Source organism: Alphaproteobacteria bacterium (assembly GCA_016722515.1).
In the GTDB taxonomy this organism is placed as follows: domain Bacteria; phylum Pseudomonadota; class Alphaproteobacteria; order Rickettsiales; family JADKJE01; genus JADKJE01.
On the sequence record JADKJE010000001.1, the window covers coordinates 346,029 to 461,371 of the forward strand.

90 protein-coding genes and 3 pseudogenes (2 of these 93 cut by a window edge) are annotated in these 115,343 nt (G+C 42.9%); 43 read left to right on the forward strand and 50 right to left on the reverse strand.

All coding sequences use genetic code 11. The annotated features are described in order from the left end of the window. From ccoP to IPP74_01590, 7 genes are all read left to right on the forward strand, one after another. A protein-coding gene (ccoP, locus tag IPP74_01560) for a cytochrome-c oxidase, cbb3-type subunit III (GenBank protein MBL0317982.1) crosses the window boundary here: on the forward strand, positions 1-736 show its 3' portion. 146 nt of this gene lie to the left of the window's left edge; only the last 736 of its 882 coding nucleotides appear in the window; its start codon lies off the left edge, out of view; the stop codon is at positions 734-736. Between the two features lie 6 nt (positions 737-742). Further along, positions 743-2,146 (forward strand): cytochrome c oxidase accessory protein CcoG, encoded by a 1,404-nt coding sequence (ccoG, locus tag IPP74_01565; GenBank protein ID MBL0317983.1) that lies wholly within the window; start codon positions 743-745, stop codon positions 2,144-2,146. Between the two features lie 4 nt (positions 2,147-2,150). Beyond that, complete coding sequence (locus IPP74_01570; GenBank protein ID MBL0317984.1) at positions 2,151-2,630, forward strand: FixH family protein; 480 nt, start codon at positions 2,151-2,153, stop codon at positions 2,628-2,630. Continuing rightward, entirely contained in the window at positions 2,627-4,813 is a 2,187-nt protein-coding gene (gene cadA, locus IPP74_01575) for a cadmium-translocating P-type ATPase (protein MBL0317985.1), read from the forward strand. The genes IPP74_01570 and cadA overlap by 4 nt, the downstream gene beginning before the upstream one ends. Beyond that, positions 4,810-4,959: a cbb3-type cytochrome oxidase assembly protein CcoS gene (gene ccoS / locus IPP74_01580; GenBank protein MBL0317986.1), complete on the forward strand. Its 150-nt coding sequence runs from the start codon at positions 4,810-4,812 to the stop codon at positions 4,957-4,959. The genes cadA and ccoS overlap by 4 nt, the downstream gene beginning before the upstream one ends. Before the next feature lie 68 nt (positions 4,960-5,027). Continuing rightward, on the forward strand, positions 5,028-6,383 hold the full coding sequence (gene hemN / locus IPP74_01585) for an oxygen-independent coproporphyrinogen III oxidase (GenBank protein ID MBL0317987.1): 1,356 nt from the start codon (positions 5,028-5,030) through the stop codon (positions 6,381-6,383). Between the two features lie 76 nt (positions 6,384-6,459). After that, positions 6,460-7,200 carry a Crp/Fnr family transcriptional regulator gene (locus IPP74_01590; GenBank protein ID MBL0317988.1) on the forward strand — a complete coding sequence of 247 codons (741 nt, stop codon included), beginning with the start codon at positions 6,460-6,462 and terminating at the stop codon, positions 7,198-7,200. Here IPP74_01590 and IPP74_01595 read toward each other — a convergent pair. From IPP74_01595 to mutS, 9 genes and pseudogenes are all read right to left on the reverse strand, one after another. Continuing rightward, entirely contained in the window at positions 7,187-7,630 is a 444-nt protein-coding gene (locus IPP74_01595; protein ID MBL0317989.1) for a hypothetical protein, read from the reverse strand. The genes IPP74_01590 and IPP74_01595 overlap by 14 nt on opposite strands. After that, positions 7,630-8,256: an OmpW family protein gene (locus IPP74_01600; GenBank protein MBL0317990.1), complete on the reverse strand. Its 627-nt coding sequence runs from the start codon at positions 8,254-8,256 to the stop codon at positions 7,630-7,632. The genes IPP74_01595 and IPP74_01600 overlap by 1 nt, the downstream gene beginning before the upstream one ends. Positions 8,257-8,411: 155 nt before the next feature. Beyond that, positions 8,412-9,248 (reverse strand): rod shape-determining protein MreC, encoded by an 837-nt coding sequence (gene mreC / locus IPP74_01605; GenBank protein MBL0317991.1) that lies wholly within the window; start codon positions 9,246-9,248, stop codon positions 8,412-8,414. An 80-nt stretch (positions 9,249-9,328) separates the two neighbouring features. Further along, a pseudogene (locus IPP74_01610) lies at positions 9,329-10,332 on the reverse strand (rod shape-determining protein). A gap of 632 nt (positions 10,333-10,964) precedes the next feature. Continuing rightward, complete coding sequence (locus tag IPP74_01615; protein MBL0317992.1) at positions 10,965-12,494, reverse strand: 2-isopropylmalate synthase; 1,530 nt, start codon at positions 12,492-12,494, stop codon at positions 10,965-10,967. A 124-nt stretch (positions 12,495-12,618) separates the two neighbouring features. Next, positions 12,619-13,641 (reverse strand): ketol-acid reductoisomerase, encoded by a 1,023-nt coding sequence (gene ilvC, locus IPP74_01620; GenBank protein ID MBL0317993.1) that lies wholly within the window; start codon positions 13,639-13,641, stop codon positions 12,619-12,621. Between the two features lie 179 nt (positions 13,642-13,820). After that, complete coding sequence (locus tag IPP74_01625; protein MBL0317994.1) at positions 13,821-14,867, reverse strand: J domain-containing protein; 1,047 nt, start codon at positions 14,865-14,867, stop codon at positions 13,821-13,823. A 74-nt stretch (positions 14,868-14,941) separates the two neighbouring features. Further along, positions 14,942-15,550, reverse strand: coding sequence for a glutathione transferase GstA (gene gstA, locus IPP74_01630; protein ID MBL0317995.1), 609 nt, complete (start codon positions 15,548-15,550; stop codon positions 14,942-14,944). 174 nt (positions 15,551-15,724) lie between these two features. Beyond that, a complete protein-coding gene (gene mutS, locus IPP74_01635) occupies positions 15,725-18,379 on the reverse strand; it encodes a DNA mismatch repair protein MutS (protein MBL0317996.1) in 2,655 nt (884 codons plus the stop codon). A gap of 649 nt (positions 18,380-19,028) precedes the next feature. On the opposite strand from mutS, the gene IPP74_01640 reads away from it, so the two are divergent. Together IPP74_01640 and murA are read left to right on the forward strand one after the other, a co-directional pair. Next, positions 19,029-19,616 (forward strand): dCTP deaminase, encoded by a 588-nt coding sequence (locus IPP74_01640; GenBank protein MBL0317997.1) that lies wholly within the window; start codon positions 19,029-19,031, stop codon positions 19,614-19,616. Between the two features lie 3 nt (positions 19,617-19,619). Continuing rightward, positions 19,620-20,909: a UDP-N-acetylglucosamine 1-carboxyvinyltransferase gene (murA, locus tag IPP74_01645; protein MBL0317998.1), complete on the forward strand. Its 1,290-nt coding sequence runs from the start codon at positions 19,620-19,622 to the stop codon at positions 20,907-20,909. A gap of 4 nt (positions 20,910-20,913) precedes the next feature. Here murA and IPP74_01650 read toward each other — a convergent pair whose 3' ends face one another. The 9 genes from IPP74_01650 to IPP74_01690 all read right to left on the reverse strand — a co-directional run bounded on the left by IPP74_01650 (position 20,914) and on the right by IPP74_01690 (position 31,180). Then, positions 20,914-21,282: a hypothetical protein gene (locus IPP74_01650; GenBank protein ID MBL0317999.1), complete on the reverse strand. Its 369-nt coding sequence runs from the start codon at positions 21,280-21,282 to the stop codon at positions 20,914-20,916. 287 nt (positions 21,283-21,569) lie between these two features. Beyond that, entirely contained in the window at positions 21,570-22,001 is a 432-nt protein-coding gene (locus tag IPP74_01655) for a hypothetical protein (GenBank protein MBL0318000.1), read from the reverse strand. A 165-nt stretch (positions 22,002-22,166) separates the two neighbouring features. Beyond that, a complete protein-coding gene (locus IPP74_01660) occupies positions 22,167-22,421 on the reverse strand; it encodes a hypothetical protein (protein ID MBL0318001.1) in 255 nt (84 codons plus the stop codon). A 337-nt stretch (positions 22,422-22,758) separates the two neighbouring features. Then, positions 22,759-23,016, reverse strand: a complete 258-nt coding sequence (locus IPP74_01665; protein MBL0318002.1) for a GAF domain-containing protein — start codon at positions 23,014-23,016, stop codon at positions 22,759-22,761. Positions 23,017-23,019: 3 nt separating this feature from the next. Next, positions 23,020-24,777, reverse strand: a complete 1,758-nt coding sequence (locus tag IPP74_01670) for a sensor histidine kinase KdpD (protein ID MBL0318003.1) — start codon at positions 24,775-24,777, stop codon at positions 23,020-23,022. Then, the gene (gene kdpC, locus IPP74_01675; GenBank protein MBL0318004.1) at positions 24,764-25,348 is read right to left on the reverse strand and encodes a potassium-transporting ATPase subunit KdpC; all 585 of its coding nucleotides are present in this window, start codon (positions 25,346-25,348) and stop codon (positions 24,764-24,766) included. The genes IPP74_01670 and kdpC overlap by 14 nt, the downstream gene beginning before the upstream one ends. Positions 25,349-25,357: 9 nt before the next feature. Beyond that, positions 25,358-27,397 (reverse strand): potassium-transporting ATPase subunit KdpB, encoded by a 2,040-nt coding sequence (gene kdpB, locus IPP74_01680; protein ID MBL0318005.1) that lies wholly within the window; start codon positions 27,395-27,397, stop codon positions 25,358-25,360. Between the two features lie 29 nt (positions 27,398-27,426). Next, complete coding sequence (gene kdpA, locus IPP74_01685) at positions 27,427-29,202, reverse strand: potassium-transporting ATPase subunit KdpA (protein MBL0318006.1); 1,776 nt, start codon at positions 29,200-29,202, stop codon at positions 27,427-27,429. Positions 29,203-29,404: 202 nt separating this feature from the next. Then, positions 29,405-31,180, reverse strand: coding sequence for a hypothetical protein (locus IPP74_01690; GenBank protein MBL0318007.1), 1,776 nt, complete (start codon positions 31,178-31,180; stop codon positions 29,405-29,407). 132 nt (positions 31,181-31,312) lie between these two features. Between IPP74_01690 and IPP74_01695 the strand changes: the two genes are divergently transcribed. The 7 genes from IPP74_01695 (at position 31,313) to IPP74_01725 (ending at position 39,458) form a co-directional block, all read left to right on the forward strand. Next, positions 31,313-32,818, forward strand: a complete 1,506-nt coding sequence (locus IPP74_01695; GenBank protein ID MBL0318008.1) for a UbiD family decarboxylase — start codon at positions 31,313-31,315, stop codon at positions 32,816-32,818. A gap of 8 nt (positions 32,819-32,826) precedes the next feature. Continuing rightward, a complete protein-coding gene (locus IPP74_01700) occupies positions 32,827-33,624 on the forward strand; it encodes an rRNA pseudouridine synthase (protein ID MBL0318009.1) in 798 nt (265 codons plus the stop codon). Next, on the forward strand, positions 33,621-34,187 hold the full coding sequence (rsmD, locus tag IPP74_01705) for a 16S rRNA (guanine(966)-N(2))-methyltransferase RsmD (protein ID MBL0318010.1): 567 nt from the start codon (positions 33,621-33,623) through the stop codon (positions 34,185-34,187). The genes IPP74_01700 and rsmD overlap by 4 nt, the downstream gene beginning before the upstream one ends. A gap of 208 nt (positions 34,188-34,395) precedes the next feature. Further along, a complete protein-coding gene (gene tatA, locus IPP74_01710) occupies positions 34,396-34,578 on the forward strand; it encodes a twin-arginine translocase TatA/TatE family subunit (protein ID MBL0318011.1) in 183 nt (60 codons plus the stop codon). Positions 34,579-34,634: 56 nt separating this feature from the next. Beyond that, positions 34,635-36,614, forward strand: a complete 1,980-nt coding sequence (locus IPP74_01715; GenBank protein ID MBL0318012.1) for an APC family permease — start codon at positions 34,635-34,637, stop codon at positions 36,612-36,614. A 41-nt stretch (positions 36,615-36,655) separates the two neighbouring features. Further along, a complete protein-coding gene (locus IPP74_01720; GenBank protein MBL0318013.1) occupies positions 36,656-37,630 on the forward strand; it encodes an AAA family ATPase in 975 nt (324 codons plus the stop codon). Further along, positions 37,533-39,458, forward strand: coding sequence for a cobaltochelatase subunit CobT (locus IPP74_01725; protein ID MBL0318014.1), 1,926 nt, complete (start codon positions 37,533-37,535; stop codon positions 39,456-39,458). Before IPP74_01720 ends, IPP74_01725 begins: the two co-directional genes overlap by 98 nt. Positions 39,459-39,464: 6 nt before the next feature. Here IPP74_01725 and IPP74_01730 read toward each other — a convergent pair whose 3' ends face one another. Next, the gene (locus IPP74_01730) at positions 39,465-41,093 is read right to left on the reverse strand and encodes an ankyrin repeat domain-containing protein (GenBank protein MBL0318015.1); all 1,629 of its coding nucleotides are present in this window, start codon (positions 41,091-41,093) and stop codon (positions 39,465-39,467) included. A gap of 253 nt (positions 41,094-41,346) precedes the next feature. Next, positions 41,347-42,552: an NADP-dependent isocitrate dehydrogenase gene (locus IPP74_01735; GenBank protein ID MBL0318016.1), complete on the reverse strand. Its 1,206-nt coding sequence runs from the start codon at positions 42,550-42,552 to the stop codon at positions 41,347-41,349. Positions 42,553-42,726: 174 nt separating this feature from the next. On the opposite strand from IPP74_01735, the gene IPP74_01740 reads away from it, so the two are divergent. Continuing rightward, positions 42,727-44,166: a S41 family peptidase gene (locus tag IPP74_01740; protein ID MBL0318017.1), complete on the forward strand. Its 1,440-nt coding sequence runs from the start codon at positions 42,727-42,729 to the stop codon at positions 44,164-44,166. Positions 44,167-44,304: 138 nt separating this feature from the next. On the opposite strand, the gene IPP74_01745 is transcribed toward IPP74_01740, so the two are convergent. Then, complete coding sequence (locus IPP74_01745; protein MBL0318018.1) at positions 44,305-46,866, reverse strand: hypothetical protein; 2,562 nt, start codon at positions 46,864-46,866, stop codon at positions 44,305-44,307. Between the two features lie 425 nt (positions 46,867-47,291). Next, the gene (locus IPP74_01750) at positions 47,292-48,296 is read right to left on the reverse strand and encodes a hypothetical protein (GenBank protein ID MBL0318019.1); all 1,005 of its coding nucleotides are present in this window, start codon (positions 48,294-48,296) and stop codon (positions 47,292-47,294) included. A gap of 565 nt (positions 48,297-48,861) precedes the next feature. On the opposite strand from IPP74_01750, the gene IPP74_01755 reads away from it, so the two are divergent. Genes IPP74_01755 through IPP74_01785 form a run of 7 tightly spaced genes read left to right on the forward strand, consistent with a single transcriptional unit; the run spans position 48,862 to position 56,025 of the window. Next, the gene (locus IPP74_01755; GenBank protein ID MBL0318020.1) at positions 48,862-50,064 is read left to right on the forward strand and encodes a divergent polysaccharide deacetylase family protein; all 1,203 of its coding nucleotides are present in this window, start codon (positions 48,862-48,864) and stop codon (positions 50,062-50,064) included. Further along, positions 50,036-50,536, forward strand: a complete 501-nt coding sequence (locus IPP74_01760) for an RNA pyrophosphohydrolase (GenBank protein ID MBL0318021.1) — start codon at positions 50,036-50,038, stop codon at positions 50,534-50,536. The genes IPP74_01755 and IPP74_01760 overlap by 29 nt, the downstream gene beginning before the upstream one ends. Next, positions 50,533-51,615, forward strand: coding sequence for a hypothetical protein (locus IPP74_01765; GenBank protein MBL0318022.1), 1,083 nt, complete (start codon positions 50,533-50,535; stop codon positions 51,613-51,615). Before IPP74_01760 ends, IPP74_01765 begins: the two co-directional genes overlap by 4 nt. Further along, positions 51,597-53,810 carry a glycosyltransferase gene (locus IPP74_01770; GenBank protein MBL0318023.1) on the forward strand — a complete coding sequence of 738 codons (2,214 nt, stop codon included), beginning with the start codon at positions 51,597-51,599 and terminating at the stop codon, positions 53,808-53,810. The genes IPP74_01765 and IPP74_01770 overlap by 19 nt, the downstream gene beginning before the upstream one ends. After that, positions 53,794-54,723 carry an NAD-dependent epimerase/dehydratase family protein gene (locus IPP74_01775; GenBank protein ID MBL0318024.1) on the forward strand — a complete coding sequence of 310 codons (930 nt, stop codon included), beginning with the start codon at positions 53,794-53,796 and terminating at the stop codon, positions 54,721-54,723. Before IPP74_01770 ends, IPP74_01775 begins: the two co-directional genes overlap by 17 nt. Then, entirely contained in the window at positions 54,720-55,214 is a 495-nt protein-coding gene (locus IPP74_01780) for a DUF721 domain-containing protein (GenBank protein MBL0318025.1), read from the forward strand. The genes IPP74_01775 and IPP74_01780 overlap by 4 nt, the downstream gene beginning before the upstream one ends. Positions 55,215-55,266: 52 nt before the next feature. Continuing rightward, positions 55,267-56,025, forward strand: a complete 759-nt coding sequence (locus IPP74_01785; protein MBL0318026.1) for a DsbA family protein — start codon at positions 55,267-55,269, stop codon at positions 56,023-56,025. A gap of 213 nt (positions 56,026-56,238) precedes the next feature. Here IPP74_01785 and IPP74_01790 read toward each other — a convergent pair whose 3' ends face one another. From IPP74_01790 to IPP74_01805, 4 genes are all read right to left on the reverse strand, one after another. Further along, the gene (locus IPP74_01790) at positions 56,239-56,871 is read right to left on the reverse strand and encodes a 50S ribosomal protein L9 (protein MBL0318027.1); all 633 of its coding nucleotides are present in this window, start codon (positions 56,869-56,871) and stop codon (positions 56,239-56,241) included. Between the two features lie 30 nt (positions 56,872-56,901). After that, positions 56,902-57,147 carry a 30S ribosomal protein S18 gene (locus IPP74_01795; GenBank protein ID MBL0318028.1) on the reverse strand — a complete coding sequence of 82 codons (246 nt, stop codon included), beginning with the start codon at positions 57,145-57,147 and terminating at the stop codon, positions 56,902-56,904. Between the two features lie 21 nt (positions 57,148-57,168). Then, positions 57,169-57,516 (reverse strand): 30S ribosomal protein S6, encoded by a 348-nt coding sequence (rpsF, locus tag IPP74_01800; GenBank protein ID MBL0318029.1) that lies wholly within the window; start codon positions 57,514-57,516, stop codon positions 57,169-57,171. A 118-nt stretch (positions 57,517-57,634) separates the two neighbouring features. Beyond that, positions 57,635-58,288 (reverse strand): O-methyltransferase, encoded by a 654-nt coding sequence (locus IPP74_01805; GenBank protein ID MBL0318030.1) that lies wholly within the window; start codon positions 58,286-58,288, stop codon positions 57,635-57,637. A gap of 78 nt (positions 58,289-58,366) precedes the next feature. Between IPP74_01805 and IPP74_01810 the strand changes: the two genes are divergently transcribed. The 5 genes and pseudogenes from IPP74_01810 (at position 58,367) to phoB (ending at position 62,976) form a co-directional block, all read left to right on the forward strand. Then, entirely contained in the window at positions 58,367-58,660 is a 294-nt protein-coding gene (locus IPP74_01810) for a YggT family protein (protein MBL0318031.1), read from the forward strand. Between the two features lie 302 nt (positions 58,661-58,962). Further along, positions 58,963-60,027, forward strand: a complete 1,065-nt coding sequence (gene pstC, locus IPP74_01815) for a phosphate ABC transporter permease subunit PstC (protein MBL0318032.1) — start codon at positions 58,963-58,965, stop codon at positions 60,025-60,027. Beyond that, positions 60,020-61,345, forward strand: coding sequence for a phosphate ABC transporter permease PstA (pstA, locus tag IPP74_01820; protein ID MBL0318033.1), 1,326 nt, complete (start codon positions 60,020-60,022; stop codon positions 61,343-61,345). Before pstC ends, pstA begins: the two co-directional genes overlap by 8 nt. A 4-nt stretch (positions 61,346-61,349) precedes the next feature. Beyond that, positions 61,350-62,142: pseudogene (locus IPP74_01825) on the forward strand (phosphate ABC transporter ATP-binding protein). Between the two features lie 108 nt (positions 62,143-62,250). Continuing rightward, complete coding sequence (gene phoB, locus IPP74_01830) at positions 62,251-62,976, forward strand: phosphate regulon transcriptional regulator PhoB (protein MBL0318034.1); 726 nt, start codon at positions 62,251-62,253, stop codon at positions 62,974-62,976. Between the two features lie 117 nt (positions 62,977-63,093). On the opposite strand, the gene IPP74_01835 is transcribed toward phoB, so the two are convergent. Together IPP74_01835 and IPP74_01840 are read right to left on the reverse strand one after the other, a co-directional pair. Beyond that, positions 63,094-64,173 (reverse strand): dual specificity protein phosphatase family protein, encoded by a 1,080-nt coding sequence (locus IPP74_01835; GenBank protein MBL0318035.1) that lies wholly within the window; start codon positions 64,171-64,173, stop codon positions 63,094-63,096. 286 nt (positions 64,174-64,459) lie between these two features. Continuing rightward, on the reverse strand, positions 64,460-65,344 hold the full coding sequence (locus IPP74_01840; GenBank protein ID MBL0318036.1) for an outer membrane protein assembly factor BamD: 885 nt from the start codon (positions 65,342-65,344) through the stop codon (positions 64,460-64,462). A 97-nt stretch (positions 65,345-65,441) separates the two neighbouring features. Here IPP74_01840 and pgsA point away from each other — a divergent pair, with 97 nt between their 5' ends. From pgsA to IPP74_01860, 4 genes are all read left to right on the forward strand, one after another. After that, positions 65,442-65,993, forward strand: coding sequence for a CDP-diacylglycerol--glycerol-3-phosphate 3-phosphatidyltransferase (gene pgsA, locus IPP74_01845; GenBank protein ID MBL0318037.1), 552 nt, complete (start codon positions 65,442-65,444; stop codon positions 65,991-65,993). Between the two features lie 63 nt (positions 65,994-66,056). Next, on the forward strand, positions 66,057-66,731 hold the full coding sequence (locus IPP74_01850; protein MBL0318038.1) for a PHP domain-containing protein: 675 nt from the start codon (positions 66,057-66,059) through the stop codon (positions 66,729-66,731). After that, entirely contained in the window at positions 66,617-69,514 is a 2,898-nt protein-coding gene (dnaE, locus tag IPP74_01855) for a DNA polymerase III subunit alpha (GenBank protein MBL0318039.1), read from the forward strand. Before IPP74_01850 ends, dnaE begins: the two co-directional genes overlap by 115 nt. A 117-nt stretch (positions 69,515-69,631) precedes the next feature. Continuing rightward, on the forward strand, positions 69,632-70,219 hold the full coding sequence (locus IPP74_01860) for a DUF1640 domain-containing protein (protein MBL0318040.1): 588 nt from the start codon (positions 69,632-69,634) through the stop codon (positions 70,217-70,219). Positions 70,220-70,244: 25 nt separating this feature from the next. On the opposite strand, the gene IPP74_01865 is transcribed toward IPP74_01860, so the two are convergent. After that, on the reverse strand, positions 70,245-71,228 hold the full coding sequence (locus IPP74_01865; GenBank protein MBL0318041.1) for an NAD(P)-dependent glycerol-3-phosphate dehydrogenase: 984 nt from the start codon (positions 71,226-71,228) through the stop codon (positions 70,245-70,247). 166 nt (positions 71,229-71,394) lie between these two features. Between IPP74_01865 and IPP74_01870 the strand changes: the two genes are divergently transcribed. Further along, positions 71,395-72,156, forward strand: a complete 762-nt coding sequence (locus tag IPP74_01870) for a M48 family metalloprotease (GenBank protein ID MBL0318042.1) — start codon at positions 71,395-71,397, stop codon at positions 72,154-72,156. A gap of 189 nt (positions 72,157-72,345) precedes the next feature. Here the strand turns inward: IPP74_01870 and IPP74_01875 are convergent, their stop codons facing one another. Further along, the gene (locus IPP74_01875; GenBank protein MBL0318043.1) at positions 72,346-73,011 is read right to left on the reverse strand and encodes a hypothetical protein; all 666 of its coding nucleotides are present in this window, start codon (positions 73,009-73,011) and stop codon (positions 72,346-72,348) included. A 136-nt stretch (positions 73,012-73,147) separates the two neighbouring features. Here IPP74_01875 and IPP74_01880 point away from each other — a divergent pair, with 136 nt between their 5' ends. Continuing rightward, on the forward strand, positions 73,148-75,406 hold the full coding sequence (locus IPP74_01880) for an ankyrin repeat domain-containing protein (GenBank protein ID MBL0318044.1): 2,259 nt from the start codon (positions 73,148-73,150) through the stop codon (positions 75,404-75,406). Here the strand turns inward: IPP74_01880 and IPP74_01885 are convergent. Then, positions 75,403-75,885 carry a VOC family protein gene (locus IPP74_01885; protein ID MBL0318045.1) on the reverse strand — a complete coding sequence of 161 codons (483 nt, stop codon included), beginning with the start codon at positions 75,883-75,885 and terminating at the stop codon, positions 75,403-75,405. The two genes, IPP74_01880 and IPP74_01885, sit on opposite strands and share 4 nt — an antisense overlap. 491 nt (positions 75,886-76,376) lie before the next feature. Further along, entirely contained in the window at positions 76,377-79,613 is a 3,237-nt protein-coding gene (locus IPP74_01890; GenBank protein ID MBL0318046.1) for an isoleucine--tRNA ligase, read from the reverse strand. A gap of 168 nt (positions 79,614-79,781) precedes the next feature. Between IPP74_01890 and IPP74_01895 the strand changes: the two genes are divergently transcribed. Further along, a complete protein-coding gene (locus IPP74_01895) occupies positions 79,782-80,330 on the forward strand; it encodes a YbhB/YbcL family Raf kinase inhibitor-like protein (protein MBL0318047.1) in 549 nt (182 codons plus the stop codon). Between the two features lie 29 nt (positions 80,331-80,359). On the opposite strand, the gene IPP74_01900 is transcribed toward IPP74_01895, so the two are convergent. After that, positions 80,360-80,797 carry a 6-carboxytetrahydropterin synthase gene (locus IPP74_01900; GenBank protein ID MBL0318048.1) on the reverse strand — a complete coding sequence of 146 codons (438 nt, stop codon included), beginning with the start codon at positions 80,795-80,797 and terminating at the stop codon, positions 80,360-80,362. A 276-nt stretch (positions 80,798-81,073) separates the two neighbouring features. On the opposite strand from IPP74_01900, the gene IPP74_01905 reads away from it, so the two are divergent. From IPP74_01905 to IPP74_01915, 3 genes are all read left to right on the forward strand, one after another. Next, on the forward strand, positions 81,074-82,138 hold the full coding sequence (locus IPP74_01905; protein MBL0318049.1) for a GGDEF domain-containing protein: 1,065 nt from the start codon (positions 81,074-81,076) through the stop codon (positions 82,136-82,138). A gap of 257 nt (positions 82,139-82,395) precedes the next feature. Further along, positions 82,396-85,167, forward strand: coding sequence for a DNA polymerase I (polA, locus tag IPP74_01910; protein ID MBL0318050.1), 2,772 nt, complete (start codon positions 82,396-82,398; stop codon positions 85,165-85,167). Positions 85,168-85,561: 394 nt separating this feature from the next. Beyond that, the gene (locus tag IPP74_01915; GenBank protein ID MBL0318051.1) at positions 85,562-86,098 is read left to right on the forward strand and encodes a helix-turn-helix transcriptional regulator; all 537 of its coding nucleotides are present in this window, start codon (positions 85,562-85,564) and stop codon (positions 86,096-86,098) included. On the opposite strand, the gene IPP74_01920 is transcribed toward IPP74_01915, so the two are convergent. The 12 genes and pseudogenes from IPP74_01920 to IPP74_01975 form a co-directional block, all read right to left on the reverse strand. After that, positions 86,095-88,188 (reverse strand): ComEC/Rec2 family competence protein, encoded by a 2,094-nt coding sequence (locus IPP74_01920; GenBank protein ID MBL0318052.1) that lies wholly within the window; start codon positions 88,186-88,188, stop codon positions 86,095-86,097. The two genes, IPP74_01915 and IPP74_01920, sit on opposite strands and share 4 nt — an antisense overlap. A 428-nt stretch (positions 88,189-88,616) precedes the next feature. Continuing rightward, positions 88,617-90,530 carry a molecular chaperone HtpG gene (gene htpG / locus IPP74_01925; protein MBL0318053.1) on the reverse strand — a complete coding sequence of 638 codons (1,914 nt, stop codon included), beginning with the start codon at positions 90,528-90,530 and terminating at the stop codon, positions 88,617-88,619. 339 nt (positions 90,531-90,869) lie between these two features. Then, a complete protein-coding gene (locus IPP74_01930) occupies positions 90,870-92,000 on the reverse strand; it encodes a D-alanyl-D-alanine carboxypeptidase (GenBank protein ID MBL0318054.1) in 1,131 nt (376 codons plus the stop codon). Positions 92,001-92,014: 14 nt separating this feature from the next. Beyond that, positions 92,015-93,028 carry a septal ring lytic transglycosylase RlpA family protein gene (locus IPP74_01935; protein ID MBL0318055.1) on the reverse strand — a complete coding sequence of 338 codons (1,014 nt, stop codon included), beginning with the start codon at positions 93,026-93,028 and terminating at the stop codon, positions 92,015-92,017. 42 nt (positions 93,029-93,070) lie between these two features. Further along, positions 93,071-94,114 carry a lytic murein transglycosylase gene (locus tag IPP74_01940; protein MBL0318056.1) on the reverse strand — a complete coding sequence of 348 codons (1,044 nt, stop codon included), beginning with the start codon at positions 94,112-94,114 and terminating at the stop codon, positions 93,071-93,073. Positions 94,115-94,125: 11 nt separating this feature from the next. Next, on the reverse strand, positions 94,126-94,620 hold the full coding sequence (coaD, locus tag IPP74_01945) for a pantetheine-phosphate adenylyltransferase (GenBank protein ID MBL0318057.1): 495 nt from the start codon (positions 94,618-94,620) through the stop codon (positions 94,126-94,128). A gap of 268 nt (positions 94,621-94,888) precedes the next feature. After that, entirely contained in the window at positions 94,889-95,881 is a 993-nt protein-coding gene (gene ispD, locus IPP74_01950) for a 2-C-methyl-D-erythritol 4-phosphate cytidylyltransferase (GenBank protein ID MBL0318058.1), read from the reverse strand. A 10-nt stretch (positions 95,882-95,891) separates the two neighbouring features. After that, positions 95,892-97,295, reverse strand: coding sequence for a nitronate monooxygenase (locus tag IPP74_01955; protein MBL0318059.1), 1,404 nt, complete (start codon positions 97,293-97,295; stop codon positions 95,892-95,894). A gap of 123 nt (positions 97,296-97,418) precedes the next feature. Beyond that, the gene (locus IPP74_01960) at positions 97,419-98,357 is read right to left on the reverse strand and encodes a response regulator (protein ID MBL0318060.1); all 939 of its coding nucleotides are present in this window, start codon (positions 98,355-98,357) and stop codon (positions 97,419-97,421) included. Beyond that, positions 98,357-99,868 carry a HAMP domain-containing histidine kinase gene (locus IPP74_01965; protein MBL0318061.1) on the reverse strand — a complete coding sequence of 504 codons (1,512 nt, stop codon included), beginning with the start codon at positions 99,866-99,868 and terminating at the stop codon, positions 98,357-98,359. Before IPP74_01965 ends, IPP74_01960 begins: the two co-directional genes overlap by 1 nt. A 198-nt stretch (positions 99,869-100,066) precedes the next feature. Beyond that, positions 100,067-100,893 (reverse strand): annotated as a pseudogene (locus IPP74_01970) (prephenate dehydratase). A 106-nt stretch (positions 100,894-100,999) separates the two neighbouring features. Then, entirely contained in the window at positions 101,000-101,527 is a 528-nt protein-coding gene (locus tag IPP74_01975; GenBank protein ID MBL0318062.1) for an SH3 domain-containing protein, read from the reverse strand. 135 nt (positions 101,528-101,662) lie between these two features. Here IPP74_01975 and hemB point away from each other — a divergent pair, with 135 nt between their 5' ends. From hemB to IPP74_01990, 3 genes are all read left to right on the forward strand, one after another. Next, positions 101,663-102,676, forward strand: coding sequence for a porphobilinogen synthase (hemB, locus tag IPP74_01980; protein ID MBL0318063.1), 1,014 nt, complete (start codon positions 101,663-101,665; stop codon positions 102,674-102,676). Between the two features lie 69 nt (positions 102,677-102,745). Further along, on the forward strand, positions 102,746-103,132 hold the full coding sequence (locus IPP74_01985; GenBank protein ID MBL0318064.1) for a DUF2384 domain-containing protein: 387 nt from the start codon (positions 102,746-102,748) through the stop codon (positions 103,130-103,132). Then, a complete protein-coding gene (locus tag IPP74_01990; GenBank protein ID MBL0318065.1) occupies positions 103,132-103,881 on the forward strand; it encodes an RES family NAD+ phosphorylase in 750 nt (249 codons plus the stop codon). Before IPP74_01985 ends, IPP74_01990 begins: the two co-directional genes overlap by 1 nt. A 240-nt stretch (positions 103,882-104,121) precedes the next feature. On the opposite strand, the gene gyrA is transcribed toward IPP74_01990, so the two are convergent. Together gyrA and IPP74_02000 are read right to left on the reverse strand one after the other, a co-directional pair. Next, a complete protein-coding gene (gene gyrA / locus IPP74_01995; GenBank protein ID MBL0318066.1) occupies positions 104,122-106,863 on the reverse strand; it encodes a DNA gyrase subunit A in 2,742 nt (913 codons plus the stop codon). A gap of 139 nt (positions 106,864-107,002) precedes the next feature. Continuing rightward, complete coding sequence (locus IPP74_02000; protein MBL0318067.1) at positions 107,003-108,088, reverse strand: MotA/TolQ/ExbB proton channel family protein; 1,086 nt, start codon at positions 108,086-108,088, stop codon at positions 107,003-107,005. Positions 108,089-108,194: 106 nt separating this feature from the next. Between IPP74_02000 and IPP74_02005 the strand changes: the two genes are divergently transcribed. Then, positions 108,195-109,067: a 50S ribosomal protein L11 methyltransferase gene (locus tag IPP74_02005; GenBank protein MBL0318068.1), complete on the forward strand. Its 873-nt coding sequence runs from the start codon at positions 108,195-108,197 to the stop codon at positions 109,065-109,067. On the opposite strand, the gene IPP74_02010 is transcribed toward IPP74_02005, so the two are convergent. From IPP74_02010 to IPP74_02020, 3 genes are all read right to left on the reverse strand, one after another. Continuing rightward, positions 109,056-109,703, reverse strand: coding sequence for a heme exporter protein CcmB (locus IPP74_02010; GenBank protein MBL0318069.1), 648 nt, complete (start codon positions 109,701-109,703; stop codon positions 109,056-109,058). The two genes, IPP74_02005 and IPP74_02010, sit on opposite strands and share 12 nt — an antisense overlap. Further along, positions 109,700-110,317 carry a heme ABC exporter ATP-binding protein CcmA gene (ccmA, locus tag IPP74_02015; protein ID MBL0318070.1) on the reverse strand — a complete coding sequence of 206 codons (618 nt, stop codon included), beginning with the start codon at positions 110,315-110,317 and terminating at the stop codon, positions 109,700-109,702. Before ccmA ends, IPP74_02010 begins: the two co-directional genes overlap by 4 nt. Positions 110,318-111,172: 855 nt before the next feature. Continuing rightward, positions 111,173-115,343 carry the 3' portion of a hypothetical protein gene (locus IPP74_02020; protein MBL0318071.1) on the reverse strand. It continues 1,727 nt past the right edge of the window, so 4,171 of the gene's 5,898 nt are visible here — the last part of the coding sequence; its start codon lies off the right edge, out of view; it ends in the stop codon at positions 111,173-111,175.

The following is a 115,343-nucleotide window of genomic DNA, read 5'->3' on the forward strand; positions in this document are numbered from 1 at the left end:
TTATTGGGTCGTGTATCCTGCATGGCCGACATTATCAGGAAACACAAAAGGAACCAAAGCCTGGACTGAGTACACAAAGCTCCATGCTGAACAAGCAGAAATTATGGCTATTCGCCAAGTTTCCTTAAATAAAATCCAGGCAAGTACCTTAGAACAAATTGCTAAAGACCCAACCCTCTATAATGTGGCATTGGTCGGTGGACGCGCAGCATTCCGTGAAAATTGTGCAGCGTGTCATGGCACAGGTGGTCAGGGCGGTAAAGGCTATCCTAATTTGAATGATGATGACTGGCTGTGGGGTGGCGATTTAGAAGCCATCTATACCACCATTAAATACGGTATCCGCTCAAGCCATGAAAAAACCAGGGATTCACAAATGCCTGCTTTTGGTAAAACAAGCATTCTCACCCAGGATCAAATTTCAGATGTTGGCGATTACGTACTCAGCCTCTCCACTGGAAAAGGAGCCAATGCCAAAGGTGAAACCATCTTTAAAGAGCAATGTTCTGCTTGTCACGGCAGTACAGGTCATGGCAGCAAAGACGTTGGAGCTCCTAACCTTGCCGATGCCATTTGGCTGTATGGTGGCACTAAACAAGACATCCAACACCAGGTTACCAACCCCAAACATGGTGTAATGCCAACCTGGGAGACACGGTTATCGGATGCAACCATTAAACAACTCGCCATTTATGTCCATGAATTAGGTGGTGGAGAAAAAGGTAAGTCACAATAGAAATCTATGGAAGAATTCACATCCTTATTTGCTAAGCAGGAAAAAATTTACCCAAAGCGCACCTGGGGGCGTTACCGTAAACTGAAATGGGTCACGATGGTAACCCTGCTTAGCATTTATTATCTTGTGCCATGGATTCGCTGGGATCGTGGTGCACATATGCCAGATCAAGCCGTGCTCATCGATATGCCCAGTCGCCGCGCTTATTTTTTCTTCCTCGAAATATGGCCCCAAGAAGTCTATTACATCACAGGTCTGTTGATCCTTGCTGCGGTGGGGTTGTTTTTTGTTACCAGTCTATTGGGAAGAGTCTGGTGCGGATATGCCTGTCCGCAAACGGTGTGGACCGATTTATTTGTATGGGTAGAACGTCTTGTCCAAGGCGACCGCAACGCCCGCATGAAGCTCGATCAATCACCCTGGACACTGCATAAATGGACAAAAAAAGGCCTGACCCATCTGATCTGGATTATCATCGGTTTATTCACCGGTGGTGCATGGGTCTTTTATTTTAACGATGCCCCCACCCTTGTCGATCACCTTATGCATCTTGATCTCCCTTGGTCTGTAGGCGGCTGGATTGTCGCCTTGACTTTTTCTACCTATTTAATGGCAGGCTTTGCCAGAGAACAAGTCTGCCAATATATGTGCCCGTACGCACGTTTCCAATCCGCGATGTTTGATAAAGACACATTGATTATCAGCTATGATGAAAAACGGGGTGAACCACGCGGCAAACATAAACAGGGTGAGTCATGGGATAATAAAGGCCATTGTGTTGATTGCGATTCGTGTGTGGTGGTCTGTCCTGTAGGCATTGATATCCGCAAAGGCTTGCAAATGGAGTGTATCGCCTGCGGCTTATGTGTTGACGCTTGCAACAATGTCATGCACAAACTGGGATTACCGCCCGGACTTATTCGTTACGATACAGAAAATAACCGTCAACTCCGCAAACAAGACCAGCAACCTGCTGTTCGCCTTTTGCGACCACGAACACTTTGGTATAGCGCTCTTATGATCGCTGTCGGCGCGGCTATTCTATACGGTTTGCTCTCCCGTTCACCAGTCGAATTCGATGTGATGCACGACCGCAATCCACTCTTTGTAAAACTTTCCGATGGAGACATACGCAACGGCTATAATATCAGCATTCTTAATAAAACCGGACAGGATCAGCATTATCGCCTACTCCTTGAGGGATTAGAGAAGGCAACCGTTAAAGTTCAAGGTTTTCAAGACATGAGTACTGATGATCTAATGGTATTTGCGGATAGTGTTGGCCATTTCAGAATTTTTGTGAGCTCTCCTGAACCAATAGAAAAACGTAAGACATTACTTTTTATCATTCAAACACTAGACAAACAGAATACTGAGACTAAAAAATCTGTATTCCTCAGCAAGGACTAACGCTATGCCAACCGCCTTTAAAGACCGCATCATCCCCTGGTACTTTGTTATGTTTTTCATCATAGTAGTCGCCGTGAATAGTGTCATGGTAACCCTTGCTATTCGCACGTCAACGGGATTAGTAACAGACCATCCTTATGAAAAGGGCGTCGCCTATAACCAGGTTTTGAATGCCATAAGACATCAAAAAGAACTTGGTTGGAAGGGCGTTATTTCCTATCAAAGCAAGATTCCTCAACAGGGGACACTGACATTTGCACTCACGGATGCTCAAGGAACATTTCTCCATGCGCAAAAAATATCACTCCATATCTCCCGTCCAGTCAAAGACGGATTTGATTTTGATCAAACGATGCTGCTGAGCGAACGTTCAACCTATGAGGCAAACGTAACCTTCCCTCAACCTGGTTTATGGGAAGCACGGGTTATTGCCTATAGTGACGGCAACGAGGTTCAATATACACAACGCCTGGTAATTCAATGAAAGACTCTCATTCTCTCGACTTAAAACATTTTATAACGGCAGATCCAGAAGGGATACGTACACTCCATATGGTCATCGACGGAATGCATTGTCCTTCCTGTGTGGCCCTTATCGAGTCAGCACTTAAGAAAATACCAGACGTTATTTACGCACGCGTAAATTTTTCAACACGTCGATTAATCATCAAATGGGTTGGCGAGAACCACATAGGAAATGACTCCCTTCAAACGATTACCAATATGGGCTATCGCGCCGCTCCCTTTGACGTTCAAACACAGGAAACACTGTCGCAGCGTGAATCTAAATTTTTGCTCCGCTGTTTGGCAATCGCGGGATTTGCATCGGGAAATCTGATGATGTTTTCGATTCCTATCTGGTCTTCTGATGCATTCGAGATTGGTGTAGGGACCCGTATTCTTTTTTATTGGATTGAAGCCATCATTGCCATACCAGCAATCCTCTACTCTGGCCTTCCTTTTTATCGATCCGCATGGAATGCCCTAAAGTTGGGTACAACCAATATGGATGTGCCTATTTCCGTTGCCGTCATCCTGGCAACCTGTATGAGCCTATTTGAAACAATCACGCATGGAAAACATGCCTATTTTGATTCAAGTGTCATGTTATTATTCTTTCTGCTGATTGGCCGATATTTAGATGCAAAAGCCAGGGGCAAAGCTCGTGAGGCTGCACATGATTTACTGCATATGATGATTGGCTTTACCACCTGCATCAAACCTGATGGCACATACGAAACCATCCCATTCTCAGACATAAAAGAAGGAATGGTTTTACTGGTGGCCGTTGGCGAAAAATTTGGTGCCGATGGTGATATCAGTGAAGGCACCTCCGAGATTGATACCAGCATTATTACTGGCGAAACATTGCCACAAAAAATTGAACCAGGGTCCAGGGTCTTCGCGGGAATGATCAATATTACCGCCCCCGTTCGCTTAACGGTAACCAAAGCGGGTGAACGCTCATTACTTTCTGATATTATTAAATTAATGGAAGTAGCCGAGCAATCCCAAGCAAAATATGTCACTATTGCTGAAAAAATTTCCAGCTGGTACACGCCCGTTGTCCATGCACTGGCAGCAGCAACCTTTCTGGGATGGTGGTTTGTGGGTGGCATTGAATGGCAAGTCGCCCTACTCTATGCAGCAACCGTACTCATCATCACCTGCCCATGCGCCTTAGGCTTGGCAGTTCCTGTTGTCCAAGTGCTGGCCAGTGGCATTTTAATGCGTCGCGGAATTCTGGTCAAATCAGGAAGTGCCTTAGAAAGACTGGCCTGTATTACGCATATTGCCTTTGATAAAACAGGCACACTGACTTACGGTAAACCCGAATTGCTTGCTCCAGAATCTATCTCACCTAAGCATTTGCAGTTAGCCGCTTCTATGGCCGTGCATAGCAAACACCCACTTTCACAGGCGATCATGTTGGCCTATCATGGCGCACTTCTTGATATAATGGTCACGGAGGTTCCAGGGTATGGATTGGAAGCTCACACCGATACGACCTCTATTAAATTAGGAAAACGTTCATGGTGTGCCCCTTTCGAAGTGGTAGATGATTCTGTTCTTGAGTTATGGTTAAGCATTCAAGACGAAAAACCAGTTCGTTTTACGTTTGCAGATCGTTGCCGTGACGATGCCCCCAACGTTGTGCAATCCTTTTTAAGCCATGGAAAACACATATGCTTACTTTCTGGTGACCGTAACGAAGTTGTTCAAGACGTGGCACATCAAACAGGAATCCATCATGCAATGGCAGCGTTATCGCCAACCGGTAAACATGAGGTTCTTAAATCCCTTAAAGACCAAGGTGCACATATCCTCATGGTGGGTGATGGCCTGAATGATGCCCCGTCCTTAGTCGAGGCCAACGTGTCCATGTCTCCCTCTACCGCTATGGATATTACGCAAAATGCGGCTGACATTGTATTCCAGGGAGAGGCACTATCACCAGTACTCTACGCCTGGGAAATGGCCGTTTTTTCACAACGTCTTGTCAAACAAAACTTTGTGCTAGCTATCCTCTATAATGTAGTCGCTATCCCCTTAGCCGTCGCCGGATGTATAACACCTTTAATCGCAGCGATTGCTATGTCATCGTCTTCATTATTGGTGGTTGGCAATGCGATGAGGCTTCATTTTTGCTCAAGGAAACATCCATGACCATTCTATTGTATCTCATACCCATAGCACTCACACTAGGTTTAACGAGCCTGATTGCCTTTTTATGGGCACTTCATAATAATCAATTCGATGATCTTGATGGCGCCGCTTATCGAGTGCTGCATGGTGATGACAATCACGAGTAAAAAAAAAGCAACATTATCTTGATCTATATCAACGACATCACAGCAACATAACGCTAATCTGTGTTGCTATGAATGATAAACAACACAGCTCAATCCTTGCAAAATACCCAAAGCAATTACCCCGCTATACCAGCTATCCTGCGGCTCCTCACTTTTATGCCATGGAAGCCCCGACCTATGTGGACTGCCTTACATCGCTAGATAAAGATGCGGCAATCTCACTTTATGTGCATATACCTTATTGCCGTAAATTATGCTGGTTTTGTGGTTGCTCGACAAAAATTACCCGGCAACAAGAACCTATTCAGCATTATCTGGATGTGATGCTCAAAGAAGCACACCTTGTCAGGGAGACCATCGGTTTTACCCCCAAAGTCGCACATATCCATTTTGGTGGAGGTTCACCCAGCATTATTAGTGCTGATGATTTTCGAACCAGTATGAAAACACTCAGGGAATTATTTGAATTAACCGAAAAGACCGAGATAGCCATTGAAATTGATCCCAGAAACTGTACTGAAGGAAAGATAGCCGCCTATAAACAAGCGGGGGTAAACCGGATCAGCCTGGGTGTACAAGATTTTGACATTAACGTCCAGATGGCCATCAATCGCTATCAACCCTTCTTGATGGTTTATGATACAATCCACCATGCACGAAATTATGGAATCAGTCAGATCAATCTTGATCTTATCTATGGCCTTCCCAAACAAACATTGCAAACATTCAAACAAACGGTTGATTACGCAATTATATTAAAACCAGACCGTATTTCCCTCTTTGGTTATGCGCATGTTCCTTGGGTCAAAAAACATATGCAGCTGATTAATGAAGATGAGTTGCCTAATGACGAACTTCGTTTTGAGCTCTTTAAAGCAGCTTCAGCACAATTAAAACTGGCAGGTTATACCGCAATAGGGCTTGATCATTTTGTGAAATCCAACGACTCGATGGAAACGGCCCTCCACCAGCAAACCTTATCACGAAATTTTCAAGGCTACAGCACCGATTCCTGCGAAACACTTATTCCCCTTGGAGCTTCTTCGATTGGTCATTTTAAACAAGGCTATATTCAAAACACACCAGACATTGCTCACTACGAACAGCAGATCAGTCAAGGCCACTTTGCAACGGCACGCGGCTTTATACTAAGTAACGAAGACCGGATTCGCAGAGCCATCATCGAACAATTAATGTGCTATTTTGAGGTCGACCTTAATCAAATCTGTACTCATTTTAATATTTCTCAATCTCATTTTAATCCGCTATTAGAATCCCTAAAACCCATGGAAGAAGATGGATTAATTACCTGGGATGCCTCCTGTATACGGGTTAATCCTGCCATCCCTCAAGCAGCACGGATCGTCTCTTCTTTATTTGACGCGTACCTGACACCAGGAATTGGTTACGCAAAGGTTGCCTAAGCTCTTATTTAAAAAAATGTCAAATGAACGCACTTATGGATACAAATCTGTAATATTAATGTGTTATGATGGGGTTATGAAACAGCATTCGCTCCCACATCATTTAAACGAACACCCCTTATTTAAAGATAACCAGGCTGCCTGGCAAGCTATATTGCCGCATATTTCAGTTAGAATTTTTGAGAAAGACCACGTCATTGCTTGTCATGGCGATACGGCTCACACAATGTGGGTTATCCGTAAGGGCTGGGTTAAACTTTCTAGGCAAACACCCGATGGCAAAGAAACTATCATTGGGTTACATACCCAAGGTAGTTTAATAGGAGAAGCAGCTCTTTTTCCACACTCCAGCTATCCCCACACCATTGAATCATTATGCGATGGCACTGAGTTGATTTGCATACAAAGCCATGCCCTTCGACTTACCCTTGCCCAAAATGCAGATCTATCCCGTTATATTATGGGATTACTCAATCAACAAATGTCACACGTTCAACTTAAACTAGAACATATGACCACGCTGTCTGCCGCACAACGGTTAGGTTGTTTTTTATTGCAATTATGCCAGCCACACGCAAGTGGCTATAAAATTAACCTACCTATTGAAAAACACCTGATTGCCTCTTATTTAGGTATGAAACCAGAAACATTTTCTCGAAACCTCAATCAGTTAAAAGAAATCGGAGTGCTCACAAAAGGGCATGATGTCGATGTAAGCAGTGTTGTTAAATTACGTGATTTTGTGTGCAACAGCTGCTCTGAATCTGGTGCATGCGACGTGGACGTTCTTAACTTAGACGGCACTAGTCCATTATAAAGAGATTTTCTAAAATATCAGAAAGTTTATCTGTAGCTGAAGTTTGTTTAAACCAGTCAATTAACAAGGGATATTTAACCTCAGCCATAATATATCGAGAGACTTTGGCACTCAATAAGTAACGTAGCCAACTTAGGTCTTTTTCACTTCCAACCAACAGTAATTTTCCAAATTTTCCCTCATCACAGGCATGTTCAATAATTTGAGAGAAGCCATCAATAAATGGCATCACCGTATTATCTCCTTGTTGGATAAGACAAAAAATGTCTGTTCCACTCTTTTCAAAGATAGAAATCATGCCTTCGCAAACAGCGATGATCCATATTTTATTAAGTGGTTTACATGGATGCGAACACTTGCCGGAACAACCTCCCAAAGGAAGTTGCTCCGGTGCAGAATCAGGAATGATACACCCCATCTTGCCTGCCATTAAAATCGATAACCGATACCAACACCCATGACCCATGGGTTAATATTAACATCAGCAATAACCCCACCATTGTTAAAATTGGCGGTGGTATCAATCCATATTTTTTTAACATCAAGGTTAAGGTTCCAATTATCATGAACCGGTATATCAACACCCATCTGCAGTGCACCACCAAAACTATTTTTATAATGGACGCTTGATAAGGCTCCAGAATCTTCGTTATAGAAAATAGTATAGTTAATACCAGCCCCTACATAAGGTTTAAAGTCTTGGAATTGAGTAAAGTGATATTGCAAGGTCAACGTAGGTGGCAATAACCAGGCGCTACCAACATCAACGGTGCCAAGTCCAGTCCCTTTGGCTTTCACATTATGGGGAGTGGTTGCCAAAATAAGTTCGGCCGCAATATTAGGTGTGAAGAAATAACTGAAATCCACTTCAGGAACAACGCTGTTATCGACTTTAGCTTTACCACCAATGGGTGTAATTGAACTACTCTCTTGGGGAATGACGCCAAGCGCACGAGCCCTAATCATCCATTTACCATCGTTGGCAGCATGGGCAAGCTGAGCAGTGGTACTCAGTAAAACCATCGTGGTTAACATCATTTTTTTAGATCTTTTCATAATACCTCCGTATCTTTGATTCTTCATTTACCATTCAAAGATAGCCGTTACACGTATTATGGTCTTGATCTTTATCAATTATTCGATCAATTATATGAGCATGAGCGAGTTTGTAGGTAACAACTTGCTAAAAACATCGCCATCATTAAGGGTGGTTAATTGGCGTATTTAACCACATGCACATATTTAAGCTTGTGCCGCTGAACGGATGGGATCACGGTTATTTCATTGGCTTTTTTCTTACCCACTTTTCCAACAATCAACCCTTGTGGAAAATAATGGCCGTCACCTGAGGTATAAACAATCTCACCTGGGGCAATATGGGTTTCATCGGGCACAAACATCAACATTAAATTATCGCCATCCATGCCAGCAGCTATAGCGCGTTCCTGTGAAACGCTCGAAATCACGGGTATGCGTGATTGCACGTCATGAATCAATAAAATACGTGCCGAGTGCTTACCCACTTCAATAATACGTCCGACCAGACCATATTCATTAATCACAATCTGCCCCTCTTCCACCCCATTATCCTTGCCAACATTGATGGTAGCCGAACGCACATAATTGCCAGTGGTGGAACTCACAACCAGGGCCGTAATATAGGTTGGCTTCAGCTCAGGTGGAACTTTCAGTAATTCGCGTAATTGTTTATTTTCCGCTTGTACGTAAGTAGCCGTAAGCGCCACGTTCCTAAGCCGGGTATTTTCAATCCTTAACCGCTCATTCTCTGAACGCAAAAATGTTAAATTTCGAAGGATTTCATAGCTGTTTTTGATTACCGTAAAGGGGCTGGAAACCACCTCCATCACCGGCACAAGCCTGTCCATAGAAACGGTACGTACCCGTTTGGTAAAATCGGGTTGGAATATTTCAAGCGACATTAAACCGATAGAGATCCCTAAAAAAAAGAAGAGAGACCAGCGCCGTGTAAAATATCTAAATGGTATTGCGATCTGTGTAAGCATGGGTTGATGAAGCTTCTCTTGCATCGATGACCTACATCCAGACTAATGGTTGAACCTTAATAAAGAATGAGCAAATTGCCCAATTAAATGTAACCAGCCCCACATTAATCTTGCTTAAACAACACATGCATAAATTGCTTGATATTCTCAAGCACTTTACCTGTTCCAAGCGCTACACACGACAATGGATCATCCGCTACAAATACCGGCAATCCTGTAGCATCACGTAACACCGCATCCAAATCTTTCAGCAACGCACCACCACCAGAAAGAACAATCCCTTTATCAACGATATCTGATGATAATTCAGGAGGCGTGCATTCCAGGGCAATTTTAACGGCTTCGGTAATCTGGGTTACCGGCTCAATCAAACTTTCAGCAATTTGAGCTTCAGAGAGTACGATTTCCTTTGGTACACCATTCACTAAATCACGACCTTTAATTTCCATGGTCTTGCCTTCGCCATCTTCAGGTGGACGAGCAGCGCCAATCGTCTTTTAATTTTTTCAGCGGTGGATTCACCAATTAAAAGGTTATGGTAACGGCGGATATATGAAATAATCGCCGAATCCATTTTATCACCCCCCACACGCACAGAACGTGAATACACAATACCACCGAGTGAAAGAACCGCTACCTCGGTAGTACCACCACCAATATCCACAATCATCGATCCCGTTGGTTCCGTCACCGGCAGATTTGCACCAATTGCCGCAGCCATCGGTTCTTCAATCAAAAACACCTCGCTGGCTCCTGCATTTTCAGCTGCATCCTGGATTGCCCTTCGCTCAACGGGTGTCGAACCTGAAGGCACACAGATAATAATCATTGGCCCCTTAATGGTGCGTTTTTTATGCACAGCATGGATAAAGTGTTTAATCATCTCTTCAGCCACTTTAAAATCGGCAATAACGCCATCTTCAAGCGGGCGTTTGGCTACAATTTTAGCTGGGGTTTTACCCAACATCATTTTCGCTTCATTACCAAATTTATAAGGCACCAGGCGTCCATTGTCATAGACCAAGGCAACCACGGAAGGCTCATTGAGAACGATACCACTGCCTTGTACATACACCAGAGTATTAGCCGTACCGAGGTCTATTGCCATATGATTAGGCAAAAATCCAAAGAAATTAGTGAGAAAATTAGCCATGGGAGACGCGCCTTAATAAAAGAAATTGGAACTCTATAACCATTGTCACATAAATTCACTAAAAATCAATACCGGTCTTCATAATCAAGGCTATAAAAGCAATTTAGCCCTAGGCTAGAGCTAGGGCTAAATTGAGGAAAACAATATTAGCAGGATTAATGATTGATAACTGCAGCTGCTTTTAAGTTAGCCAGGATCCTTTCTCCATAAAACCACGTAGATTTACTACATAAGTCTCACTATTTTCCAGCCTTGATTTTTCATTTTTAGGAAAGCTCGACGAGCGTTCATGGGCATTAGCATCCGTTAAAACTTTTTGCAGATGAACAAGATTGGCTGATGTTACTGATATAATAGTAAGTCCGTTAATGAAAACATCACGAACATTATCAGCCGTTTGAATTTTGCCTAACAATTCGGGATAATTATTATTTTTTGCCAGCTAAACACCTCTTAATTTTTAGCGAACGCACTGCAATTATTGCCACTAAACGTGATCATTCCGTGAGATTACGAATAGACTCCAAGTCATACTGCACCTCCCCCTATCCCTTTCAGAAATGGTACGGAGATGCAGTCTTAGAAACCTAAATCCCAGCTAATTTCACTTCTTTGGCCAAAATCTTATCCAGTGCATTCAAATATGCATTGGCCGAGGCCACCATGGTATCGGTATCCCGTCCATTTCCGGTATAAACTCGGCCTTCCTTCTTAAGTACCACCGTTACTTCTGCCTGGGCATCCGTTCCCTGGGTTACCGCATGGACTTGATATAACTCCAAAACAGCATCCACCGGGATTAGCTCGCGGATACCTTTAAACAACGCATCGACGGGTCCATCACCATGGGTTTTTGCCTTCTTGATTTCACCATGGTCATTCAGTTCGATCTCCGATAAAGGCTGACCACCAGTGCCGCAGTGAATCTGGAGCGATTTCAGGGTAATCTGTGCATGAGCCGAATCGCAACGGTGATCCAATAATGCAATGATATCTTCGTCATAGATGTCTTTCTTTTTATCCGCTAAATTTTTAAAGCGGTTAAACGCATCTTCTAACGCATTATCACCCAGTTCAATTCCCAAATCTTCTAATTTGGCTTTAAAAGCATGACGGCCAGAATGTTTACCCATCACTAAATTTGACCGGCTTAATCCTACATCTTCTGGCTTCATGATTTCATACGTGTTGGCATTTTTAAGCACACCATCTTGATGGATTCCCGATTCATGGGCAAACGCATTGCTGCCGACAATCGCCTTATTTTTTTGTACCACAAAACCGGTGATGGTTGATACCAATCGCGACGCCCGCATAATTTGCGTGGTATCAATCGAGGTCGTAAAGGGCAAGAAATCATTACGGGTTTTAATCGCCATCACCACTTCTTCCATGGCGGCATTTCCAGCACGTTCACCTAAGCCATTAACCGTACACTCAATCTGGCGGGCACCAGCACGGATAGCTGCTAATGAGTTTGCTGTCGATAAACCTAAATCATTATGGCAATGCACCGAAATAATTGCTTGATCAATATTAGGGACATTGTTTTTAATATACCGGATCGTCTCAGCAAATTCCTCTGGTAAGGTATAGCCTACCGTATCTGGAATATTCACCGTCCTTGCTCCAGCTTTAATTGCCACTTCAACTGCCTTACATAAATAATCACGGTCACTACGGGTGGCATCCATTCCCGACCATTCTACATCATCGGTAAATTGACGGGCATACGAAACACTCTTACGAATTTCCTCAAGCACCTCATCTTCTGTCATTTTGATCTGATACTTCAGATGGATGGGACTGGTGGAAATAAACGTATGGATACGCCCTTTATGTGCCAATTTTAAGGCTTCGCCAGCGGCTTCGATGTCGCCTTGCTTGGCACGTGCCAAACTACAGACGGTGGCATTTTTAACCACCTTAGCAATTTCACTGACCGATTCAAAATCGCCTTTAGAGGCAATGGCAAAACCTGCTTCAATCACGTCCACGCCCATTTCATCCAGCAAACGTGCTATCTGCAATTTTTCTGACAAATTCATGGTTGCACCCGGAGACTGCTCCCCATCGCGCAAGGTGGTATCAAAAATAATAATTTTATCCTGACTCATAACTCCCTCGTTATTGGTTGGTTATTCTTATGTTACACCATTATTGTTTATTCTAAACAAAAACCCCTGCTAAGCAAGCCTAGCGAGGGGTTCATGATTAAGAAAATATTAGGAGATAACGAGGTTATGCAACCTCTTCATCTACCAATTTATTCTTAGCAATCCAAGGCATCATAGCGCGCAAACGCTCGCCAACCGCTTCGATACGATGCTCGCTTTCGTTACGGCGTGATGCTTTAAAGGACGGAACCCCTGCTTTATTTTCAAGAATCCAGTCACGGGTAAATATACCGTCTTGGATGTCTTTCAAAATACGCTTCATTTCTTTTTTGGTTTCTTCAGTGATCACGCGCGGTCCGCTACGATAGTCACCATACTCAGCGGTATTCGAAATTGAATAACGCATATTCTTTAAACCACCCTCATAGATGAGGTCTACGATAAGTTTTAGCTCATGCAGGCATTCAAAATAGGCCATTTCTTCTGGGTATCCAGCTTCAACCAAGGTTTCAAAACCAGCTTTTACCAGTGCAGAAACACCACCACATAATACGGCTTGCTCACCAAACAGGTCAGTCTCGCATTCATCACGGAATGTAGTTTCGATAATTCCTGAACGTCCACCACCTACGCCGCTAGCATAAGCAAGAGCGATATCTTTAGCATGGCCGCTGGCATCCTGTGCAATTGCGATCAAGCATGGAACTCCACCACCACGGGCAAATTCGGAACGTACTGTATGACCTGGGCCTTTAGGGGCAATCATGATCACGTCCAAATCACTGCGTGGAACGATTTGATTAAAGTGAATGCTGAAACCGTGGGCAAATGCAAGCGCAGCGCCTTTTTTAATATTATCACGAATTTCATTGGCATAGACATCCGCATGATGTTCATCAGGAACCAGGATCATCACGATATCAGATTGTTTAGCAGCCTCCGCTGGGCTTAACACTTTAAAGCCAGCCTTTTCAGCTTTTTTAGCCGTAACTGAGTTAGGACGAAGCGCAATCACCACATCAGCACCACTTTCTTTTAGGTTAAGCGCATGGGCGTGACCCTGGCTGCCATAGCCGACAATCGCGATTTTTTTGCCTAGAATATGATTTAAATTAGCGTCTTTATCATAATAAATATTGAGTGACATTGCCTTGTCTCCACTGAAGTTAGGGTCGGCATTCTATCCTATTTCAGGTATTTTGACAATGTCTATATCCATAAAAATAACGCTGGATTAGTTCCGTCGGCAGAGAGTGCACTGTTATTTTATGGATCAAGCAGTTAGAGAAATATCGCTCTGTATAGACAGAGCAATTTTGGGGGGTATCACGCCCTACCCTTGCTGGGATTATGCGGTACGATTGCTCCTTCGATATGGGGTGTTGGTTTGTTACGATGATCCGCTTGTGAAGGTTCACCACACCCTTTGAGCGCCTCCTTTGCTTTTTTCCCTTCAGGGCTATTTAAGGCATTTTGCAGTTTGGTTAATCCCTTTGAAATTCCCTTATCAATATTATCAATTCCTTTATCGGCTGCCTTAGCCAGACCTTCTTTAGCTTTAGTTTTTGCGTCATCCACCGCGTTGCTTACGGCCTTGTCCACCCCAGTTGCATGAGCGACCCCCTTTATGGCTTTCACAGCATCTGGTGCCATTGAAACAGCGGTAGCTCCCACGACCACAGCAGCCATTGCCAATCCTGCCGGGGGGAAAGCAACCCCTACAGCAACGCTTGCCGCAAGCCCCACGCCACCAAGTGCGGCTTTTTTACCTGCACTTAATCCTGCGCTTCCAACATCTGAAACACCTTTTCGAACCTCTTCCCTTCCAGCTCTTTCTATGCCTTTCTTCGCATAGCCTAAGGCGGTACGTAAGGGCTTAACATTTATTCCTCCCTTATTTGCGCCCTTCTCATTAACATCGGGCTCCGCTTTATTAGGGGATTGCTCTTTAGGATTAGCTTTCAGCTGAGGCTTTTCAACGTTGCTAGCCCTCTCGCTTTTTAATTGATTATCATAGGCTTTCCTTAAATCTGGATCGTATAATACTTTATATGAAACAGAAATCTTCTTGAATTTTTCTTCACTATTCTTTTTTTCTTCTTCGCTTGCGTTGGGATTATTGCGTTCAAATTGATCGGGATGCGACTTAAGAGAAAGCTTTAGGTAAGCCTTCCTAATTTCACCCTGAGTAGCTTTTTCATCGACCCCTAATACTTCATAATAATTAGACGGCTCTTTAGCCTTAGGAGGAGCTTTTGATTCAGGTTCTGAGGCAGGTTTATTTTGTTCAGCATGAGGTACTTGTTCTGATGGATTTGCACCCTTTATTTCAAGTTTCTTTTCTTCATTACTACTATGCTGAGAATCTTTCATATGCTACCTCGTCTTGGCTGATGGTAGCAATAAAGATAAAATTTTTAGTTAACCTGCCCCAAAACTTATAGGTATTAAGCCTTTATTAATCCCTCTTCCTGCATGGCAGCTTTCACCTGTGGACGATCCGCCACCCGCTTCATAAACGCCACAATACTAGGCCACGCACTTAGGTCAAATTTCAACGGATTCGACCAATTCAAAACGGTAAATAAATAGGCATCAGCAATGGTAAACTGGTGACCGATTAAGTAATCATGGCCTTTAAGCCTTTTTTCTACATAATCCAAACGTATCGAAAGTTTCTTTTTAAGGGCTTCAGCCGCATGTTCACTTGGGTTACCAAAGAGTGGTGAGAATCCCTTATGAAGCTCTGTAGAAATATAAGCCAGCCACTCATTCAAACGCACCCGTTCGATTGTCCCAGCGCGGGGCGCCAAGCCAGACTCTGGCTTAAGGTCAGCTAAGTACTGCACAATGGCTGCACCTTCGGTTAAGAATTCGCCATCCTCCAATTTTAAAACCGGTATATACCCCTTTTCATTGATTTCTCTAAAATCTTCACCGGTTTCGGTTTGTTTCGTACCCAAATTCACCTTTTCAAGCGAATACGTATAGCCTGCTTCTTTTAGCACAATATGTGGAGACAGCGAACAGGCACCTGGTGTATAATATAGTTTCATAACAAAACTCCTCTCTTGGTTAAACAAATCAATTCTTATATAATTACAATGGCAATATATGTTGTATTATCTATCAAAGACAAAAACCATAACATCCACTTCTTTCAGCCGTAATCTCATCTTTAAATGATACCCCTTTATTCATGTTGTTCAAGCCCATTCAGGATGATACAGCTATTCACCGCTATCGTGGGTCAGTTCATGTAATTGTGCTAAGATTTCCCACGCTTCTCTTGGAGATAATTCATCGCATGATACACGGCGCAAGCGCTCTAACACGTCGCGCTCTACGCGTGAAAGCTCAGCGGAAGGTAAAGTCGAATGAACCTGAGTGTTTTGTATGGTTTCTGATACTCCAAATAACGGCAAATGTTCCGTCAACCGGTCAATTGCTGAACCTGCCTGTCCCTGTTCCAGCAACGCCAAAATTTCCTTTGCCCTGTGAATGACAGGTTTGGGAATCCCAGCATGCTGGGCCACATATATTCCATAAGAACGATCCGCTTTGCCCGCAATCACGTGATGAAGGAAAACCACTTTCCCCTGCCATTCCTTGATTTGCATCGTCAAACACGATACATGCTTTAGCCGCTCAGCCAAACTCGTAAGCTCATGATAATGCGTAGCAAATAAGGTTCGTGACTGCACATGGTCATGAATATATTCCACACAGGCCCAGGCGATGGAAAGCCCATCGAACGTTGCCGTACCTCTACCGATTTCATCCAAAATAACCAGTGAACGCGCCGTAGCCTGATTCAAAATAGTAGCGGTTTCAACCATCTCCACCATAAAGGTGGAAAGCCCCCTGGCTAAATCGTCCGCTGCCCCTACCCTGCTATAGAGCGCATCGACCGTTCCGATATGGGCATGGCTTGCCGGCACAAACGATCCAATCTGCGCCAAAATAGCAATCAATGCATTTTGACGCATATAGGTACTTTTACCCGCCATGTTAGGACCTGTTATGATATAAAGCTGCTTTGCCAGTGAAAATTCACAATCATTAGGAGTAAAATGCTCACCGCGGCCCTTAAGGGCATCCGCCACTACGGGATGCCATCCTCCTTGAATATGAAACGCTAGTGTGTCATCAACAAACGGACGCACCCATTTTTTTTCTACCGCCAATTGCGCAAGCGCTGAAGTCACATCCAACTGAGCAGCACTGTAAGCTACTTTCATTAAATATTCAGCCTGTTGTTTGATTGACGTTACCAACTGCTCAAAACAAGCTATTTCAATTGACATTGATTCTTCTGAACTACTCAGTATTGCCTGTTCTAAATCCTGAAGTTCCACCGTCGTATAGCGCATAGCCTGGTGCATGGTTTGCTTGTGGATAAAGACCGCATCATCCATTTTAGCACGATGCTGAGCATTCACTTCTATATAATATCCCACCACCTGGTTATGGGCAATTTTAAGGGTCATCACACCCGTTTGTTCGCGGTATTTGTCACGTAATTGCTGAACACGCTCGGCCCCGTGTAACTGCAAATCGCGCAATTCATCCAAGCGTGCGTGGAACCCCTGGCGTATAAACCCACCATCACGGGCAAGCATGGGCACATCATCGGCAAGTGCTGAGGTTAATTCATCACATAATCCATGGGCACCACCTAGATTATTGAGCATCGCAAGTAACCCTTTTGGCATACTGGCCCTTAACACGTCTTGCCCATCAAACATCTGCCTTATTTCTGCCAAGGTTGCCAGGCTTTGACGAATAGCCAGCATATCACGTGGCCCTCCACGGTCGATAGTAATACGTGCCAATGCCCTTTCAATATCGGCCATATGTTTTAAGTGTAAGCGCAGGACTTCCCGTTCATGGGGATGATGGCCAAACCATTCAACAATGTCTAATCGTTGGCCAATAGCTATACTATTAGCCAGTGGCATCGCAAGCATTGTGGATAATAGCCTCGCTCCAGATCCTGATTGTGTATAATCGATTGTTGCCAGCAAACTGCCACGTTTTTCACCTGAAAGTGTTTGTGTCATTTCCAGGTTGCGGCGCGTAGCGGCATCGATATTCATAAAATGGTTAGGCACTTGCCGACGAGGCAATCTTAAATAAGGCAATTTACCTTTTTGCGTGAGCAGCAAATATTCAACCAGTACCCCACAGGCCGTGGTTTCTTCCTGCGATAAGTCACCGATGCTGTCGAGCACTGAGACATTAAAACATTGTTTAAGGTGACGATCCGCACGTGCGCCTTCAAAAAAACTATCCGCTTGAGGGCTCAAAGTTTTTTTCCATTCCATCAGCAAGGAACGATAGGATTGTTCACCAAGCATCGATTCTGGAAATACCAATTCCTTAGGTGCGACTCTGGCCAAGTCACTGGCTAGTGTCAAAGGCGTGGAAGGCGAAACCCAAAACTCACCGGTTGATATATCAACCCAAGCAATGGCGAATTGCTGTTTCCTGCCAACCAGCGCCGCCAGGTAATGGGTGCTATGCGATTCAAGCAACGCATCTTCTGTAATCGTACCCGGGGTAATAATACGCACAACCTCTCTATTGACCACGGCTTTATAGCCACGCTTTTTGGCTTGCTCCGGCGTTTCCAATTGTTCACAAATGGCAACTTTCAAACCATAGCGAATCAATTTATCAAGGTAATGCTCACAACTGTGAAACGGTACCCCGCACATCGGTATATCCTGGTCGTCATGCTTGCCACGCTTGGTCAGAGCAATTCCCAGGATGGGCGCTGCGGTTAAGGCATCTTCAAAAAACATCTCATAAAAATCACCCATACGGTAAAACAACAAACAATCAGCATGCGCCTGTTTGATTTCGAGATATTGGCGCATCATCGGCGTTGCCCGCGCGGCATCATACTGGTGAAGCCCAGCCGGTTCCTGTTCCAGCCTGTTGGTCGATTCGTTCATATGCCATCCTTTTGGAGTGGATATCAATGTAATGTTGCTTGGCTATTAACGCAACTAAAACTACTGGCGATATTGAATGTCTAATCCTTTTATGCTAGCATTAAGTACAGGATGAGGATTTTTGGCACGCCAGGAATTCTCGGTAGCGTTATTGGCGTTATTAGCGTTATTGAAACCGATCAAGAGATTTCAACATCTCTAAAATCAGCTTCAAAAGCCGCAAGGTTGCTACTAACAACGTTGCGGCTTTGTTTCGGCCTTTCTTTTTCATCATCAGTTTCCTTATCAAGCAGCAAAGGTTAGAGCACCCACTTTAACCTGTATCAAGTTCTGACGAAGCAGAACAAGGGTAAACGATTCACTCATACGCAACTAACCACCACTACAACATATTTTTAAGGCACATTGTGATTGCACACATACTTTCTTGTAAACATCGGTGCCAGAACTCTCCACAGATACGTCAAATAGCCAAGTGCAGCGTTTTACGCATCTGTTTGCGAAATTGCTATTGCCTCAAATAATCGCACGCTATATCATGATGGTTCATCTAATAATGACTCATGGAGTAACTGTGCCTATTTTATCTGACACCTGGATTCGCAACAAAGCGCTCACCGATGGAATGATTGAGCCTTTTGTTGACACATTACAGCGAACCAACGCCAAAAATGAAGGCGCTATTTCTTATGGACTCTCTTCTTACGGCTACGATGCCCGTGTTGCTAATGAGTTTAAAATTTTTACCAATGTCGACTCTGCGGTCGTTGATCCGAAGGCTTTTGATAATCAGAGCCTGGTTGACCGCAAAACCGATGTGTGCATCATTCCTCCCAATAGTTTTGCCCTGGCACGCACAGTAGAATATTTCCGTATCCCTCGTGATGTCTTGGTGATTTGCGTAGGTAAATCGACGTATGCCCGTTGCGGGATTATTGTGAATGTCACGCCGCTCGAACCAGAATGGGAAGGACATGTCACCCTGGAATTTTCAAATACCACCCCGTTGCCCGCAAAGATCTACGCTGGTGAAGGCGCTTGCCAGTTCCTTTTCTTTAAGGCCGAAAGCGTCTGTGAGGTCTCCTATAAAGACCGTGCCGGAAAATACCAAGGACAAACGGGCGTTACCCTGCCCCGCGTTCTCCAACCGGTGGAGGAATAATCTGTGGATCGCATTCGTATTCGCGGTGGTAACCGCCTTGTTGGGACAATTCCCATTGCCGGAGCTAAAAATGCAGCGCTTCCTATCATGGCAGCCAGCCTGCTAAGCGCTGAACCGTTAACGTTGACCAATATCCCACATCTGGTTGATATCATTACGATGGCCAACCTGCTGGGTCAGCATGGCACCAGCTTCACTTTAAGTGGAGACCTCGAACCAGGCGGCGCTGCAGGTCGTGCCTTGACACTCCATACCAAGGACATTACCAGCTATATCGCTCCGTATGATATCGTCCGCAAAATGCGCGCTTCCGTGTTGGTACTAGGACCGTTGCTAGCCCGTTATGGCGAAGCTAAAGTGTCCCTCCCTGGTGGCTGTGCTATTGGTACACGCCCAATCGATATGCACCTTAAAGCACTCGAACAAATGGGAGCGGTTATTACGCTGGAAGGCGGTTACGTCCATGCCCACGTGCCTCAACGACTAAAAGGATGTGAAATCCAGTTTGATAAAGTCTCCGTTGGTGCAACTGAAAATCTGGTCATGGCCGCGACCCTGGCTGATGGAGTCACCACAATCCATAATGCTGCTAAAGAACCCGAAGTCACCGACCTTATTCATTGCTTAAAACAAATGGGCGCTAAAATTGAGGGGATCGGCACAAGTAATTTAGTCATTGAAGGGGTTACCTCATTACGACCGGCGACCCACCATGTCGTTGCCGACCGTATTGAAGCCGGCACTTTTGCAGCCGCTGCCGTTATTACCGGAGGCGATATCCTGCTTGCCCATATTCAGCCCGACATTATGACCGCTACATTAGAAAAATTCCAGGAAGCCGGTGCTGAGATTATCATCAACGATAAAGGTATCCGTATTCGCCGTGATAGTTCCTCACCTATTTTACCGTGTGATTTGACCACATCGCCTTACCCAAGTTTCCCTACCGATATGCAGGCACAAATGATGGCTCTGTTTGCCTTAAGCAACGGGGCATCTATCATCAAAGAAACCATTTTTGAAAACCGCTTCATGCACGTATCGGAATTAACACGCATGGGCGCTAATATCACGATTACAGGCAATGCTGCCTTGATTCGTGGTGTACCCGATCTTCAGGGTGCGGAAGTGATGGCTACTGATTTACGTGCTTCCGTTTCGCTTATTCTGGCAGGATTAGTTGCCCAAGGCGAAACCTATATCAACCGCGTCTACCATCTCGATAGAGGTTACGAGCGCATTGAAGTTAAACTTCGTGCATGCGGGGCGGATATTGAGCGAGTACCAGGTTAATAACTTAAACGTCCAAATGAACAGATAAAACTGGTTCATCTTCTGGCACAAGGCGAAGTTGCTCATAGTGTAAATAGCCAGGGGCTGATAGATCATCGTGAAAAAGCGTATTGGCCTGAACATCAATAGATAGTTGTGAAGATAAGGCCACTTCGGTATGCGGTATTGCTTCCTGCGTCAGCTGCATTAACGCCCATACTGTGTGATGGGCTACCAACTGATAATGAAGCGCCTGCTGATGTTGTCGTTGTTCACTAACAGCGGACAAAGGTTTGATAGCCAAATCCTGCGACATAGCACCTGCTTCATTGCTTTTGGTAGCCAGTTCCATTTTAGAAGATGTCTGTTGCGATGAACGTGTCGATGTCAGCATAAGAAGGATATACCTGTTCTAGTCTACGAAGGAGTATAGCCCATTAAAAATACAAAAGAAAAGACCTAACTTAAATTATTTGCGTACGCGTCTTTAGCCGACACTTACGTATGAATGAAGGTAATCAGATCATTAGTCGGTTTGTGAGCAATAATACACCTGGCCTAGTTAAAAATGGACTCGGTGCTGTCCATGATTTTTATGCAGATGGTGTTCAATTCGACATTATGGGAGTTGACATCGGCTGGCACTTTGCACTTAGAAATGAACAAGTGCACTTTCTTCCTTCACTGTAGAGAGCATCCTTGAGATGATCTCTGCATGGATTGGATTGGCGCAAATTCCTCTCTTCGATACATACCACAATGTTCAGAATTGATTAGCATGGTGGTCGCTAAAGGTTCAGGACCACCAGGTATCAAATCAATCCGGATATTGTTAGCAAGATCGTTATAAAGATGCTTGTCTACGTCAATATTAAATTTCTTAAGTACCTGGTGCACTTTCAGTTTATTCACTTCACCGATTAGAAATTCTGGAGAAGTAACCGACCCGCTTAAAGCAGGAAACGATTCTCCGAATTCAGATTTACCATATTCCAATTGCAAATCACTAAATTTTTCGTAATTAATATCGTAGAAAGCATTCTTTCCAATGAGCATATTCTTAATTCTAATCTCTTCTGAGGGGCGCTCCTGAGCTTTTATAAATGCCTTCATTTTTGCATCACTTTCAAAACCCAGTGAGCAACCTATAAAGGCTGGATCAATATCTCTATAAATCTGTTTATATTCTTTCCAATTTGCATGTTTAGGCAGCCACTCGTGGCCTTCATCATAAGAAGAAGGCTCGTATAAATGTTTTGGAATCGCACATTTGTTTGTTTAATTGCCTCCAAGCGTTATGCATTGCTCTACATTACCTATAGCTTTACGATATTTTTTTATTTGATTATAAAGTTCTTTCTTCTTATCCATTTTAAAAAAATGATAAGCAAATGTTCCTTTACTTCCTTGAATCACGGCGACAACACATTCGCATACGTTAGGTGCGAGGATATAATTCAAGTCATATTTATTTTTAGGAATAAATACACCTTGCGATATATCGATGGATAAAGGCTCAAGTCCACGCCACATATTTATACAACATTTTAATGACACACAAGCATAATCATACAACACACCAAACAATTATTCAATACAATATTATAAAATAGTGCAGAAAGCCACATTCACGTTTGAAGTGCTCAAATTGATAGCCTCTGGCCCTTGGTTTAGCTGCTTGAATAATAGGATTGAGTCTCTCAAGGATGCCATTTTCATCTGACTCTCTTTCAAACGCAGGATCCCATCCCAGTGATTTTTGACCATTTTAGCGGCCTTGATCATTGGCTCAATTGACCTGCTCCCCATTATGATACCATTTAGAAGTAGGGTCCTGAGTTTATATAAGAATGCTTTTTTTGATCATGGCCTAGGTTTTCACGGAGCGTGTCACTACGTGTGTTTGCCCCATCTCCCCCGAATGTTTAGCTCTCTGGAAGGCCGAAGCCATTAACGAAGCAAACGCTTCCAACTGGTTTACCTGCGAAACTGAGAACTCACATTGCTCCTTGTGGGGAATAACAGCCAAAACGCCAACAACCTGGCTTTCCGTAATTGCTGGGATATAAAATCCCTTTGCCGCAGGAAGCGTATCCGTGTTGCGTCCTGTGGCAGAACCGTTTTCCATGGTTTATCTTGCTACATTTTCTTCTTTTAGGTTACCTAAATTAAAACGTTCCGGAAATACGTGCAATACGTCATCTGAAAATGTATAGATTCCCACATCAGCATCAAAAACGACCCCGATATGCTTTATAACCATATCAGCCATTTCACGTATGGTTTTAGCCGAGGACAAATCTCTAGTTAACGCGTATAACATGGTGGTTTCCGACTCACGTTTTCGAGATAATCGTGTTTGATGCGACATTCGAGCGGCTTGCGATCCCACAATAAGGCTGGTGATAAACATGATATTAAAGAGAAAATAATCATCCTGCTCAAAAAAATTCAAAAACGTATGTGGAAATGTAAAAAAGAAATTATATGCAAAAACACCTATAACCGATGCAAAAATAGAGGGGCCGGTTCCAAACCGCGAAGCAATCACAATGACACCGATAAGATAAAACATCATGATATTATCCATGCTGAGTTTATCGACCAACAATAATCCCACAACCGTACTTAAAACCATCAGCAAAAAGGAAAAAACATAATTAGAAGGACGTGCAACTAATTGACGCCAATAGGATTGAAACGGTTGCTCTACCACAACGTCTTGTGAAACGGTTGTTATCTCTAACCCAGCCCCATAATCAATTAATTGCTTTGGAAGCGATGATTGAAAAAGTCTTATCCTGGGCGATTGATGTCGATGGCCTACGACGATTCGGGTAAAGCCATAACTTCGCGCATAATTAAGAATTTCTTCCAGTGCATTATTACCTGTTAATCGCACAATATGCGCACCCATTCTCTCTGCAAGCCGCAAATTCCGATCAACAGCCACCCTGGCTTTATCCAATAAACGAAAATGCTGACTGGTTTCTACATAAAGTGCATACCAGGGTGCCTTATTTCGATTGGCCATACGCTTAGCATGCCGTAGCACATGGGCCGTTAAAACATCATGGCCAACACACACTAAAATTTTTTCACCGATCTGCGCTTCATGTTGGCCTTGTTCTGCTGTTAGCGTGTCCATTTGCGCATCCACACGCTCGGCCGTCCGCCGCAGTGCCAATTCCCGTAATGCAACGAGATTGGTTTTCTTAAAGAAATTCTCAACTGCATGCTTATCTGCATCAGGGCCGATATATACTTTTCCTTCACTTAACCTTTTTAGAAGTTCGTCTGTTGGGATATCAACCAACGCAATATCATCAGCCTTATCAAATAATTGGTCAGGAACCGTTTCACGGACATTAATCCCGGTTAAGCGGGCGACCAGATCATTCAAACTCTCTAAATGCTGGACATTCAGCGTGGTATAAACATCGATTCCTTTATTAATCAACTCTTCAACATCCTGCCAGCGTTTGGGATGGCGTGAACCTGGGGCATTGGTATGCGCTAGTTCATCTATCAGCAATAAGGAAGGCTTAAGGGTGATCGCCGCTTCCAGATTTAATTCTTTAATCACAATACCACGGTAGGTAATCTCTGTGGGAGGTATCACCTCAAACCCTTCAATGAGCTTCACAATCTCGCTACGGCTATGCGATTCCACCACACCTATAACAACCCGCTTGCCTTCTGCTCGACGCTCTTTTGCCTCATTCAGCATCGTATAGGTCTTGCCCACGCCTGCGGAAGCTCCAAAAAAAATCTTCAACTTGCCATGGGGAGTGCCTCTTTGATCCCGATTAATCTTATCAAGAATTTTATCAGGATTAGGCCGCCGGTCCGTCCCGACTGACTGGTGATGCGCATTATTGTATACCATCGAGTGCCATATTAAGTTTTAACACATTAACCCGCGGTTCCCCAAACAAATTAAATGGACGGGGTTCCCTATGTAAACGAACCAATTCAAGAATTTCTTCCTCTTTCTTATGACGGATATTTGCAATACGCGGCACTTGATATAAAGCAGCCGCCATACTGATATGAGGATCCAAACCACTGGCAGATGCCGTCACTAAATCAACAGGTATTGCCTCACTACTGGTAGGACTCCATGCTCTCAATCTGTTCGCTCTATAGGCAACCAGACGCCATAATTGAATATTATTGACACTTAAATTTGATCCATTCGAGGCCGACGCATTATAAGGAAAATGCAACGTGGCTGAAGGGCGGGCCCAAAAATGACTAGGATCTGAGAAGGGTTGACCAATTAACGCTGAACCGCGAACGTTTCCTTGCTTATCATGCAATAAGCTACCCTGTGATTGATTAGGAAAGAAAACATGTAATATTCCGAAACAGACAAGGGGATAACACACACCGCAGATGAGTGTCAGCACGAGTAATAAACACAATGCAGGACGAATCGAACCAGTAAGCGTTTGCATCTTTATTCCCTAAGTTAAACCGATAAAATTAAGCAGCATATCAATGAGCTTAATACCGATAAACGGCGTGATCACGCCACCTACCCCATAAATCACAATATTTCGTTGCAACAACGCTTCGGCTGAAACTGGTTTATATGTGACGCCTTTGATCGCAAGTGGAATCAACATCAATATAATCACTGCATTAAAAATAACTGCCGACAATATCGAGCTAAGCGGGCTTGCCAGCCCCATAACGTTGAGTGCCTTTAATGATGGATACGTTCCAACCAAGGCAGCTGGAATAATCGCGAAATATTTTGCCAGATCATTCGACACACTAAACGTTGTTAACGCTCCACGTGTCATTAACAATTGTTTTCCAATTTTAACAATCTCAATCAATTTGGTGGGATCTGAATCCAGATCCACCATATTGCTAGCTTCTTTTGCTGCTTGCGTGCCCGAATTCATCGCCACGGCAACATCCGATTGCGCCAGTGCAGGAGCGTCGTTGGTGCCATCGCCAACCATGGCTACCAGCTCCCCACCTTCTTGCATTTTTCTAATATATTTAAGCTTGGCTTCGGGTGTGGCCTCGGCAATAAAATCATCCACACCAGCTTCATTGGCAATAGCAGCGGCTGTTAGTGGATTATCGCCGGTGATCATGACACTCTTAATGCCCATTTTCCGAAGTTCGGCAAGGCGCTGCTTAATATCGTTTTTAATAATATCTTTGAGATAAATAACACCCAGAACCTGAGCATTTTGGGCAATCAATAAGGGAGTTCCGCCCTTTCTGGCAATGTCTTCAATCTGGCGTTTAACCTCAATAGCAACATGACCACCAAAGCGGTTGACAACATTTTCAATTGCATCCCCTGCTCCCTTCAAAATCTGCTTGCTGCCAAACATGACACCACTTGTACGTGTTTCTGCGGTAAAGGGGATGAAGCTTACTTCTGACTGTTGATCCGTGCTTTCCTTAACGCCATATTTTGCTCGTGCTAGAGCTACGATACTTTTTCCTTCAGGCGTTTCATCGGCAAGAGAGGCAAATTCTGCTGCTTGGGCCATTTCCTGTGCGGTAAAACCTGGAGCTGGAAAAAACTCAACCGCTTGACGATTACCGATAGTAATTGTCCCCGTTTTATCGAGGAGTAAAATATTAATATCGCCTGCGGCCTCCACTGCCCTTCCCGATGTTGCTATCACATTAGCATTAACCAAACGCTGCATCCCCGAAATACCAATAGCCGATAATAAGCCAGCAATGGTGGTTGGAATAAGGCAAACCAGCAACGCAATCAGCATCGTTACCGTTATACATTGTCCACTTCCGGCTTGCTCTACACTGTATTTAGAAACAAAAAAAAGCGTAAAGCACACCAGTAAAAAAATGCCCGTGATACCCATGAGCATCGTATTGAGTGCCATTTCATTAGGTGTTTTTTGACGGCGTGCCCCTTCCACCAATCCAATCATCCTATCTAAAAACGATTCACCCGCATCAGCACTGATGCGTACCACAATAAAATCAGATAGCACTTTCGTTCCCCCGATAACAGCATCACGATCCCCTCCCGATTCACGTATCACCGGAGCGCTTTCGCCAGTCACAGCGCTTTCATCGATCGAAGCAATTCCAACCATCACCTGCCCATCTGCCGGAATAACATCACCAGCTTCAATGAGGACTAAATCATCCCGCATAAGTCGGTTAGCTGCCACTTTTTTATAATTATCCAGGTTATCTATGTGAGATAATTTTTTGGCTACAACTTCTGACCTGGCTTTTTTGAGCGACTCGGCCTGGGCTTTACCTTTTCCTTCGGCTAAGGATTCCGAAAAATTAGCGAACAACAAACTAAACCATAGCCAAAACGCAACATGGCCAACAAACCAGATAGGCTCCCTTGAAATAATCGCATGGGGAATATAGAGTCTCCAGACAAAAATAACGGTTGTGATCATGGCTCCAAGAAAAACAATAAACATCACCGGGTTACGCATTTGATAACGTATTCTCAAACGCAACACAGATAATAAAAGCGCATCAAGCATCTGTTTTGAAAATGCGGTACAGTCCTTTTTCATTTACGCCCTATCAAATCAGTCGTTGAATTTAGCTGTTCCGCAATAGGCCCCAGCGCTAATACAGGAAAGAAAGTCAATACGCCCACTAATATCACAACGCCTATGACGAAAAATACAAATAATGGCCTGTGTGTTGGCAATGTGCCAGCAGATGGTGGAACGGGCTGTTTTTGCGCTAAGCTACCAGCCAGTGCAAGCATGGAGATGATGACCGAGAACCGCCCTATCAACATGATCAATCCTAACACCAGATTATAAAAAACATTGTTGGCTTTTATGCCTGCAAACGCGCTGCCATTGTTAGCGGCGGCGGAGGTAAAGCTATAGAGAATTTCGGTAAATCCTTGGGCTCCTGGATTAAAAATTCCGTCTTTCCCCGCTTGGGTTAATAACGCGAACGTCACACCGATTAATATCGTAGCACAGGGTGTTAACACCGCAATCATTGCCATTTTCATTTCAAAAACTGATATTTTTTTCCCTAAATATTCGGGCGTTCTTCCTACCATCAGCCCCGCTAGGAAAACCGTAATAATGACATAGGCAAGCATTCCATATACACCTGAGCCAACCCCTCCAAAGATAACTTCGCCAAAGTGCATAAATAAAAGTGGTATCATTCCACCTAAAGGCGTGTACGAATCATGCATCGAATTCACAGCGCCATTTGCCGAAGCGGTGGTGATCGCAGCAAACATGGTGGAATCTATAATGCCAAACCGCACTTCTTTTCCTTCCATATTACCACCCGCTTGATTATCACTCGCCAACTGGTCAATATTCAACGCATTAAATTTGGGGTTACCTCCTTGCTCCACCCCATAACCAATAAAAAGTAAAGGTATAAAGACAATAAGCATAATGGCCAGGTACGCCATTCCCTGACGCTGGTCGCCAATCATTTTGCCAAATGTATGGCAAAGTGACGCAGGTATCAGCAGCATTGCCAGTAATTCAAAAAAATTAGAAACGGGCGTTGGATTTTCAAACGGATGGCTAGAGTTGACATTATAATACCCTCCGCCATTCGTGCCTAATTGTTTAATGGCTATTTGTGAAGCGACAGGCCCTACCGCAATTTCCTGGGTAGAAATCACGGTATCACGTAATTCTTTTCCCGACACATGATGGATTGGTTCAAAAAATGGTACATGCAGGGAGGATTGAAAGGTTTGAATAACACCCTGGCTCCCAAGTATAACCGCCAATAGACACGATAAAGGTAATAGCAGATACAGATTAGCCCGCACAACATCTACCCAGAAATTTCCTAATTCCTCAACCTTCTTACGCTTAAGCCCTCTGATCACCGCCATTAAAACAGCTATTCCTACCGAAGCCGAAATAAAATGCTGGGTCGTAATCCCCACCATCTGGCTGAAATAACTTAAATCACGTTCACCCGCATAGGACTGCCAATTGGTGTTAGTAACAAAACTCACAGCCGCATTAAAGGCTAAATCAACAGCTAGGTTGGGACGATGCAGCGGATTAAGTGGTAAATAGGCTTGCAGGATAAATATCGAATAAAGGACTAAAAAACCTGCGGCAGTAAAAATCAAGATCGCACCCACATACGCTTGCCACGTCATTTCCCTAGCAGAATCAATACCACAGAGCCGATAACATATTTTTTCTACCGGATAGACTATCCGATAGAGACACGTTTTTTCACCAGAAAAAACCTTAGCCATATACGAACCAAGAGGCGTTATACACAGTATCAACAAGCCTAGAAACAGGCAGATTTGTGCAATACTATTGGTGGTCATATCCCAAAGAATCATAGATAAAACAATTAATGCTTGAATGAGTCTAAACGCATTGTCGCTGTTAATCGTTACTTGAACGTTAATAACTGGCAAAAAGGACATGAACATGCAGCATGCGTGACAGATACCATCCCTAATCTGACAGAACGTGGAATTGAGCTAGTAAAACGTTAGGAGTGGCCGTTTGGACTGAGCCACATAATTACATCGACCTCGCTAGTGGATTAGATTTTCCTTGACCCTGTGATGCTTTATGCCTCTCAGCATAATTGATAGATAAGTCGTCCTTACTTTTCAATATTGTTGCAATACATTTTTGTGGGGCATTTGTTTGACGTTGAACCTGGTTGGGACACACTACACGCTTAATGACACGATCAAGGACATTCTGCGGTTCAGAATTCTTTGCTTCAAGAGGGATATTCCCTTCTCTTCCACATAATAAAAATAAATCTGAAAAAATGCATTTTTGTTCGTTGTGCGTAATTGTTTTTTGAAGATCAAAACCAATTTCTTGAAGTATCTCAGCAATTTTTAATTTTTGTTCACCCGTAAGTTCTTTATTAGAAATAAGTCGATCAGCAAAAAGCTCACTTTTTTCTAAACATAATCCTAGTTGTGAAAGCGCACGACTATCACCTGTTTCTAATCTCAATGTATCAACTAAAAGTAAAATCTTTGGTTCCAAAATAATCATCAGGGATATCTGTTGAATACCCTGGTTCGTTGTCCATAATTTCTTTAAAATATTCTTTTTTGTACCACAATCCTGCGCTAGAAAGAACTCATATAGCTTTGCGGACTCGCTGGAGGGAGACACTGAAAATCTTAGAAATTCGCTCTGGACTTGACGCAACAGCTTACTTAAATTGATTTGGTATTCAGGGGGTAATCGTTCAGCTAGTGGTAATGGTGGAGTTGCTTGTGTCATATCAAAAAGCACTATTTTGTCATTCTCAAGTTGGGTAATCACCACGTCTGCCATCTTCTGCATAAGGGTATTATCATTTTCATGTAAGCCTAAATGACGAATAAATTGGTGGGCTATGAGATGCTTTACCAGTAATGTTTCTTGTCCTATAATCTGTTGATACACTTCCCATAACGGTGAAATGGATTTGACATATTCATCAGTTCCTTGGAGCACAACCAGCTGGTGAATACGCACAAAGAGTTCCCTCGCTTGATCTTCTGCCTTGTATAACATCAGTTCATCTAAAACTATTTGTCTAATTTCTTCTTTTTGTATTGTGTCTACTTCATTGGTTCTAAACCACTCCATAACAGCATATTTAATTTCAATAACATCAAGTTCAATACGTTGATCACTGCAATAATGCTGATAAAAATGATCGAGTAAATGGCCGCCTTCATGAACGAGAGTTGCAACCATCTCTTTAGCCGACTCAGAATGCGATACATAGAACTCGGTATTAAACTTACGAGAATCTTTAATTAAAAGAATGAGATCATCTATTATAAAGGGATCGTACGATCTTGCATTGTAAACGCCGCCTGCCAAGGGTAGCAAAGGAGATAAACTAGATACCAAGGAATCGGGACAAACCACCACTTGGGCTAAACCCGCCTCTGCAAGCAGAGTTAAACCATGTAAACGTGGGCGAAGTGTTGGGTTTTGTGAATAGAGAGATTTCATGATTGGGGCAACTAGCTCCCGATCTTGCGCCTGGCTTGCAAATATCATAGATTGCCGACTTTCATTTATAGAACCATCAAAACCTAATCCTAATATAGATTTATCGTTAACTTTTATTTGTTGAAGAATTTCAGTGTGGATTTCATTAAGATACTTTTTAACATTCAGTCCAGCAGCATCCTTGGTCCATAATATTCCTTGAAAATTCGCTGTATTGGTAATAGCCCCACGATCCATTAAAGCTTTAAAAATGGCAACATTATTGGATTTTGCTGCAAAATAAAGCGCTTGGTTTCCATCATCATCAAGTGTAAGCTGCATTATTGTTAACGGCCGATGAAACGGACGAAGATGAAACGGACGAAGGCTTGGGTTACGCCCTTTAGCGAATATGGCATTACCCTTACATTATAGCCATTCACCTTCCCCTCCTTTTATGCTATAACCGCTTAGATGACCTACCAATCATTACGCGATTTCATTGCAGAGCTTGAAAGAAACGGACAATTAGTGCGGGTTAAAGAACCTGTGTCAACCGTACTGGAAATGACCGAAATCCAAACGCGTCTGCTTGCAGAACAAGGCCCTGCGGTCCTCTTTGAACATGCCTATAGCGAGCATGGCGCTTCGCCCATACCTGTGCTCATGAATCTCTTTGGTACGATAGACCGTGTGGCTCAGGGCATGGGCGTCACAAAAGACCAATTACGCGAATTAGGACAAACACTGGCTTTTCTCAAACAGCCTGAACCTCCTGGTGGCTGGAAGGAGGCATGGGATATGCTGCCCATCCTTAAAAAAGCCATGGCGATGAAACCCAAACTGGTCAAACATGCCCCTTGTCAGGACGTGGTTTTCACAGGTGATGAAATCGACCTTTCCACACTCCCCATCCAAACGTGCTGGCCAGGGGAACCAGCTCCACTCATTACCTGGCCACTAGTGGTTACCAAAGGCCCTTCTTCCGACAAAGTAGATCATTATAATCTTGGCATTTACCGGATGCAGGTCGTTGGAAAAAACAAGACCTTAATGCGTTGGCTTAAACATCGTGGCGGAGCACAGCATCATCAGCGCTGGAAGGAACAAAAAACAGAACCCATACCCGCAGCCGTTGTTATTGGTGCCGATCCTGCCACCATCCTTGCTGCCGTTACCCCCGTACCCGATACACTTTCTGAATATCAATTTTCTGGTTTGCTGCGTGGTAAAAGCTTGGAGCTAGTGGCCTGCAAAACGATTCCTTTGGAAGTGCCCGCGCACGCTGAAATTATACTTGAAGGCTATGTCAGTCTAGATGAATACCAGGATGAAGGCCCCTATGGTGACCATACCGGTTATTATAATTCGATAGAACCATTCCCTGTATTTACACTTACCGCCATCACCATGCGAAAAGACCCCATTTACCTCACCACCTTCACCGGTCGACCACCCGATGAACCTTCCGTACTGGGTGAAGCATTAAATGAAGTCTTCATTCCTTTGCTGCAACAACAATTCCCGGAAATCATTGACTTCTGGCTGCCACCCGAGGGTTGTTCCTACCGTATCGCTGTCGTCAGTATCAAAAAAGCGTACCCCGGACATGCCAAGCGCATTATGATGGGAGTATGGTCGTTTCTGCGCCAGTTTATGTATACTAAAATGGTGATTGTGGTTGATGATGATATTAATTGCCGCGATTGGAAGGATGTGATGTGGGCCATTTCAACGCGCAGTGACCCCGGACGCGACCTTACCGTAATCGAAGGCACCCCTATGGATTATTTGGATTTTGCCTCCCCTGTTTCTAACCTTGGCAGTAAACTAGGCATTGATGCCACCAACAAACTGCCACCAGAAACCAACCGCGAATGGGGAGCGCTTATCAGTATGGATACCGACATAGTTGATAAAGTCAGCCAAATGTGGGATAAACTTGGACTGCCAACCAGCGGCAAACCTATTTGGAAATAAAATAAACCATGCCTCATAAACCTTCACCTCCCTCTGCCCCATCGGACCCTTCGGCTGAAAAGCCTATGCGTCTTGCCAAAAGAATGGCTGATGCCGGTGTGTGCTCGCGCAGAAAAGCCGAAGAAAAAATCCTTCAAGGGTTAGTCAAAGTCAACGGTAAACTCGTAGAAACACCTGCATTTACAGTAGTCTCTACCGATAGCGTCGTGGTTGAAGGAAAGCTCCTTGAATCACAAAGGCCAGCTACCCGCATGTGGATATTTCATAAACCCACCGGCTGTTTAACAACCCACAGTGATCCCCAGGGACGTGCCACTATTTTTGATATCCTCCCCCGCGACTTACCTCGGGTAATTACCATTGGTAGGCTTGATTATAATAGTGAAGGATTATTGCTGCTCACCAATAATGGTGAAGTGGCCCGCTATTGTTCGCTGCCGCAAACCGGATGGAAACGTAAATACCGGGTAAGGGCCTTTGGTGCTATCCCTCATAAATTTAAAGAAAAAGTAGCCAGTGGTGTTACCATTGACGGCATACGCTACGGTGCCATTGGTATTGAAATAGATTCTACCAAAGAAGAAAGCCCCAACCACATACCAAATCCGCGTGCTCGACAAAATTTCTGGTTTACGGTGACATTAACCGAAGGCAAAAACCGCGAAATCCGTAACGTGTTTGAACATTTCGGCCTGGCGGTTAACCGCCTTATCCGTACAGCTTACGGCCCCTTTAACTTAGATGAGCTTCCGCGTGGCAAAGTCCAGGAAGTGCCACCCAAATTTATCAGGAATTATCTCCCATGACCATGCACATTATTACCGGTAAACATCGAGGCGCCCGCCTCGAAACACTCGATTCAAAACAATTGCGCCCTACCATGGGCAAAGTACGGGAAGCTTTATTCAACATTCTCTGCCACGGCCCCATGCTTGCCCCCAATTACCTTGAAGGGCTGGATATACTCGATATTTTCTGTGGTTGTGGATCGCTGGGTTTTGAAGCCCTCTCACGCGGGGCCAAATCCGTTACGTTTATTGATAGAAGCCGCGAAGCTTTGGATATCGTCAAAAAAAATGCCAAACATCTGCGTGAGGAAGAGACTTGCCAGTTCGTCTGCACCGATTCTAGCCGTCTGCCCTCTGCCAAACAAGCTTATCATCTGGCTTTTATCGATGCTCCCTATGACCAAAAACTCACCCTGCCCTGCTTAACATCACTCGCCAAAGGCGGCTGGCTTAACCAAAACGCCTTAATCTGCGTTGAAGTCAGCAAAACCGAAGACCTAGTATTCCCACAAGGTTATGTACTTGATGACGAAAGGCATTATGGGCGGACGAAATTAGTGTTTTTGCGGTATAGTTCATAGATATCTCCCCTATCGATATCATAATAAGGATACGATGGTGCACATTAATCTCGTCACGATTCAGCTGCCCATTCGGCCAGGAGGCCATTCTGCCCCCCCCCCCAAATAGGGCGGCATCGATTTCTCAGCTTAATAGGCTTAAGCACACCTTGATATTCCCCTCATATTAGATTATGATGGTCCCTCTAAAATAAATAGTATTGGTCCAATGGAATTAGGCTTTTCCGAAATATTATTAGTTGTCGTGGTGATCCTTATTTTATTTGGAGCTGGAAAGCTACCTACTGTGATGCATGATCTGGGGAAGGGAATACGTCAATTTAAAGAAGGCGTTAAGGATGTTGCAGCAGAGTCACAGCACGAACCACCCGGTGATAAAAACAGCTCCTAACTATTTTTTTAATTTTTATTAAGGCTTTTTTTAATCCCTTCCATTAGAGTGAATATATGTCTGTTTCTGAAATAAAACATTTCCTTCTGGGTAAACCCCTTGACCCGTTTAAGAGTGAGACTCGCAAGCACATTGCCCTCATTACTTTTTTCGCTTGGATTGGTTTGGGTGCCGATGGAATATCATCGTCATGCTACGGTCCTGAAGAAGCCTTCCTGGCCTTGGGTGGACATACTCAATTAGCTATTTTCCTGGCATTCGTAACCGGTATCACCGTATTTCTAATTGCCGCTGCATATCTGCAGGTGATTGAGCTTTTCCCCAATGGTGGTGGTGGTTATAAAGTCGCTTCTACACTGCTTGGCCCAAAAGCCGGACTGGTTTCTGGATCTGCCCTTATTATTGATTACGTGCTGACCATTGCTATTTCGATTGCCAGTGCCGTAGATGCTGTCTTCAGTATGTTACCTCATCAATTAAGCATGATAGAACTTCCCATAAAAATTGCGGCGGTGTTATTACTCACCTACCTTAATTTAAGGGGGTTAAAGGAATCTATTAAATTCCTGATGCCAATCTTCTTGGGCTTTATGATAACCCATTTGATTTTGCTTGGTTATGGAATCTCTGTCCATTTTAACGGAATGGATGACATTTTACCTAATGCCATTAACGAAACCACTAAAACCGCCAGCACTATGGGCTGGGTAGCCTTACTGGCTTTATTTTTTAAAGCCTTCTCTTTAGGAGGTGGTACCTACACAGGATTAGAAGCTGTATCCAACAGTCTCCATAACCTGGCAGAACCTAAAGTTAAAACCGGTAAAATGACGATGTTCTGTGTGGCAATCTCCCTGGCTGTTATGGCCGGTGGTATCATCATGCTTTATCTGCTTTGGGGCGTACAGCATGTGGAAGGCGAGACTCTGAATGCCTCAGTGTTTAAATTGATTACCGCCGATTGGCAGATCGCAGGATTTTCGCTATCACCGGTGGTTGTGGGTGTAGCCTTAGCATTAGAAGCTGGATTGCTTTTCGTTGCTGCTAACACTGGCTTTATTGCTGGACCATCCGTATTAGCAACCATGGCCGTCGATCGTTGGGTCCCCCATTTCTTCACCGCACTTTCAAGCCGTCTGGTAACCAAAAATGGTATTTTGTTGATGGGAGCTGCCGCTATCGCTGCGTTGATTGTTACCCACGGTGATGTGAGAATATTGGTGGTCCTTTACAGTATCAACGTGTTTCTTACTTTCAGCCTGTCATTGGCAGGTATTACCCGCCATCGCTGGATTAACCGCCATAAAAAAGGTGAACTCCTTAAACTTTACATCCCATTCCTGTCTTTCCTGCTGTGTGTATCGATTTTGATTACCACCTTGTTTGAAAAATTCCTGGAAGGCGGATGGATGACCGTCTGTATCACCAGCCTTTCTATTCTTGGCGGTTATATCGTCAACCGCCATTATGTGACCGTTAAAGAACGGGTTGAACAGGCCGAAGCTGAACTTTCCTATACATTTGCCTGTGAAGTTCGCCCCAATGCAGAAACACCTACGATCGACAATACCCTGCCTACAGCTGTTTTCTTCGTAAGCGAGCTCAATGCCAGCGGAATGCACAGTTTTATGTGGGTGCAAAAAAACTTCCCGGATGTCTTTAAAAACTTCGTGTTTGTGACCGTACGCGAAATCGACAATGAAGAATTCGTGGACGAAGATAAATGGTCTGAAACCCAGAAAAACACCAAACAACTTTTACGCCGTTACGTAGCTTACTGTAACTGTAAAGGCCTGCCCAGTGCCTATTATCATTCGTACGGAACCGATGTCCTGCAAAAACTGACTGATCTCAGCGATATCATTATCAGCGACTATCCCAATGCTAAGTTCTTCTCCACCAAACTTACCTTTGATAATGAATCGATTTTATCACCTATTCTCACCCCTATTCTCCACAACCAGACCGCCTATATGCTGCAAAAGCGTCTCCATAATAAAGGGATACCTCTGATCGTGGTGCCTTTAAAATTGTAGTTGGGACAAAGATCTGCTATCATCTTGCTTAGGAGATTTTTATGACTATCTGGCCTGGCGATAATACCGTTTCTGTTCGTGATGTTTTTAACATTGAAAGTGACTGGGAAGTCCCTGCTTTTGCCAAGGCAAGCGAACATGTACCGGCTATTGATCCCGATTATTATTTTGACCGGCAAACAACGCTGGCAATTCTGGCTGGCTTTGCCCATAATCGCAGAGTACTGGTTCAGGGTTATCACGGCACAGGGAAATCAACCCATATTGAACAAATTGCTGCTCGGCTTAACTGGCCATGTATCCGGGTTAACCTCGATGGCCAAATTAGCCGAATTGACCTCATTGGTAAAGATGGCATTACAGTCAAAGAAGGTAAACAAATCACTGAATTCAGGCCCGGTATTATCCCCTGGAGTATGGAACGACCGGTTGCTCTCGTGTTTGACGAATACGATGCAGCCCGCCCTGATGTTATGTTTGTGATCCAGCGCCTGCTTGAACAACAAGGCGCATTAACGCTGCTCGACCAAAACCGGGTTATACAGCCGCATCCAGGTTTCCGCCTCTTTGCCACCGCCAATACCATTGGCCTTGGCGATAGCACTGGCTTATATCATGGCACCCAATTGATTAACCAGGGACAAATGGATCGCTGGAACATAGCGACTGTTTTGCATTATCTCCCGCAACACGCAGAAGAAACCATCATCACCCAAAAAATTCCAGCACTTACCCGCCCCAATCATCACGATGTTATTAGCAAAATGGTAACTATGGCCAATTTAACCCGTGAAGGTTTTAAACAACAGCACATTGCCTCGGTCATGTCTACGCGTACTATCATCAGCTGGGCCGAAAATTATCTTATTTTTGCTGATTTAGAATGGGCCTTTTGTTTGAGTTTCCTCAATAAATGCGATGAAGTCGAACAGCCTATTATCGCTGAGTATTATCAGCGCTGCTTCGGCAAAGAACTCATTCTCCCATCGACAACTCCAGCCAACGTGTATGCCTAATCCATCTGCTAACCTTTTTCCGCGCCCGGTGGAAATGGCCGCTCGTGTCCTTGCCAGGGAAGATAAACTCCATTTCCAATTTGACCGTCAGTCTTCATCACTTGATACGGTGCTGAGTACCCATACGCATCCTGTACCCATTAAAATAAGCCAGGAGTTTAATCTTCCTGATAAAAAATCGGCGTTGCGCGGCTTGAGCGATATGTTTGCCTTATGGAAACGTTATCACGATGTGAGTATTTTTACGAAACAGCAGCCGAATAACCCCTTATCCAAAGAATTATTCCTAGCTGCCGAGCAAGTGCGTACCGAAGCACTGGGTTCAAAATATTTGGAAGGTGTCCGACATAATATTGCAGCTAAAAGCGACGAAGATGCCAAAATGTTAGCCTATAGTCTCATACTAGGGGAAGACAAGATTCCTCTCCCTGTACTGTTTCAATCGATCCTACGCAAATATTTTCTGGATATACCCTATCCGCATCTACTAGCACCCCATCTTAAAAAAGTCGATTTTTGGATCGAAAACACCATCCAGCATGAACTGATGAAAGCTTTTCTAGCATGGGATAACCAACCATTATATGGCCAGCTTATGCTAGAAGCTATCCGCAAAATAATGGCACTGGATATATTAAATGAGAGCAGCCAATCCACATCGTCGGCTGCACCGAATGCTGACCAACAGATAGATCACACCGACCAGCCAATGGGCGAGACAGAAGGCACAGAAAATTCCCAGCAAACGGTCACCACTTCTCAAACCGGTACGTCGATGGATGCAAAAGAATATGGCAGCACTCTAGGACGTGGTCACGAAGTGGATGAAGTGGATGAAACCCCATCCACCGAAGTACAGGTTCCGGATCATACACCGTCTTATTCGTCTTCGAACCAGGACATGCTTCCTTATCAAGCCTATACCACACAATATGACGATATCAGCCAAGCCTCAAGCCTATGCAGCCATTCGGAGTTAATCCGTTTACGAAAGCAACTCGACGATAAACGTGCCGCCCTTCCCGTTACGACCCGTTTATTAGCTAACCAATTAATGCGCCAGCTCATGTCAAAACAGCAGCGTCATACTCATTTGCATTTGGAAGAAGGTATCCTCGATAGCCGTAAGCTGGCACAAATCGTTGCCGATCCTCACTACCCCCAGCCCTATATGTGGGAGGAAGCTGCGAAACAACTTGATACCACAATCACCCTGCTTGTAGATAATTCAGGCTCTATGCGTGACCGTCCTATTTTAATGGCCGCGTTATGCGCCGATATTTTGGCAGAAAGCCTAGAACGCTGTGGTATTAAAGTAGAAATCCTCGGCTTTACCACCGTTGATTGGCGCGGCGGACAATCCTTTAAGTTATGGCAGGCCAATGATAAACCCCATAAACCTGGTCGTTTAAATGATCTTAGGCATATCGTCTATAAATCGGCTGACGTACCTTGGCGACATGCTAAACCTAATCTTGGCCTAATGCTTAAGGAAGGATTACTCAAAGAAAATATTGATGGTGAAGCCATTATCTGGGCCTGTAACCGCCTTGCTAAACGTCCTGAAAAAAGGCGGATCCTGATGGTTCTCTCCGATGGCGCACCTGTGGATGACGCCACTTCTACTCATAACCACGCGTCCTACCTTGACCAACACCTTCGTTTGGTTATTCAGCACATTGAGCAATTTTCCTCTATCGAATTATGCGCTATCGGTATAGGCCATGATGTCAACAGTTACTACCAGCAAGCCGTAACCATCCGTGAAGTAGACCAGTTAGGTTCCACAATGTTTATGGAATTAGCGAAAATGTTTGGTAAACGCTAGAATAATTCAACGCCTCAGTGGCGATTGCTTGCCTTGTCCTGATGCGTTTTGATGATAAAAAGGTGCTCTCATATTATGTTTAGAAGCCAAACTCAACGGAGTTTCTCCTTTATTATTGGCTATATCAGTGCGTGCCCCAAATTTCAATAAGAACTGAACCATCGGCTCGCTCTTGCTCTGTACGGCAATATGTAGGGGTGTCTCACCGTGCTGATTTTGACCGGAAACATCAGCACCTGCTGTGATGAATGCCTCTACTGCTGCCCTATTACCCAGCTTTATAGCTTCATGAAGTGAGGTAGTCGTGACTTGATTGGGGTCGTGTGTTTGAGAAGTTACGCTAGCTTGCCCTGCAGCAGGCGGCGTATTGGACGACATAAGGCTTTTTACCCCCTCCGCCAATAAATTTAAAAAAAACCCAAGGATTGTTTGGGCAACATCCGAAAAATCAAGAGACTTTGCTTCTTCTAAAGGCGTTCTATGATGATATTTAACCTGTTGATCAGCTCCGAATTGCAGGAGATCTTTAACCATCTCTTTATCACCCATAGCCGTTGCCATATGCAAACAAGAACGACCATCGGGTGTAACATAATTAGGGTTTGCCCCATGTTCCAACAAGGTTTTCACCAATGCTTTATTCCCATCCTGGATCGCCCATTTGAGCAATGGATGCCCATCGGTTGTTAAAATATCATCCGGATGCTTTCCACTCTGTCTTAAATACGCTTTAATATCTTTGTTCTTATTAAAGGTCTGATTGAGCACAAGTGAATTGGTATACCGATTCATTTGCTTGTCATCCAATGATACGCGGTTGATATCATTCATAATCGCGCTGGCTTGCTTAGGATCAGCCGACATATTTTGGGTCAAAAATTCATTGAATTCCTGGCGCTGATTTTCTAAATAACGCCTTGCCTCCTCCGGTTTGTGTATAGTCTGTTTAGGAGCGCGGATAACAAAAGTACCTTCCGGTATCCTAATTTTATGTGTTTCACCTCGACTGACTGCATCTTCAAAAAATTGTGCATGCACCGATTTTTGTGACGGAATCGATTGAATCGAGTTAAGTAATCCCTGCATATTCTCGTGGCTGAGCGTTGGATGTTTTTTACCAGCAGGCGAAACTAAAGAAGAACCCTTAGGCAAATGGTCATAAGCATCAATGGAAGCTCCGCCGTGGCAACTCCATACGTGAACATTCAATGGCGCTGATTGCCCAGTACGTGGATCCTTGGCTGCTAAATGATTAAGTTTATCAAACAAAAAAGAGGTTTTGCGTTGTCCATCTGGAAATATATCAATGGTATGCTCCCCATGAGCATCGATATTGCCATGTCCCCATAAATCAACCCGGGTACCCTTTCCCAGCCGCCCCTGCACATGCTCTAAATCCTTATCCTCTATGTCCGAATGTCCATCGCCGATAATAGTATAGGAAAAGGCTATGCCCTTTTTCGCCAGGTATGCTTGTTTCTTGGCACATTCTTCCTTAAGAGCATCTACCTGCTCATAATCATGGCGGGTGCCTACCATGATGACTAAATCATAGGGACGCTTTTCACCTTGAACACCCCCCTTTTGCGAGACATCAGGCTGCGCGTAATAAATAACATTTCTATATTCTAGCATTATTACTTCTTCAATTAAGGCGATTTTTAATCGTTCATTTTCTAAAAGAATATTATTAATTGAAATTTACACTATATATTATAATTAATTATTAATAGAACCCATCAAGATTCATTGCACGTCATTTTAGAACAGGCACCCCGTGATGTTTTACCATCTATGACGACAAAAAATAACCTAAAATTCCTCTGATCATAATCAGACGCTTATAAACTGTATCAAGATAACCAGGAAGTCTCATGCGCGGTCCGTGCTATGACACCAATCCCTCACCTACTTTGGTAAGAAACGCCTGCGTTGTTAAATACGGCGTATCCTTACCGACTAAAACAGCAAGGTCTTTAGTCATAAAACCACCATCCACTGTTTCCACGGTGACCTTCTCAAGCTTCGTTGCAAAATCCATCAATGGTTGGTTTTGATCAATGCGTCCTCTGGCATGCAACGCCCTGGTCCAAGCGAATAAAGTTGCGATTGGGTTAGTCGACGTTTCTTTTCCCTGCTGCCATAAACGAAAATGCCGAGTGACGGTGCCATGCGCGGCTTCGGTTTCTACCGTATTGCCATCTGGAGTCATCAACACCGAGGTCATCAACCCTAATGAGCCAAATCCTTGTGCTACGATATCCGACTGCACATCGCCATCATAATTTTTGCAGGCCCATAACATACCGCCATGAGACTTAATAGCAAAGGCGACCATATCATCGATTAAACGATGTTCGTACGTTAATCCAGCAGCGTCGAATTGAGGTCTAAATTCCCGCTCAAATACGTGCTGGAAAATATCTTTAAACCTTCCATCATAGGATTTTAGAATAGTGTTTTTGGTTGAAAGATAAAGTGGATACCCACAACTTAAGGCATAATTAAAACATGCACGGGCAAATTCGGTGATCGACGCATCCAGATTAAACATCCCCATCACCACACCAGGACCTTTCATATCATTTACCAGGCGCTCCTGCACAGGGCTTCCATCGGCGGGAATAAACTGCATCACACATTTCCCAGGACGATCCGTCACAAAATCGGTTGCCGCATATTGGTCACCAAAGGCATGGCGACCGATCACAATCGGCTTATTCCAACCAGGCACCAAACGTGGAATTGATTTACAGACGATAGGCTCACGAAACACGGTTCCACCTAAAATATTACGGATAGTGCCATTTGGCGATTTCCACATTTTCTTGAGATTAAATTCTTTTACACGCGCTTCATCTGGAGTAATGGTGGCACATTTAACTCCTACTTGATAACGTTTGATTGCCTCGCCTGCATCTTTGGTAACCTGGTCTTCGGTGGTATCGCGATTTTGAATACTAAGGTCAAAATAATGAAGGGGTACATCCACAAACGGAAGAATCAAAATCTCTTTAATCCACGCCCACATCACCCGTGCCATTTCATCGCCATCAATTTCAACGATCGGATTATTCACTTTAATTTTGTTCATAGACTTCATAGACTGGTCTCCCTTCTCTCAAAAATTTACACTTCCTTTATACAGAGTGACATATTTTGCAACGAATGAAAATTCTTTCTTATAAATATCTCAAAAGGTATTGCTTTCCATTTCTCGTTGGAGTTAAATTGCCTCTTCATGGGTTTATTTTAATTAGGTTGGATCATGCTTAAAAAATTCGCTTACTCTGCTTCTTCTGTCCTTGTGGGTTCTTCTATCCTGTTTCAAACACTTAGCCCACTGACCTCTCCTGCTTTTGCGCAACAAAGCAAAATATTGGAGCAAAACGCAGCTGCAAAAAAGAAGGAAAATAACCAGACCCTTCAATTGCTCGAATTATTTGGTGACGTGTTCGATAAAGTACGCGACATTTATGTTGAGCCAGTATCTGATAAACAACTGATTGAGTCAGCTATCAATGGTATGTTAACCTCACTTGATCCACATTCAGGTTATCTTGATAAAAAAGCTTTTGATGATATTCGAGTACAAACCAGAGGCGAATTTGGCGGTTTAGGTATTGAAGTCACCATGGATAAAGGCTTAGTCAAAGTTGTTTCTCCTATTGATGACACCCCTGCCTATAATGCCGGTATCAAAGCAGGAGACTTCATCAGCCATATCGATGGTCAAGCGGTTCTCGGGCTCACCTTAAACGAGGCTGTTGAAAAAATGCGTGGCCCTGTTAAAACCAAAGTGAAGCTTACCATTTTGCGTGAAAATGAATCCGAACCAATGGAAGTGATCCTTCAACGCGAAGTGATCCACATTAAATCGGTTAAATCACATGCAGAAGGTGATATTGGTTATGTTCGTATTACTTCATTCTCCGAACAAACATTTGACGGACTTAAGCACGACCTTGATAAATTAAACAAGGACATCGGCCAGGGTAAAATGAAAGGCCTCGTACTTGACTTACGGAACAATCCAGGTGGTTTGCTGGATCAAGCGATTGCCGTTAGTGATGCCTTCCTTGATGCTGGTGAAATTGTGTCAACACGGGGAAGAACCAAAGAAAGCATTAAACGATTTAATGCCCATAAAGGTGACCTTATCAACGGATTGCCAATGGTTGTCTTGATAAACCAGGGATCCGCTTCAGCGTCAGAGATTGTCTCCGGTGCCTTGCAAGACCATAAGCGTGCCGTTGTTATGGGTACGAAATCATTTGGTAAAGGGTCCGTTCAAACCGTTATTCCTTTAACAGGTGATAGCGCTATGCGATTAACAACCTCGCGTTATTATACACCATCTGGACGTTCAATCCAGGCTGAAGGAATTAAACCTGATATCGCTGTAGAGGCCGCCAAAATTGAACCTATTGATGAAAAATTCTTCAATTCAGAAGCGCAATTGAAAGGCCATTTATCGAACCCAACCAACCCGAATGCCGACAAAGCTAAACCTTCCGCCCATGAGAATCAGCCAGATTCAAGCTTGCGTAAGCGTGTTGGCGATAAATTAAAAGAAAGCCTCGACAAAAACGGCAAAGATAAAGACAATAAAACACCTGATGAGCCAGTCTACGGTAAGGACTACCAGCTTTCACGTGCGGTTGACTTGCTTAGAGGAATTGCCGTTTATAAAACATCGAATAAGTAGGAAGCTGGAGTTGTACCGTCCTCTGAGATGAGAGGTATGAAGGCTACGCCTTTTTCTACCGGCTTCTCGGAGGCCCTATTCTCCCTGTGACCGTCATGCCCAGGAACAATGACCGCATGATCGCTTCTTGCAGCACCTTTATAACGATGGGGGCACGTTGTCTACTTTTTGTTTTTTAAAGGGAGATGGGAGAAAATTAGTATTTTCCTCGTCGACAGTTCTCACTTTCTTGCACCAGCTCGTCTGTGTATTCTCGCGTAATACGTTAGAGGAAGCTAACATCCTCAAAGCCTTCTCACGAATAACATTTACAACAGAAACATCTGCGCCGATTAACGTACAATATTTACCGGCCGTCGATGCACAAAAAAGTGTTGGTTGCGAATTATAGGTCAACCACTTAATTTGTCTGGTTAGCAATGAGGAATCTTGAGTTAATAACTGAGTTACAGACGCAACATCGTTTTGATTAATAGCCAGTTGCAGACGGATATTTTGAGCAAACTGCCTCATCATAGGAACGCGTTCATGCAGGGCCTTTTCCAAAGCTTCTGGCAAATTATCCAAGGTGATACCAGGAGCTGTCATGGAAAAGAACTGCTGTGTGAGCTCACGTTCAGGATTATGTTTAAACGCAGTATTGATATTATTTCCTAGTCTACCTAATAATTCTTTAAAAGAGTTGGCGTTATCTTGAAACTGGGTAGCCACGCAATCAAGCGCATCAGCAAATTCCAAATTTAAAAACAAGATTGAATTCATTTCATAGTACCCTTTATACCAGCAGCGCACCATGTCAGCTGGGGTAAACGGATCACCCGCTTTTAAATCAGATACAGCACCAGGTAATGCCCAGCATCCGCTGGTAAAATCACGACCGCCTGGACCTTCAGCCTTAAAGAATAAGGACCGCTCACAATCGACAATAACGGCTTCGCGTTTACCTGATTGATTAGTAACCCCGACATTAGCCGAATGAATATCATAGTAACCAAGAAACACGCAGGCTGCCAGGAGCTTATGAATACCAGGCGCAATATTGTCTTGATAGCACTCACTATTTCTCTCCTCAACAGAACGAATAGTAGCAGGTGCATATTTCCATAAATCTCGGTAGGATTCAAATATACGGGAGGCGGTGTAAATCTTTGATTTATCAGCAAGAAATCGCATTTTAGGCGCTTTGGTTTCTCCAAGTAAAGACTGAAATAGATGTGCCGTAATATAGCTTTTTATGGCACCAAAGCCTCCCTCATCTTTAATCATCCAACGATAGGTGTATTTTTGCTTATCCTGGCTATCATTGGATTTAAGTTCTTTACGTGAGATAACCCCGGCCTCATTGCCATGTTTTTTTTCTTCAAAGAACTGGTGACGCGAAAGAGGTATGACTTGGTTATTTTTATCCTTTTGCTGTTGATCATAGGGTTGTTTCAGACCATCAGTAATTTTCTGAATTTTCAAATCTTTCATTACAAGACGATTAAAGCTATCAATTAATTGCCTATTTATATTGTTAAATTTTTCAATTAGTAATTGTGTATTTATTTTATCAATACTAATTTTATAGTCATTTAAGATTGTGGTAAACTCCCTCTGTAAAAAAAATTGTTGCATCATTAATTTATCATTATAATCCTTATAATCACCGACCGCAATGTAAACATAAGCCACAACATCACATAAATGCTTTACAAAACAAATACCCTCATCAAGACGATATTGACTATTAGCAATTAGCGAATTCAAAAATTCACTGGAAATGAAATCATCAACGATATCGGCAATATGTAGAGCAGCTTTGTTAGAAATATCCTGATTATTATTAAATCGCGTAACTTGCTTCAATATTTCTTGTTTATTTTCCGTAAAATTACCAGGATACATCGTTTTTGCATAATCATAACTACTACGAATACGCTCAACTTTTTCACCAAACGTCTCACAGGAATAATTTTTCAGTATATTAGCTATATACTTATCAATCGTTTCATTCTCCTCTGTTAACTGCTTATCGCTATCGGTGGCGGAAGATACACCCGTTGAACGACTGGGAGATTGATCTATTATTTTCACTTGAGTAATCATATGGTTATCATACATATCTTTAATAATATTTGAAATCGTTGATATGATTTTCTTGTGGTTATTATTTGTTAGATTGATATTTTTTTCCAATATTTCTTGAAGAGTCAATGTGTCAATATGGGGATGGCCTGTTAGACCCGTAATAAGGGGTTTAATATCATCATGGTTAAGCAGTGCATCGACAAGCACGTTTGCCGTATAATATTTTTCCTCACCCGATGCCAGATAGGCACAGCCGATTATTTCTGCCAAAAGGCAAAGTACACCAGTACCCGCACGTTTAAACTCTGTATCTTTGCTTTGCTGTAAATTCGCTAAAAATGATTCTGACAAGATTGATTTTAAATGTGCATGGATCTGAGGAATGATATACGCAATGCTTTCCCCAGCATACTGCTTTTCAACAAAAGAATAGATATTAATGTGCGTATATTCTTTTTCTTCTTCTAGCTCATCATTGTCTGCTAAATCGCAATAATGCTTACTCAGATGTTCCAATATTGCTTGAAGCGGTTTAATGAAGTTACCACCCACTAAATCCGCAATAGGTGAGAGCTTACCAGCATCATTCAAGACGCCAGGCGAATCACTTTTATACATTTCTTTTGACATTTTATTTACTTTATTATTTCTTCATTAGGAATTATATTGTTAAATAAATTATTTTCAACATAAATATTTGAATAACCATTCAATAATACTTCAAGTAACGAAGGGGTAAAAATTCTTAATCCTGGGTTGATTATGCCTCAATGCCATAAAATGACTCTACTCTCCTGCCAAAGTGGAGGATAGAACTGCCACGATTTATGAAGCGTTGATTTAACAATTTAGGAGATTAACATCCTATCCATGATCCCCTAGCCCTCGCAGAAGCATTGGCCTTCCAGACTTCAACGCTCGTTATCTGAGCCATGAGGTAAGGCAGACTACTCATAATTTAAATCATCGTTTGCTTGGCAAACCAGGTAGCCGCCGGCCCACGCCATAAGGATCGCACGTAGGTTGATTCGTTGAACAGATTGCGATTGATTCCATTAAAAACCTCTTCCCCTTGAATTACCTGTATTGGGAACGGAAGGCACATTGCCATATATATTCCCTGCAATACTACATTGATGATTGCTGGTTATAGAGCCACAGACAGAATCCACCATATATTTGCTGGGCTCGATGGCAGGAGAATTAACTTTACCCCTACCACTAAGGTACGTATTGTTAGGAATAATATGCTCCGATATAGAATTTTGTTGAAGCTGAGAAGCCAGTGGTTGATGATTGGCATCCATAGGCATACCTCTAGCAGTAATGAGATTATTATGCATAGAAACGTTTCTTCTTATAGAAAATCCAGAGCCATTTTCAACATTCAGCAAGTCCACTAAATTCTTTATAGCCTGTAAATTTCCTTTCTCAGCAGCAAAACTCAGCAACACTATTTTATAATCTCTCGGTAAGGGGTTTCTTCCTAGATTGGCAAAATGGTTTTTGGCGAATTCAAAATTATCAACGAGCACTTTAAGTGGCTCGTAAACAGGCCGGTTTTCAGTTATGTATTTAGCTAATTGAACATAAGCTTCAATACTACCATGAGAGACCGCACAAACAAGATGCTCAAACCTCTTGTGCATATCCACTTCTAATCGGGCCCGCATGACCACTTCAGGAACCCAGATCTCCTCAGCTGTATTAGAGGAAAAATAGGGCAAGCTCGTTGCTACTTTCACATAGCTTTGTGCTGCCTCCATTCCTAAAAAATAATAACTGACATTGAGAATATAATTATCGAGAATACTATCATTTCTCAGTATCTTTAAAAGTTTTACAGTGCGCTCGGGGGTGAAAATTTTCAGACGAATCTGCCGTTGCGTTAGAATTGCTTTAACAAATGTCATATGTTCAGGGCATTGTTTTATAACGGTGCCATAAGGAATATCATCAAATTCAGGATCCGTTAGAACATGTGAATCAATTACTTCAACTAATTGCCTAAATCCATGTGTTATCCAAATAGATTTCAAATGATCCAACTTCTCGCGCATTCATTTCTCCATTATATATATGTCATGGATGAACTTTATCAGAAAAAATTTAAATATACACGCCATTAATATACGTTTTGTATTAGTATATAACCATTAATATTTATTTATTGACCCTAAATGAAAGTATAAACATCTCGGGAGCTTCACCACAAACAATAGACCAATGACTGGGTACCCGACGGGAGGGAAGAGGTATAGACCGGGAACAGGAACGTTGCGGGTAGTCATCCTATTTCCAAACAGTTGAGCAAACGCTTTCCTGAGGTCATGTTCCCGTTGTTTGACCAAGGCTGTTGTGGATGTCATCAAGATCAAGGAAAAGGTTGGTTCAAGAAGCCCCCCCCCTAACTTCGGGCAAACTGATTAGATATGAGACCTTCTACACCTGCAGTGCCCCTATGGGGAGTCAGGCTCATACTTCTTCGCATGAATCAGGGGTGGTGAGAAACAGGGAGTGTCGGGTTTCCAGTCCCCTCCTACAAAAATTAATAAAAAACCCAGTTGCTTATAGTGGTGCTTGCCGTTATCCTATCTAGGTCAGGATTAGAAGAAGGTTCGTAAAATGATAGATAGGCTGAAGGCTGCTTTAGCTTTTTGCAAACATTATTGGGCTATTGCTTTCTTTGGAGTAAACGTGGTCATATTGATTACGGTGGCCTTGGTGTACGTTATATCAGCTCAATCTTCTTACTTTGCATCAGCCTTGCAAAATGGCCAACGGGTTATTATTAACGTTGAAACGCAGAAAGTTACCGGCGGTATTCGCTCAAGCCACAAAGCCTTAGCCCACGCTCATCATAACGTTCCAACAACGGTAACTCCTTCACTGGTATCAGCTTCGCCCAATCCTCCTGCCCCTGTGCAACCGCTTTCAAGCCCGGCTACCGTTGAAGTAAAACCTATACCACAAGCCACTTCCGTCATTAACGCAGCCGACAAAAAACCGTCCATTTCGGTATTGATTGTTGATTTAGGATTAAGTAAATCATCCACCGAATTAGCATTTCAATTACCTTCCTACGTAGGGTTTGGTTTCTCGCCTTATTCTTCGCAATTAGAAGAATGGGTTACCAAAGCGAAAATAGCTGGACACTCTATTTGGTTGCATTTACCTCTTCAGACCATCCATTATCCGGCAGATGATCCCGGTCCTTATGGTCTTTTAACCATGCTCAATGAGCGCCAAAATCAGGAGCGCCTTGATTGGGTGCTTGGTAGAACGCCCCATCTTAATGGCCTTTACACGTCAAATGATGAAGTTTTTACCCAGACAGAGGCTAATATCGTACCCGTTTTGTCGTATTTGAAATCTAAAAACCTGATATTTATTTCCGGTAACGAAAATAATAAATTCCTCGATACGATCGTGGCTAAAAACGCATTTCCAGTCCTGGAAGCCGATCGCATAATTGATGCTTCGATCACCGACAAAAACATCCGAACAAGCCTCGCCGAAGCAGAAGAATTAACCAAACAATTTGGTCATGTAACGATTGTGGGCCATGCCTACCCCCTGACCATTAATATCCTTAAAGAATGGCTGGATTCCAAAAAACACAACATGAATTTTGTCTCCCTGGTTAATCCTAATCTTTCATCTGGTTCCGTTGCCACTACACAAGCAGCGGATTCACATAGCTCACCACGTACACCATCACCATCTACACCCTCACCATCTACACCGATTAATGCTGCCTCATCCCCTCCCCTGAACGCAAAAGTTGTCAACACTCATTATGTCACTTCAACCACCGTCAAACCTTAATGATGCCCTCTATCGCCCTGGTGTGGGTATTATGCTCTTTAACGAGCATAATAAGATTTTTGTAGCTAGACGCATTGATTCGCGGGCAGATGCCTGGCAAATGCCCCAAGGAGGGATCGATGACAACGAGTTACCGTTAGAAGCAGCATTGCGTGAATTGAAAGAAGAAATAGGAACTAATCATGCAACCATAATCTCCCAATACCCAGATTGGCTTTATTATGATATTCCAGAGGAACTTGCAAAATCATTATGGAATGGTCGATATCGAGGACAACGTCAACGGTGGTTCTTGATGCGCTTTAATGGCCGGGATGATGAAATTAATCTTGAAACAGAAATACCCGAATTTAATGATTGGCAATGGGCATCATTAGATTCGATTGTGGATCTCATCGTGCCTTTTAAGCGCACGCTCTATATACAACTCCTGACCCAATTTAAACCTTATATCAATCAAGGCAATGTATGAGCGCCCCACTCAAGCCGGTGTTAATTGTCTTGGGGATGCATCGCAGCGGAACATCGGCGCTCTCTGGAATCTGCCATATGCTGGGTGTGCATATGGGGGAAGCATTTCTTGAACCAACAAAGGACAATCCAAAAGGATATTTTGAAGATATTGCATGTGTTGATATTCAAGAACGTATTTTAAAATTTTTTAATATGTCATGGGATAGCTATTCACTTCTACCAAGTGGCTGGCACCAGCTAAGGAGCATGACCCCTTTTCGTGAAGAGTTAAAAGCCCTTATAAGCACTCGGGATTCTCATATGATTTGGGGAATCAAAGATCCACGACTATGCCGGCTTCTCCCCTTATGGTTGGATATTTTTAGCGAATTGGGATTTTCTCCTCATTTTCTAATCCCAATACGAAACCCGCATGAAGTTTCCAGTTCTTTAGTACAACGTGATCAATTACGCATCCACCACAGCCTCATGTTATGGTTTGTCCATAATCTAGAGGCCGAATTTTACACCAGGCCCTATCCCAGAATATTAATCAATTATCCTTCCTATCTTGAAAAATGGGAAAGTATTTATCAGGTTCTAACTCAAAATTGGCATTTTGAACTTCCACCCATTACGAGTGAGGTAAAACATCATATTGATGACTTCCTGTGTAGCACCCTTTACCGACATCGGTTAGCGTCCCATGTTACACCTGTCCAGATTGCGTTCCCAACCGTCCGAACCATGTGGACTATCCTGCAAAAACTGACATTCACCCAAAGTGAATATGATGTCCTAAACGAATTTTGGCATGAATCGCGATTCTGGCTTTATGCGTTTACCGATTCGCTTGAGACGTTGCAACATTCTAACCGCAATTTTACCCGATCTTCTCAGACACTTTCTGAGCATTACGAACAACTGCTTGCCGAAAATAAATCATTTATCGAACAACTCCAAATTATCCAAACCATGATTGCTGATTTAGAAGTGAACCTCGATTTAATGAAAAATTCATTATCTTGGCGTCTAACTGCACCTTTACGAATCCTAAAAAAACAGGTAAAATCGCTCCCATGGCTTCTCAAAAAATAAAAGCTACCGTCATTATTCCAACGAAGAACCCTGGTGCTTTTTTTTTCCAGGTGCTGGATGCCGTGAGGTCTCAAAAAACTCCCTGGCCATATGAAATCTTGGTTATAGATTCAGGGTCAACCGATGGGACTATTGATTATTGCCACCAATTTCCTGAAATTATTCTCCATTGTATTCCTCCTCAAACATTCCAACATGGACGTACGCGTAATGAAGCCATCCGTTTAGCCAACGGCGAATTTTTGGTGATGATTACGCATGATGCCATCCCTGCAAGCGATGATTGGCTTTTTCAATTAGTCAATTATACTGAATCAAACCCCGAGATTGCCGGAACCTTTGGTCGACATATCGCCCACAAGCATGCAAATCCTTTTGTGAGCGACTCTATTGAGAAACATTTTGAACAATTTAAAACGGTCCCAGTCGTATCACTGGACGATAAGACACGTTACGATTCCGATGAAGCCTATCGCCAATTCTTGCATTTTTTTTCCGATAATAATGCCTGCCTTCGCCGGACTGTCTGGGAAAAAATCCCGTATCCCGAAGTTAATTTCGCCGAAGACCAACTTTGGGCAAAAGCTATTATAGAAGCCGGCTATGCCAAAGGCTATTGTTACGACGCAGCGGTTTATCATTCCCATAATATGGGATTTGTTGAAACGCTTCAACGAAGCTTTGATGAATCAGTCGCGTTTAAACAATATTTCGGGTACAATTTGTGCCCTAGTTTTAAGAATTTCTTTCTTGCCCCCTTTATTCTCACTCAACAAAATTGGAATTTTCTTAAACATAATGACCATGTTTCTTCCAAATTAAAATGGCAACTTGTTAGCCCATTACTCAATATAGCACGTATTTTAGGCCATTCGCTTGGCCAATATCGCGACCGGATTCCATCGACGTTACATGTCTATTTGTCACGGGATGCGCGTGTAAAATCGGGTCGCCTAAAAAGAAGAAATCTCATCATCCGTCTACCTGTTTTATTTTACCGAGTCGCACGAAAATGGCAGGAAGTCGGGACACTCCAACTTATACGTGTGATTATGAAGCGCCTGAAACGTAGATCGTTTCACGTTCCTTTTATGCGGAATCTTACTGATCAATTTTCTTTTTTGGACTCAACCACGTTTGGCGCTCCACTTGGTGGACAACCGCTTGATCCTAAATCCATTACCTGGTTTATACCCGACTTTAACATCGGCTCTGGTGGTCATCTGAATATTTTTCGTTTTATTCAAATGTTGGAAAAAAAAGGGTACACCCAAACCATTACAATTATTGAAAGCAGTCACTTCCCCTCCGCAAAAGCGGCAAAAGAATGTATCAATAAACATTTTTTTCGGCTTAAATCCAATGTCGTTATTGGCCGCGATTTGGCTCCTCCCTCAATGTACGGCATGGCCACGGGCTGGCAAACCGCTTTTGCACTAAAGGGATTTCAAAGTGTTGTCCATAAATGTTATTTTGTTCAAGATTATGAACCTTCTTTTTACCCAATGGGCAGTGAGGCTATATTAGCAGAAGAAACATACCGTTTTGGCTTTCACGGTATCACTGCTGGCTCCTGGTTAAGTACTATTCTTAATCAACAATTTGGAATGACGTGTTATCCTGTAGGTTTCTCATTTGATAAACAACATTATTTTACTCAGGAAAAAACAGCATCGCATAAAAGAAAAATTTTCTTTTATGCACGACCTGTGACACCCCGTCGTGGTTTTGAGCTTGGAATTCTTGCCTTAGACCACGTTATGAAAGAAATGCCCGAGACAGAAGTGCATCTGGCCGGATGGAATATCCATGCACACCACATTCCTTTTCCGTTTATCTCCCATGGTGTTATGCCCATTGCCAAACTTCATGAACTTTATAATCAATGTGACGTAGCCTTGGTTCTATCACTTACTAACCTTTCCCTTCTTCCATTAGAATTAATGGCCTGCAATTGTCCGATTGTCAGTAACCACGGACCACATGCTGAATGGTTATTAAATGATTCCAATGCAGTGCTTACCTCCCCAACGCCTGATGCATTAGCCCAAGCGCTTATTAGTCTGCTTAAAGACGAAGATAAGCGAAAAAAACTTATCGCAGCAGGACTGGCATTTGCACACAGTACGAGTTGGGAAGCAGAGGCTGATAAAATGATCCATTATTTGGAGGCCATCCATGCCTCTAACCGGTAAAAGCATTGCAGTTCTTGGTGCTAATGGCTTTATAGGAACCCATCTCTGCCCTCTACTGATTAAAAACGGTGCGCACGTGAGCGCTTTCGACCGAAACTTAAGTCCCGCTGTTGACCAGTGCGATAACCGCCACGGCGATTTTTTGAAGGCCGATGATGTTGATCATGCTATTTCAGAATGTGATGCCATTGTTCATCTTATCCACTCCACCTTACCCATTAGTTCCAACAAATCGCCTCTTACTGATGCTAGCGATAATATCATCCCTTCACTTAGGCTCTTGGATCTTGCCGTAAAGCATCATATCAAACGCATTATCTATGTTTCGTCGGGTGGCACTGTTTATGGGAAACAAATCCAATGGCCCATCTTAGAAAGCGCACCTACTTACCCTAATTGTGCGTATGCCATCAGCAAACTTGCTATTGAGCATTACTGTTCTTTATATCACCACCTTTATAAGCTTGATTATACCGTTTTACGCGTTGCAAACCCCTACGGTCCTTTTCAGGCAACTCATAAGGGAAATGGTGTCATCACGACCTTTATAGAAGGCTATTTAAAAAATAAACCACTCGAAATCTGGGGTAATGGATTAACCGTACGCGATTATATCCATGTTGAGGATGTAGCCAGCGCCATCATCAAATCTCTAAACTATACTGGTCCACATAAATGTTTTAATATAGGCAGTGGCACAGGAAAAAGTATACTTAATCTCATTTCTGTCCTAGAAGAAGTAATTGGTCATCCGATTGACAAAACATTCTTTGAGAACCGTACCCCTGATATTCCTCAAAATGTTCTTAATACCTATTTGGCAAAACAAGAACTACATTGGTCGCCAACAATCCCCTTACATAGAGGGATAAAGGAACTTATCAATTTTATGAAGACACAGGTTACTGCATGAGAGAGTACCCTTGTCACCCCTATCCCAAGACGCTCCAACATTTAGTGACGAGAATCGCCTCACCGCTTATCAAGCAAACAGGCTTATATGAACCACGATTACTAACCGATTGGCATCATATTGTGGGTCACACGCTTTCTCGATTTAGTATGCCACTTAACATACGCTTTCCGCAGGGTCGCACGGCTGGAGGCGTATTATATATAGCCGTCAATCACGCTGGGTTTTCAACTGAGTTTAATCATTTAAAACCTCAATTGCTTGAGAAAATTGCTACTTATTTTGGCTACCAGGCCGTAGCTGACATAAAAATTATATTAAAACTTGGAATGAAAATAGATACAAAACAAGCAGTAGAAACCAACTCTTCCGCACAACAGCCAATCAATCCGGCTGTATTAACCTATGTAAATGTTCACATAGCGGATACGGAATTGGCAACATCGCTAGCCTCACTTGGGTCGCACATTTCAGAGATTCAGTCTTCTTGACGATCATGAAGGCACGTCTTATACTAAAAACTAGATAAAAAAAGAGGTCATTATGCGTTACGTTTCATTATTAAGCACTCTATCGGCTCTTCTTGTTACAGCCAGCATGGCCCATGCCGGCGACACGAATGCTGCAAAAACAAAACAACAGACCGCTCCAACCTCCAAACAAATTAAAATTTTAGGGCAGTCTTCCTCACCTCAATCCGAACAATTGAAGTATCAAATTCCCAGTGACATTATTTTAGGCAATGCCAAAGCACCAGTCACTATCGTTGAATATTCGTCTCTTACATGCCCACATTGTGCCCATTTCATCAATGATTTGTTACCTACGATCAAAAAAAAATATATTGATACTGGCAAAGTTAAATTTATCAGCAGGGATTTTCCCCTGGATGGAACAGCATTGAAGGCGGCTAAACTTCCACATTGTGCAGGTAAGGATCGTTATTATGATTTTCTTAAAGTACTCTTTAAAACTCAAGATAGCTGGGCCCGTCAGGATAATTTCCAAGAGCTACTTGGCAATATCGCACGCTTGGGCGGAATGCCAGCAGATGAATTCAACAAATGCATGGACAATAAAGACCTGGAACTGCAAATTGCGGATACCCGTCTTCAAGCAGCCGAACATTTAGGCATTAAATCCACACCGACATTCTTCATCAATGGCATAGAGCTTAAAGGAGCCGGTAGCATACCCGCGTTTGAAGAAGCACTTAATAAAGCGTTAGATCCTAACCACACGGCCACTCCTGCACAACCCGAAGCAGCAGAAAAACAGCCAGTGGCCCATGGGAAAAAATAATCGAGTACTCTAGCTCAGACATCTTCAGACCTTTTGGGATTATGAGCTAAAGCCGCGACACCGTTATCGAAACAGTAGGTGTTTCGCATAGTGAAGAAGGAAGCGCAGTACTCCCTGTCTCCCCTACTCATCAGAGGTGGGTAGATAGATAAAAAAAAACTCCCCTGAATTTTTCAGGGGAGTTTTTTAATTCTATAAACAAAACCGAGTCAATTACTCAGCAGCATCCGATTCCTCAGAATCATCCGCTTTTGCTTTGCGAACTTTCTTCTTTGCTTTTTCCTGCACTTCTTCCGTTCCCTCAGGAGCGGCAGCAGCAGCTAATTCTTCAGCAGCTTGTTGCTCAGCTTTATCTTTTTTCTTAGGCTTAGCAGCTTCCTGCTCTGCACTCAAAGCCTCAGCTTGGCTACGTGCTACATTCACTGAAACCTGTACTGATACGTCTGGATGAAGCACTATTTTAACAGAATAAATACCAACATTTTTAATTGGCTTAGCGATGATTGCCGTAATCTCAGAATCAGCTTTAACAACCTCAGCCAATGCACGAGATACGTCACGTGGAGCAACAGAACCGAATAAACGTCCATCTTCTCCAGCCTGGCGGATCAAGATAACTTTTGATTCAGCTACTTTTACTGCTAATTTATCAGCCGCTTCACGACGTTCTTCATTTTTACGTTGCAGATCGGCTTTTTGATCTTCAATCATTTTCATGTTTTGTTTAGTAGCTGCAACAGCTGCATTGCGTGGAATGAGGAAGTTACGTGCGTATCCGCTACGAACATCAACAACTTCACCAATAGTTCCTAAACGATATACATTTTGAACCAAAATAACTTGCATGGGATATCCTATGACTTAATGGGTTGCTAATTAGCGGGCAACGAAAGGAAGCAGCGCTAATACGCGGGCCAACTTAATTGCTTTTTTCAACTGACGCTGTTTCTTGGCTGAAACAGAAGTAATACGTGAAGGAAGGATCCTGCCACGCTCAGAGATAAATCCCTGAAGAAGTTTTACATCTTTATAATCGACATGTACGTCTTGCAAAGGGCATTGACGTTTACGACGAAAGAAGGGCTTATTAGACGCTTTCTCTGTTGTTGAAGTCTTACTCATGATTCCTCACTATCTGTTCTATTAATTGGCTTCTTCGCCAGCTTTTTCACGATCGTCAATAAGTGGAGATGGTTTTTTGTCAACTGCCTCAACACTGATAATCGCACTGCGTAAAACATCTTCGTTATAACGCAGGCTTTTTTCTAATTTTTTAACCACTTCATGCGGAGCACTAAACCCAATATGAGAATAGTGAGCCTTACGGTTTTTCTTAACCAGATAAGCCAGGGTACGCAAACCCCAATATTCTGTTTTTAATACCTTGCCGCCATTTTCGGTGATAACACTCGAAATATCATGTGTTAGTTTCTCAACTGCCTGGCTTGAAATGTCAGGTCTAGCAAGAAATGTGGTTTCGTAAAACGCCATATAAATCAATCTCCTAAAGTAGAAAAACGCGAAAACCCGTCCACGCTATCATAAACTAAGGCGTACAGCATATCGATTTCTGACTATTTTGCAAGTGCTATTCTCATATCTTTATTCGCTACCGCTTAATCGCCACAGTCACCCCCTCATCTGAAGGGATCATGACTGCCAGGTATTTCGTTTTATCAGCCAGCCTTAAGTTGAATTCCTGCATAGCTTTATAACTGTTCATTGAAACACCATCAGGCTTTTTATCTTGAAGTACCGCGCCAAACAATAACGTATTATCAGCAACGATCAATCCACCAGGCTTGAGGTTTTCTTCTGCCCAATTCAAATAATCAGGATACCCCCCTTTGTCAGCATCAATAAAAACCATATCCACATTTTGCTCCCACTTTATTTCTCTTAATTGCTGGTGGGCATCGCCTCCCATCAGCATTATTTTATGGCCACCTGGATATTTTTTGAAATGCTTTTGGGCAATAGCCACATGTTCTGGATTACTCTCAAACGTGATAATGCGGCCGTCTTCATTTAATTCTTGCGCCATAGCAAGCGCTGAATATCCAATTAATGTCCCAAACTCCACAATGAGTTTTGGCTGATATAATGCCACTAAAAATTGAAGGAAGCGAACTTCGGTTACCCCTAGCTGCATAAAACGCCGTTGATCAATAAGTGATTCGTGTAATTCTGCAAGCCATGCTTGCTCAGGATTATATAATGATTCTCTGTAAGAGCTAATCTTATCTTTTTGTTCTAGACGCATCGGCGACTCCATGCTTTAGGATTCTTCCTTGCACAGTTATATCAGATTCAGTATATTTCTGGCAGCTTTAAATTTAAAATGTCAGGCATTATGAATCCTATCATCTATATTACGCTTACCTTAATTGACATCTACTCCTGGGCTATTTTGATCGCGGTCATCATGAGTTGGCTAATATCCCTTCGTATCCTAAACCCTCATAACAACCTGGTATCATCTATTTATCAGTTCTTTGTCTCAATTACAGAGCCGGTACTTCGTCCTATTCGCCGTTTTTTCTCCATCCGCTCAGGATTTGACTATTCTCCAATCATTGTGTATCTCCTCCTTAACTTTCTCGGCTATACCATCAAATATTACGCATTATCATAAAATCAAAAGGAGGAAGCTTGCCCCCCCTGTTGCAATTATGCAACATTACTCCCTGCCTGTTTAAAGAGAAGACTCTTTCTCTTTGAACTGATTGCAATAACCCAGGATTTAGTCTAAACATAACCCCAAGATAAATTAGTTGAACCTTTATGCAGAACCTTCCGGCGTTTTTTGTTGCGATAGCCTTTGTTGTTCTCATGTTTATGTACGGCCGAAATGTGGGCGTAGCACGGTCGCGCAAAGCGCAGATACGTCTTCATTCACTCTCCAGCTATTATGGCTATACGGCTGCATTATGGTTTATGCTAAGTTTCGTCGTGATACTCTCTGGCGTTAAATATTTCAAACATATTGTCCATGATAGTAGCGTTTCGGGGATGCCTGTTTTTCTAGGTACACTCCTTGTTGCCTCAGCCGGTACTGCCCTTTTTATACATCTCAAATTTACGCCATATTATCGCGCCCGTAACCATGTTGAGAAATGGATCAACGTTCTTTTATTCGCTTCAGCCGCCGCCTCTATTGCTATTACGCTTGCTGTTGTTATTTCTATCTTCTTTGAATCTCTTCGGTTCTTTAAATCAGTCTCTCCGCTGGCATTCTTTTTCGGAACACACTGGAGCCCTCAACAAGCTACTGGCGAACATCTATCCGAAGGATTTGGGATATTACCACTTTTTTGTGGTACACTTTTGATTACGGGAATTGCCATGCTGATCGCTGCTCCTTGCGGTTTATTATCGGCCATTTTCCTGTCAGAATACACGTCCCCTGCATGGCGCACCTGGATTAAACCTTTTCTTGAAATTTTAGCTGGTATACCAACCGTAGTTTACGGATTTTTTGCAGCCACGGTTATGGCTCCTTTACTGCGCAACACTGGAGAAATCATAGGAGTACCGATTGCTACCGAAAGCGCTTTGGCTGCAGGCTTGGTTATGGGAATTATGATTATTCCTTTTGTCATGTCCTTATCCGATGATATTTTACATGCAGTCCCACGGTCTCTCCGTGAAGGCTCTCTTGCCTTGGGGGCTACGCTCTCCGAAACCATACGCAAGGTGATCGTTCCAGCTGCTCTTCCTGGCATAATGGGCGCCTGTCTGCTTGCGATTTCGCGCGCCATTGGTGAAACCATGATCGTCTTTATGGCGGCAGGTCTTGCTGCCAATTTTACCTTTAACCCTCTTCAACCCGTCACCACCGTCACAGCTCAAATTGTGATGCTCCTGGTTGGCGACCAGGAATTTGACAGTCCTCAAACCTTAGCTGCGTTTGCTTTAGGCTTAACATTGTTCATGGTGACACTCTGTTTAAACGTAATCGCTTTGCTTATCGTGAAAAAATATCGTGAAAAATATGAATAAAGTATCTCCTCATTCATCATCGTCATATTTCGATTCCATTGAATTTCAAGCACGTCTAAAGAAGCGCTACCGTGCTGAGAAACGTTTCAAATTCTATGGGTTGACTGCCATTATCATGGCTTTCGTTTTTCTTATTTTTCTGTTGGCATGTATTACGGCGAAGGGATATACCGGGTTTTATCAAACCTATATCCAATTACCAGTTACCTTTGATGAAACTATATTAGTATCCAGTATCTCAGCAGAAGAAACATCTGCCTCATTGCAGGAAAACCTTATGTTTGCCGATTTTCAAGAATTGGTTCGCCAAAGCCTGCTTAAGGAATTCCCTGATGTTACTGAACCTCATCAGAAGCGGGCTCTTTTTTCGTTGCTCAGTCGTGGGGCTGGGACAACCTTAAAGAAAGCTTTAATGAAAGATGATTCGTTACTTAATACATCGAAAGCTATCTGGCTTCCTGCTTCCTCCAATGTCGACATGTATATCAAAGGCCGCATCAGTGATAAAACACCAGAATCCCAACGTAAACTTAAAGATAAACAGCTCGCCTGGATTAAGGCGCTAGAGAGCAAAGGTCTGATTAAAACAAAATTTAATATTCTTTTCTTTACAGCTAGTAATTCGCGAGAACCAGAACTTGCGGGGATTTTTGGAAGCGTTCTTGGATCGCTATACACCATTCTGGCATGTCTTATTATCGCTTTCCCGCTTGGGGTTCTTACTGCCGTTTACCTAGAAGAATTTGCCCCCAAGAATTTTCTAACCGATTTAATTGAGATTAATATCAATAACCTGGCTGCGATTCCTTCTATTGTTTTTGGACTATTAGGACTAGCCCTTTATCTGGACATTATGGAATTACCGAGATCTGCATCTGTAGTAGGTGGATTAACATTAGCATTAATGGTACTGCCTATTATGGTCATTACCGCTCGTAATTCTCTTAGGGCTGTCCCTCCTTCTATTCGTGATGCGGCCATGGGACTTGGCGCCTCTAAGATTCAAACCACGTTTCATCATGTGGTTCCACTGGCCATGCCCGGCATTATGACAGGAACTATATTAAGTATCGCACGCGCACTCGGTGAAACGGCACCGCTCATTATGATCGGCATGGTTGCCTTTGTTGTTGACGTTCCCCAAACCTTCTTTGATCCCGCAGCACCACTTCCCGTTCAAATATTCACCTGGGCAGACAGCGCTGAGCTTGGATTCGTTGAAAAAACTTCGGCCGCTATCATGATATTATTAGCTATCTTGATTGTCTTAAACACCGTAGCCGCAATTATCCGTAAAAAATATGAGAATAAATGGTAACCATATGAATACACCTGCTCAGCCCAACGCACACGAGAATAACGTTCGCATAAGAGCCGAAAATGTTAATCTTTTTTACGGAGAAAAACAGGCTTTATTTGATATTTCGGTAAACATCGAAGCCAATACGGTTACTGCTCTTATAGGACCATCAGGCTGTGGAAAATCATCATTCTTACGCTGTATGAACCGGATGAATGATTTGATTTTGGGCTGCCAGGTTCAAGGACTTATCACCCTTGATAATCAAGATATTTATGAAAAATCTGTTGATGCAGTGCAGTTGCGTGCAAAAGTGGGGATGGTTTTTCAAAAACCGAATCCCTTCCCCTAAGTCTATCTATGACAACATCACCTATGGCCCCAAACTTCATGGCCTGATCAAATCAAAAGCAGAATGCGATCAAATTGTTGAAGAAAGCTTGCAAAAATCGAGTCTATGGAATGAGGTAAAGGATCGTTTGCACGAACCAGCAACCAGTCTGTCGGGTGGTCAGCAACAGCGTTTATGTATTGCCCGCACAATTGCTATACGACCGGAGGTTATTCTTATGGATGAACCATGTTCGGCGCTTGACCCTATTGCAACAGCTAAAGTTGAGGACCTTATTGACGATCTTAGTAAAGATTATACCATTGTTATCGTTACCCACTCCATGCAGCAAGCAGCTCGCGTATCCAAATATACCGCCTTCTTTCATCTGGGTAAACTGGTGGAATTTGATGAAACCAGCACTATTTTTACTCAGCCAAAACTTCAACAAACTCAAGACTATATCACAGGCCGCTTTGGTTAATATAACTTTAAAATTTAATGCCCATATTTAATCATTCACCTATTTTAGTAGAAAATTAAGTATTTTTGTGTTAAATAGAGATATAGTCTAATAGTCTGGAACAGTACTATGTCTGCAAAAAGCGAATTAAAACCATCTATTTTAGTAGTTGAGGACGAAAAGTCGATCGCGACTCTACTTCATTATAATCTTGAGAAAGCAGGTTATCGCGTGCGGGTTACCCACGATGGTGAGGAAGCGATACTGATGATCAATGAAAGTAAGCCAGACTTAATCGTTTTGGATTGGATGCTTCCCTCTCTTTCTGGATTAGAGATCTGCACTATTTTGCGTAACAATCCCGAAACAAAGCATATCCCTATTATCATGTTAACTGCCCGGGGCGAAGAACAGGATAAAGTTATGGGTCTTGAAACAGGGGCTGATGATTACGTTGTGAAACCTTTTTCTCCTGCAGAAATGATTGCCCGTATCAACGCACTCTTTCGTCGCATGCGCCCGGCCTTCTCATCTGAAATATTGGAATATGCTGGCATTAGAATGGATTTAGGTTCCTGTTCTGTGACACGTGATGGTAAACAACTGCATTTGGGCCCTACAGAATATCGTATTTTGCAGTGTTTGATGGAATTCCCTGAGCGCGTTTTATCGCGTGAAAAATTGATGACCAAAGTTTGGGGTAATTCACGTTATATCGAAATTCGTACGGTTGATGCCCACATCGCCCGTCTCCGTAAGGCTCTTGAGCTTTCTAAAGACGATCGCGATATCATCAAAACCATCCGTTCCGTTGGCTACAGCATTCATGATCCTAGTCTGTCAAAGAAACAGTAGCACTCATTTCTAATCCACACGGCTTAAATCAATGGCGACCGAAATTTAACGTAAAAAGACCAGTTAAAACTATGGCGAAAGCCATAAGCACTGAATATACGCTATCTTTTTTCATCGTTATGTAAAATCACGTGTGTTGTTATCCAAATAGGAAAGTTTCCTTCGTTTTACCACAGAGTCAGTATGAGCGCCTATTACATGTTGGGGATCCTCAGTTATAGCCGATCTATCTGAGGTGTGCGGTGTGATGAGCGAGATTTTATTGTGTCTAACATTTATTCCCTCGTCTCTGCCGTCTCTATTTTCCATTTCGCACCTCTTTTTACCGACTGATTCAGGACCTAGTAAACATGGAGGATGATAAACGTTGGGACGCTGATTTAAATGGTTAATATAGGCTTTAAGTTGCTCGGGCTGCGCTCCGTTAGAATGATCCCAAATATACGTAGATTTTCCAAGTTCCCACTGAATATTCCGATAATTCACATCCCGTCCTTGACTAGATAATTGATGAGCCAAAAAAGCGATTAAAAATGTACTACTGCGCGAAACGCCCGCATCACAATTGACAGCAATAGGATCTTCAGAATGTATCTCATATGTCAGAACCATTTGAATGAGTCGGTTGAACTTTTCAAAGGCCATTTGATTATTCTTGTCAATGCCTCGTTTATCATTCCATTGTTTATAACGAATCTGCCTCAGCGGGCGAGTTTCATTTTCCCCCTCTTTAGTCGTGTACGTAACATCGACCTCTAGGACATCCATTTCATCCGATGGGTACAAATAGGGTTCCTTAATCGCACCAATTTTAAATCCTCCAAATGTTTTTCCAGCTATCTTATACAAATGATGGACTTCTCCTTCTTTGGGACTGCTCGTGAGCGTCAAAATAAGTCCGACATTCTGATTCCAAAACATAACTAAAAATGGCTCAATATCTCTTTCATGTAAAAGTCCAGGAAACGTGATAAAACTTCGTTTGAGCTCACTATACTCAACTCGGTTTGCATTCACAGCGCATTCATTTTCTTTTTTAATGTGCGAATCGGCTTCTGTGAGTGCATTGCCAGCGTAGTCGTAAGGAATAGTGATTAATTCCCGAGTGCTTTCAGCCCTTTGCGGACATATCGTTGGATATTTAAATCCACAAACGCGTCCCTCTTCCGGCTTCCCATAATAATACGCTATCAACATAGTGAATGACTTTAATTATTTTGTTAATAAAAATTAATCTTCATTTTTCACACATAATTGATATTTCAATTACAGGATGAAATTATGAATATTAATTCAAGTTAAAATTGAAATTTTATATCTAGCGCAAACAGATTTGTTAGGCAACAACAATTTACGTCAGAGGCCCCATGCCCGATACTTCTAAATAAGCATTTATGAAAGCTACAGGATAGTTAAGATAACCAAGGGATTTTTTTCTTCTTTGATGGGATCAAGAGATACACATGATTAACAAAAAAACTAACTACTGAGGTTGGATTTCTGTCTGTGTGTTCTCGTTATTGTTCTTTTTATCTTTCTTAATCCAGTCCCCTTTCCACCACGAAGGCTTTGCTTTGAGGTCTTGCGCCTTTTTAACAGGGATATGCTTGCTATTCATAAGTCCAAAGGCATATTGATACCATGTACTTCCTGGATAATTAAAGCCAAGAACCGCAGCATATTTTTGTGCTTCCACATTGACCCCTAACTGTACGTAGGCTTCAACTAAGCGATAGAGAACCTCTGGTGTATGGGAAGTTGTTTGATAATTTTCGAGAACTTTCTTATAGCGGTTAATAGCTGAAAGTAGGTTACCTTGTTTTAAATAAAAACGGCCAATTTCAATCTCCTTGCCTGCCAAGTGATCTGATACCAAATCCAATTTAGCTCGCGCATCCTTGGCATAAGGAGAATGAGGAAAACGCAAAATCACTTCTTGTAGAGAATCGCCTGCTTTTGAAGTCATATCCTGATCACGATTCACAGTGGAGATGCGGTTATAATAACACAACGCCTTTAGATAATAAGCATAACTCACGCTTTTATGCCCTGGGTGAAGACTGATAAAACGCTCAAGAGAATCAATGGATTCATCATAAAATTCATCTTCGAACATTGCATAGGCCGACATTAAATGGCCTTGCGTTGCCCACTGAGAATAAGGATATTCCTGTTCGATTTGTGCGAAGGTTTTAATGGCATCTTTATAATCAGCCTTTTGAACTTGATTCATACCGGTATTATATAATTCTTCAACAGGCGGTATTTTTGCTACTTTATCTTCAGGCGACTCTTTTTTACCTGCACACGACGATAACTGCACAATCATGATAAAACTGATGACAAGGGGTTTTAAATATTTTAACATGTTCCTAGTAACACCTTTCATTTTAAACCAATGGGCTGATCCCGGCAGTTTATTATGTAGGGAAAACAAGGAATAAGCAACATCAACAACAGTGGATATGATGAAAAACCTTCCTAACATCCTTACCATAAGCCGTATAGCCCTCATACCCGTTATCATAGGCAGCTTCTATATTGATACTGCCATCGCTAACTGGGTGGCCGCAACTCTTTTTCTGTTCGCCAGCATTACCGACTATTTTGATGGGATGCTCGCCAGGGCACTTTCTGCTCAGTCGTTGATAGGCAGGTTCCTTGATCCTATTGCCGATAAACTTCTGGTTTCGGCCTGCATTGTTATGTTGGTACATTTTAACCGTGCGGATGTTATTCCCGCTCTTTTGATCATATGCCGCGAGATTCTGGTATCTGGACTGCGTGAATTTCTGGCAGGGATTAATGTGAGTGTTCCGGTCAGTAAATTATCAAAAATAAAAACAGGCGTCCAAATGGGTGCAATATTTTTACTTCTCCTTGGAAATAATGGCGAAGTGTTCGAGCGAATCAATCATCTAGGAAATATTGCCCTATGGTTGGCCGCCTTATTGACAATACTAACCGGCTATGCTTATTTACAGTCAGGGCTTAAACACATGGCAAATCATGAATAAGGATTGCACTATCCTTAGGTAAGATTTATCATGTCGCACATTCGATCATTTTCCTTTTAAATTATGGGTATTTCACCTTACATTCATTTACGGGTTTTCAGCGCTTACTCCCTTTCAGAAGGTGCGCTGAAAATGGAAGATATTACTTCCTTATGCAAACAATACCATATGCCTGCGGTAGCTATTTGCGACCGTGCCAATTTGTTTGGTTCCCTTGAGTTTTCAAAAGCCTGTACTAGCAAGGGAATCCAACCCATTATCGGCTGCATTGTGTCACTACCGCATCCGAATAAAGAGGGCCAATATTGGGAATTACCCCTCTATGCACAAAATGAAAATGGTTATCAAAACCTGCTTAAATTAGTGAGCGATAGTTATACCGCCATCACTCCCGGACTTGCCCCTCATATTACGTGGGAAAACCTGAATGCACACCATCTTGGTCTAATAGCCTTTACAGGTGGAAGTGAGAGCCTGGTAGGGCAATTTCTGCTTAACAACCAAGAAACAGACGCCATACAATGGTTACAGTCTCTTCACACGTTATTTGGAGATCGCCTGTATATTGAATTATCACGACATGGCCGCGAAGAAGAAACCATTCTGGAATCGTATCTGATTGATTGCGCCTATGCACAACATATCCCCTGGTTGCCACCAATCATGCTTACTTTACCAATCGTTCCATGCATACAGCGCATGAAGCACTCATGTGTATTTCATCAGGCACTTACTTAACGGATGATAATCGCAAACAATTGACTCCCGAATATTTCTTTAAGTCATCTGCGGAAATGGTCGAATTATTCTCCGACTTGCCCGAAGCTATTGAAAACACAGTTGCTATCGCTCAACGCTGTTCTGTGATGAGTGAAGAGCGCCCACCAATGCTGCCTAAGTTCCCATGTACCGATGATAAAAATGAAGCAGACGAACTAAAAGCATTATCATTGGCAGGTTTGCAAAAACGCCTTGATATCCATGTTTTTAAACCTCATCACACCGAGCAGGAACGGGTCGAACTGAGCACACTCTATTACGACCGTCTTCATTTTGAATTAGACGTTATTACCAAAATGAAATTCCCTGGTTATTTCCTCATTGTATCCGACTTTATACGCTGGAGTAAGCGCGAAGGAATCCCCGTTGGTCCAGGAAGGGGATCAGGAGCAGGCTCCGTTGTTGCCTGGTCGCTAGAGATTACGGACCTAGATCCCATCCGTTTTAAGCTTCTATTTGAACGATTCTTAAATCCTGAGCGTGTATCGATGCCGGATTTTGATATCGACTTTTGTCAGGATCGCCGTGATGAAGTCATTCGTTATGTACAGAATAAATACGGCGCTGACCGAGTTGCGCAGATTATTACCTTTGGAAAATTGCAGGCGCGTGCCGTCATTCGGGATGTTGGACGCGTCATGCAACTTCCCTATTCATTGACCGATCGCATCTGTAAAATGATTCCCAATAATCCAGCAGCTCCCGTCACCTTGCAAGAAGCGATCGATGGCGATGTTGAATTGCAGCGCCTGAAAAAAGATGATGAAGAAATTGGTCAGCTTTTAACCATTGGACTACAGCTTGAAGGGTTATATCGTCACGCCTCCACCCACGCAGCTGGTGTGGTGATAGCGGATCGTCCTTTATCAGAACTCGTCCCACTCTACAGCGATCCGCGATCTGATATTTTAGTCGTGCAATATTCGATGAAATATGCCGAAAGTGCCGGCTTGGTCAAATTCGACTTTCTAGGGCTAAAAACCTTAACCGTTATCTCGCAGACCTGCAACATTATCTCACAAACGGAACCTGGAATAGACATCAATATATCGACCATTCCTCTGGATGATCCCAAATCCTACGCATTGCTCGCCGAAGGCGATGCAGTCGGCGTGTTCCAGCTCGAGAGTGCGGGCATGCGAGAAACACTTAGCAAAATGAAGCCAGATTGCTTTGAAGACCTCATTGCCTTGATTTCACTTTACCGTCCTGGCCCGATGGATAATATACCCACCTATATCGCCCGCAAACATGGTAAAGAAAAACCCGATTATTTGCACCCGCTCTTAACCGATATTCTTCAGGAAACATTCGGCGTTATTATCTACCAGGAACAGGTTATGCAAATTGCGCAGGTTCTGGCTGGCTATAGCTTGGGAGGAGCTGACCTACTACGACGTGCGATGGGTAAGAAAATTAAAGCCGAAATGGATGCGCAACGCGCTTTATTTGTACAAGGGTCATTAGCCAACAATGTCCCCAAAGACCAGGCGAGTTTCATCTTCGATCTGGTTGCTAAATTTGCCGGCTACGGCTTTAATAAATCGCATGCGGCTGCCTATGCACTGATATCGTATCAAACAGCCTGGCTAAAAGCCAATTATCCGGTTGAATTTATTACGGCTTCAATGAATCTTGAAATAGACGATACCGATAAACTCTCGACCTTTTATCAGGAAGCCAAATCACATCAAATGGATGTTTTGCCTCCAGACATCAATCATTCGAATGCCTTATTTGCCGTAGAAAAAAACAAAACAAACATTAAATCTATACGTTATGCCCTAGGCGCTATCAAAGGTGTTGGCGTTCAGGCGATGAAAGCCATCTGCACAGAGCGCGGTACGAATGGCCCTTATGCAAGCATATTTGATTTTGCAAGCCGTGTTGACAGTAAGCTTCTCAACAAAAAAATATTAGAGGGATTGATCGCTTCGGGTGCTTTTGATCAACTTCATCCTAATCGTCACCAATTATTCGCCGCCATCGAAATGATTTCCGCTTACGCCAATGGCAAAGCACGGGACCGCGACAGCCAGCAATTTAGTTTATTTGACGATGCTTTTGGCCTTGAAGCCCAGGATATCACCCCTCCATTACCAACGGTTACAGATTGGCCTAATATGGAACGTATGCAGATGGAATTTGCCGCGATTGGCTTTTTCCTGTCTTCACACCCGTTAGATCATTTGCTACCTTTACTAAAAAGTAAATCGGTCACGCTGGCGTCTGCTTTTGATTCAAATGACGATGCTCCAAGCGGACGCGTCAGGCTCACGGGCGTCATCATCCAGAAAAAAATACGCTCGTCTCCGCGCGGTAAATTTGCCTTTGTGCAATTATCAGATCCTTCTGGTCTATTTGAAGTCTCTATCTTTGATGAGATGCTATTGCGTCAAGCAACTGAACTTCTGGAAACAGGAACCTCTGTTTATCTAAATGCAGATGTTAAAAAAGATGATACCGGCGTGCGCATCATTGCAACAGACATTCAAGCACTGGACGTATTGCTACAGGATTTCAGCGTTAGAGCGCAGATTACACTTACATCCGCTGAAGACCTTCCACGTCTAGCCCAATTTCTACACACAATAAAAACCGGCCGCTCGCGTATCACCATTAGAATTCCCCATCTTCATCATTACTTGGAATATTCACTTCCTTCGCGCTTTCAGCTAACACCTGATCATCTAGAAGAAATGAAACAGCTTCAGGGTATTAAACATTTTTCCATTGCATAATCAGATATACAATTGACATAGTTACAAAGCAATGATACCATCCATCCATTCTTTTTATTTTTATACAAAAACGTGTTTCACATTGCATTTTTTAGTGTATAATCAAAGGTACAGGAAATGAAAAATATTGCTCTTAAACATGGCGACATAATGTTTATCGATACCTACAAAACCATTCAACAACTTGTTGATGCAGACTTTTCTGAAAAGCAGGCTGCTGCCATAACAGGCAAGCTGGTTGAAGTAAACGAACTCAACTTATCAAACCTTGCCGCAAAAGGTGACGTTCAACATGTTAACAATAAGCTTAGCCTAATCGAAAATGATATTCAGTCGGTAAAAATTGATATCCGGGTGACCGAGGCCTTTATCCGAAAAGATATTGAAGCTCTCGATCTACGTCTTAACTCTATGGATAATAATTTTACTACCATAGATGAACGATTCGCTAAAATAGATGAACGATTTACTAAAATAGATGAACGATTTACTAAAATAGATGAACGATTCGACAACATGGACAAGAAGCTTATTGAACATGACAATCAGTTCCGCAAAATAGACAATCGCTTCGATAAAGTGGAATTGCTCATAGATGTTAAAATCGACCGGGCTATTAATAAATTGATATTTTGGCTTGTTCCCCTGTTAATTGCTCAGTCAATGTCTATTATTGCCATGATGCACTATTTTAATAATCTATAACGTGAACTCAGATAACATTTAGCTCTTAACTAAACACAGCCCTTGCAATATCCTCGACATGCCCGTTGTTATAAAGTACTTGGTAAACAGCTTCGCACAGCGGAAGCTTTACTCCTAGAACATCAGTCATACTATGAATCGAAAGCGCTGAAGCCACTCCTTCCGCTACCGATTGCCTATTAGAAAGGAGAGATTCAAGCGACTCTCCCTTGCCTAGAGCGAACCCAAGCGACATATTACGCGACTTCGCACTTCCACAAGTCAGTACCAGATCGCCGATTCCAGAAAACTCAATCAACGACGAGCCTGTGCCACCTTTAGCTTTTACCAATGCCTGTATTTCATGAAAACCGCTAGTAATAGCCGCTGCTTTTGTGCTCTCACCATACCCCATTCCCATTAATATCCCACAAGCAATAGCCAACACATTTTTAGCCGTACCACACACTTGCGCTCCCACCACATCGTCACAGGTCGTCACTTTTAGAACATTGCTTCGCAATAAGGTAGCAATGCGCTCTGCCGACTTGTTATTGTCACATGCTATCGTTGTGGCCGCAAGGCTTCCTGCCGCCACTTCTTCTGCAAAATTAGGACCAGCTAAAACAGCTTTAGGATGGAGAGGAAATGATTCAGCCAAAACCTCCGTCATCAAGGCGTTGGTTTTATTCTCAATACCCTTAGTGCAGATGACATGCGATACATGATTCGGGATATCGGCCATCGCCATTTTAACTGCAACACTGCGTAAATGCTGGGCAGGAACAACCCAAAACAGTGACTCGGCATTCACAAGTACCGCAACATCATGAGACGCCGTTACCGAATTGGGTAATGTAATGCCTGGAAGATAGCGGGTATTTTCATGCGCTTGATTAATCGACTGCACGACATCTTCTTCAAATGCCCAAATAACTACATGGCACCCGGCTCGCGTTAATGCAACGGACAACGCCGTGCCCCAGGCTCCTGCACCAATCACCGCTACTTGTTTTTGCTTATTAACCATAACAACCCCTATGTTGATTTGGATGGTCTTCTACTTTAACCACTCCCCCAAAAGATAACAAGTACCAAACGTGCCAAAGCCCATGAAAATGCTTCTATTATAAAATTTTTTTTCTTGAACCCACTGAAAAATATGATTTTTTTAATGATTTATGGTAGAATGGCTTATGATAAAAAAATGGAAGATTTTTAATTTACCTCTCTTGCTGGCATTAAGTGCGTGTAGTCAAACGCTGACTAAGCCACCGCAATTGACCTCTTCCGACATTAAAGCGGAAGCCAAGCGCCAGGAACTTTTTATTGCCGCCGAACATCAACGGCAGGAATCCTACGTTAATTCCGTTAATACCCGCATCGCCCAGGCAGCCTCTGTACTTTGTCCTAAATTAGGGAGCGATGCCTCAACCTGCCGCTATAAGATTAATATTGAACCTGATCAGGATATCAATGCTTATGCCACAGGCAATGCCGTCACGATTACCACGGCTATGCTCGATTTTATTTCCAGCGACCATGAACTTGCCATGATCATCGGCCACGAGTATGCCCATAATATATTGAGTCATACTTCCTACCAAAATTTCAATACTGGTAAAATTGCCGAAGGATTTTTTGATGCCTTTGTCTATCTTACACAAATGGGAATCATGGGTGATATCAAAGCCGATGGTAATGCCGCCAACCACACCTCCATTTCCCAGGAAAAAGAAGCCGATTATGTCGGGCTTTATTTAAGCGCTATGGCTGGTTATGATATTAGAGTAGCCCCCCAATTTTGGCGACGAATGTCTGTCCGTCATCCCGATGCCATCTACAGCACATCAACTCACCCCACCAACCCTGAACGTACCGTAGCACTTGAAAAAGCCATTCAGGAAATTAATGCCCAGTCCAGCCAAGGCCAGGGATATACACCGGTTATGCGATAAGCATCATCACCCCCAAAAATAGCGTATATTCGGTGCTTACAGCTCTGGTAATAGTTTTAATGATACTTGTTAGGTTAAACTAAATTTTGGATCTAACTCCCTCAGTATCCCGCTCGCTCTACAAGAATTGGGATTTTGGGCAACGATTTTGAGTCCGCTATAAGTCCTGTTGCTGTACTCTTACCCATATCAGATGATCGATGGCGCCTTCTGCGGCAAGACGTTCGATAATTCTAATGATCTTTTAAGCTGGTTGTTGCTATGTAATAATGTGACGTTGCCGGGTAATTTTTTCATCATCGACGTTACCTCCGCCATTTTTTTAGTTGATAAAGCTGTTTGAGTTTCCCGCCGTTGGCTAATCGGATTGCTCATGAGATTGATCTCCAAAGAGGAGAATGCGGGGATATCGGCTTTAGAACATTTATTTAACAACATTATAAAATCATCCGCATAAATTTGATTTTGTTGCAAATTAATGCGCAATTGCTGTTGTGGAGCCACTTGCTTTAAAAGTTTAAATAAACGCTTTACATCAATAGACGCAATTGAACAAGACTCCATGTTAAGCTTAGATAAGCCTCGTTTATTGTGCATTGAATCTAACAATCGATCGAAAAAACTATCCAAACCATCGTCTGTGTTTAATCCGAGAATCGTTTGATTGGCTAATGATAGCGTTACCACACTTGTGTTTCGATGCAATGCGTCGATGAGGCAATTCATCTCATCAACCGAGAATAGATGAAAAGACTCTGCGGAAGCCATATGGGATAAATCCAAGTCACTAGCAGTATTTTCGTCTAACGATCTTATGATACGTGATAAATCATCCGAGACATTTACTGCTTTCATAAATATACTTTTAATAAAACAAAGAGATTTAATTAATAACCTTAAGATATAATTTCCATTATAAACCGGAAAAACCAATTATAAACTAATTAAATTCACCAAAAAGTCAATAAAATTTAAGTAAACAGAATAAATCATGGGTAAGCAACCTTATAAATGGGTCATCATCGTAGGCCCTGATCATAATGAAAATCTGATCTCAAGTCTCAGAGAGCATTGCATCCAATGGGCGGAGAAAGGAAATGGCGCAGACTCGATTTTATTGGTGGGGAATGGCCAGAACTTAGTTTCTAAAAAAAGTCTAGAACAATTAAAGGATAAGATTGATGGCTCGACTCGCATTGACATCTGGGGGCATGCGCTTAATACCAGGGGTTCCCATACCATTCATCTGCTTGATGACACCAACAAACGCACGTCATACCTTTTTGAAATACTTACGGACTTAGCTGCTAAAGATAAAAATACAGCCTCCCCTTCTCAGCTTTATATCCATTTATGGAGTTGCTTCGCTGGGGCTGCAATGCCTGACTACCAGTTTTTGCCCTCAGGTTCACTACTCATCATCCACGGCAGTAAATCGTATCCAACTCTTATGAAGGGAAACATTGAAGGGATTCAAACAGCACTAACAGAGAACAAAAACCATTCTCCTTATGTACAACTTTTTGAAGATGCCATCATTCGAGCAGAAACTCATATTTTATGCCTACCTAACAACCAACGCTTTGTCATCCGCCCTCCCAAGGAAATGATTCAAAAACCTGAAGTAGCCATACGTTATTTGCAAGCATCCCGAGATGATTATGTTAAATTATTAGGTTCGATATTAGCAGAGCCTTTCAAACAACCTATTTGTAATCAGCTTGAGCAACGCATTATTACGATGGATGAAGCCAAAAACTATATTGATTCTCTGGAACAAGTGAAATTATATTCCAGAAATTATAGCCTTCAGACCTTCCTGCAAACAACGGATAGGCATCCCGATTCAATCCCTTGTACACGCGATTATCCCATTATGGCTTGGTTAGTTGAAAAAAGCAAAGCCAAGGATGTAAAATTACTAATCAAACATGGTGCCAATATCAACAAAACTGGCCCTAGAGGAAATTACTTACATCAAGCCATTCAATGGGGTGAGTATCGTGTTGCTGAAGTATTCATTGCTTATGGGATTGACATTCAAGCTAAACATCTTGGAAAGACTCCACTTGAAGCAGCAAGAGTTGCCAAAAATCAGGGTATTTTTAACATGTTACAGAGCTATAACGCAGATTCTTTGGGATGGAAAATGCACTATGCTATTCAAGAAGAAGATCATGATTTATTAACATCACTCTGCAGCTCGCCTAAGGCAGGAGAATACCTGAAACAACACGGAGGGATGCTATTTTCAACAGCCGTCAGTTCTAAAAATACGCGTGCTCTTTCTATATTATTATCTGCCGGCGCACATCCCGATGCGCTCAACGGCAGCGGTGAAGGAGTCTTGCATGAAGCCGCATTACAAGACAATACAGAGTTGGTCAGAATAATGTTCGAGGCAGGTGCAAACATTAATCTACGCAATCCAAATCATCTGTCACCCCTGCATTACGCAGCAAAATTTTCAGGAACCAACCTATTAGAGGCACTTATCGACAAAGGAGCGTTGCTAGACGCCACCGATAACCTTGGAAGGACTGCACTACATTACGCCGCTATTGAAGGCAATGATGCTAACATAGAATTCATTCTAAAGCGTGGAACCGATATTAACCTGATTAATCAGCAGGATACCCATGGCAATACAGCCTTGCACATGGCGCTCGACCATGAAGAAAAAGAAACTGCCGCGTTACTCATAGAAAGAGGAGCTAACGTTAATCTTGTAAATCACCATGACACGTATCCCCTTCATCTCGCCGCCAAAAATGGTATGTCCAAGATCATTATAAACTTGCTCAAACATAATGCCCTCGTTAATTGCGTTAATACGTCTGGATGTACACCACTGCACCTTGCCGCCGCCAAAGGAAAGGATAAAGCAACCCAACAACTTCTTAATAACGGAGCAGATCCATCCATTAAGGATAAAACCGGCAACACAGCACTTCATCATGCCATTCAAAAGAATAAGAAAAAAACTATCGATACGCTCATTAAGCATAATCCAAACTTAGTCAACATAAAAAATGATCAAGGAAATACTCCCTTGCATATCGCCATCAAGGATAGCAACGTCAAATCAGTTCAACGCTTGCTTGAAGCAAAACCTGACATCACCATCACCAACAATCAAGGCAATACAGCGTTGAACCTCATAAAAAATGAATCTATCAAACAGATCTGCTTTAACTATAAATATAAACAACCGCCTTCATCTGATCGCACACAGGGACGAACACTTTAAGCCAATTCGTCCGGCACAATAAGCATCCATTGCACCCCAAATTTATCCGTGAGCATACCAAAGCGTGGCGACCAAAATGTTTTGGCAAGCGGCATACGCACATCTCCACCTTCAGACAGTTTGGCGAAAATGACATCAATTTCACCCATAAGCAGCGAAAGCGATAGCAAAAATCCGCTGATAGGCGTTTTATCATCGCACCCATCGGATGCCATGATACGTGTCCCATGAATAACAAAGCTCGCATGCATGACCTTATTTTCAAAACCAGCCTGCAACATGTCTGGTGGGGTTGGTTCGGGGCTATCTTTAAACAGCATGACCATTTCCACCTTAGCGTCTAGCACCGATTCATAGAACGTAATTGCTTCCTGACAACGCCCACCAAATATAAGATACGGTGTAATCGCGTTGTGCGAGGTGAGTATGCCAAGGTATTGCTCAAGCTGATCAAAAGACCCACCCCAACCACCATCCATGCTTTCTTTGCCCTGAGCAAAAATTTCTGCTTCTTGCGATGTTGGATGATAGGCTTTCCATTCCATTAAGACCTTTGTCTTGTTACCTTTTTGAGTAAAGGTAACAGTCGAGTATATTTGCCTTGGCCACTCCGGTTTGCCAGGGTGCGCAATAATAGTATCGCCCGTTTTGTCAGTAAACGAAACAATAGAAACCAGTTTTTGCTGAGGAACAACGTCGAGATGATGCCACTTACCGTACATTTTCGCACCGTAAAATTCCATGCCATAACGGCACTCACCACCTGGTTCCATTTCAAAGCGGCTGTAAGTAACTGTACACCCTTTGGGGCCGAACCATTTACCGGCCATGTCCTTTTGGGTCCATGCTTTCCAAACCAGTGCTAGCGGTGCGTCAAACATGCGCGATATGCGAAAAGTAAAATCTTGGGTCATGCGTTCTCTCTTGTCTGTTTTTATCAATACGCATTTTCCACTGTGCCACGATTCTTTTAAGCGACCTTACTCAAGCCTAATCTCAACTGTAACCCCTCTGCATCCTGATCCACATGATGAGTATACGACTCAATTGCCTGCAATTGAATCGCATTCGCCAACACCTGATCACGAATGTAATCATTAAAATCCTGCACTGCCAGCACCACAGATTGATCCTGAGTATCGATAGCTACCTGGATACGGTCAGATACATGGAGGCCAGCATCTTTACGTGCCTGTTGGATCATCCTCACGAGATCGCGGGCAACCCCTTCCCTTCGTAAGGCATCCGTTAAAGCCAAATCTAATTGCACTAACGAATCATTGCTACTCAGAACCTGGATACCTTTGGGATCTTTAGGTTCAAGCTGCAAATCAAATTCTTCGGCAAGCAATGCTTCACCGGCTAAACTTACAGTACCATCTTGATTGCGTTGCCATAAACCCTGCTTACTTGCCGCAATGATATCTTTCATTTTTCCCGGCACACGCTTACCAACGATGGGAAAATGGATTTTAAGTTTATACGTTGCCACGTGTTCAATCGCTTCACTTAACCGTAATTCCTTCACATTGACTTCATCACGGATGATATCAGCGTAATCCATTAATCCAGCCAGCCCTTTGCCAGTCACCGTCAAAGCCGTAAGTGGCTGACGTATACGGATATTTTCAGTATTACGGATTGAAAGCGCTGCATTACACACATCACGCACCTTATCCATATCCCGAACCAGTGCTTGCGCTAATGGGAATGCCGATACATCGGGAAAGTCGGTAAGATGGATGGTTTGGCCCGTATCAGCCTCATGCGCATGCAGTCCCTGATAGATTGATTCCGTCAGCAATGGCAGCAATGGGGCAGCCGCTTTGCAAATGGTCTCAAGTACCGTATACAGCGTATTATAGGCATCCTGTTTATCCTGATCTTTTTCCTCTTTCCAGAACCGCGTACGATTACGACGGATATACCAGTTATTCAGCACTTCAAAGAAATGCTCCACGGCTTGGGTTGCCTGCGGAATGTCATAGCTGCTGAGCGCTAAATCAACTCGCGTAACGGCCTCCCGTGCTTTTGATAGAATATACTGATCAAGCAAATGTGATGAATGGCTACTAAACTCCGCTTTAATTCCATCTGCATTGGCATAAAGAGTAAAGAAGTTATACGCATTCCAAATCGGCTTGATCGCCAAACGTAAGGTATCACGCACCATGGAGCCATCTTTATCAATCAAAAGCTCCTGACCACGCATGACGGGCGATGATATCATTAACCAACGCAGTGCGTCCGCACCATAGGTAGCAAACAACTCCATAGGATCGGCATAATTATTAAGACGCTTGGAAAGCTTTTGTCCTTTTTCATCCAGGATCACACCATGGCAAATAACGTTTTTAAATGGAGGTAATTTAGCCTCATTGAACGGCGCATCATAAAACAACGCTGTGTATAAAACTGTTAACGTATAAAACCAACCACGGGTTTGTGCGGCATACTCAACGATAAAATCCGCCGAAAAATTTCCAGCTTCAAACCACTCTTTATTTTCAAATGGATAATGCACCTGCGCATATGGCATCGACCCCGAATCAAACCAACAATCAAGCACATCAGGCACGCGCACCATTATTGATTCACCACTGGGATCATCCGGATTTGCACGTGTGAGTGTATCGATAAACGGCTTATGCAGATCAGTAACCTTAACCCCAAAATCAGCTTCCAATTCAGCCATCGACCCATACACATCAATGCGTGGAAATTTAGGATTATTCGACATCCAGATAGGAATTGGTGTTCCCCAAAAACGGTTACGGCTAATCGACCAGTCATGCGCATTTTCCAGCCATTTACCAAATAACCCATCACGGATATGCGAAGGAATCCAGTTTATTTTCTTATTCAATTCAACCATGTGGTCTTTGATTTTAGTCACCGCCACATACCACGAAGGCACAGCTTTATAGATAAGTGGTGTATCCGTACGCCAGCAATGCGGGTAATTATGGATATATTGTTCCGTTTTTAACCATGCTCCCATTTCTTTCAAACGTATAATAATGGGATCATTCGTTTCAAACACCTGCATACCCGCATAATCAGGAACTTCGTCCGTAAATTTACCAGCATTATCAACGGGGCATTTCACGGGTATTTTATACTGGTTGCAGACGTCCATATCGTCTTCACCAAAGCCAGGGGCTAAATGTACCACTCCTGTTCCTTCATCGGTATTCACAAAATCCCCAGCAAGAACCCTGAATGCATTTTCGGTATTGGCAAAATAAGGAAATAACGGATCATAATCTAAACCTAGCAATGCTTCGCCTTTGAAAACAAGCGCAGGTTCTATCGGTTCAATGCCCAATTCGCTAGCCGCTCTGCCCATTGCCGATGCAGCCATGATATAACACACACCTTCTTTTACCCCGCAGGCATAATCAATACTAACCCCTACTGCAAGGGCCAAATTCGATGGCAGCGTCCACGGTGTCGTTGTCCAGGCAACCAATTTATACGCCGTATATTCCCCAGGTATCGCCGCCGGTTTACGTTTAAGGTTAAATGCGACTGTAATGGCCTTACTCTTTTTCTCACGATAGGCATTATCCAAGCGTGTTTCAAAATTTGACAAGGGTGTTTCGCACGCCCATGAATAGGGCATCACCCGTAATGATTGGTACACCAGGCCTTTTTTATAAAGCTGTTTGAATGCCCAGATGACCGACTCCATAAAACTGCTATCCATCGTTTTATAGTCATTATCAAAATCAACCCAACGCGCTTGGCGAGTGACATATTGCTGCCATTCTTTGGTATAACGAAGTACCGATGTACGGCAGGCCGCATTAAATTTATCAACGCCATAATCTTCAATCGCCATACGGCCCGAAACACCAATTTCCTTTTCTACCGCCATTTCTGCTGGCAAACCATGACAATCCCAGCCAAAGCGACGCTCTACATGTTTGCCTTTCATGGCTTGATACCGAGCAACTAGATCTTTGACAAATCCCGTCAATAAATGCCCATAATGTGGAAGGCCATTGGCAAATGGCGGCCCATCGTAAAACACGTAATCATTAATCGTCCCATCCGTACTATGTGAGGGCCGGTTTTTCACGGACTGTAGGAATGTTCCCTGTTTAGCCCATTGTGCCAGGACGGCATTTTCCATCGCCACAAAATCGGGACTACTGGTTACATCTGGGTAGAAAGCGTTAGATTGTTTGGGGCTATGATTCATATGGATACAATTACTCTTAGGATTTAGAGCCAGAATTAAGGTTCATAATTTTACCAGCGTAAGCCTTAACTGACAAGGACTTTTCAAGACTCAGCCTGAAGCGGTTGATTCTCATCTTTTTTGTGCGATACTTTAGTGAGAAATAAAAAACAACTGGAGGGTTTCTTAATGTTAAAAAAATCTATTTTCTTTGCCGCCTTTTCATGCTTGGTTAGCAGTGCTTTTGCTGCTGATTTTACCGTAACCAGTACCGATGTAAAAAACGGTAAAACCATGTCACTGGATCAAGTCTATAATAGCTTCGGTTGTGCAGGTAAAAATATTTCACCACAACTTTCCTGGCATGATGCCCCTACTGGCACCCAAAGCTTTGCAGTGACCGTCTATGATCCCGATGCACCAACAGGTAGCGGCTGGTGGCACTGGACGCTCTTCAATATCCCCGCAACCACATCAGCATTACCTCAGGGCGTCAGCCGCGACATCACCAGGCTTCCTAAAGGAGTCGTTGAAGGCAGAACCGACTTTGGTAGCACTGGTTACGGTGGTGCCTGCCCTCCCGTTGGCGACAAACCACACCATTACATTGTGACGGTATACGCGCTTAAAACACCCAAGTTAGATTTAGATAGCAATGCTTCAGGAGCTATGGTTGGGTACAATCTCAATCAAAACACCCTTCAAAAAGCATCCATTACAGTAACGTTTGGTCGCTAGAAACGCACTACACGCTGGCTTCCTTTTTTTCAGGAAGAAGGAAGCCAAAGCGCGCACTCTGCATAACAATTGGGTGTTTCATAGAGCCGGATCTTTACACAGTGCGCTTCGGCTTCGCCAAATAATGACGGGCACACGCTGTGCAACAGATAATAAGCCATATTCTCAGCTGTGGGATTGGTAGGCAGATAATATATTTTCTGGCCAATCGATTCGGTTATCAATGTTCCAAGGGCTTTGTCTTCCTCCCATAAAATCATGGTATGGTCCCAATTGTCGAGTATCCATTGGCCTAACACGGTTTTGATGACCCCAAAATCAATCACTCGCCCTAACATATCGAGGTCTTTAGCTTGAAACGTTGCCTCAATCGTATAACGATGTCCATGCACCATTTTGCATTGGCTTTCATGGTTCATAATACGATGCGCAGCATCAAAAGAAATGGATCGGGTACAAGTCAACATCGCCGCAATATAGCATATATTGACTCGCAGATAAATCATGAAATCAGCGGCAACACGTTAAAATCAGCCTATTGTGGATAACTCTGTGGATCATCTGTGTAAATACCCCCCTTATACGGTGGATAACCCAGAGGAAAAAAAGTGCATCCTATTTGTTTGACCACGCTTCCCTAAACTTGCTAGCCTTGAATCATAGGTATGAAGCGTAACAACGTAAGTTAACTCTAGATTGATAGATAATCAAACGATGAGTCGCTTACATGAATAGGGGGGTTTATGCGGGTACAGCCTAATTTTTTACAGTCGTCTATGCGTTGGGTATGTGGTACACCATTGCAAGATATGGTTCATCGGCTTATGCATCACAAGCCGTTAGAGGAGAAGAAAACCTATCCTTCCAACGACGCAGTACATCGTGCTGTACCCGCAGCATTCCAACCAAACACCCCGTTTGATGTCCAATACCGGATTAACAGTCATACCCAAAAAATTTCACATATGAGCCCAGCGATTATCCGACTCACTGGCTATCACGCCGATGAATTATTAGGAACCGACTTGTCACATCTCATTGAAGAAACACGGGTACTGAAACATCAGCGGATGGAAACCATTGACTATTCGATATTTCTCCAAGAACGGTTAAACGAGCCATTTAAATCGTGGGAGGCTGACCACTTGCTTAAAACCAAACAAGGCAACTATATATGGCTTTCCGATATTTCTGCGCCCATCTATAATGAGCAAAACGACTGCGTAGGACTTATGGGTTCTTTGCGTGACATTACCGGACGAATCCAGGCAGAAGAGCATTCACGCAAACATCTGGTAGAACTGGCTTATTCGGATGCTTTAACGGGCCTAGGTAATCGCCGGTTATTTTTCGAAAAATTATCCGAATCATTAATCAGCCAGCAGAATGATTCCTGCTCCATCATGGTTATTGATATCGACCATTTTAAACAAATTAACGACACCTACGGCCATTTCGTAGGCGATCATGTTATCCGCGAAGTCGGACAGATCATTCAACAATGCCTCGCCCCGGAAGATATTCTAACCCGCTTAGGTGGCGAAGAATACGGCATTATATTGCCACACACACCGGTACGAAATGCCTATTGGGTAGCCGAACGAATCGCCCGCAAAATCTCACATCATGCCTTTTACCAGGATGAAGTCCATGGCAATGCCTACGTGACCGTATCCATCGGCGTTGCTGATACCAAAACCAATACACCGATTAATGCGGATTCGTTATTCACTGAGGCCGACGCACGGCTATACGTAGCGAAAGTAACACGCAATCAGGTTTATTGCGGGGAAACATACCAATCTTGATATCTTGATATCTTGTTAATTGTCGCAGATTTCATGAATTTATAGGTGTTGTTATGAAATTCGTGTTGGATACGTTAAATTATAAATGTTATATTTAGTATCCCATTTACCCCTTCTTTCCCAATGGCAAATAACTGTCCTATGCCAACGCTCAAATGTTAGGGTGTTTCACTTCAAACTTGAATGTAGCCTCCCTCGCCGGTTGACAACACCTTACTTTAAGTATTAGCCTGTGCTAAATTCCTTGTGGAGCGTCCATGAATTCCCCTAAGCGTTTTGTCCTGATCGATGGCTACGGATTTGTTTTTAGAGCCTACCATTCACTCCCACCATTGACCAGGCCTGATGGCACGCCGGTGGGGGCTGTTTATGGGTTTTGCAACATGCTGTTAAAACAACTGGCAGAGCTTCATGCCGACTATCTGGCAGTAGTCCTCGATGCTGGGCAAAAGACATTTAGGCACGATATTTATGCTGCTTATAAAGCCAATCGCCCCCCCGCTCCCGAAGATTTAGTACCGCAATTTCCCCTCATCCGTAAAACCGTTGAAGCCTTCAATATTCCAGTCCTCGAACAGGTAGGTTTTGAAGCCGATGATCTTATTGCCACCATGGCCACCAAGGCAAATCAGCAAGGAATTGAAGTGGTGATAGTTTCTTCCGACAAAGATTTAACTCAACTTATTAATGAGCAAACCTCTCTTTATGATCCCCTTAAATCAAAATGGGTTAAAGCCGAGCAAGTCCATGAAAAATATGGTGTCTACCCACCCTTGATGCGCGATCTCCTATCCCTTGCCGGTGACAGCTCTGATAATATCCCGGGAGTACCTGGAATTGGCCCTAAAACAGCGGCCGAATTACTGAATCAATATGGATCACTGGAAGGTATTTACGAACATCTGGATCAAATCAAGCAACCTAAACGCAAACAAACCCTCTTTGACCACCATCAAAATGCGCTGCTTTCACAGAAACTAGTTACACTTCATACACAGATGGACATCGAATTTGATGCAGAACAGTTTAAAATTCAATCACCTGAAGTAGGACGCTTAGAGTCTTTTTTGGCAGAACAAGGTTTTAGATCATTAGCTGAACGGGTACACAAACGTACAGGCTCGTCACTCTTAGGCACAGCATCTCATTCTCCGGTTTCGATCACCCAACATACCATGAGCATTGGCACATTTAATCAGGGCCCTAAGCACGTACCAACCTTATCGTATATCAAGACCAACGCCGACTGGGAACAATGTCTGGAACATCTGAAGGAATGCGGTCAAACTGCCATTTCTCTTGATTACCAGGATGAAACCATCATGGGCATCGCATTTGCCAGTCCTTTACATAAATCGTATTATGTTTCCTATCGTACCCCCTCTTCAGAAGTAGCCACTGGCCAGATCGATTGGCTCAGTGTACCGCAGGAATCACCTGACATTTCCGATTTGAATTTTGCTATTACCAACGAGCAATTAAGTCGCCTCCTGGAAGATGCTGCTATTTTAAAATATGCTCACGATGTAAAGTTGATACTCCATCGATTAGCAGGAACAACCATCCATGCCATTCATGATATTGAATTACTTTCTTATATAAGCAGTGCTGGTCTGTACGAGCATGATCTGGATAGTCTTAAAACGCGTTTTTCCGTTTTGTATGATACCCTAGACTGGGTTATGACACCTGATATATCAGAAACACGTCTTGAGGCATCACGCCAAAAAGCCCAGGATGCCTTAGCAATCGCCACCATTTACCCTTTATTAAAAGAACAAGTTATCTTAAATAAACAATGGACACTTTTTACTCGTATTGAGATGCCACTTGCTTTTGTGCTTTACGACATGGAAACAACAGGCATCTGTGTTAATCCGCAACAATTACAGGCTCTTTCTTCCGACCTGACTTTAAAAATCGCCACCCTCGAGAAGCATATTTTTGAACTTGCAGGCACCACCTTCAACATTGGCTCCCCCAAACAATTAGGTGAGGTTCTGTATGACCAACTTAATCTTCCAGGGGCAAAGAAGAAAAGCAAAGCTGGCGCTTATCCCACCCACGCAGAAATTCTGGAAGACCTTGCTCTCCAAGGCTATGAAATTGCTGATTCGGTTTTGGCATGGCGGCATTTATCAAAATTGAAATCAACCTATGCCGATGCGCTTCTTAAAAAAGTACGTATGAACCATAACCGTATTCATACCGTCTTTGCTATGGCAACAACGTCTACAGGCCGATTAAGTTCTCATGATCCCAATCTTCAGAATATTCCGATACGAACCGAGGAAGGCCAGAAAATCCGAGCTGCATTTGTAGCGCAACCTGGATGCGTCCTCATTTCGGCAGATTATTCACAGATCGAATTGCGGTTACTGGCTTGTATGGCTGGTATAAAAACATTAGAGAAGGCCCTCAAAGAAGGCCAGGATATTCACACCTTGACCGCTAGCCAGGTTTTTGGAGTTGAGCTTGATGACGTAACTCCCGAACTGCGTCGCCACGCTAAAGCCATTAATTTTGGCATTATCTATGGGTTAAGTGCTTTTGGCCTGGCTAATCAATTAAAGATCGACCGTACCAGTGCTGCAAGCACTATCCAAACCTATTTTAACCGCTATCCAGGTATTGCCGAATATATCGAAGTAACCAAAGCACAAGCGTCACAGAATCACTATGTTACGACCTTATGGGGGCGCCGATGCTACCTAAAGGATATTAACAGTAACAACCCCAATCTGAAGAATTTTTCAGAACGGGCCGCTATCAATGCTCCCCTTCAAGGAACGGCCGCCGACATCATTAAAAAAGCAATGATCCGTTTACATCAGGCAATCATTGAGAAAAAATTGAGCTCCAAAATCGTATTACAGGTTCATGACGAGTTATTATTAGAAGTACCTGAATCTGAAATTAATCAAACAAAACAATTGGTCATAGAGATTATGGAGCATGTAATTTCACTCTCAGTGCCCCTTACTGTCGAGATAGGTGTTGGCCCAGATTGGCAGAATTTAAATTACTAAAACTACCGAAGTTTTATTTAAGAAAACCGCGACCTTAAGCTAAATAGCCACAACCATCTGATTTATAGCCATTTTTTCATTAAAATGCAACATTTGCCCCTTTTTTCGCCCCCAAAAACTGTAGTATTTTTGCAACAGTTTTCCAAAAACTTAACCTAGGGTTAACATTGACAGGCGAAAAAGCGGCGACTTTTGGTTGAGATTGGTCTATAACTTTCTACACTATGGTTCTATTTTATAATAGAACTTGATCTTTATATAATAAAACCATGGTGTTCACTTTAATTATCATTGGCTGTGTTTAGGAATGGTGTTTTTTTGTTTACATTCACCATAAACCAGATATAATACAGGCGAAAATGGTAACATGGCATAACCACTTAAGGTAATTTTTATGGTTGATATTGCAAATCGTCTACGTGAAGAAATGGAGAACCAAGGCTGGAAGCCTAAAGAACTTTCCGTAGCTGCGGGGTTAAATCCGCACACTGTTCATAACTTCCTTTATGGAAAAAGCAGGAAGCTTGATAAATTGAAAGCAATTTCACAAGTGCTGGGTGTATCGCCCTCTTACCTTTTATTAGGTGATGAAAGCGCAGCGAGTACTTTTAAAATGACTCCTACTTATATGCCTAAGCAACCTTCTTTGCCTTACAATGGCGATCTGTACCGTAATGTGATTAAGACGGTTGAAGAAGTGCTTACAGAAAAGAACTTCCGTGTTACGAAAGATCTCGTTGATTATTTTGTGAACGAAATTTACAGCTATGCGGTTACTCAGGAAGCTCCTGAAGTTAATCGGGATTATGCCAATGGTGTCATTTCATATGCCATCAAAGTCGGCATGCTGCCAAAAAGACTACGACTGGAAGTTATTACTCCAGACTCTGTTAAAATTGGTGAATTTGAAACGTTGGAAGAAGCTGCTTAATGAGCGGTTCCTTCTGATTCTCGAAAAGAGGCGTAACTTAGAGTTACGCCTCTTTTGTTTATAGTGAGTGTTTTAATTCCTCCATCCCATAAATCATTGCGATTAAACAAACGCTGCTGATGACGGCAGCGCATAAAGGGATAGGAATAATTGACAATCACATCAGCTTCTTTGGGACAATCCAACGCTTCTTTGACACCTGGTTTAACAATCACAATGTGTTGCCCTGCCTTCCTTATCGAACACTGATCCTGGTCACATTGATAGGACATCACCTGATTATCGAATGCCTTTGTAGACATAGCTTGGATATCATCCAACCCTAAAAATTGCTGCCATGCCTGTGTAGCGAATCCCTGACGAACTGGATCATGCACAAAAAGATGATGGCCCAGATAATCAATGACCGCAAATTGCTTCATTGATGGTTCTCCTAAAATAATATCGGGCTGTTGCGCCGTCCACCAGACAAGCGTTGCGATCATGCAGCAGGCTAAAGCCGGCATTTTATTGTTTCGAGGCCCCCAATAATAGCTGATCATAGCGATTATATAGGCTGCAAAAGCGATTGTGGGCATGGGGTATAAATGCCAATGCACCTTGGGCCATGCGGATATATCGATAATCGTTTTCTTAAGTAACATAATCCCTTTATCTGCCCATAATATTAAAAAGGTATCTACTGGTGGAAATGGCAAACACGCTGCAATGATAAGTAAAGGCAACACCCATAAGGCAACGAGTGGCCCAGCAATCATATTCGCCATTAGTGTATAGGCGGATAATTGGTGAAAATGGTAAATCGAAAAAGGAGCAGTCACGAGACTTGCCAGTAATGTCGTGATGAGCATCATGGTTGTTTCATTGAAAAGAAACGAAATACAACGCAGGAAAAGATGGTTGTGTTCCATTGCCAATGCAGCCATCTTACGCTTTTCACGGCGGTGCTCAAAATAACCAATAAGACCAAGGGTTGCTGCAAACGACATTTGGAAACCAGGATCCCATAATTCTTCTGGCCATGCGATTAATATAAAACAAGCTGTAGCAGAAAGGGACGTCATCGAATCGGCGAAACGATTGACGATACACGCTATAAAAAACAGTACTAACATCAAATATGATCGAAATGCCGAAACCGCAAATCCAACCATCCAGACATAAATACCACTGGCAACTATGGCTATGAATGCTGCCATGATTTGTTTCCACTTCCAACTTCCTCGATCGGGAATAAGACACAACAAACGCCGAACCAACATGTAAGCACCTAATCCAACCAATACCATGTTAAGCCCAGATATCGCCATCAAATGGGCAAGGCCCACCTGCCTGATATCATTCATCAATTCATCATCAATACCTCGGGTATCCCCTAACAACAAAGCAAAGGCGATAGCCCCTTTGTCTTTGCCAAGTACCGTAAAGAAATGATCTTTAATACGAAGCTCCCATCGTTGATCCCATTCTTTAAGAAGCGGAGATTGCACGATCTCAATCGGCCCCTTGGCAAAGGCAATACCTCCTAATTGCTGATAAAAAGCATAGCGGTAAAAGTCAAACCCGCCAGGAATTAACGGGTGCGAAGGCGGGAGTAATGTTACAGTACAGCGTATATGATCCCCTTTATGAACCAATAGGGGTGATTGTTTATGATGTAGACGCACATAAACGGGCAGACGCTCTTGAGCATAGGTCTCCAAAGAGACGACTCTAACTTTCAACGTCGATAAACTATCCATAGGCTCATCAACCACAATCCCGTCCATGGCGAGCGAGCGATAGGACGGATTCTCAATCATCGGCGCTGCAACGATATAGGTTCGCAGCGCACACATATGAAACCCTGCTAATACGCACAAAACAATAAGTATTCCATGGTTGATATAAACCGAGCCATGCCAGTTGCTTCGAGCTAAACTCCTATAAGTACCCCATAATAAGGGATATCCAAGCCCGATACTCATTATCGATTCAAGTGTCGGGAAATAGAGCGATGCTGCAGGTAATTGAAAATAAAGGATAATACCAACGGCTAACCAAACGGGCATCCACAGCACTAAACGCCGCTGCATACTAATCAACATCACGTGTTAAACTCCAATGATTATTGAAAGCGGCGGGCAGATAACGTATTACATATTCTGCAATATTATGCAACAAATTTATAGCTAGACATGAACCATGTATGAAGACGCTAGCCTGAAAATGGAATTGCTGAAGCAGATCCACGTGGCTGTTTGGCTGTCTGAAAAACGATAACCGTAAGAACAATAATCTTATTCAAACACCTTAACCATACGTTTAACGTTGAGTGAGAAGCTCTGCGTGTTCTGTCTGTCATGTCAGACTGTTAGGGGCGTCACGATTACGTTCACTCAGTATAGTAGCCCCCCGCCCCCGATGATATTGTTGGTTCCTAAACCTAATCACTCTAAGCAAAATGCCATGAATGATCTAACATAAAGGAACCAACAAACGCCCACCCCCTGCGAGCGCAGGATCTACAGCATATTCTTTACGCTGACAGCGCCTTCATCAAATAATGATTCAACCGTTTACTGAATTCCGTAGGATTGGCAACCTGCTCACCTTCATTGATACAAGCCTGGTCGAATAACAACTTGGCTAAATCAGTTGCAGCTTCGGTATTACCTTGTTTGCGTTGTTCGTCGATCCACTGCACCATCGGATGGCCCGTATTGATCTCCAATATCCTGGCTGTCATTCCCGGCAATTGCTGCTGGTCAACCAGGTAGCGTTCAATCCGCATATCCATGCCACCTTCAGGAACCACCAAACATACAGGGCTATCCACCAATTTTTTAGAGACACGTACATCCCCTGCCCTGCCAACTAAGGCTGCTTTTAAGAAATCCACGAACTCAACCCAGAGTGGATCTTTGGCTTCTTCTTTTTTATGTTTATGTTTTTCATTTTGGGCAATTTCATAATCATCATCATCGTCTTGCTGAGTTTCATTACCGATTTCTTCAGTATCAATTCCGGCACGTGTAACTGATTTAAAGGCTTTGTCCTGGTAATCATGTACCACACTCACCCAAAAATCGTCAACATGGTCAGTAAATAGCAGCACTTCGATATCGTTCTTGTTAAATCCTTCTAACTGCGGGCTACTGGCTAGTGTGTCTTTATTTTCACCTAAATGGTAATAAATAGTTTTCTGGCCTTCTTTCATACGACCAATATACTCTTCGAGACTGATGAGCTTATCCAAAGATTTGGTGCTGTAAAAGCGGCAGGTTTTGAGAATTAGCTCGCGGATTTCGGTATCCCCTCCCTCACATAATCCTTCCTTAAGCACGGGTCCAAAATGCTGCCAAAACTGGTTAAAGGCCTCCGTATCAGATTGTGCTTTGCTATTTAGTTCATTGAGGATTTTTTTAGTAACGGTACGCTTGATTGCCTGGATCATATTATTATGCTGCAACGTCTCACGGCTGATATTAAGAGGCAAATCCTGTGAATCAACCACACCTTTAACAAATCGAAGATAGGCTGGGATTAAATCAACTCCCTCCTCTGTGATGAATACCTTTTTAACGTAGAGTTTTACCCGACATTTACGATCGGGATGAAACAGGTCGAATGGGCGGCGTTTGGGCACAAATAATAAATTGGTAAACTCTATTTTGCCTTCGTTTTTATTGTGTAACGTTAACCAAGGCTCATCCACCGCATGTGACACATGACGGTAGAAGGAGGTATATTGTTCCTCAGTGATATCCGACTTTGGCTTACTCCATAGAGCAGCGCCACTATTGACCACTTCCACATTACCATCATTATCCTTCCAACTCACGGGTAGTGTAATGTGGTCAGAGTAGGTGGTAATAATGTGCTTTAGACGAAACGCATCCAGATACTCACTCTCAGATTCCCTGATTTTAAGTAAAATGGTGGTTCCCCGTTCAACGGTACCTGTCGCTTCTTCAATGGTGAAACCATCCTTACCGTCGGACTTCCAGACCCATCCTTTATCCTCACCGGCTTTCCGGCTAATGACGGTGACTTCATCCGCCACAATAAAGGCAGAGTAGAACCCCACACCAAACTGGCCAATTAACTGCACATCCCCCCCCTGGCTTAATTGCTCCATAAAGGCCTGGGTACCCGAACGGGCAATGGTTCCTAAATTTTCAACCAAATCATCATGGCTCATACCGATACCACTATCGGCGATGCTGACTGTTTTGTTATCTTTGTCTACAGAAACAATGACTTTAAGTTCTGGATTATCCCCTAATAATTCAGGTTTAGTCTGTGATTGGTACCGCAATTTATCGCACGCATCAGAAGCATTAGAAACCAACTCCCGCAGGAAAATATCCTTATTGGTATAAAGGGAATGGATCATTAACTGCAATACTTTACCGACTTCTGCATCAAAACGGCGTGTTTCTGTAACCATAGAAAAGCTCCTTTATATAGATAATAATTAAAGAGAATGGCATCATATAACGACCCTAAATCGGTCTAGATTACGATTTAACTCTTTAAGATTCTCATTAAATATAGGGGCTTTCTTGCCCATTTCAAGCAGTGGTGCCTAATATAATTTTTGATTGATTGATCGAGCTACTCCCTATCGAGCCCCTTCCCCACCCCAGATTCATGCCAAAGAGGGCATGAATCTGCCCCTGCTCTCGGTGGAGGAGGGGCCGAAGGCCGGGGAGGTGTGAAGGCAGCATGCTGTCATTAGGTTATTCTATCCACTATTACTCAATCTTGTGGAAAGATGCAGATAATTTTAATGTTTAAACCATTTATATTTAGCCGTCCTGAATAGACGCCCAAACCAGGATAAGCGCTCAACATCGTTGCCAGCAACAAGCGGTACCGTCTGCACCCCCATATCGGGAACAGTAATTACTAAATCAGCCAAATGGTCACCTTTTTTAATCGGTGCAGGAACGGGTCCTTTAGCTTTCAATTCAAATTTCATAGAATCCTTGAATTGAATGGGGAATGAAATTGTTAAATCCCTAGCGGACACCAAGGGAACTTCTTTATCCTTTCCATACCAGACATCAACCTTATCAATCGGTTGCCCTGCCTTAGCGATCGTTTTATCATCAAAATTGCGGAAGCCATACTGCATGATCAATTCAGCTTCATGGGCACGCTCAGACATACTCGACAGGCCATTGAGCACTAAAATCAAACGGCGTTCACCCTGCTTACCCGATACCACCATACCAAAACCACCATCCTCGGTATGTCCGGTTTTTAAGCCATCCACGCCTAACTTGCGATCCAGCAATAAGTTACGGTTAGGTTGGGTAATATTGTTATAAGTAAATTCGAGTTCCGAGAAATAATGGTAATATTCCGGGAAGTTACCGATTATCCGTTGGCCCAGAATCGCCAAGTCACGCGCAGTCATATAATGTTTCGGATCTGGCATCCCCGAAGCATCCGCGAAATGACTATCGGTTAAACCAATTTCCTGAGCTTTTTTAGTCATGGCTTCAGCAAAAGCAGCTTCATTTCCCATAAGCCCTTCAGCAAAGACAACGCATGCATCATTACCGGACTGTACAATAATCCCACGGATAAGATCTTCGACTTTAACCTGATCCCCGACTCTAACGAACATTTTAGAACCACCCATCCGCCATGCTTTCTCGCTTACCGTCAACGTATCGGTTAGTTTTAAGTTCCCAGCTTTAAGACGCTCAAACACCATATAAAGCGTCATTAGTTTGCTCATCGAAGACGGAGTCATTTGCTGTTGAGAATTTTTCTCTAATAATACAGCACCCGTATTATAATCAATCATCAAAGCCTGTTTGGCGTTGGTATCAAATGCCATTGCCTGATTAGCAAAGAGAACCACCGGAAGAGTTACCAGAATGGTTTGAGTAAGAAAGCGTCTCATAGTATACCTATTGATTAGTAGGGTTGGCGGATAATCTTAGCTTCTTTATAGCCTTTTTGTGCCACTTTTTTAAGTAAAATATTGGCCAGATCCTGATTATCGATAGGCCCAATTCTTACACGGTGAGTTACCTGTCCATTGACCTCAGCTGTCGACATTTGCGTTAAAGCAACCGACTCAAGGCGCTTAACAATACCGAGCGCATTGCCCTGATCTTTAAATGAACCTATCTGGATATAGAAATCGCCTGCTTTACCTTGTGGATGACCACGTATCTCAGCTACCTTAAAGGCTGCTGGCTGAATTTCCGATCTTACCTTCGTCTGCTTGCCTTCGGCGCTCTCACTGCCAGGGTTAGGAAGATCAGGCAGTTTTTCTTCTGCAACTCCAGAGACCTGTGGAACTGTCATCGGTTCAGCTTCCTTTAACACATCACTTTCAACCGGCGGCTCATTGGACTGCGCTTTTAAAGGACGCGCATCCGCAACATCAAATCCTTGCTTACCTTGCGTTACCAAGGCCGCCAACTGCGGATGTTCAATACCCAATTTTTGCAGGAGCTGGTAGGTATCATCCGCCAAAAATTGCACTCTTACTTTTTGTGTGCCTTTTTCTTTAATGCCAAGAACCTTCGCCGATCCAGAGGAAAGATCAATCACACGTTCATCCTTAAATGGCCCACGGTCATTTACACGGATGATGGCCGATTTGCCATTGCTTAAATTGGTTACTTTAACGACACTCGGTAAAGGCAGGGTCGCGTGGGCAGCTGTCAAGCCTTCTTGATCATAAACCTCGCCATTGGCCGTTTTTTTGCCATGGAAGCCAGGCCCATACCACGAAGCGGTTCCCACCTGGTCATAATAAAAATCTTCCTTGGGGTAATACCATTTGCCACTGATTTGATACGGTTGGCCAACCTTATAGGATTTGTTCATCACGTTATATGTTGAATGTTCACAGCCTGTAACGCAAACAACAGAAGCCAACATCAGCCATGAAGATATTCCATATAGACGTCTATTCATACTCACTACTCCAATTATAGACCTTCTTTATTACTTGATAATTCAGTGGTTTGCAACCGCATCAGCCAACAATCCAACGGAGGTTGCAAAATAGGTAGATTTATTCCACTTCATGATCACTTTATAATTAGAATAGACTAAATAGGCTTTGCTCTCCGGCGTACGCACCTTATCGGGCACAACGATCCACGCTTGAGTATCTACATTGCCATCAAGCGTCGAGCCATCGCTATCCTTTACTCCCAGCTCTTTCCAATCTCTCACCGTTTTACCCTGGGTTAAGCCCACTTGGTCATAATTAAAGTCCTGAGGCAGCTTTACTTGCTTACCCCAACTCAGTGTACGATTCCAATTTAGGCTACTCAAGTAATTGGCAATCGAAGCAAATGCGTCATCTTTGGTGGTCCAGATATCTTTTTTGCCGTCTTTATTAAAATCAACTGCATAACTGAAGAAGCTTGAAGGCATAAATTGCGTTTGTCCCATGGCGCCTGCCCAGGATCCTTTCATATCGTCAAAACCGATATCGCCTTGATCTAAAATTTTAAGGGCATTAATCAATTCACCTTTAAAAAAGTCACGGCGACGCCCTTCAAATGCAAGCACAGCTAAGGATTCAACCACTGGAAATTTTCCCATATTTGCACCAAAATTGCTTTCTACACCCCATAAAGAAACAATATATTGTGGCTGCACACCATAGCGGCGACTCACATCATCAATAAGCAATTTGTTATCCGCATAAGCCTGGCGCGCTTTCTCTATTTTAGCAGGACTCACCGTTGAACTTATATATTGGTCAAACGTCCGCGTTACATCCGGCTGTTTTTGATCCAGTTCAATAATATCATCACGGTAGCGAATCTGGCTGAATGCCTGATCAACCGTCTTAGGAGATACTCCTTGATAAATAGCATCGGGACGCACCGTTTTTAACCATGATTGAAACGCCTTTTCATGATCATAGCTCTTGCTCTGATGAAACCACTTATTTGTGTATTGGCCTGGACCGCCTGCACATCCATTGACAAGCAGAGTCATTCCAATAATACAAGCGACACGATTAGCATGATGAATAAACGACATATTTTAAAAACCTATAATAACTTTTTATCTGCATAAAACGAATTAAGCTCCTGCCCAATACGCGGTGATACTAAACCAGTAATATCCCCTCCCAGGCGAGCTATTTCTTTAACAAAACGAGAAGCAATAAAATGCGTATGTTCCGAGGCTGGTAAAAACAGGGTTTCAATATCTGGACATAATCTGGCATTCATGCAGGACATTTGAAATTCATATTCATAGTCCGAAACAGCCCTTAATCCACGGATGATAACACTAGCACCGGCTTCTTTGGCAAAATTAACTAGTAAACCATTAAAACTTCTTACCTCAACCCGATGCTGAAAAGGCTGCATCTCCAGATTAACCAGCTCGGTGCGTTTATCTAAACTAAAGATTGGCGTTTTCGGAATATCCGCTGCCACCGCAATAATCAGGCGGTCGACAAATTTAAGCGACCGCTTAATGATATCCATATGGCCATAGGTAATGGGATCAAACGTCCCGGGATAAATTCCGATTTTCATAACTACATAATAAGCTAAATGATAACCCATCATAGCCTAAAGAATATGACGGATGCAAGGGTAAGTTTTTATTTTTAAATAGCTCTTATAATAAGAACAGAAACCTGAGCAACGATTCCTTCCTTCCTTCCAAGGAATCCTAACTTTTCGTTGGTTTTTCCTTTGATGTTCACTCGGGTAGTATCAATATCCAACATCGCAGCAACCGCATTGGCCATCGTTTGTTTGTAGGGAGCGAGCCTTGGCTGCTCACAGATAAGCGTAACATCTATATTTTGAATGATAGCGTTTCTTTCCAGGCAACGTTCTTTTGCATAATCCATAAATAAACGTGAATCGGCGTTTTTCCATTGCGGATCCGAAGGCGGAAAATGTTCGCCGATATCCCCCATTCCCAATGCCCCAAAATCGCATCAACTATCGCATGCAGTCCAACATCAGCATCGGAATGTCCTTCCAACGCGAAATCAAATGGAATGGTCACTCCACAGATAATCAAAGGCTTATTATTTAATTGGGATTTTGGTAATAATCGGTGAACATCATACCCTGTACCTACACGCATGTCAGGTACAACAGAGGATGCCTGCTGTGATTGAATCAATGCTTCTGCCATTGTTACATCCTCCCTGGTTGTGATTTTCAATAGCCTTGAGTCACCATCAACAATCGTAACAGAATATCCAGCAGCCTGAAATACAGACGCATCATCCGTATAATGATTGTCTCTTATTTTTTGATGTGCATCTAAAATGCTTTTATAATGAAAGGCTTGTGGTGTTTGTACAGACCATACCCCATCGCGTGATACAGCTTCTATCTCACCAGATGCTGAAGTCTTGACCAGCGAATCACGTACCGCAAGGGCAGGAATCGCTCCGGGACTTTGTTTTAGCGCACCAAGCAAGCGTTTAACCACCACCGCAGATAGAAACGGACGCGCTGCATCGTGGATTAATACCTCGTTGGGTGAATAAAGCTCGGCAGCCTTCAAACCATTTAACACCGAATCCTGACGGGTTTCGCCACCCAATACAGGTTCTAAAACTCTGTTGCCTAGTCCCGCTACGCAATCTGAGTATCGACCGTAATCATCAGCATGAATCACAACCAGTATGTTATCAATTTCAGGGATGGCCAATAAATGCTCAAGTGTTCTACGAAGGAGTGCCGTATTCTGAATGAGCGCATAAGCCTTAGGAATATCGCCACCAAAGCGTGTCCCCCTCCCTGCAGCTACCACAACAGCGAGGCACGTCATGAACGAACTCCTACTCACCTGCCATAATGCGGTCGACTAATTGCTTAACCGTTGGAACAAAACCTTGCTCGTAGAACGAATCCTGAGAGAAACGATAGGCGTTATGCCCAGCAAACATCAGTTCATGCTCTACATCTGCACCATGCACGATATTCTGTAAGGTCTTCTGAATACAGAAACTACGAGGATCTGTTTTCTTACCGGTTGTGTATTCGTCATGGTCTTTCCAGTTACTAAACTGGCAATGACTTAAACACCCCATGCAATTGATCTGATCGCTGATAATCTCATCAGCTTTGTCTTTGTTGACAAAAATAACGGTTGATGAAGGCGTTTTTAATAATTCATTAAAACCTTGTTGAATCCATTGCTGCGCTTTTTGTTTATCTTCTGGTGTCACATAAATAGGACGTGCACGCGGACCGAATGGGATCGAATCAGTAAACACCCCTTCTGCTGCCGGCCTAAATTCAATTTGACGCTCTGAACGTCCCTCTAATTCACGCAGGAATGTATTTCTAACCGCCGACGAATAAAAACCCGTTGGGCTGAATTGATGCAAGGATACTTCACCACTTTCAAGAGTGAGCAGCCGCTTCTTCCAGCGTTCTGATATAGGGCTTTCTTGAGTCAGCAACGGACGTGAACCAAATTGAAACGCAACCGGTCCAATCTCTGGATTACGCAACCAGTGCTGCCATTCATCCAGTCGCCATACACCACCCGCCATAATAACCGGCACATGCTGCAATCCGACTTCATTCATAAATTTACGGAGTTCGGCTACACGCGGAAACGGATCTTCAGGACGGCGAGGATCTTCACTATTGGATAAACCATTATGGCCACCCGCTAACCATGGATCTTCATACACCACACCACCTAATTTCTCCGGCAATTTATGGTAAGAACGTTTCCACAGCACTTTAAATGCACGCATCGACGAAACAATAGGGTAATAATATACGTTATACTCGGATGCAAATTCAATGATTTTATAAGGCAGCCCAGCACCACAGGTAATACCGTGGATAAGCCCCTTTGCCCCTTGTAATACTCCGTGTAAAATTGGCTCTACGCCACCCATTTCCCACAGCACGTTTATATGAATACGACCATTACCACCCGACATATCATGGGCAATTTTAGCCTGGGTTATACCACCTTGAATCCCCATGGCGATTAACTCGTCATGGCGTTCTTTACGGGTAGTACCGCGATACACTACTGGGCTAGGATTACCATCGGCATCGTAACTATCGGGATTCACACCGGAAAACGTACCGACTGCACCTGCTTTAGCAAATGCACCTGCACTTACTCCATTCGTTGCACCGATCCCTTTCCCGCCTTCGATAATTGGTAATACTTCTTTCCCGGAAATAATAACTGAATCTAAACCTTCAAGTCGCATTGGATTGGATATACCTTTTTGAAAACATATAATGTATGCCATTATACCTGTAATGCTCGGTATATACCAGAAAAAATCTACTAAAAACCTAAAATCCTTATAAAACAAGGATTAACGTGGCACTTATGACACTTTTACGTGGCCAGACTCGGTATTTTCATGCGTTGGAATCGTCATTTCACAGCGTACTTGATTACCAGGAGCGATGTATTCAATCGACTTCATTCCCATAATATGTGCTTTAGCAATTCCCCGGCCATTCACATCGGTTGCGCGATGTGGATCAAAATGAATCCATTTACTCCAATCAAACCCCTTGCCTTGATCGGTAATGGTGACCACAACCTTGTCCGTTGTTTTATCTATGGTTACATTCACCGTTTTAGGCGCATTTTCTGGCAAATTCAGGCGGCGTTCGATTTCTTCACGCCACACATTTCCTGTTACCGTTTTCTTTTTGATATCATATCCCATACCTAAATTACCATGCTCTAGAGCGTTGAGCATTAATTCATACAGCACAATTGAAGCATTTTGCTGTTGAGAAAAATAGGTCGATAAAACGGCAGATAATGCCTGTACATCTTCAAAGGTTTTCACCTCATAGTGATTACCATATTTCGTACTGTATTCTTTTATGCTGTTTTGAATGGTTTCTTTAAGTTTCAAACGATACCGCGCAGCCTCTGAAGCTGAACTGACGACCGCTAATAACATATCTTCGCGAAACGGTTTGGTCAGATAATAATACGCCCCTTGAGAAATGCCTTTTTCGATTTCCTTGGCCCCTACTGCCGCCGTCTGCATAATGACCGGCATGTCGCGTAGGACAGGATGCTTATGGATTCGCTGCAAAACTTCCATACCATCCATACCAGGCATCATTCGATCGAGTAAAACCAAATCAACTTCATCTGGGTATTTTTGCAGATAATCAAGTGCCAGTTCACCGGAGCCTACCGAGTGAACCTGATAACCTGCCTTAATCAGTATATGTTCCATTAAATCAAGATTCATCATCTCATCATCAACAGCTAATATCTTAATCGCATCCTGATACATTACGCTAGCTCTCCGCTCTTTTTAGGTTGATGGAGAGGAAACACAATTTTAAAGGTTGTGCCGCCAATCTCATTGGCAAACGCACCGATACTACCATGATGGCTGGTCACTATTTCTTTGGCAATCGATAATCCGATACTCAAAAGCCCCTTTCCGCTTTTAATTAAGGCATTGGAAGAAAACTTTTCGAATATTTTCTCCATTTCGCTAGCAGCTAGTGGTGCATTTGTATCCGCAATGACAATCGCCAACGCCTGAATTGATTCAATCTTGGCATCTTCTATTTGAATTTTAACCGTGGTGTTTTCGCTGCTCAGGGCAAAAACAAAATTGAGCACATTAAAAACAACTTGAATAACCCGCTCCGAATCGCATTCCAGCATGGTTGGAATGACTGGTTTTTCAATCTGAATCATGATTTTTTTCTCAAGAACCAGGGGATGAAGTTCTTCCAGCGCAATATTCACAATTGACCAGAGATTATTATCTTCCATATCGAAATCAACGCCGTGAAGATCAAATTTAGACAAATCGAGTAAATTGTTTAATAAACTGATCAGGCGATTACCACTAGCAAACATATTACGCAGATATTTTTCTGCCTGGGCCTTGGGCATTGTATTCATTTCTTTGATTAGGAATTCAGAGAAATTAATGATGGCATGCACCGGGGTACGCAGTTCATGGGATAAATTAGCCAAAAATTCTGATTTGGACTTATTGGCCGTATCCGCCTGTTCCCTAGCACGATGAATATCAACCACTTTATCAGCAATCGCACGGTCAAATTTATTTCTCAGATGGTAGAGCTCATCGATCAATTTATTGCATGATTCCGTTACCTGGCCAATTTCATCATGTGAAACCACTTTCATGTGAAAAAGATGGGTATGATCCTTCTCAACCACCATAAGCCCCTGTTGCAGTTGAACCAGAGGCTTAATAAGTGAGCGCTGCAAAAACCAAAATAAAACACTTCCAATAAAGAATGCGCCCAGGATTACGATCGAATATAATATCCACCGTTCATGATGAATATCCGATATGTTAGAAATGGGCCCTAAAATATAGATGCCTCCAATGATCCTGTCTTGAAAATCACTGCGGATACCCTCACCATCAAAGGTTTGAATAAAGGCATATTGCCCATCCTCCCATTTAATAGATGCATCCAGTGGTATTTTGTTAGGACATGCCTGCTTAGAATTAGCTCTTACATAGGAAGAAATAAGGCTGCTATCCTTACCATAGACGCAGAAAAAATCGACGTCATTAAAATGCTTAGAAGCCACCTCTTCAACCAGCTTATTAATGTTGGTCTGGTCATTTGCGATAATATAATGGGCCATTAACCGTTCGAACGGATCAACAAAAAATTGCAGCCTCTGTTCCGTGACATTTCTGGATATCGATTCGTGCTGCTGCCATAAGATCAATAATATCGCCCCCAATAAAATAAGAATAGGAAGCACAGCCATCAACAGACACTTTTGCGACACTGAGCTAATCATATTAAGCATACCCCATGTTGATACTCTCTTTATTCTACACTAAGATTTTGAATATCGACAGATTATAAAATCCCAAGCCAATTGATAGTAGAAGCGATTCCTTAACAGTTGCTTAACTCGCTCTACTGATACACATGATAACGAACACCCGCGTTAGATTACCTCAGTATAGGACGAATGAGAACACAAAATTGAAAACTAAAGTTGACGTTCGGGTGAAGCCTGATAGACCCCCAATACTTTAAGTTTTTGCGTAAAAAATCCTAATTCTTCTAATGCCAACTGCACATTTTTTTGCCCAGGATGACCAACAAAGCTGACAAAAACTGGGCTTCGCGTGAGTGGCCACCTTTAATATAGCTTTCAATTTTAAGTAAGTTCACATTATTCGTCGCAAAACCGCCCAATGCTTTATAAAGAGCAGCAGGAATATTACGTATGCCAAACACCAACGTCGTGATAACAATCCCATGATCAGGATGGATTGGCGTTTTAGAAATCACCAAGAAAATAGTGGTGTTATCTTTTTGGTCTTCAATATTCGTCTGTAATATCTCTAATCCGTAAAGCTCAGCAGCAAGCTGTGAAGCAACGGCCCCCTTATTTTTATCATTCCATTTTGCTACCGCTTCTGCAGCAGCTGCCGTATTGGAATATTGCTCTGTTCTGACATTTAAATTCTTTAAATGCTCACGGCATTGCAATAACGCTTGTGGATGCGAATAGACTTCCACTATTTCTTCCAGCTTGGCTCCTTTAGGTGCCATGAGGCAATGCTCAACCCGTTGAAAATGTTCAGCAACAATATGTACTTTTGCTAAAGGCAACAAACTATGAATTTCTGCCACGCGCCCGGCATATGTATTTTCGATAGGGATCATGCCTAACTCGGCTTCACCTTTCTCAACCGCTTCAAACACGGCTTCAAATGTTGCATAGGCTCTGGTTTGCATGTAAGGATACGCTTTCCGGCAAGCCAGATCAGAATGAGCGCCTTCAATTCCTTGAAAAGCAATGTACTGCATGGATTTCAGTGTCGATTTAGTGTCTCCCATATTCTTTCCTGAACTTAATGATTTACGTGTATTAAGATTGCCTGTTTTTTATGACATTGTCAAAGCAACGAAATGCCTATTGAAAATTCTCATGTGCGTAAACACCCCACAGATATTGACGAACAATCCAGCCGTCATAGCCATCACCTTTAACATGGCACCAATCATCATGGCATGACACGATATTGGTCACAACATGCGGCTCTAGACGAGCTGTTACAGGAGCATCTCCCTGGGGCCTGTAGAATAAATACATAGGTTTTAATGTCATCGCCGCACGTCGACGCGATAATAAATTTTCATGCAACCAACCTGATTCATTATCTCGGTCGCGAACTTTAAGCCAGTGGTCAAATTCGCCGATGACTTCCAGCGGATAGCCCTTAAGGTGATATACGGTTTTGACCGGATAACGAACGCTGGGGCCACGCCTCAGATTAGCTTCCCCTGGTTTGATGACCACAAAATAAGGCGTAAAATTGGCCGCAGGCGCAGGTTCTGCCGTCGTAACCGCCTTAGGCTGGCTAGCCCAGGCATTACCTAGAATTCCTATATAAAGGACTCCTAACGCTATAACACCCATTAATGTAAACCTTCGACTCATGCAAACCATCCTTACGACAGGTAAACGAATCTATCAATAAACGCCTCTAACCTCAATAGAGATTTACCTCTAGCCTATAAATAGCTATAATTGGTTTCCAAATCCTTACGCTTTCTTTTACTGGCTTTAATTAAAATGAGATCATTTATGACAATCCATGGTACGTTTCCCAACACGCGTTTGCGCCGCAACCGTAAAGCTCCTTGGATTCGTTCGCTCGTGGAGGAACACCAGATACGCTCCTGTGATCTTATCCTTCCACTGTTTGTTACTGAGGGACAACAACTCAGTGAGCCGGTTAAATCATTGCCTGGCGTCAACCGACTCTCTATTGATCAAGCCATTATCACCTGCCAACGTGCCGCAGAACGTGGCATAAAAGCCATCGCTTTATTCCCCGTTGTTCCCCTTGCAAAAAAAACAGATGATGCCAAAGAAGCCCTGAATCCTGACAATTTACTCTGCCAAGCGATTGCTGCAATTAAAGCCGCGGTTCCCACCCTTGGCATTATCACCGATATCGCGTTAGACCCATACACGTCTCACGGTCATGACGGTCTGCTAGTCAATGGCGACATTGCCAATGACGCCACCGTTCACATACTCTGTCAGCAGGCTATTATACAAGCTGCTGCTGGTGCGGATATCGTCGCCCCTTCTGATATGATGGATGGCCGCATTCGCGCCATACGTCAAAAACTCGATATTCACGGTTATCAGGATGTCTCTATTCTTAGTTATGCTGTTAAATATGCATCTTCTTTCTATGGTCCCTTCCGTGATGCAGTTGGTTCAGCCACCAATATAGGAAAATCAGGCAAACACACCTACCAAATGGATCCAGCCAATAGTAAAGAGGCCCTCCGCGAAGCCGCCTTGGATATAGAAGAAGGTGCCGATATGCTCATGGTCAAACCTGGGCTGCCTTACCTTGATATCATCAAGGTCGTGAGCGACACCTTCCCTCTTCCGGTCTTTGCCTACCAGGTGAGTGGCGAATACGCCATGATTAAAGCTGCCGCAGCCAATGGCTGGATCGATGGAGACCAGGTGATGCTTGAGAGCCTACTTGCGTTTAAACGCGCCGGTGCCAGGGCTATTTTAACGTATGCGGCTTTAGACATAGCAGCGAAATTGGGCAACATCTAAGCTTCCTCCCATTTCTTGCATACACAAGAAATTTATGCTATAATTGTATAAACAATGGCGGAGCACCCTATGAGTCGTCACATTCCTAAGCCCCCTGAGCAATCAGACAATGAGGCCAGATCAGTTTTAACAAAGGCCTTGATAAGGGCTGCCGATTTTTGGGAATTTAAAAACAATCAGATGGCTAAAATTCTTGGTGTGGATGAATCGACGATCAGTCGCATGAAAGCCCATGGCCGGCTGATTAATCCTTTAACAAAAGAAGGAGAATTAGCCCTTTTATTTGTAAGAGCTTTCCGCAGTTTAGATGCTGTTATGGGCGGTCACATTGAAAATGAAAAAGCCTGGCTTCACGGATATAACCATGTACTAAAAGGCATCCCTGCAACCTTACTCCAGACGGTTACTGGTCTTAATGCTGTGGTTGTTTACCTTGATGCCATCAGAGGTCACTGATGCGATTATGGCAACAATTGAAAGGTTTTGATTTCATAACCCTTCTAGATAAGCATGCTTTTAGAATCGTTGAAAATCAATATAATATAGCAACACGTAAATTAGTCGATAACACCTATGAGCATGACATACTCGAAGCCATGATCGATGGCACCAAACCTTACGTTGCCACGCATAATAAACATGGCAAGTTACACTGGCTTCTATTTACTCCATTTCGTTATCCGCCTTTATTGTGGGGTTCACGATTTGGAAAAATAACGGAGCCCAGCCTCTTTTATGCCTCACTTGAATTGGAAACGGCAATGGCCGAAGTTTCGTTCCGCCAGTTTATTCACTTAAACGCCTCCGAAGCTTCCTTTGAACCAACGGATATCAGCTTTACCCACATTAAAGTGGCGGTAGCCACGAACAAGGCTTTACACCTTGAACACCACCCATTTGATCCACATCGTAATATTATCAGTGATCCGACTTCCTATGCCATATCCCAACCATTAGGAACTGACATGCGAGAATATGGTATTGAAGCCTTCACGTATTTTTCTGCACGCAAAAAAGAGGGATTAAATCTGGCTATATTTTATCCAGATGTATTTGCAAAGAACGCTCCTCTTGAACAAAAATTATGGAGCGCTTTCGTTTCCAAATCACACATCGAATTCCGTAACGCTTATACACACCATCTTATGGTTGAATTTCCATTGAGTGATTTTTTAGTAGATGGGAAATTACCGTTGGTTTATTAAGGCAACAGAACCCATTTTCAAGCCTACACGGAACATATCCTATTCACCCGAAACGAGGTTTTAGAGATCGATCAACTTTTTTCCTGACTTCTGCCAAATGTGAGGCTGTTTGGTTTTATTGTTAATAGAATCATTGAATGACAGCATGTTGCCTTCACACCGCCCCGGCCTTCGGCCCCCCCTCCTCACCAGAGGTGGGGAGACAGGGAGCACAGCACTATTTTGTGCCCCACGCAACCATTACGCTTCAGCTGCCGGTGTCTCACTCGTTGGTTCAATCACGTCATCGCTAGATTCACCAGATTCACCCTCGTCCTTACCGCCGGTATCAGGCACGCGGGAAGCCGAAACGACTTTCTCTGCATCTGCCGTGCGGAATAAGGTAACACCCTGGGTATTACGGCCGGTGATACGGATATCACCTACGGGGCTGCGGATGATTTTGCCTTTGTCCGTTACCATCATCACTTGGTCAGAATCAATAACCGGGAAACTGGCAACCACATTTCCGTTCCTATCGGAGGTAATAATATTAACCACACCACTACCGCCACGATTGGTGATACGATACTCATAAGCCGAAGTCCGTTTACCATAGCCATTTTCGGTAATCGTTAAAATAAACTGCTCACGCCCTACCCACTCGCGGATTAATGTTTGTGGAAGGACCTGAATCAACTCAGGCGAAAGTAACGCGTGAATTTGTTCGAGTAACGCTTGGATTTTTGCTTCATCAGGTGTTTCTTCTTTGAGAGCCGTATTAAGCTCCGAACGAATCTCCGATGGAATTTTCAAGAAGGCATCCCGGGTATCCACATCTTGTTCGGCACCATTGAGCACCGTCATCGAGACCACTTCATCCTTATCAGCAAGCTTCATACCGCGAACCCCATCCGACGTACGGCTTTTAAACACCCGTACCGCATCAATTGGGAACCGCAAACTTTGGCCTTGCCTGCTCGCTAATAAAATATGTTCCGACTCACGGCATAACGCCACATCAATCAAACGATCGCTCTCTTCCATACGAATAGCAATCTTGCCGTTGGATGGAATATAGTGGAAATCCGATAAGTCGTTTCGACGCACATTACCCTGGGCAGTGCTGAACATAATATTCAAGCCTTCCCACTCGTCGGTTTTTTCCGGCAATGGCATCACGGTACTAATACGCTCACCCTCTTGCAACGGCAATAAATTTACCAAGGCCCGACCTTTGGTTTGCGGCCCTCCCTCTGGAATACGGTAAACTTTCATTTTATAGACCTGGCCACGGCTACTGAAGAAGAGCAATGGCATATGGGTATTAGCCACGAACAGATTGGTTGTGATATCATCTTCATACATATTCACACCCGTACGGCCTTTACCACCGCGTTTCTGGGCACGATAGGTCGAAAGCGGTACACGTTTGATATAACCACCATGGGTTACGGTTACGACCATTTCTTCCCTTGGGATTAGATCTTCAATATCGTGCTCATATTCACTTTCTTCAAACTGGCTTCTGCGTGGGGTGGCAAATTCTTCTTTAACAGCCAACAACTCACTGCGCAGTAATCCCATCAATATCTCGCGAGAATCAAGAATAGCGAGGTATTTTTCAATTTCGACAGCGAGCTCGGTTAATTCTTCAGTGAGTTTATCCTGCTCCAAGCCCGTTAAACGCGATAAGCGCATTTCAAGGATAGCTCTGGCTTGTGCTTCGGTAAAGTAGCAGCGGCCATTAACAATTTTATTATGTTTATCCGCCACCAGCGCAATCAATGGCGCCACATTATCGGCCACCCAATCACGCGCCATTAATTGTTCACGCGCCGTTTGTGGATCGGGTGCTTTACGGATCAACGCAATCACCTCATCGATATTGGCTACGGCCATCGATAATCCAATTAAAATATGCGCACGGTCACGCGCTTTGCCCAGCAAATGGCGTGTACGACGGGTGATCACTTCCTCGCGGAAACGAACAAACGATACGATAACATCTTTAACATTCATCAACGCCGGACGGCCTAAATCAAGTGCCAGCATGTTCACACCAAAGCTGGTTTGCAACGGCGTAAATTTGAATAATTGGTTTAAGACGATTTCTGGGAAAGCATCCCGTTTAAGCTCAACCACGACCCGCACACCCGAACGGTCAGATTCATCGCGCAAGTCAGAAATGCCTTCAATACGTTTATCACGCACCAGCTCTGCAATCAGTTCTACCATTTTCGCCTTATTCACTTGATACGGCATTTCGGTAACTATAATAGCCTGACGGCCACTACTAATATCTTCAAAATGGGTCTTACCACGCATGATTACTGAACCACGCCCTGTATGCAGTGCCGAATGGCTCCCTTTACGACCCAAGATAATACCACCTGTAGGAAAATCCGGCCCAGGCATCACGGTCATCATATCATCGATGGTGGTTTCGGGATTATCAATATACATGCAACAGGCGTCAATCACTTCACCCAAATTATGGGGTGGAATGTTCGTAGCCATACCTACAGCAATACCGCCAGCACCATTGACTAACAAATTAGGAAACTCAGCGGGCAATACCTGTGGTTCCTTTTCTGAACCATCATAGTTGGGTTGGAAGCCTACGGTATCTTTATCGATATCGGTCAACAAACGATGAGCCGATTTGGCTAAACGAGATTCGGTATAACGCATCGCCGCAGGAGAATCGCCATCCATCGAACCAAAGTTACCTTGCCCGTCAATCAGCGGCAAACGCAACGAAAAATCCTGCGCCATCCGCACTAACGAATCATAAATAGCACTGTCACCATGGGGATGGTATTTACCCATCACTTCACCGACGATACGAGCCGATTTTTTATAAGCCCGGTTCCAATCACAACCTGATTCGTGCATGGCAAACAAAATACGCCGATGTACTGGCTTTAGTCCATCACGGGCATCCGGAATGGCACGGCTGACGATTACGCTCATCGCATAATCGAGATAGGACCGCCTCATCTCCTGTTCAATACTTACAGGTAGGACATCAGAATCGATAATATCTACATTGCTATTCAAGGTAACACCTCTTCAAAAACGAATTAAATCATATGCTATGAGCATAGCGCATCCACTGTCTTACAGCAAGGAAAACAGGCTAGATTGACTCTGTTTTTTTCTTGCGTACAGCTCGCTTCCTTGGCTTCTCTTCGCCAGCAATTTCAGCATTCTCCAGAGACTCCGTGGACATGGCTGTTAAACTACCGGGAAAAAGATAACCACCCTCTTCGATAGGAAGGCTGAATTCGTCTTCTTTGGCTTCTTTAGCATGAGACCGTGCTGGTGAATCATTAGCCACGGGCTCGGAAACGGCAGCGACATCTGAAGCAGCGACAGGTTGCGGACGTTTAAGTTTCTTTGATTTTTCGCGCGCAAGTGAAACAACCTTTGATGCTGATTTAGGCTCCTCAGCGGTAATGTCTTGAGAATAACTCTCATGGCCGGCAACCGTCATGGCCAATTTAACCAGATGTTCAACCGCATCAAATTCTTCATGGCTTTCTGCGTGTGCGTCACCATGATTATAAGGCGTTTCTTTTCGCTCAATATGCGATGGCAAAAGGATCAAAGCCTCACATGCCTGGGTCATAATATTGCGGATCGTATCCAGCTGCGAACTTAACCAATATTGCATAGCCAGTGCAGGTATCGCAATCACCAATCCAGCAATGGTGGTAATCAGTGCTTGCCAGATACCTTCTGCCAACATCGATGGATCTACTTTATTTCCCGATGCGGCAATAACCGCGAATGCATGCACCATGCCAATCACCGTACCAAGCAAACCAAGCAGCGGTGCAGCCTGGGTAACAAACTCCAGTCCTTTCATGTGTGACTGGATCGATTCTAAACTACGCTCACCTTGATGCTTAAGCTCAAGTTCAAAGGCTTCCTTGCTAAGATGGCCTTCTTGCTTAAGGGCTAGACCATAGGTAATCAACTGCTCGGCAGGATGCTTATGCACCGCAGGCAATATATTTTCTACCGATAACGGATCACTATTCCTAAGTGCAGCAATGGCATCATCCAATGAATGTTTACTATATAAACGCATGGAGATAACTTGATACACTTTATAGATAAAAATAGCGGTCACATAAATAGATAACGCTATCAGCACATAAAAAGTTGTGCCACCAATATCGAATATTCCCGAAAAACTGGTAGGTAAACCGCGAGACATAATGTATCCTTTCAAAAATCGAAAAACTTTCAAACTTGACAGAAGAGTGTATCATCTTAAGATCGGCTGGTAAAGGAATAAGTCAATTATACAGGAGTTAAGGACCATGCCCAACCACGCGCCAACCATTGAATGCTGGATCATTCATTTTGAGGTTCCTGCTGAAGCTTCTATGATTGTAAGTGAATGGTTTAACGATGGTATCCTGGTGGATGAAGGTGAAGGTGAGTTTCTTCTGTATGTAGAGTCCGCTCCACAGCACGACGAATGGCAGCAGCGCTTTATAGAACTTGCCGAAGTCGCGCAGATTGCCAACCGCATCCCATTTGAGATCTTACCGGTACAGGCAGAGGATTGGGTTGCCAAAACGCAAATCAAAAATTTCTGCCTTGAAATCGGCAGGTTCGTGATTTACGACCCCTTCTATCAAGGTGAGGTTCCCCAAGCCCATATCCCCATTTGCGTAGACGCACAATTTAGCTTTGGAGCTGGTGACCATCCTACCACCAAAGGATGCCTGCTTGCCCTAGATGAAATTACCCATCGCGATTTCACTCCCCTATCCATGCTTGATATAGGATGCGGTACGGGCATTCTCTCTATCGCTATGGGCAAACTCTGGCATGGGCCCATTTTAGCTTCGGATATTAAATCTACCGCCGTCGATGCCACTCGTGAAAACACATCTCTTAATGGACTTACCAACCGCATTTCCTGCATTGAAGCCGATGGGCTTCGCCATCCTTCCTTTAAAGAATATGCACCGTATCAATTAGTTTGCGCTAATGTGCTTGCCCCCGTATTAGTTGATATAGCCGCTTCATTGGATACATTAATTGCCCCCAGCTGCACGATTATTTTATCTGGAATCTTACTGCATCAGGCCGATCAGGTTGTTGCTGCCTATGCGTTGTTGGGTTTTATCGAACATAAGCGCTTCCCCATTGGCGATTGGGTAACCTTATCCTTATCGCGCTAACGCATGGCGTAACGCATACGCCCCGCATACCAATGCCAATGGCAGCAAAAACAAATCCAGCCCCACCAAGCTGACCAGGCCAATCTGGCCTTTGCTTGCAGCCACACCCAAAACAATGAGCGGAATCTGCAAGGGAAAAACAATTATCGGCAAAAAACGGCTAGCCCTGGATACTCCTAACATAAGGCTTGCTAAGCCTACCCCCACCAAACTGATCGCAGGCGATCCACACAAAACCGAAAGTGCAATCGATTGCTGCATCGATTCTGGCAACGCCAATAATAGTCCAAACACCGGGGTCACCACCACCACCACCACACCGGTTAACAACCAATGGGTCAGGATTTTAAGAAAAATCAAAAAAGCTGGATGGACACCCTGTAGGACCATTTGTTCTAATACGCCATCCTCATAATCTTTCTCTAACAGATGCGGCAGTGACATCATCGCGGCAAATAAAGTAGTCAACCAGATAATGCCTGGAGCCAGCTCGGTTAAACTGTGTGATTCAACACCAAAAGCAAATGGAAACAAACTAACCGACACCACCATGAATGCAAGAAAGTAAAACACATTGCCTTGGTGCTTAAACGCCATCGTCCATTCGCGATGCAATACCATAAGTAATCGTGTCACACATCCTCCTTGAAGAGATTCAAATCCACTTCCAATGTATAATCCAGGGACAATGTTTCATGGCTGGTTAGAATCACAATACCGCCTTCTTTCGTGCGGGTGGTAATTAAGTGGCTGAGCGAACGCTTACCTGCATCATCTAAATGGGTGTAAGGCTCATCAAGCAACCAAATTTTACTATAACATGCCATTACCCGTGCCAGGGCCACCCGTTTTAACCATCCCATGGAAAGCTGGTGGCACGGTATATTCATTTTTTCCTGCAAATCAAAATAATGGATTGCTGGTGCAACCATTTGTGGCGACTGGGCCAGCGAGGCAAAAAACTCGATATTCTGTAATACGGTTTGTTCTGGCGTAATCCCAAGCCGATGGCCAAGATATTGCCGTGATGGGCAATATTCGTCATAAAAATGGAAGATTGAATAATTGCCCCAATAAATATCACCACGATCTGGCCGGCGCAATCCCGCCATCATCCTGAGCAACGTCGACTTACCGCAGCCATTTGGACCTTTGACCACCACAATAGCGCCATCACCAATAGTGCATCCCCATTCATAAAAGAGACGTTTATTATTGCGGACAGCCCATAAATTTTCGCACGTTAGCATGTTGAGAATTGTGATTAATTTTCAGGTGGTTAGTGTATTCGAAATTGTTCCTCGATACCAGCATTTTTGAAAAAAAACATATTTTCGAAAAAAAAACATGTCTTTGTCTCAAATATATGCTATAAGCTTCTCCAGAACGGCTGCATATGTTTTTAAGGAAGTGTCTTTAAATCCTATAGCTAGCCTGTATTAGGGGCCTACTATACTATCTCTCCCCCAAAATGAATCATCCCCCCCGATGCGATTCTTCCCAGATATAGTAGGCCTCTAAACAGGCTAACATTTTTCTCTTTTCCCTGTCAAATAATATTTAAAAACTCTGTCGTGTCGTTGATCCATATGGCCGGCTAAAGACGGCTGCGCTAGAGCGTTTTTAATTTAGGTGTAATGATATCGCCCAAAACTCGATCATTTTCATTTTTTCTGTCTTCGTCAATGGGACACCCGAAACGAGGTTTTAGAGATCGTTCAACCTTTTCCTGACTTCTGCCAAATGTGAGGCTGTTTGGTTTTGTTTTTAATAGAATCATTGAATGTGGCAATGACAGCATGTTGCCTTCCCCCCCCCTCCTTATACATTTAAATCATCTTTTCAATGTATAAGGAGGGGCTCTTGTTCTTCTAGGATCGCATGTACATCAAAGGAACATACCAAATCTCCGCAAAACACCCAACTCGAATTTTCTTAATCAATAACATATTGATTTATAATGATCTAAAATTTCAAATCTCAGTAGCCGACAAAAACAAGAAGACTGGGCCTGTTCTAACCAAATTCCTGCAGTTTATGAACTTAATAGCAGGGTCACGTCTTTGTCCTCATCGACAAAACCTAGAATGAAAATACTCTCACCGTCAGCCTAACGCACGAGAGTTACGTTGTTGTTGTTGTTTATGCAGCGCCTGAGTAAAACTCTTAGCATCATCTAGGGACATACCAATCCACCAACCGCCTTTTTCATCCTGAGCAACCGTAAGTGCTTGAATCCCTAATGGCCTTTGCTTGATAGCGTCTAAACATTGGTCCACTTGTTGTTTTGATTTAAAAAGATAATACCGTTCGCCTGTTTCTACTTTAGTCCACTGAGAAACTGGTACGGTAAGGGGCAATAAGTAGAAACCAACCCTAAACACACTCCCATCTTCTTTACGTTTCAATTTTATAGGATCCTGAGTCAACTTTTTAGCAATAATATTGTTGATGCACGTCGTGGCTTCTTTACGACTCGAAAAATCATAATAGCCTTTTTCTCGTCCCGTCTTTTTACTGCTTCCGGTATATTTTGCGACATAGCTAGTTTGATGAGGCACAGGTGCTTTGGATGGCGCCTGTTTTGAGGGACTAGGAAGGGATTCCCCTTCTTCAAAGAAAATATCCAAATCATCTTCAGAATTAAGCTCTACACTGATTTCAGTTTGTTCTGATTTCATCTCAGCGTTAATAACATTAACTTCGTTAGTTAAAGGCTTCTCAGCTTTAGATTCTACATATTGATTCGTATACACTTTGAGTTGGTTATCTTCAGCTAGTCTAATGGTCTTTAATTTACATACTTCAGTGAGGAAAGTACCGAATGGATCCTCCGCTTCTTTATATTTATCTTGGATAATCTCTTTCAAATCTACCTTAAAAGCTCTAATTTTATCAACCCTCAACTCCTTTTCCCCATTTAATCCAAGAACTAAATTCAATACGTTACAGGAAGCCACTTTTTGCTCTTGAGGCACCTGTTCTCCAAAAACATTATCCAACAAATCATCTACTTTTTTATTCAAAGATTTTAAATATTCCCTATATTCAACTTCTATGTTGTTTATAATGCCGTCCTTACTAATACTATTGTTTTCATTACTAACTTCACATGAAAGTGATCCATTACTAGCAATATTGAACTGTTGCATGACAGTTTGCGACTTGGCAAGACATTGTTCCCTGAATTGCTTTATATAGCTTTCTTTAGCTTTACTATTTTTGTTTTTTTCTGAATATATTGACTCAAATAAATGAATTAATATCTTCGCATCACCACCACTTAAATATATCTTCTGTCTAGTATCCAAAACATTGGGGGATTTTCTGCATTCAAGCCACCCATATAATACAATTGACCGATCTAATAACTCTCTATTTCCTAGATGAAATGCTTGCCAAATGCCCAAGCGCAAAGTCGTCTGTGATTTAATTATTTCAACATTTTGGGTGGTGTCAGACCTTAATATATTTGCTATTTTCTCAGCATCACTATTAGCCTTTCCTCTTTGTAATAGATCAGGACAACCTTTGGCATAATCTTTTGTAAGCCATTGCCATTGAGGCAATTTTTTGTTACATTGAGATTCAATAGTTTCTTTTATCTTCTTATCTAATTTCTTTTTATTCTCTGGTGATAATTGATTTGCAATACTAGGTATAGTTTCCATGTCGATGGTAGGATATTTTGATGCAGGCCCAGTCTCGTAAACACGATAATAAAGCAGTGCCAAAGACTCATTTTCTTTTCCTAAAACACCAGTTAATTTATAACTTGTTTGCTGGCACAACGCCTCTTTGGCCTGCATCCAGACCCATTCACCATTCAGTGTTTGCCCGCCATCAACTTCCACTCCTTTTTGCAAGATTTCAGATATGTCATATACTACAGCCTCAACCATTTCCAAGCATCTGTAAGTGGCCCATTGGAGATCCATCCCCTTCTTTTTCTTTTCGCTAGCTTGAGTTGCTTTTTTGGTTCTGACAGGAGTGAGGATCTTTGTAAATTTTAACTTTGACTTCTTAGGCTTTGTAGTTTTTTTTGTCTGTTCGTCATGTAACTCAAACAATTGATTATTCGACATTCCCAATAAATCTAATTCAGTGTACTTATATTTTGTGGTAAGATCGTTTTTTACGCCAATTCTTTTATTGGAAAATATTTTAAACTTCTCCATATCCTCAGAATTAATTGAATATTCACTACCATGAATTGTAATTATATTTTCTACATACTTTCCACCAGCAGAGTATGATTTCCCCGGCATGCTTCCATTAACATTAATACCAGAGCTATGAGGGTTCTTTCTTCTCTTTTTTCGTGTTGGTTTAACCCGTGCTCTTTCACCCACACTATCTGTAACATCCAACGGTTGCTCAAGTCCATTTATTTCTAATCTTGAACTTATACCTAAAATAGGAGCAATCTCTTTTTCATTCTCTAGAAATTCTACCCACTTAGATATAACATTGCCATTAACACGACCTTGTAGCTTATCGCTGTCAATCGTTTTTTTATAAACTACCTGATCACTTTCGCTAATCGGACCAGAGCTTGATTTGACAGGGCTACTATTTTGAGCATCATTCTGAGCAAAAGTGATTTTTGCCATATCGATAATTTTCCAGGCATCCGTTGGATTTTTTTGAGCCTGAAGTAACGTTCGTGGGCAAGGTATTTGGCTATAAGCATAAATTGCAGGATAGCTCAAGATTACATTTCTATGCCCTTTTGCTAAGCAATAACGTTTTAGAACCTTGAGCTGAAACGCAGACTTCACCCTTGGGTTCATATCATGCGTAATTTCCTTAATAAAATCTCTAGCAAATAATTTACAATCAGATTGGCCAAATACCACGTCTTGATTACTGTCTTTTAACGTTTTTGCAACTTCTTCTAACCGAGTTAAGAAGTCATAGAGATTAGCGATAAGGCCTTTTGATCCATTCTCGCTTTTTTCTTTTAAATACTTTCCAGTTAGACTCTCCCATTCTATAAAAAATCTGGCTTTTTCCAGGTCTGTTGCATTGCATTCAATAATAACCTTGGCAACATGTTCATACCATAAACCAACGGCACGCTCTATTTTCTCTTCGTCTTTTTTCTTATCTTGTTCGGCTTTCACTTTTTTACTTGCCTCGTCCTCAGCTTCACGAATCTGCGCCTCCGTAGCTAAATTAAGATTATGGCTGATATAATTTTTGAAGGGTTCATATGCACCCTCCACAAAATCTTTTGGTTGTTGGAATTTATCTCTCATCCGAGAAAAGGCATCACCCCACAGCTGACCAACATTAAGATCCAAGACAACCTCTATTATAGAATTCCAAAACTTGTCATATTCTTGTTGCTCGAGTTTCTTATTTTGAGCTAATGAACACAGGTAAGCCGCCTGAAAGGATTCACTTAATTTCGATAAAGATTGCCAAAATTTTACTATTGTTTCACTTTTATTAGAATCATCTAAACTATTTAGCCCCTCACTACAGGTTTTAAAGTTCTCATCCATATCAAGAACTTGTCCTTTTCTTGATTCCTCCTTATGCATTTTTATTATCTTGGCAACGTCACTCTTTGCACTGACAAAATCAAGTAAGACAGGATGTTGATCTTGATGCTGGCGTAAAATAGTAACACATTCAATAATTACATTGCATTGTTCCATTAAGTGAGCAGGACATTCAATCTTTGAAGTTTTAAACATATTGGCATAAGCAAAGAGCGAAATATTTTCTTCTAATGGTAATATCCGTACTGCCTCAAGCATACTCGGTATAGTTCTGTTTAATCTTTCGGCTACAGCTGTAACATCCGTGCATTCTTCTATTTTAACTAAAAGTTCGGTAGAGGTCTTTTCTGATTTTTTCTTTGCAAGCGTTTCCTTAAAAACAGTTCCCCATAAAAAACACAAATGATCCTTGGGGATAGTAATATCCATCCCGGATCTCTTATTTCTATATAATGACGGATCCAATACATGGATAACACCATCTCTATTATCAAAATCCTTTAGAACATTACTTTGTTGTAACTTATCGATCTTAACACCATGTGGACTATTTCCATCCAAGAGAATTTTTGCTAGCTCTGTAAGTATTGTAATATCAATTTCTTTAACTTTCTTCACCAACTCGTCTAGTTTCTTGTCTCTTTCCAGATTAAGCAAACTAATTTTTTCTATAAACAACGCCTCAAACACTTTATCGGCAATAACCTTAGTTCCTCCAAATTTATAATGATTTTTTAATTTTCCATCTTTATTCTTACCCAGGTAA

What these genes read in the sequence shown, in the direction of transcription:
- ccoG (MBL0317983.1), top strand. Translation starts at nt 743, where the DNA reads ATGGAAGAATTCACATCCTTATTTGCTAAGCAGGAAAAAATTTACCCA.
- IPP74_01570 (MBL0317984.1), top strand. Translation starts at nt 2,151, where the DNA reads ATGCCAACCGCCTTTAAAGACCGCATCATCCCCTGGTACTTTGTTATG.
- cadA (MBL0317985.1), top strand. Translation starts at nt 2,627, where the DNA reads ATGAAAGACTCTCATTCTCTCGACTTAAAACATTTTATAACGGCAGAT.
- ccoS (MBL0317986.1), top strand. Translation starts at nt 4,810, where the DNA reads ATGACCATTCTATTGTATCTCATACCCATAGCACTCACACTAGGTTTA.
- hemN (MBL0317987.1), top strand. Translation starts at nt 5,028, where the DNA reads ATGAATGATAAACAACACAGCTCAATCCTTGCAAAATACCCAAAGCAA.
- IPP74_01590 (MBL0317988.1), top strand. Translation starts at nt 6,460, where the DNA reads ATGAAACAGCATTCGCTCCCACATCATTTAAACGAACACCCCTTATTT.
- IPP74_01595 (MBL0317989.1), bottom strand. Translation starts at nt 7,630, where the DNA reads ATGGCAGGCAAGATGGGGTGTATCATTCCTGATTCTGCACCGGAGCAA.
- IPP74_01600 (MBL0317990.1), bottom strand. Translation starts at nt 8,256, where the DNA reads ATGAAAAGATCTAAAAAAATGATGTTAACCACGATGGTTTTACTGAGT.
- mreC (MBL0317991.1), bottom strand. Translation starts at nt 9,248, where the DNA reads ATGCAAGAGAAGCTTCATCAACCCATGCTTACACAGATCGCAATACCA.
- IPP74_01615 (MBL0317992.1), bottom strand. Translation starts at nt 12,494, where the DNA reads ATGAGTCAGGATAAAATTATTATTTTTGATACCACCTTGCGCGATGGG.
- ilvC (MBL0317993.1), bottom strand. Translation starts at nt 13,641, where the DNA reads ATGTCACTCAATATTTATTATGATAAAGACGCTAATTTAAATCATATT.
- IPP74_01625 (MBL0317994.1), bottom strand. Translation starts at nt 14,867, where the DNA reads ATGAAAGATTCTCAGCATAGTAGTAATGAAGAAAAGAAACTTGAAATA.
- gstA (MBL0317995.1), bottom strand. Translation starts at nt 15,550, where the DNA reads ATGAAACTATATTATACACCAGGTGCCTGTTCGCTGTCTCCACATATT.
- mutS (MBL0317996.1), bottom strand. Translation starts at nt 18,379, where the DNA reads ATGATGCGCCAATATCTCGAAATCAAACAGGCGCATGCTGATTGTTTG.
- IPP74_01650 (MBL0317999.1), bottom strand. Translation starts at nt 21,282, where the DNA reads ATGCTGACATCGACACGTTCATCGCAACAGACATCTTCTAAAATGGAA.
- IPP74_01655 (MBL0318000.1), bottom strand. Translation starts at nt 22,001, where the DNA reads ATGAAGGCATTTATAAAAGCTCAGGAGCGCCCCTCAGAAGAGATTAGA.
- IPP74_01660 (MBL0318001.1), bottom strand. Translation starts at nt 22,421, where the DNA reads ATGTGGCGTGGACTTGAGCCTTTATCCATCGATATATCGCAAGGTGTA.
- IPP74_01665 (MBL0318002.1), bottom strand. Translation starts at nt 23,016, where the DNA reads ATGGAAAACGGTTCTGCCACAGGACGCAACACGGATACGCTTCCTGCG.
- IPP74_01670 (MBL0318003.1), bottom strand. Translation starts at nt 24,777, where the DNA reads ATGGTATACAATAATGCGCATCACCAGTCAGTCGGGACGGACCGGCGG.
- kdpC (MBL0318004.1), bottom strand. Translation starts at nt 25,348, where the DNA reads ATGCAAACGCTTACTGGTTCGATTCGTCCTGCATTGTGTTTATTACTC.
- kdpB (MBL0318005.1), bottom strand. Translation starts at nt 27,397, where the DNA reads ATGCTTGATGCGCTTTTATTATCTGTGTTGCGTTTGAGAATACGTTAT.
- kdpA (MBL0318006.1), bottom strand. Translation starts at nt 29,202, where the DNA reads ATGACCACCAATAGTATTGCACAAATCTGCCTGTTTCTAGGCTTGTTG.
- IPP74_01690 (MBL0318007.1), bottom strand. Translation starts at nt 31,180, where the DNA reads ATGCAGCTTACACTTGATGATGATGGAAACCAAGCGCTTTATTTTGCA.
- IPP74_01695 (MBL0318008.1), top strand. Translation starts at nt 31,313, where the DNA reads ATGACCTACCAATCATTACGCGATTTCATTGCAGAGCTTGAAAGAAAC.
- IPP74_01700 (MBL0318009.1), top strand. Translation starts at nt 32,827, where the DNA reads ATGCCTCATAAACCTTCACCTCCCTCTGCCCCATCGGACCCTTCGGCT.
- rsmD (MBL0318010.1), top strand. Translation starts at nt 33,621, where the DNA reads ATGACCATGCACATTATTACCGGTAAACATCGAGGCGCCCGCCTCGAA.
- tatA (MBL0318011.1), top strand. Translation starts at nt 34,396, where the DNA reads ATGGAATTAGGCTTTTCCGAAATATTATTAGTTGTCGTGGTGATCCTT.
- IPP74_01715 (MBL0318012.1), top strand. Translation starts at nt 34,635, where the DNA reads ATGTCTGTTTCTGAAATAAAACATTTCCTTCTGGGTAAACCCCTTGAC.
- IPP74_01720 (MBL0318013.1), top strand. Translation starts at nt 36,656, where the DNA reads ATGACTATCTGGCCTGGCGATAATACCGTTTCTGTTCGTGATGTTTTT.
- IPP74_01725 (MBL0318014.1), top strand. Translation starts at nt 37,533, where the DNA reads ATGAAGTCGAACAGCCTATTATCGCTGAGTATTATCAGCGCTGCTTCG.
- IPP74_01730 (MBL0318015.1), bottom strand. Translation starts at nt 41,093, where the DNA reads ATGCTAGAATATAGAAATGTTATTTATTACGCGCAGCCTGATGTCTCG.
- IPP74_01735 (MBL0318016.1), bottom strand. Translation starts at nt 42,552, where the DNA reads ATGAACAAAATTAAAGTGAATAATCCGATCGTTGAAATTGATGGCGAT.
- IPP74_01740 (MBL0318017.1), top strand. Translation starts at nt 42,727, where the DNA reads ATGCTTAAAAAATTCGCTTACTCTGCTTCTTCTGTCCTTGTGGGTTCT.
- IPP74_01745 (MBL0318018.1), bottom strand. Translation starts at nt 46,866, where the DNA reads ATGTCAAAAGAAATGTATAAAAGTGATTCGCCTGGCGTCTTGAATGAT.
- IPP74_01750 (MBL0318019.1), bottom strand. Translation starts at nt 48,296, where the DNA reads ATGCGCGAGAAGTTGGATCATTTGAAATCTATTTGGATAACACATGGA.
- IPP74_01755 (MBL0318020.1), top strand. Translation starts at nt 48,862, where the DNA reads ATGATAGATAGGCTGAAGGCTGCTTTAGCTTTTTGCAAACATTATTGG.
- IPP74_01760 (MBL0318021.1), top strand. Translation starts at nt 50,036, where the DNA reads ATGTCACTTCAACCACCGTCAAACCTTAATGATGCCCTCTATCGCCCT.
- IPP74_01765 (MBL0318022.1), top strand. Translation starts at nt 50,533, where the DNA reads ATGAGCGCCCCACTCAAGCCGGTGTTAATTGTCTTGGGGATGCATCGC.
- IPP74_01770 (MBL0318023.1), top strand. Translation starts at nt 51,597, where the DNA reads ATGGCTTCTCAAAAAATAAAAGCTACCGTCATTATTCCAACGAAGAAC.
- IPP74_01775 (MBL0318024.1), top strand. Translation starts at nt 53,794, where the DNA reads ATGCCTCTAACCGGTAAAAGCATTGCAGTTCTTGGTGCTAATGGCTTT.
- IPP74_01780 (MBL0318025.1), top strand. Translation starts at nt 54,720, where the DNA reads ATGAGAGAGTACCCTTGTCACCCCTATCCCAAGACGCTCCAACATTTA.
- IPP74_01785 (MBL0318026.1), top strand. Translation starts at nt 55,267, where the DNA reads ATGCGTTACGTTTCATTATTAAGCACTCTATCGGCTCTTCTTGTTACA.
- IPP74_01790 (MBL0318027.1), bottom strand. Translation starts at nt 56,871, where the DNA reads ATGCAAGTTATTTTGGTTCAAAATGTATATCGTTTAGGAACTATTGGT.
- IPP74_01795 (MBL0318028.1), bottom strand. Translation starts at nt 57,147, where the DNA reads ATGAGTAAGACTTCAACAACAGAGAAAGCGTCTAATAAGCCCTTCTTT.
- rpsF (MBL0318029.1), bottom strand. Translation starts at nt 57,516, where the DNA reads ATGGCGTTTTACGAAACCACATTTCTTGCTAGACCTGACATTTCAAGC.
- IPP74_01805 (MBL0318030.1), bottom strand. Translation starts at nt 58,288, where the DNA reads ATGCGTCTAGAACAAAAAGATAAGATTAGCTCTTACAGAGAATCATTA.
- IPP74_01810 (MBL0318031.1), top strand. Translation starts at nt 58,367, where the DNA reads ATGTCAGGCATTATGAATCCTATCATCTATATTACGCTTACCTTAATT.
- pstC (MBL0318032.1), top strand. Translation starts at nt 58,963, where the DNA reads ATGCTAAGTTTCGTCGTGATACTCTCTGGCGTTAAATATTTCAAACAT.
- pstA (MBL0318033.1), top strand. Translation starts at nt 60,020, where the DNA reads ATGAATAAAGTATCTCCTCATTCATCATCGTCATATTTCGATTCCATT.
- phoB (MBL0318034.1), top strand. Translation starts at nt 62,251, where the DNA reads ATGTCTGCAAAAAGCGAATTAAAACCATCTATTTTAGTAGTTGAGGAC.
- IPP74_01835 (MBL0318035.1), bottom strand. Translation starts at nt 64,173, where the DNA reads ATGTTGATAGCGTATTATTATGGGAAGCCGGAAGAGGGACGCGTTTGT.
- IPP74_01840 (MBL0318036.1), bottom strand. Translation starts at nt 65,344, where the DNA reads ATGTTAAAATATTTAAAACCCCTTGTCATCAGTTTTATCATGATTGTG.
- pgsA (MBL0318037.1), top strand. Translation starts at nt 65,442, where the DNA reads ATGATGAAAAACCTTCCTAACATCCTTACCATAAGCCGTATAGCCCTC.
- IPP74_01850 (MBL0318038.1), top strand. Translation starts at nt 66,057, where the DNA reads ATGGGTATTTCACCTTACATTCATTTACGGGTTTTCAGCGCTTACTCC.
- IPP74_01860 (MBL0318040.1), top strand. Translation starts at nt 69,632, where the DNA reads ATGAAAAATATTGCTCTTAAACATGGCGACATAATGTTTATCGATACC.
- IPP74_01865 (MBL0318041.1), bottom strand. Translation starts at nt 71,228, where the DNA reads ATGGTTAATAAGCAAAAACAAGTAGCGGTGATTGGTGCAGGAGCCTGG.
- IPP74_01870 (MBL0318042.1), top strand. Translation starts at nt 71,395, where the DNA reads ATGATAAAAAAATGGAAGATTTTTAATTTACCTCTCTTGCTGGCATTA.
- IPP74_01875 (MBL0318043.1), bottom strand. Translation starts at nt 73,011, where the DNA reads ATGAAAGCAGTAAATGTCTCGGATGATTTATCACGTATCATAAGATCG.
- IPP74_01880 (MBL0318044.1), top strand. Translation starts at nt 73,148, where the DNA reads ATGGGTAAGCAACCTTATAAATGGGTCATCATCGTAGGCCCTGATCAT.
- IPP74_01885 (MBL0318045.1), bottom strand. Translation starts at nt 75,885, where the DNA reads ATGGATGGTGGTTGGGGTGGGTCTTTTGATCAGCTTGAGCAATACCTT.
- IPP74_01890 (MBL0318046.1), bottom strand. Translation starts at nt 79,613, where the DNA reads ATGAATCATAGCCCCAAACAATCTAACGCTTTCTACCCAGATGTAACC.
- IPP74_01895 (MBL0318047.1), top strand. Translation starts at nt 79,782, where the DNA reads ATGTTAAAAAAATCTATTTTCTTTGCCGCCTTTTCATGCTTGGTTAGC.
- IPP74_01900 (MBL0318048.1), bottom strand. Translation starts at nt 80,797, where the DNA reads ATGTTGACTTGTACCCGATCCATTTCTTTTGATGCTGCGCATCGTATT.
- IPP74_01905 (MBL0318049.1), top strand. Translation starts at nt 81,074, where the DNA reads ATGCGGGTACAGCCTAATTTTTTACAGTCGTCTATGCGTTGGGTATGT.
- polA (MBL0318050.1), top strand. Translation starts at nt 82,396, where the DNA reads ATGAATTCCCCTAAGCGTTTTGTCCTGATCGATGGCTACGGATTTGTT.
- IPP74_01915 (MBL0318051.1), top strand. Translation starts at nt 85,562, where the DNA reads ATGGTTGATATTGCAAATCGTCTACGTGAAGAAATGGAGAACCAAGGC.
- htpG (MBL0318053.1), bottom strand. Translation starts at nt 90,530, where the DNA reads ATGGTTACAGAAACACGCCGTTTTGATGCAGAAGTCGGTAAAGTATTG.
- IPP74_01930 (MBL0318054.1), bottom strand. Translation starts at nt 92,000, where the DNA reads ATGAGACGCTTTCTTACTCAAACCATTCTGGTAACTCTTCCGGTGGTT.
- IPP74_01935 (MBL0318055.1), bottom strand. Translation starts at nt 93,028, where the DNA reads ATGAATAGACGTCTATATGGAATATCTTCATGGCTGATGTTGGCTTCT.
- IPP74_01940 (MBL0318056.1), bottom strand. Translation starts at nt 94,114, where the DNA reads ATGTCGTTTATTCATCATGCTAATCGTGTCGCTTGTATTATTGGAATG.
- coaD (MBL0318057.1), bottom strand. Translation starts at nt 94,620, where the DNA reads ATGAAAATCGGAATTTATCCCGGGACGTTTGATCCCATTACCTATGGC.
- ispD (MBL0318058.1), bottom strand. Translation starts at nt 95,881, where the DNA reads ATGACGTGCCTCGCTGTTGTGGTAGCTGCAGGGAGGGGGACACGCTTT.
- IPP74_01955 (MBL0318059.1), bottom strand. Translation starts at nt 97,295, where the DNA reads ATGCGACTTGAAGGTTTAGATTCAGTTATTATTTCCGGGAAAGAAGTA.
- IPP74_01960 (MBL0318060.1), bottom strand. Translation starts at nt 98,357, where the DNA reads ATGTATCAGGATGCGATTAAGATATTAGCTGTTGATGATGAGATGATG.
- IPP74_01965 (MBL0318061.1), bottom strand. Translation starts at nt 99,868, where the DNA reads ATGATTAGCTCAGTGTCGCAAAAGTGTCTGTTGATGGCTGTGCTTCCT.
- IPP74_01975 (MBL0318062.1), bottom strand. Translation starts at nt 101,527, where the DNA reads ATGAGTCGAAGGTTTACATTAATGGGTGTTATAGCGTTAGGAGTCCTT.
- hemB (MBL0318063.1), top strand. Translation starts at nt 101,663, where the DNA reads ATGAGATCATTTATGACAATCCATGGTACGTTTCCCAACACGCGTTTG.
- IPP74_01985 (MBL0318064.1), top strand. Translation starts at nt 102,746, where the DNA reads ATGAGTCGTCACATTCCTAAGCCCCCTGAGCAATCAGACAATGAGGCC.
- IPP74_01990 (MBL0318065.1), top strand. Translation starts at nt 103,132, where the DNA reads ATGCGATTATGGCAACAATTGAAAGGTTTTGATTTCATAACCCTTCTA.
- gyrA (MBL0318066.1), bottom strand. Translation starts at nt 106,863, where the DNA reads ATGAGGCGGTCCTATCTCGATTATGCGATGAGCGTAATCGTCAGCCGT.
- IPP74_02000 (MBL0318067.1), bottom strand. Translation starts at nt 108,088, where the DNA reads ATGTCTCGCGGTTTACCTACCAGTTTTTCGGGAATATTCGATATTGGT.
- IPP74_02005 (MBL0318068.1), top strand. Translation starts at nt 108,195, where the DNA reads ATGCCCAACCACGCGCCAACCATTGAATGCTGGATCATTCATTTTGAG.
- ccmA (MBL0318070.1), bottom strand. Translation starts at nt 110,317, where the DNA reads ATGCTAACGTGCGAAAATTTATGGGCTGTCCGCAATAATAAACGTCTC.